Annotated in this window: 105 protein-coding genes (1 of these 105 only partly in view); 54 read left to right on the forward strand and 51 right to left on the reverse strand. The window is 68.9% G+C overall.

Annotated features, from left to right (window positions below; translation table 11 throughout):
- Positions 1-55 precede the first annotated feature (55 nt).
- Positions 56-3,760 carry a multifunctional oxoglutarate decarboxylase/oxoglutarate dehydrogenase thiamine pyrophosphate-binding subunit/dihydrolipoyllysine-residue succinyltransferase subunit gene (locus ED92_RS20535; RefSeq protein ID WP_081975872.1) on the reverse strand — a complete coding sequence of 1,235 codons (3,705 nt, stop codon included), beginning with the start codon at positions 3,758-3,760 and terminating at the stop codon, positions 56-58.
- Positions 3,761-4,132: 372 nt separating this feature from the next.
- On the opposite strand from ED92_RS20535, the gene ED92_RS20540 reads away from it, so the two are divergent.
- Positions 4,133-4,399, forward strand: a complete 267-nt coding sequence (locus ED92_RS20540; protein WP_037341106.1) for a hypothetical protein — start codon at positions 4,133-4,135, stop codon at positions 4,397-4,399.
- On the opposite strand, the gene ED92_RS20545 is transcribed toward ED92_RS20540, so the two are convergent.
- Positions 4,396-4,965, reverse strand: coding sequence for a DUF4291 domain-containing protein (locus ED92_RS20545; protein ID WP_037341109.1), 570 nt, complete (start codon positions 4,963-4,965; stop codon positions 4,396-4,398). The genes ED92_RS20540 and ED92_RS20545 overlap by 4 nt on opposite strands.
- Before the next feature lie 50 nt (positions 4,966-5,015).
- On the opposite strand from ED92_RS20545, the gene ED92_RS42910 reads away from it, so the two are divergent.
- Positions 5,016-5,174 carry a hypothetical protein gene (locus ED92_RS42910; RefSeq protein ID WP_162483737.1) on the forward strand — a complete coding sequence of 53 codons (159 nt, stop codon included), beginning with the start codon at positions 5,016-5,018 and terminating at the stop codon, positions 5,172-5,174.
- A 125-nt stretch (positions 5,175-5,299) separates the two neighbouring features.
- On the opposite strand, the gene ED92_RS20550 is transcribed toward ED92_RS42910, so the two are convergent.
- From ED92_RS20550 to ED92_RS20560, 3 genes are all read right to left on the reverse strand, one after another.
- Positions 5,300-8,965 (reverse strand): ABC transporter ATP-binding protein, encoded by a 3,666-nt coding sequence (locus ED92_RS20550; protein ID WP_200882732.1) that lies wholly within the window; start codon positions 8,963-8,965, stop codon positions 5,300-5,302.
- Positions 8,966-9,156: 191 nt separating this feature from the next.
- Entirely contained in the window at positions 9,157-10,041 is an 885-nt protein-coding gene (locus tag ED92_RS20555) for an ABC transporter permease subunit (protein WP_037341112.1), read from the reverse strand.
- Positions 10,041-11,204: an ABC transporter ATP-binding protein gene (locus ED92_RS20560; RefSeq protein ID WP_037341115.1), complete on the reverse strand. Its 1,164-nt coding sequence runs from the start codon at positions 11,202-11,204 to the stop codon at positions 10,041-10,043. Before ED92_RS20560 ends, ED92_RS20555 begins: the two co-directional genes overlap by 1 nt.
- A gap of 622 nt (positions 11,205-11,826) precedes the next feature.
- Between ED92_RS20560 and ED92_RS20565 the strand changes: the two genes are divergently transcribed.
- Genes ED92_RS20565 through ED92_RS20580 form a run of 4 tightly spaced genes read left to right on the forward strand, consistent with a single transcriptional unit; the run spans position 11,827 to position 13,463 of the window.
- Entirely contained in the window at positions 11,827-12,129 is a 303-nt protein-coding gene (locus ED92_RS20565) for a YbaB/EbfC family nucleoid-associated protein (protein WP_037341118.1), read from the forward strand.
- On the forward strand, positions 12,126-12,398 hold the full coding sequence (locus tag ED92_RS20570) for a hypothetical protein (RefSeq protein ID WP_037341120.1): 273 nt from the start codon (positions 12,126-12,128) through the stop codon (positions 12,396-12,398). The genes ED92_RS20565 and ED92_RS20570 overlap by 4 nt, the downstream gene beginning before the upstream one ends.
- Complete coding sequence (locus ED92_RS20575) at positions 12,398-12,727, forward strand: hypothetical protein (protein ID WP_037341123.1); 330 nt, start codon at positions 12,398-12,400, stop codon at positions 12,725-12,727. Before ED92_RS20570 ends, ED92_RS20575 begins: the two co-directional genes overlap by 1 nt.
- The gene (locus ED92_RS20580) at positions 12,720-13,463 is read left to right on the forward strand and encodes a WXG100 family type VII secretion target (RefSeq protein WP_037341125.1); all 744 of its coding nucleotides are present in this window, start codon (positions 12,720-12,722) and stop codon (positions 13,461-13,463) included. The genes ED92_RS20575 and ED92_RS20580 overlap by 8 nt, the downstream gene beginning before the upstream one ends.
- 36 nt (positions 13,464-13,499) lie before the next feature.
- Here ED92_RS20580 and ED92_RS20585 read toward each other — a convergent pair whose 3' ends face one another.
- On the reverse strand, positions 13,500-16,238 hold the full coding sequence (locus ED92_RS20585) for a BTAD domain-containing putative transcriptional regulator (RefSeq protein WP_052120766.1): 2,739 nt from the start codon (positions 16,236-16,238) through the stop codon (positions 13,500-13,502).
- A 124-nt stretch (positions 16,239-16,362) separates the two neighbouring features.
- Positions 16,363-17,478 carry an alanine dehydrogenase gene (gene ald / locus ED92_RS20590; RefSeq protein WP_037341127.1) on the reverse strand — a complete coding sequence of 372 codons (1,116 nt, stop codon included), beginning with the start codon at positions 17,476-17,478 and terminating at the stop codon, positions 16,363-16,365.
- A 165-nt stretch (positions 17,479-17,643) separates the two neighbouring features.
- Here ald and ED92_RS20595 point away from each other — a divergent pair, with 165 nt between their 5' ends.
- The 3 genes from ED92_RS20595 to ED92_RS20605 all read left to right on the forward strand — a co-directional run bounded on the left by ED92_RS20595 (position 17,644) and on the right by ED92_RS20605 (position 19,349).
- A complete protein-coding gene (locus ED92_RS20595; protein WP_037341129.1) occupies positions 17,644-18,585 on the forward strand; it encodes a zinc-binding dehydrogenase in 942 nt (313 codons plus the stop codon).
- Positions 18,585-19,004 (forward strand): pyridoxamine 5'-phosphate oxidase family protein, encoded by a 420-nt coding sequence (locus tag ED92_RS20600; RefSeq protein ID WP_037341131.1) that lies wholly within the window; start codon positions 18,585-18,587, stop codon positions 19,002-19,004. Before ED92_RS20595 ends, ED92_RS20600 begins: the two co-directional genes overlap by 1 nt.
- Before the next feature lie 117 nt (positions 19,005-19,121).
- Positions 19,122-19,349, forward strand: a complete 228-nt coding sequence (locus tag ED92_RS20605) for a hypothetical protein (protein ID WP_007033850.1) — start codon at positions 19,122-19,124, stop codon at positions 19,347-19,349.
- A gap of 121 nt (positions 19,350-19,470) precedes the next feature.
- On the opposite strand, the gene ED92_RS20610 is transcribed toward ED92_RS20605, so the two are convergent.
- From ED92_RS20610 to ED92_RS20620, 3 genes are read right to left on the reverse strand one after another with little or no spacing between them, the layout of a single operon-like run.
- Entirely contained in the window at positions 19,471-21,024 is a 1,554-nt protein-coding gene (locus ED92_RS20610; RefSeq protein WP_037341133.1) for a CdaR family transcriptional regulator, read from the reverse strand.
- Between the two features lie 36 nt (positions 21,025-21,060).
- Entirely contained in the window at positions 21,061-21,498 is a 438-nt protein-coding gene (locus ED92_RS20615; protein ID WP_037341135.1) for a VOC family protein, read from the reverse strand.
- A complete protein-coding gene (locus ED92_RS20620; protein ID WP_037341136.1) occupies positions 21,495-21,845 on the reverse strand; it encodes a PadR family transcriptional regulator in 351 nt (116 codons plus the stop codon). The genes ED92_RS20615 and ED92_RS20620 overlap by 4 nt, the downstream gene beginning before the upstream one ends.
- A gap of 57 nt (positions 21,846-21,902) precedes the next feature.
- Between ED92_RS20620 and ED92_RS20625 the strand changes: the two genes are divergently transcribed.
- The 3 genes from ED92_RS20625 to ED92_RS20635 all read left to right on the forward strand — a co-directional run bounded on the left by ED92_RS20625 (position 21,903) and on the right by ED92_RS20635 (position 24,773).
- Complete coding sequence (locus ED92_RS20625; RefSeq protein ID WP_037341138.1) at positions 21,903-22,301, forward strand: VOC family protein; 399 nt, start codon at positions 21,903-21,905, stop codon at positions 22,299-22,301.
- Between the two features lie 79 nt (positions 22,302-22,380).
- Positions 22,381-23,682 (forward strand): bifunctional o-acetylhomoserine/o-acetylserine sulfhydrylase, encoded by a 1,302-nt coding sequence (locus tag ED92_RS20630; RefSeq protein WP_037341140.1) that lies wholly within the window; start codon positions 22,381-22,383, stop codon positions 23,680-23,682.
- The gene (locus ED92_RS20635; protein ID WP_037341143.1) at positions 23,679-24,773 is read left to right on the forward strand and encodes a homoserine O-acetyltransferase; all 1,095 of its coding nucleotides are present in this window, start codon (positions 23,679-23,681) and stop codon (positions 24,771-24,773) included. Before ED92_RS20630 ends, ED92_RS20635 begins: the two co-directional genes overlap by 4 nt.
- A 116-nt stretch (positions 24,774-24,889) precedes the next feature.
- On the opposite strand, the gene ED92_RS20640 is transcribed toward ED92_RS20635, so the two are convergent.
- Positions 24,890-25,387: a hypothetical protein gene (locus tag ED92_RS20640; RefSeq protein WP_016337027.1), complete on the reverse strand. Its 498-nt coding sequence runs from the start codon at positions 25,385-25,387 to the stop codon at positions 24,890-24,892.
- Between the two features lie 57 nt (positions 25,388-25,444).
- Entirely contained in the window at positions 25,445-26,035 is a 591-nt protein-coding gene (locus ED92_RS20645) for a TetR/AcrR family transcriptional regulator (RefSeq protein ID WP_037341145.1), read from the reverse strand.
- A 151-nt stretch (positions 26,036-26,186) separates the two neighbouring features.
- Between ED92_RS20645 and ED92_RS20650 the strand changes: the two genes are divergently transcribed.
- The 8 genes from ED92_RS20650 (at position 26,187) to ED92_RS20685 (ending at position 35,346) form a co-directional block, all read left to right on the forward strand.
- The gene (locus tag ED92_RS20650; RefSeq protein ID WP_051972348.1) at positions 26,187-26,996 is read left to right on the forward strand and encodes an SGNH/GDSL hydrolase family protein; all 810 of its coding nucleotides are present in this window, start codon (positions 26,187-26,189) and stop codon (positions 26,994-26,996) included.
- A 147-nt stretch (positions 26,997-27,143) separates the two neighbouring features.
- Positions 27,144-28,757, forward strand: a complete 1,614-nt coding sequence (locus ED92_RS20655) for a carboxyl transferase domain-containing protein (protein WP_037341148.1) — start codon at positions 27,144-27,146, stop codon at positions 28,755-28,757.
- 2 nt (positions 28,758-28,759) lie between these two features.
- Entirely contained in the window at positions 28,760-30,745 is a 1,986-nt protein-coding gene (locus tag ED92_RS20660; protein ID WP_037341150.1) for a biotin carboxylase N-terminal domain-containing protein, read from the forward strand.
- On the forward strand, positions 30,742-31,896 hold the full coding sequence (locus ED92_RS20665) for an acyl-CoA dehydrogenase family protein (RefSeq protein ID WP_037306689.1): 1,155 nt from the start codon (positions 30,742-30,744) through the stop codon (positions 31,894-31,896). Before ED92_RS20660 ends, ED92_RS20665 begins: the two co-directional genes overlap by 4 nt.
- 43 nt (positions 31,897-31,939) lie before the next feature.
- Positions 31,940-32,707, forward strand: coding sequence for a type I methionyl aminopeptidase (gene map / locus ED92_RS20670; RefSeq protein WP_037341153.1), 768 nt, complete (start codon positions 31,940-31,942; stop codon positions 32,705-32,707).
- Positions 32,708-32,716: 9 nt separating this feature from the next.
- A complete protein-coding gene (locus ED92_RS20675; RefSeq protein WP_037341155.1) occupies positions 32,717-33,223 on the forward strand; it encodes a GNAT family N-acetyltransferase in 507 nt (168 codons plus the stop codon).
- A gap of 86 nt (positions 33,224-33,309) precedes the next feature.
- Positions 33,310-34,173: an SDR family oxidoreductase gene (locus ED92_RS20680; protein ID WP_037341158.1), complete on the forward strand. Its 864-nt coding sequence runs from the start codon at positions 33,310-33,312 to the stop codon at positions 34,171-34,173.
- 117 nt (positions 34,174-34,290) lie between these two features.
- Positions 34,291-35,346 carry an alpha/beta fold hydrolase gene (locus ED92_RS20685; RefSeq protein ID WP_037341161.1) on the forward strand — a complete coding sequence of 352 codons (1,056 nt, stop codon included), beginning with the start codon at positions 34,291-34,293 and terminating at the stop codon, positions 35,344-35,346.
- On the opposite strand, the gene ED92_RS20690 is transcribed toward ED92_RS20685, so the two are convergent.
- The 5 genes from ED92_RS20690 to ED92_RS20710 form a co-directional block, all read right to left on the reverse strand.
- On the reverse strand, positions 35,310-36,317 hold the full coding sequence (locus ED92_RS20690) for an MASE1 domain-containing protein (protein WP_037342482.1): 1,008 nt from the start codon (positions 36,315-36,317) through the stop codon (positions 35,310-35,312). The two genes, ED92_RS20685 and ED92_RS20690, sit on opposite strands and share 37 nt — an antisense overlap.
- A 363-nt stretch (positions 36,318-36,680) precedes the next feature.
- The gene (locus tag ED92_RS20695; protein WP_016337016.1) at positions 36,681-37,889 is read right to left on the reverse strand and encodes an acyl-CoA dehydrogenase family protein; all 1,209 of its coding nucleotides are present in this window, start codon (positions 37,887-37,889) and stop codon (positions 36,681-36,683) included.
- 19 nt (positions 37,890-37,908) lie between these two features.
- Entirely contained in the window at positions 37,909-39,204 is a 1,296-nt protein-coding gene (locus ED92_RS20700; RefSeq protein ID WP_037341167.1) for an acyl-CoA dehydrogenase family protein, read from the reverse strand.
- 110 nt (positions 39,205-39,314) lie between these two features.
- Positions 39,315-40,532, reverse strand: coding sequence for a low temperature requirement protein A (locus ED92_RS20705; RefSeq protein ID WP_037341169.1), 1,218 nt, complete (start codon positions 40,530-40,532; stop codon positions 39,315-39,317).
- A gap of 45 nt (positions 40,533-40,577) precedes the next feature.
- Positions 40,578-41,765, reverse strand: a complete 1,188-nt coding sequence (locus tag ED92_RS20710; protein WP_037341171.1) for a TetR/AcrR family transcriptional regulator — start codon at positions 41,763-41,765, stop codon at positions 40,578-40,580.
- 145 nt (positions 41,766-41,910) lie between these two features.
- On the opposite strand from ED92_RS20710, the gene ED92_RS20715 reads away from it, so the two are divergent.
- On the forward strand, positions 41,911-43,122 hold the full coding sequence (locus ED92_RS20715) for an acetyl-CoA C-acetyltransferase (protein WP_016337012.1): 1,212 nt from the start codon (positions 41,911-41,913) through the stop codon (positions 43,120-43,122).
- Positions 43,123-43,132: 10 nt separating this feature from the next.
- On the forward strand, positions 43,133-45,304 hold the full coding sequence (locus tag ED92_RS20720) for a 3-hydroxyacyl-CoA dehydrogenase NAD-binding domain-containing protein (protein ID WP_037341174.1): 2,172 nt from the start codon (positions 43,133-43,135) through the stop codon (positions 45,302-45,304).
- An 84-nt stretch (positions 45,305-45,388) separates the two neighbouring features.
- Here ED92_RS20720 and ED92_RS20725 read toward each other — a convergent pair whose 3' ends face one another.
- From ED92_RS20725 to ED92_RS20735, 3 genes are all read right to left on the reverse strand, one after another.
- Positions 45,389-47,488: an MMPL family transporter gene (locus ED92_RS20725; protein ID WP_037342483.1), complete on the reverse strand. Its 2,100-nt coding sequence runs from the start codon at positions 47,486-47,488 to the stop codon at positions 45,389-45,391.
- 109 nt (positions 47,489-47,597) lie between these two features.
- Positions 47,598-48,266: a response regulator transcription factor gene (locus ED92_RS20730; protein WP_037341177.1), complete on the reverse strand. Its 669-nt coding sequence runs from the start codon at positions 48,264-48,266 to the stop codon at positions 47,598-47,600.
- Positions 48,263-49,339, reverse strand: a complete 1,077-nt coding sequence (locus ED92_RS20735) for a sensor histidine kinase (RefSeq protein WP_037341180.1) — start codon at positions 49,337-49,339, stop codon at positions 48,263-48,265. The genes ED92_RS20730 and ED92_RS20735 overlap by 4 nt, the downstream gene beginning before the upstream one ends.
- A gap of 84 nt (positions 49,340-49,423) precedes the next feature.
- Between ED92_RS20735 and ED92_RS20740 the strand changes: the two genes are divergently transcribed.
- The 5 genes from ED92_RS20740 to ED92_RS20760 all read left to right on the forward strand — a co-directional run bounded on the left by ED92_RS20740 (position 49,424) and on the right by ED92_RS20760 (position 53,657).
- Positions 49,424-49,981 carry a transcriptional regulator gene (locus tag ED92_RS20740; protein ID WP_037341182.1) on the forward strand — a complete coding sequence of 186 codons (558 nt, stop codon included), beginning with the start codon at positions 49,424-49,426 and terminating at the stop codon, positions 49,979-49,981.
- Entirely contained in the window at positions 49,968-50,861 is an 894-nt protein-coding gene (locus ED92_RS20745; RefSeq protein ID WP_152610979.1) for an SRPBCC domain-containing protein, read from the forward strand. Before ED92_RS20740 ends, ED92_RS20745 begins: the two co-directional genes overlap by 14 nt.
- Before the next feature lie 9 nt (positions 50,862-50,870).
- Positions 50,871-51,623, forward strand: coding sequence for an SDR family NAD(P)-dependent oxidoreductase (locus ED92_RS20750; protein ID WP_037341184.1), 753 nt, complete (start codon positions 50,871-50,873; stop codon positions 51,621-51,623).
- A 72-nt stretch (positions 51,624-51,695) separates the two neighbouring features.
- The gene (locus ED92_RS20755) at positions 51,696-52,172 is read left to right on the forward strand and encodes a DUF3761 domain-containing protein (RefSeq protein ID WP_235213338.1); all 477 of its coding nucleotides are present in this window, start codon (positions 51,696-51,698) and stop codon (positions 52,170-52,172) included.
- A 57-nt stretch (positions 52,173-52,229) separates the two neighbouring features.
- On the forward strand, positions 52,230-53,657 hold the full coding sequence (locus ED92_RS20760; protein ID WP_037341190.1) for an MFS transporter: 1,428 nt from the start codon (positions 52,230-52,232) through the stop codon (positions 53,655-53,657).
- Between the two features lie 52 nt (positions 53,658-53,709).
- Here the strand turns inward: ED92_RS20760 and ED92_RS20765 are convergent, their stop codons facing one another.
- Together ED92_RS20765 and ED92_RS20770 are read right to left on the reverse strand one after the other, a co-directional pair.
- Positions 53,710-55,263 (reverse strand): acetolactate synthase large subunit, encoded by a 1,554-nt coding sequence (locus ED92_RS20765; protein WP_037341193.1) that lies wholly within the window; start codon positions 55,261-55,263, stop codon positions 53,710-53,712.
- 12 nt (positions 55,264-55,275) lie between these two features.
- Positions 55,276-56,658 carry an FAD-binding oxidoreductase gene (locus tag ED92_RS20770; protein WP_037341194.1) on the reverse strand — a complete coding sequence of 461 codons (1,383 nt, stop codon included), beginning with the start codon at positions 56,656-56,658 and terminating at the stop codon, positions 55,276-55,278.
- A gap of 188 nt (positions 56,659-56,846) precedes the next feature.
- Between ED92_RS20770 and ED92_RS20775 the strand changes: the two genes are divergently transcribed.
- Positions 56,847-57,638: a Calx-beta domain-containing protein gene (locus ED92_RS20775; RefSeq protein WP_037341195.1), complete on the forward strand. Its 792-nt coding sequence runs from the start codon at positions 56,847-56,849 to the stop codon at positions 57,636-57,638.
- On the opposite strand, the gene ED92_RS20780 is transcribed toward ED92_RS20775, so the two are convergent.
- Positions 57,622-60,585: a BTAD domain-containing putative transcriptional regulator gene (locus ED92_RS20780; RefSeq protein WP_037341196.1), complete on the reverse strand. Its 2,964-nt coding sequence runs from the start codon at positions 60,583-60,585 to the stop codon at positions 57,622-57,624. The two genes, ED92_RS20775 and ED92_RS20780, sit on opposite strands and share 17 nt — an antisense overlap.
- A 173-nt stretch (positions 60,586-60,758) precedes the next feature.
- On the opposite strand from ED92_RS20780, the gene ED92_RS20785 reads away from it, so the two are divergent.
- Positions 60,759-61,745 carry a hypothetical protein gene (locus ED92_RS20785; protein WP_037341198.1) on the forward strand — a complete coding sequence of 329 codons (987 nt, stop codon included), beginning with the start codon at positions 60,759-60,761 and terminating at the stop codon, positions 61,743-61,745.
- Positions 61,746-61,805: 60 nt separating this feature from the next.
- On the opposite strand, the gene ED92_RS20790 is transcribed toward ED92_RS20785, so the two are convergent.
- Both ED92_RS20790 and ED92_RS20795 read right to left on the reverse strand, forming a co-directional pair.
- Entirely contained in the window at positions 61,806-62,303 is a 498-nt protein-coding gene (locus ED92_RS20790) for a DUF3830 family protein (RefSeq protein ID WP_007033814.1), read from the reverse strand.
- Positions 62,303-63,553 carry an aspartate aminotransferase family protein gene (locus ED92_RS20795; RefSeq protein WP_037341200.1) on the reverse strand — a complete coding sequence of 417 codons (1,251 nt, stop codon included), beginning with the start codon at positions 63,551-63,553 and terminating at the stop codon, positions 62,303-62,305. Before ED92_RS20795 ends, ED92_RS20790 begins: the two co-directional genes overlap by 1 nt.
- A gap of 88 nt (positions 63,554-63,641) precedes the next feature.
- Here ED92_RS20795 and ED92_RS20800 point away from each other — a divergent pair, with 88 nt between their 5' ends.
- From ED92_RS20800 to ED92_RS20810, 3 genes are all read left to right on the forward strand, one after another.
- Positions 63,642-65,105, forward strand: coding sequence for an NAD-dependent succinate-semialdehyde dehydrogenase (locus tag ED92_RS20800; RefSeq protein WP_037341201.1), 1,464 nt, complete (start codon positions 63,642-63,644; stop codon positions 65,103-65,105).
- Positions 65,102-66,163, forward strand: a complete 1,062-nt coding sequence (locus tag ED92_RS20805; protein WP_037341203.1) for a tartrate dehydrogenase — start codon at positions 65,102-65,104, stop codon at positions 66,161-66,163. Before ED92_RS20800 ends, ED92_RS20805 begins: the two co-directional genes overlap by 4 nt.
- Before the next feature lie 576 nt (positions 66,164-66,739).
- On the forward strand, positions 66,740-67,216 hold the full coding sequence (locus ED92_RS20810) for a DUF4262 domain-containing protein (RefSeq protein ID WP_037341205.1): 477 nt from the start codon (positions 66,740-66,742) through the stop codon (positions 67,214-67,216).
- Between the two features lie 4 nt (positions 67,217-67,220).
- Here the strand turns inward: ED92_RS20810 and ED92_RS20815 are convergent, their stop codons facing one another.
- From ED92_RS20815 to ED92_RS20825, 3 genes are read right to left on the reverse strand one after another with little or no spacing between them, the layout of a single operon-like run.
- Positions 67,221-67,913: a GntR family transcriptional regulator gene (locus tag ED92_RS20815; RefSeq protein WP_037341208.1), complete on the reverse strand. Its 693-nt coding sequence runs from the start codon at positions 67,911-67,913 to the stop codon at positions 67,221-67,223.
- A gap of 3 nt (positions 67,914-67,916) precedes the next feature.
- A complete protein-coding gene (locus ED92_RS20820; RefSeq protein WP_051972349.1) occupies positions 67,917-68,687 on the reverse strand; it encodes a maleate cis-trans isomerase in 771 nt (256 codons plus the stop codon).
- A 44-nt stretch (positions 68,688-68,731) separates the two neighbouring features.
- Positions 68,732-69,472 carry a maleate isomerase gene (locus ED92_RS20825; protein ID WP_016336992.1) on the reverse strand — a complete coding sequence of 247 codons (741 nt, stop codon included), beginning with the start codon at positions 69,470-69,472 and terminating at the stop codon, positions 68,732-68,734.
- A 100-nt stretch (positions 69,473-69,572) separates the two neighbouring features.
- Here ED92_RS20825 and ED92_RS20830 point away from each other — a divergent pair, with 100 nt between their 5' ends.
- Together ED92_RS20830 and ED92_RS20835 are read left to right on the forward strand one after the other, a co-directional pair.
- Positions 69,573-70,562 carry a D-2-hydroxyacid dehydrogenase gene (locus ED92_RS20830; protein WP_037341211.1) on the forward strand — a complete coding sequence of 330 codons (990 nt, stop codon included), beginning with the start codon at positions 69,573-69,575 and terminating at the stop codon, positions 70,560-70,562.
- Positions 70,563-70,570: 8 nt separating this feature from the next.
- Entirely contained in the window at positions 70,571-71,947 is a 1,377-nt protein-coding gene (locus ED92_RS20835; RefSeq protein WP_037341213.1) for an amidase, read from the forward strand.
- Positions 71,948-71,995: 48 nt separating this feature from the next.
- Here the strand turns inward: ED92_RS20835 and ED92_RS20840 are convergent, their stop codons facing one another.
- Both ED92_RS20840 and ED92_RS20845 read right to left on the reverse strand, forming a co-directional pair.
- Positions 71,996-73,216 carry an MFS transporter gene (locus ED92_RS20840; RefSeq protein ID WP_037341215.1) on the reverse strand — a complete coding sequence of 407 codons (1,221 nt, stop codon included), beginning with the start codon at positions 73,214-73,216 and terminating at the stop codon, positions 71,996-71,998.
- The gene (locus ED92_RS20845) at positions 73,213-73,731 is read right to left on the reverse strand and encodes a helix-turn-helix domain-containing protein (RefSeq protein WP_037341217.1); all 519 of its coding nucleotides are present in this window, start codon (positions 73,729-73,731) and stop codon (positions 73,213-73,215) included. The genes ED92_RS20840 and ED92_RS20845 overlap by 4 nt, the downstream gene beginning before the upstream one ends.
- A 107-nt stretch (positions 73,732-73,838) precedes the next feature.
- On the opposite strand from ED92_RS20845, the gene ED92_RS20850 reads away from it, so the two are divergent.
- A complete protein-coding gene (locus tag ED92_RS20850) occupies positions 73,839-74,813 on the forward strand; it encodes an aldo/keto reductase (RefSeq protein ID WP_052120770.1) in 975 nt (324 codons plus the stop codon).
- Here ED92_RS20850 and pqqB read toward each other — a convergent pair.
- The 5 genes from pqqB to pqqA form a co-directional block, all read right to left on the reverse strand.
- Positions 74,810-75,673 (reverse strand): pyrroloquinoline quinone biosynthesis protein PqqB, encoded by an 864-nt coding sequence (pqqB, locus tag ED92_RS20855; RefSeq protein WP_037341221.1) that lies wholly within the window; start codon positions 75,671-75,673, stop codon positions 74,810-74,812. The two genes, ED92_RS20850 and pqqB, sit on opposite strands and share 4 nt — an antisense overlap.
- On the reverse strand, positions 75,670-76,749 hold the full coding sequence (pqqE, locus tag ED92_RS20860; protein ID WP_200882734.1) for a pyrroloquinoline quinone biosynthesis protein PqqE: 1,080 nt from the start codon (positions 76,747-76,749) through the stop codon (positions 75,670-75,672). The genes pqqB and pqqE overlap by 4 nt, the downstream gene beginning before the upstream one ends.
- Entirely contained in the window at positions 76,740-77,012 is a 273-nt protein-coding gene (pqqD, locus tag ED92_RS20865; protein WP_037341222.1) for a pyrroloquinoline quinone biosynthesis peptide chaperone PqqD, read from the reverse strand. Before pqqD ends, pqqE begins: the two co-directional genes overlap by 10 nt.
- A gap of 2 nt (positions 77,013-77,014) precedes the next feature.
- Positions 77,015-77,695, reverse strand: a complete 681-nt coding sequence (gene pqqC, locus ED92_RS20870; protein ID WP_037342487.1) for a pyrroloquinoline-quinone synthase PqqC — start codon at positions 77,693-77,695, stop codon at positions 77,015-77,017.
- Between the two features lie 84 nt (positions 77,696-77,779).
- Positions 77,780-77,875, reverse strand: coding sequence for a pyrroloquinoline quinone precursor peptide PqqA (gene pqqA, locus ED92_RS20875; protein WP_007033797.1), 96 nt, complete (start codon positions 77,873-77,875; stop codon positions 77,780-77,782).
- Between the two features lie 253 nt (positions 77,876-78,128).
- Between pqqA and ED92_RS20880 the strand changes: the two genes are divergently transcribed.
- On the forward strand, positions 78,129-79,115 hold the full coding sequence (locus ED92_RS20880; protein WP_037341223.1) for a sorbosone dehydrogenase family protein: 987 nt from the start codon (positions 78,129-78,131) through the stop codon (positions 79,113-79,115).
- A gap of 51 nt (positions 79,116-79,166) precedes the next feature.
- On the opposite strand, the gene ED92_RS20885 is transcribed toward ED92_RS20880, so the two are convergent.
- On the reverse strand, positions 79,167-80,543 hold the full coding sequence (locus ED92_RS20885) for a wax ester/triacylglycerol synthase family O-acyltransferase (protein WP_037342488.1): 1,377 nt from the start codon (positions 80,541-80,543) through the stop codon (positions 79,167-79,169).
- A 96-nt stretch (positions 80,544-80,639) separates the two neighbouring features.
- On the opposite strand from ED92_RS20885, the gene ED92_RS20890 reads away from it, so the two are divergent.
- The 8 genes from ED92_RS20890 (at position 80,640) to ED92_RS20925 (ending at position 90,390) form a co-directional block, all read left to right on the forward strand.
- Positions 80,640-81,653 (forward strand): glutathione S-transferase family protein, encoded by a 1,014-nt coding sequence (locus ED92_RS20890; RefSeq protein WP_037341224.1) that lies wholly within the window; start codon positions 80,640-80,642, stop codon positions 81,651-81,653.
- Positions 81,637-82,794 carry an FAD-binding oxidoreductase gene (locus ED92_RS20895; RefSeq protein WP_037341225.1) on the forward strand — a complete coding sequence of 386 codons (1,158 nt, stop codon included), beginning with the start codon at positions 81,637-81,639 and terminating at the stop codon, positions 82,792-82,794. The genes ED92_RS20890 and ED92_RS20895 overlap by 17 nt, the downstream gene beginning before the upstream one ends.
- Positions 82,787-83,410 carry an MSMEG_1061 family FMN-dependent PPOX-type flavoprotein gene (locus tag ED92_RS20900; protein WP_037341226.1) on the forward strand — a complete coding sequence of 208 codons (624 nt, stop codon included), beginning with the start codon at positions 82,787-82,789 and terminating at the stop codon, positions 83,408-83,410. Before ED92_RS20895 ends, ED92_RS20900 begins: the two co-directional genes overlap by 8 nt.
- 109 nt (positions 83,411-83,519) lie before the next feature.
- Positions 83,520-85,151, forward strand: coding sequence for a thiamine pyrophosphate-binding protein (locus ED92_RS20905; RefSeq protein ID WP_037341229.1), 1,632 nt, complete (start codon positions 83,520-83,522; stop codon positions 85,149-85,151).
- Complete coding sequence (locus ED92_RS20910) at positions 85,148-87,208, forward strand: hydantoinase/oxoprolinase family protein (RefSeq protein ID WP_037341231.1); 2,061 nt, start codon at positions 85,148-85,150, stop codon at positions 87,206-87,208. The genes ED92_RS20905 and ED92_RS20910 overlap by 4 nt, the downstream gene beginning before the upstream one ends.
- Positions 87,205-88,902 (forward strand): hydantoinase B/oxoprolinase family protein, encoded by a 1,698-nt coding sequence (locus tag ED92_RS20915; protein WP_037341233.1) that lies wholly within the window; start codon positions 87,205-87,207, stop codon positions 88,900-88,902. Before ED92_RS20910 ends, ED92_RS20915 begins: the two co-directional genes overlap by 4 nt.
- A gap of 2 nt (positions 88,903-88,904) precedes the next feature.
- Positions 88,905-89,690, forward strand: coding sequence for an SDR family NAD(P)-dependent oxidoreductase (locus ED92_RS20920; protein ID WP_037341236.1), 786 nt, complete (start codon positions 88,905-88,907; stop codon positions 89,688-89,690).
- A gap of 4 nt (positions 89,691-89,694) precedes the next feature.
- Entirely contained in the window at positions 89,695-90,390 is a 696-nt protein-coding gene (locus ED92_RS20925) for a GntR family transcriptional regulator (RefSeq protein WP_037341238.1), read from the forward strand.
- Between the two features lie 194 nt (positions 90,391-90,584).
- Here ED92_RS20925 and ED92_RS20930 read toward each other — a convergent pair whose 3' ends face one another.
- A complete protein-coding gene (locus ED92_RS20930) occupies positions 90,585-92,537 on the reverse strand; it encodes an NPCBM/NEW2 domain-containing protein (protein ID WP_037341240.1) in 1,953 nt (650 codons plus the stop codon).
- Positions 92,538-92,753: 216 nt separating this feature from the next.
- Here ED92_RS20930 and ED92_RS20935 point away from each other — a divergent pair, with 216 nt between their 5' ends.
- Entirely contained in the window at positions 92,754-94,025 is a 1,272-nt protein-coding gene (locus ED92_RS20935; protein WP_037341242.1) for an aspartate aminotransferase family protein, read from the forward strand.
- Here ED92_RS20935 and ED92_RS20940 read toward each other — a convergent pair.
- A complete protein-coding gene (locus ED92_RS20940; RefSeq protein ID WP_037341243.1) occupies positions 94,022-95,203 on the reverse strand; it encodes an alpha/beta hydrolase fold domain-containing protein in 1,182 nt (393 codons plus the stop codon). The two genes, ED92_RS20935 and ED92_RS20940, sit on opposite strands and share 4 nt — an antisense overlap.
- Before the next feature lie 107 nt (positions 95,204-95,310).
- On the opposite strand from ED92_RS20940, the gene ED92_RS20945 reads away from it, so the two are divergent.
- The 3 genes from ED92_RS20945 to ED92_RS20955 are packed head-to-tail and all read left to right on the forward strand — an operon-like array spanning position 95,311 to position 97,233.
- Positions 95,311-95,721, forward strand: coding sequence for an alpha/beta hydrolase fold domain-containing protein (locus ED92_RS20945; RefSeq protein WP_052120772.1), 411 nt, complete (start codon positions 95,311-95,313; stop codon positions 95,719-95,721).
- A gap of 1 nt (position 95,722) precedes the next feature.
- On the forward strand, positions 95,723-96,328 hold the full coding sequence (locus tag ED92_RS20950; RefSeq protein ID WP_037341247.1) for a dihydrofolate reductase family protein: 606 nt from the start codon (positions 95,723-95,725) through the stop codon (positions 96,326-96,328).
- Positions 96,325-97,233, forward strand: a complete 909-nt coding sequence (locus tag ED92_RS20955; protein WP_037341248.1) for an NAD(P)-dependent oxidoreductase — start codon at positions 96,325-96,327, stop codon at positions 97,231-97,233. Before ED92_RS20950 ends, ED92_RS20955 begins: the two co-directional genes overlap by 4 nt.
- 151 nt (positions 97,234-97,384) lie before the next feature.
- On the opposite strand, the gene ED92_RS20960 is transcribed toward ED92_RS20955, so the two are convergent.
- From ED92_RS20960 to ED92_RS20970, 3 genes are all read right to left on the reverse strand, one after another.
- Positions 97,385-97,807, reverse strand: a complete 423-nt coding sequence (locus ED92_RS20960; RefSeq protein ID WP_037341249.1) for a VOC family protein — start codon at positions 97,805-97,807, stop codon at positions 97,385-97,387.
- Positions 97,786-97,980, reverse strand: coding sequence for a hypothetical protein (locus tag ED92_RS20965; protein WP_007028443.1), 195 nt, complete (start codon positions 97,978-97,980; stop codon positions 97,786-97,788). The genes ED92_RS20960 and ED92_RS20965 overlap by 22 nt, the downstream gene beginning before the upstream one ends.
- Positions 97,981-98,125: 145 nt before the next feature.
- Positions 98,126-98,716, reverse strand: a complete 591-nt coding sequence (locus ED92_RS20970; RefSeq protein ID WP_037341250.1) for a TetR/AcrR family transcriptional regulator — start codon at positions 98,714-98,716, stop codon at positions 98,126-98,128.
- Positions 98,717-98,776: 60 nt separating this feature from the next.
- Here ED92_RS20970 and ED92_RS20975 point away from each other — a divergent pair, with 60 nt between their 5' ends.
- Entirely contained in the window at positions 98,777-100,129 is a 1,353-nt protein-coding gene (locus ED92_RS20975; protein WP_037342490.1) for a flavin monoamine oxidase family protein, read from the forward strand.
- Positions 100,130-100,139: 10 nt separating this feature from the next.
- On the opposite strand, the gene ED92_RS20980 is transcribed toward ED92_RS20975, so the two are convergent.
- Both ED92_RS20980 and ED92_RS20985 read right to left on the reverse strand, forming a co-directional pair.
- Positions 100,140-100,634, reverse strand: a complete 495-nt coding sequence (locus tag ED92_RS20980) for a GNAT family N-acetyltransferase (RefSeq protein ID WP_037341252.1) — start codon at positions 100,632-100,634, stop codon at positions 100,140-100,142.
- 128 nt (positions 100,635-100,762) lie between these two features.
- Entirely contained in the window at positions 100,763-101,542 is a 780-nt protein-coding gene (locus ED92_RS20985) for an IclR family transcriptional regulator (RefSeq protein WP_037341254.1), read from the reverse strand.
- A gap of 111 nt (positions 101,543-101,653) precedes the next feature.
- Here ED92_RS20985 and ED92_RS20990 point away from each other — a divergent pair, with 111 nt between their 5' ends.
- Positions 101,654-102,562, forward strand: a complete 909-nt coding sequence (locus ED92_RS20990) for an SDR family oxidoreductase (protein ID WP_037341256.1) — start codon at positions 101,654-101,656, stop codon at positions 102,560-102,562.
- Here the strand turns inward: ED92_RS20990 and ED92_RS20995 are convergent.
- Both ED92_RS20995 and ED92_RS21000 read right to left on the reverse strand, forming a co-directional pair.
- Entirely contained in the window at positions 102,553-104,073 is a 1,521-nt protein-coding gene (locus tag ED92_RS20995) for a PH domain-containing protein (RefSeq protein WP_037341258.1), read from the reverse strand. The two genes, ED92_RS20990 and ED92_RS20995, sit on opposite strands and share 10 nt — an antisense overlap.
- Positions 104,070-104,609 carry a PH domain-containing protein gene (locus ED92_RS21000; RefSeq protein ID WP_037341260.1) on the reverse strand — a complete coding sequence of 180 codons (540 nt, stop codon included), beginning with the start codon at positions 104,607-104,609 and terminating at the stop codon, positions 104,070-104,072. Before ED92_RS21000 ends, ED92_RS20995 begins: the two co-directional genes overlap by 4 nt.
- Before the next feature lie 105 nt (positions 104,610-104,714).
- Here ED92_RS21000 and ED92_RS21005 point away from each other — a divergent pair, with 105 nt between their 5' ends.
- Positions 104,715-105,635 carry a proteasome assembly chaperone family protein gene (locus tag ED92_RS21005; protein WP_037341262.1) on the forward strand — a complete coding sequence of 307 codons (921 nt, stop codon included), beginning with the start codon at positions 104,715-104,717 and terminating at the stop codon, positions 105,633-105,635.
- A 95-nt stretch (positions 105,636-105,730) separates the two neighbouring features.
- Here ED92_RS21005 and ED92_RS21010 read toward each other — a convergent pair whose 3' ends face one another.
- Positions 105,731-106,384 carry an NAD(P)-dependent oxidoreductase gene (locus ED92_RS21010; protein WP_081975874.1) on the reverse strand — a complete coding sequence of 218 codons (654 nt, stop codon included), beginning with the start codon at positions 106,382-106,384 and terminating at the stop codon, positions 105,731-105,733.
- A gap of 141 nt (positions 106,385-106,525) precedes the next feature.
- Between ED92_RS21010 and ED92_RS21015 the strand changes: the two genes are divergently transcribed.
- Complete coding sequence (locus ED92_RS21015) at positions 106,526-107,350, forward strand: class I SAM-dependent methyltransferase (RefSeq protein WP_235213340.1); 825 nt, start codon at positions 106,526-106,528, stop codon at positions 107,348-107,350.
- Here ED92_RS21015 and ED92_RS21020 read toward each other — a convergent pair.
- Together ED92_RS21020 and ED92_RS21025 are read right to left on the reverse strand one after the other, a co-directional pair.
- The gene (locus ED92_RS21020; RefSeq protein ID WP_037341264.1) at positions 107,347-107,673 is read right to left on the reverse strand and encodes a YciI family protein; all 327 of its coding nucleotides are present in this window, start codon (positions 107,671-107,673) and stop codon (positions 107,347-107,349) included. The genes ED92_RS21015 and ED92_RS21020 overlap by 4 nt on opposite strands.
- 8 nt (positions 107,674-107,681) lie before the next feature.
- A complete protein-coding gene (locus ED92_RS21025) occupies positions 107,682-108,116 on the reverse strand; it encodes a MarR family winged helix-turn-helix transcriptional regulator (protein ID WP_037341267.1) in 435 nt (144 codons plus the stop codon).
- 110 nt (positions 108,117-108,226) lie between these two features.
- Between ED92_RS21025 and ED92_RS21030 the strand changes: the two genes are divergently transcribed.
- Complete coding sequence (locus ED92_RS21030; RefSeq protein ID WP_037341269.1) at positions 108,227-108,892, forward strand: nitroreductase/quinone reductase family protein; 666 nt, start codon at positions 108,227-108,229, stop codon at positions 108,890-108,892.
- Between the two features lie 113 nt (positions 108,893-109,005).
- Positions 109,006-109,863: a DUF11 domain-containing protein gene (locus ED92_RS21035; RefSeq protein WP_052120775.1), complete on the forward strand. Its 858-nt coding sequence runs from the start codon at positions 109,006-109,008 to the stop codon at positions 109,861-109,863.
- A 44-nt stretch (positions 109,864-109,907) separates the two neighbouring features.
- On the opposite strand, the gene ED92_RS21040 is transcribed toward ED92_RS21035, so the two are convergent.
- The 3 genes from ED92_RS21040 to ED92_RS21050 all read right to left on the reverse strand — a co-directional run.
- Entirely contained in the window at positions 109,908-111,104 is a 1,197-nt protein-coding gene (locus ED92_RS21040; RefSeq protein ID WP_037341271.1) for an RNA polymerase sigma factor, read from the reverse strand.
- The gene (locus ED92_RS21045) at positions 111,105-111,500 is read right to left on the reverse strand and encodes a YciI family protein (protein ID WP_235213365.1); all 396 of its coding nucleotides are present in this window, start codon (positions 111,498-111,500) and stop codon (positions 111,105-111,107) included.
- A 105-nt stretch (positions 111,501-111,605) separates the two neighbouring features.
- Positions 111,606-112,168: the 3' portion of an isopenicillin N synthase family oxygenase gene (locus ED92_RS21050; RefSeq protein WP_037341274.1), read on the reverse strand. 430 nt of this gene lie beyond the right edge of the window; 563 of the gene's 993 nt are visible here — the last part of the coding sequence; its start codon lies beyond the right edge, outside the window; the stop codon is at positions 111,606-111,608.

The raw sequence follows: 112,168 nt of genomic DNA on the forward strand, positions 1-112,168 counted from the left end.
GCGAAGGCCCCCTTCCCAACAGGAGGAAGGGGGCCTTCGCGTAGTACTCAGGCGATCAGTCGAACGCCCGGGCGATCAGCGCCTTCTGCTCGACCTCGTGCACCTTGGACGAACCGGCCGACGGCGCCGCCATCGGACGGCGCGACACGACGTCCAGGTTGGAGAACACCTCCGGGAGCTTCCGGGGCAGGTTCAGGCCGAAGAACGGCCACGCGCCCTGGTTCTCCGGCTCCTCCTGGACCCAGACCGCGGGAGCGCCGTTGTAGCGCTCCAGCGCCGCCAGCAGCTTCTTCTTCGGCAGCGGGTAGTACTGCTCGATGCGCACGATCGCGACGTCGTTCGCCTCGCGCTTCGTGCGCTCGGCCACCAGCTCCCAGTACAGCTTGCCCGACGTCAGCAGGACCTTGCGGACCTTCGACGGGTCGACGACGGCGTCGTCGATGACCGACATGAACTTCGTCTGCCCGGTGAAGTCCTCGACCGCCGAGGTCGCCGCCTTGTTCCGCAGCATCGACTTCGGGGTGAAGGTGATCAGCGGCCGGTTCACCCCGTCGAGGGCGTGGCGGCGGAGCAGGTGGAAGTAGTTCGCCGGGGTCGACGGGACCGCGACGGTCATCGAGCCCTCCGCGCACAGCGAGAGGAAGCGTTCGATGCGGCCGGAGGTGTGGTCCGGGCCCTGGCCTTCGTGGCCGTGCGGCAGCAGCAGCACGACGTCGGAGAGCTGGCCCCACTTGGCCTCGCCGGAGGAGATGTACTCGTCGATGACGGTCTGCGCGCCGTTGACGAAGTCACCGAACTGCGCTTCCCACATCACGAGTGCTTCGGAGTTGGCCACGGAGTAGCCGTATTCGAAGCCGACCGCCGCGTACTCGGACAGCGCCGAGTCGTAGATCATCACGCGGCCCTGGTTCTCGGCGAGGCTGGCCAGCGGGGAGTACTCCTGGCCGGTCTTGCGGTCGATCAGCACCGAGTGGCGCTGGGTGAAGGTGCCGCGGCGGGAGTCCTGGCCGGACAGCCGCACGAGACGGCCTTCCATGGCCAGCGAACCGAAGGCGAGCAGCTCACCGAAGGCCCAGTCGATGCCGCCTTCGCGGGACATCTTGTGACGGCGCTCCATGACCGGCTTGACCCGCGGGTGCGGGGTGAAGCCCTCGGGCACGTTGAGGAACGCGTCGCCGATGTGCTCGATGACCTCGGTGGTGGTCGCGGTGGGCACCTTGGCCGGGACCTGCTGCTCCTCCTCGACCGAGGGGCTGGCCTTGGCCGGGTGCTTCTCCAGCTCGCGGACCTCGTTGAAGACGTGCTCCAGCTGGCTGGAGAAGTCGCGCAACGCGGCTTCGGCCTCTTCGACGGAGATGTCGCCGCGGCCGATCAGCGATTCGGTGTAGGTCTTCCGGACCGAACGCTTCGTGTCGATGATGTCGTACATCGCCGGCTGCGTCATCGAGGGGTCGTCGCCCTCGTTGTGGCCGCGGCGGCGGTAGCAGATCAGGTCGATCACGACGTCCTTGTGGAACGCCTGGCGGTAGTCGACGGCCAGCTTGGCCACCCAGTGCGCGGCCTCGGGGTCGTCACCGTTCACGTGGAAGATCGGCGAGCCGATCATCTTCGCGACGTCGGTGGCGTACTGGCTCGAACGCGAGTGCTCGGGCGCGGTGGTGAAGCCGACCTGGTTGTTGACGATGACGTGCACGGTGCCGCCGGTGCGGTAGCCGCGCAGCAGCGCCAGGTTCAGGGTCTCGGCCACGACACCCTGGCCCGCGAAGGCCGCGTCGCCGTGCATCAGGACGGGGAGGACGGTGAAGCCCTCGCCACCCTTGTCGAGGATGTCCTGCTTCGCGCGGACGATGCCCTCGAGGACCGGGTCGACGGTCTCCAGGTGCGACGGGTTCGCGGTCAGCGACACCTTGGTCTCGCCGTCGCCGAACATGCGGAAGTACTTGCCCTCGGCGCCGAGGTGGTACTTCACGTCACCGGAACCGTGTGCCTGGCCCGGGTCGAGGTTGCCCTCGAACTCCTGGAAGATCTGCGCGATCGGCTTGCCGACGATGTTCGCGAGCACGTTCAGGCGGCCGCGGTGCGGCATGCCGATGACGACCTCGTCGAGTTCGTGCTCGGCGGCCTTGTCGAGGATGGTGTCGAGCAGCGGGATCGCGGTCTCGCCGCCTTCGAGGGAGAACCGCTTCTGGCCGACGTACTTGGTCTGCAGGAAGGTCTCGAACGCCTCGGCGGCGTTGAGCTTCGAGAGCACGTACTTCTGGACCGCGGGGTCCGGCTTCTCGTGCGGGATCTCGACGCGGTCCTGGATCCAGCGGCGCTCCTCGGGGTCGAGGATGTGCGTGTACTCGATGCCGACGGTGCGGCAGTAGGAGTTGCGCAGCACGCCGAGGATGTCGCGCAGCTTCATCCGCTCCTGGCCGGCGAAGCCGCCGACCGGGAACTCGCGGTCCAGGTCCCACAGGGTCAGGCCGTGGGAGAGGACGTCGAGGTCGGCGTGGCTGCGCTGCCGGTAGTTCAGCGGGTCGGTGTCGGCCATCAGGTGACCGCGCATGCGGAAGGCGTCGATCAGCTCGATGACGCGCGCGGTCTTGTCGACCGGGCCGTCCGGGATGTCGGCGACCCAGCGGATCGGCTCGTACGGCAGGCGCAGACTGGTGAAGACGTCGTCGTAGAAGCCGTCCTCGCCGAGGAGCAGCTCGTGGATGCGCTTGAGGAACTCGCCCGACTCCGCGCCCTGGATGATGCGGTGGTCGTAGGTCGAGGTCAGCGTCATGATCTTCGAGACGCCGAGGTCGACCAGCGCCTTCTCGCTGGTGCCCTCGAAATGCGCCGGGTACTGCATGGCGCCGACGCCGATGATCGCGCCCTGGCCCGCCTGCAGCCGCGGCACCGAGTGGTTGGTGCCGATGCCGCCGGGGTTGGTCAGCGAGATCGTGGTGCCGGCGAAGTCGTCGGCGGTCAGCTTGCCGTTGCGGGCCTTCTTGACGATCTCCTCGTAGGCCTGCCAGAACTGCATGAAGGTCATGTTCTCGGTGGCCTTGATGGAGGCCACGACGAGCGTGCGGGAGCCTTCCTTGCCCTTCATGTCGATCGCGAGACCGAAGTTCACGTGCTCCGGCGTGATCGCGAACGGCTTCCCGTCGATCAGCTGGTAGTGCCGGTTCATGTTCGGGAAGTCCTTCAGCGCCCGGACCATCGCGTAGCCGATGAGGTGCGTGAAGGAGATCTTGCCGCCGCGCGTGCGCTTGAGGTGGTTGTTGATGACGATGCGGTTGTCGGCCATCAGCTTCGCCGGGACGGCGCGCACACTCGTGGCCGTCGGCACGGACAGCGAGGCGTCCATGTTCTTCGCGATCGCCGCCGCGGCGCCGCGGAGCTGCTTCGACTCCGCCTCGGCGTCCTTCTCGGCCGGCTTGGCGGGGGCCTTCTCCGCAGCCTTGGGCGCCGCCGCCTTCGGGGCGGGCTTCGCCTCGGTCTTCGGGGCGGCCTTCGCCGGGGCTGTCTGCTTCGCGGTGGGCTCGGTCTTCGGGGCCGGCTTCGTGGCCTGGCCGTTGGAGGCCGCGCTCTCCTTGGCGGGAGCCATGGGGGCCGGGCGTGCGCCTTCAGCCTTGGTCTTCGCGTCCTGCGTTGGCTTGAAATCCGCGAAGAAGTCGTGCCAGGCGGCATCGACTGAGCTGGGGTCGGCGAGGAACTGGTCGTACATTTCCTCGACCAGCCACTCGTTGGGGCCGAATTGTGACGCAGGGCTGCTGCTGGACACGGCTTGGACTCGCCTCTATCCGTCTCGAGATCTTGAACACCGCTGATGCGCCTACCAGGCTAACCCCCTCGGTCGCAGCCGTGTGATGGAACTGGCCTGTGTGAGGCGTGGCGCACTAGGTGATGGGTCACTGTCTCGATCAAGAGACCGAAAATAGGCCACTCGCCGACCTCGCCGGCCGCCGCCTGGGGGAGCAAGGGACCTTTGCTACCACTTTCACCGTCCGTGCAGGTCAGGTCACTGTTTCGTCGATGAGGGTTGGCTGAGTCGTCGTGCCCGGACAGCCTGGAGTTCACGTCGGGGCGCTTCGCTGGGTGGAGGATGCGGCCGGTGTCGTGCCGGCCGCCGGTCCCCGCGAGGTGGTGGCGGCCCATGTGGCTGGACGAGTGCCCGTCGTTCTGGGACGAGGGGCGCGTGCGCCCGCTGGTCACCGAGTCCGGCAAGGTCGTGCTGATGTGCGACTCGTGCTCGGCGGTCTGGCCGACGCTCGCCGACTTCAAGGAGATGGAGCACGTCGAGCCCGACGAGCCGGACTGGACGGTGGCGGCAGGCGTGCACGTCCGGCCGGGGACCGTCCGGTGGGCATCGGTCCAGGACCTCGAGGTCGCCGGGATGGGCGGCCTCAAGTGGCGGCCTTAACCGGGGTACGGACGCTCCGCGGGTAGCAGCGCTTCGGCGTCTTCGATGCGGTTCGCCGCGACCAGGGCGCCGACCTCGCGCATGACCGGGGTGACGTCGGTGACCGCGGTGATCCATTTGTCGACATAGCGATCGACGGCCTCGCCGCTCAGTCCCATCTGGAGCGAACGGTGCCTCAGAGGACCGAGCCGGATGCTGCGTTCCGGATCCCACTGGATGCGGACCGGGCTGGTCTTGACCTCGTGCTGCCACGTCTTCCGGTCGGGATGGACATCTGGGTCGTAGTGGCTGAGCGCCGCGTGGTCGAGCGCCCAGGCGAAACCCTCGCGAGTGATGTCGAGGGCGAGTACGCGCTCTTGACCGGGCTTCGCGGCCCAGCCGCAGCGGTACGCCATCCAGAGGAAGGACGGCTTGATCCAGGTCATGCGTTCGCGTTTGAACGGCGGCACGAAAGTGCCGGCCTTCAGCGCGGCGTCGGCGATGGCCGGGGCGTACGCCTGATAGACGCGGATCGTGGTTTCGGTGTACAGGGCGCGGATCTGCCGCGCCGGGATCTCTTCTTTCATTTCCCGGTCAGCGTGACAGGTGTGGGTGGGCGTGCGCGACCGAAATTCCCTTGCGGACGGATCACGCGCATCCGTTGAACTACCTGGGGGTGCCGTCGAAGGCCGTGCTGCCTTCGGATGTCGAACGGGCGATCCGGCTGGCGCTGGCGCGTGGGTGGGAGCCGGAGGCTCCGGGGGCGCAGTTCCAGCTCGACCTCGCGGCTGGGTGAGGGGCCACGGCGTCGTGAGTGGCGTTCGACGTGATTGGAGGCGCGACTCGCGTGCTTGAAGGCGCGACTCGCGTGATTGGAGGCGCGACACGCGTGATTGGACGGACGACACGACCGCGGCACGGTCAGCCCAGGGACCAAAGGCGGGCGTAGTGGCCGCCCGCGGCGACGAGCTCCGCGTGCGTGCCCTGTTCGACGATCCGGCCGTGGTCCAGTACGACGATCCGGTCCGCCTTGGCGGCGGTGGCGAGCCGGTGCGCGACCACGAACGTCGTGCGGCGGCGCGCGAGTTGTTCGGTCGCGCGCAGGACGGCGGCTTCGGTGGACGGGTCGAGTGCCGCGGTCGCCTCGTCGAGCAGGAGGACGTCCGGGTCCACGAGTTCGGCGCGGGCGAGGGCGACGAGTTGCCGTTGCCCGGCCGAAAGGGACCGTCCGCGTTCACCGACGGGCTGATGGAAACCGGCCGGGAGCGCGGCGACACCGTCGAGCGCGCCGACGGACCGGACCGCTTCCTCGACCTCCGCGTCCGTCGCGGAAGGCCTGCCGTAGCGCACATTGTCCGCGACGGTTCCCGAGAACAGATGCGCTTCCTGCGGTACCACGCCCATTCGCGTGCGCAGGGCGGCGAGGTCGTACTCGCGGATGTCGGTCCCGTCGATCCGGACCACGCCGCCTGTCGCGTCGTAGAAGCGCGCGACGAGCTTCACCGCCGTCGACTTCCCGGCGCCCGTCGCACCGACCAGCGCGACGGTCTCGCCGGGCGCGACTTCCAGTGAGAGCTGCGAAAGGGCTGGTTCGTCCGTTGCGGTGTAAGCGAAATCGACGTCCTTGAAGGAGACCTCGCCGCGCAGGCGATCCGGCATGGCGACCGGGTTCTCCGCCTGCGGAACGGAAGTCGGTGTGCGCAGGAGATCGCCGATCCGCGTCAGGCCGACCCGCGCCTGCTGGTAGCCGTCGAACACCGAGGACAGTTGCTGGATCGGCGAGAAGAACTGCCCCAGGTACAACAGGAACGCCACCAGCACACCGGCCGACAACGTGCCCGCCGCCACCCGGTTCGCGCCGACGATCAGCACGACGACCTCGGCCAATCCGGAAAGCATTGCCGCGAAAGGGAAGTACGTCGCGACGAGACGCTGGGCGCGAAGCCGCGAACGCCGGTATTCGTCGCTTCGGGACGCGAACTTCTCGGCAGTGCGCTCCTCGCGTGTGTACGCCTGCGCGACCCGCAACCCGTTCACGTTCTCCTGCATGTCCGCGTTGACGACGCTGACCCGCTCCCGGGCTTCGGTGTACGCCTTGGACGACGCGCGACGGAAGATCACCGTCGCCACGACGAGGATCGGCAGCACCGCGAGCGCGTACGCGGCCAAGCCGATGTCGGTGATCATCAGCGCCGCCGCGATCCCGACCAGCGTCAGCGCGCTCACCACCGCCTGCGCGACACCGGTCTGCAGGAACGTCGAGAGCGCGTCGACGTCGGTGGTCATCCGGGTCATGATCTTCCCGGACAGCTCGCGTTCGTAGAAGTCGAGCCCGAGCCGTTGCAGATGGGCGTAGCTGCGCGCGCGCAGCGAGTACAGCACCGTCTCGCCGACCCGCGCCGTCATCTTCGTCTGGAGGTACACCACCAGCCAGTCGGTGAGGATCACCAGCGCGCCGATCCCGGCGGCCAGCCAGATCACCGCCTCCGCGCCGGCGCGCACACCGTTGTCGATGCCGTGCTGATACAGCGCGGGCATCGCGATGGTGGCCAGCGCGTCCGCCGCGACCAGCCCGATCACCAAGGCGAGCGGGCCACGCACCGGTTTCAGCAGGCGGCCCAGGCGGAACTTCGGTTCGGGCGCGGTGACGTCCGTGCCCGGCAGCCGCGGGACATCCGTGGCGGGCGGCAGTTTCCGGACGCCTTCGATGAGTTCCTGGCTCGGCGGCAGGTTGACGTCCCATTCGCCGCCCGAGCCCTTCCGCTCGCCCGCCAGCTCGTCGGCCTTGTCCTGCTCCGGCCACAGTGCGGGGGTGATCCCGGCGGGACCGCAGTCGAGACCCTCGCAGCGATGCGGCTCCTCGACGTCGTCACCCGGCCCCGCGACGAGTTCGCGGAACAGCGGGCAGCGGGCGAGCAGTTCCTCCTCGGTGCCGACGTCGACGACGCGGCCCTTGTCGAGCACGGCGATCCGGTCGGCGAGGGCGAGGGTGGAACGGCGGTGCGCGATGAGCAGGGTCGTCCGGCTCGCGGTGACCGAACGGAGCGTGTCGTGGATCGCCGCCTCGGTGACCGTGTCGATGGCGGAGGTCGCGTCGTCGAGGACCAGCACGCGCGGATCGGTCATCAGCGCCCTCGCGAGGCCGAGCCGTTGCCGCTGACCGCCGGACAACGTCAGCCCGCGCTCGCCGACGAGCGTGTCGTAGCCGTCGGGGAGGCGCTGGATGAACTCGTCCGCCTCCGCCGCCCGTGCGGCCGCGCGGATCTCTTCGTCGCTCGCGTCCGGCCTGCCGTAGGCGATGTTGTCGCGGACCGACGACGAGAAGAGGAACGCCTCTTCGAAGACCACGCCGATCGCACCGCGCAGATCGTGCTGCCGGACGTCGCGGACGTCGAGGTCGCCGACCTGGACCGAGCCGCTGTGCACGTCGTAGAACCGGGGCAGCAGCAAGGAGATCGTCGATTTGCCCGAACCGGCCGTGCCGACGAGCGCGAGTGTTTCGCCCGGCCGCGCCTCCAAGGTGAGACCGTCGAGCACGGGATCCGACCGTGTGTAGCCGAAGGAGACGTCCTCCAGCCGGACACCGAGCGGGCCGTCGGGCAACGGCCGCGCGTCCGGGCTGTCGACGACGTCGGGCTGCGCGTCGATGAGTTCGTTGACCCGTTCCGCGCCCGCCCTGGTCAGCTGGGCCTGCACGACGAGGCTGGAGATCATCCGGGCCGGGCCGATCAGGATGGACAGATAGGTCGCGAACGCCAGGAAGGTGCCGAGGCTGACCTCGCCCTTCAACGCCAGGATGCCGCCGACCGCCAGTACCGCGACCTGTCCGGCGGCGGGGAGGGCCGCCGTCGTGGCCGTCGGCAAGGATGAGAGCCGGGCCGCGCGCATGCGTTCGGCGAAGAGCTTCTTCGCCGTCTTCTCCAGCTTCGCGACTTCGCGCGCTTCCTGGCCGAAGCCCTTCACGACGCGTACGCCGGTGACGGTCTCCTCGACCTGCTGCGCGACGTCGGCCGCGCGCTGCTGGGCGGCCCAGGTCGCGGGGAAGAGCCGTTTCCGGCTCACCGCCATGATGATCGCGATCGCCGGGGCGACCACCATCGCGATCAGGGTCAGCGTCGGCGACATCCACAGCATCGCGCCGAGCGACAGCAGCGCGAAGATCACCGAACCCGCCGAAAGCGGTACCTGCATCAGGACCGACGTGACCAACTGCAGATCCGAGATCGCGCGCGAGGCGACCTGGCCGGTGCGCAACGCGTCCTGCTTGCCGCCGTCGAGCCGCGAGACCGCGCCGAACACCTGGCGGCGCAGGTCGTGCTGGACGTCGAGGGCCAGCCGCCCGCCGACGTACCGGCGGGCGAACGCGTTGCCGAAGGTCAGCACCTGCAGCACCGCCATCACGGTGGCGAGCAGACCGAGGCGGGAGGTGTCGCCCGCGACGGCGTCGTCCAGCGCCTCGCGGATCAGCAGCGGGCCGGCGGCCTGGAGCCCGACGCCGATGATCGCCGCGCCCAGCGAGAGCACGACGAGCCAAGGATGTTTCCAGCACGAAGCGGCCAGGCGGCGGATCCAGCCTCCGGTGGGCACCGGGGCCGTCTCACGTGCCGGACTGGCTTGACGGGGACGAGGTGGAGCAGTAGTCACCCCGCAAGCCTAGGCGTGCGCACCGACATGATCGGCCGGTTCGCGCAGGGCCGAATGCCATGAAAGGTCCTTTCCTTGCGAAATTTGCAAGGAAAGGACCTTTCATGGCGCTTGTGCGGCGGGGAGGGTGTGACCTACGTGATGTCCTTCTTCTGGTTCATGGCCCAGCCGGCGAGGAAGAAGATCATCGTCCAGCCGAAGAAGATGAGCGCCGAGGCCCACCACGAGAACGCGCCGGGCGCACCGGCCGCGTACTGCAGCGCCCACGCCGTCTCGTCCTGCAGACCGGGCACCTTCACACCGGCGGCGCCGAACGCCTCCGCGCCGATGGCGCCCACGATGCCGTTGACCGTGCCGTTCGGCAGGACGCCGCCCAGCCAGGTGATGTCCGCGGCCCCGAACATGACGAACACCAGCACGTTCTCGACCACCAGCATCCAGATGGTCAGCGTGATGATGCTGCCGACCACGCTGCGCCAGACCGCGCCGACCCCGATGCCGAACAGGGTCGCCAGGATCGTCGCGAGGACACCCGCGCCCAGTACGCCCAGCCACTGGCCCGCCGTCGGCAGGCGCTGGCTGTCGACCGTGATCACGGTGCCGAGGCTCGCCGCGCCCACGATGATCACACCGTAGATCGCGCCCCAGACGATGTAGGTGATCATCTTCGCGCTCAACGCCGAAACCCGGTTCGGAGCGGTGAGGAACGTCGTCGTGATCGTCTTCTTCGTGTACTCGCCGGCGAGGGCGAAGACGCCGAAGATGATCGGGATCATCGTGCCGATGTTGATGCCGTGCCCGAGGGCGAGCAGACCGACCGGCAGCTCACCGGTCGAGATGCCGAGCGCCTCGGTCAGCTCACGGGTGTCCGAGCGGCCGAGGAAATCACTGAAGTCGTTGGTGACCATGCCCCAGAACAGGGCGAACGCGAAAGCGAAGACCACCGCGGGGATCATCAGCGCCCACCACGCCTTGAGCGTGAGCGTCTTGCGGAACTCCGCCTTGATCAGGTTGCCCATCAGCCCTGGCCTCCCCAGCCCTCGTTCTTGCCCTGCTGCTGCGCCTGCTGCTGAGGCGGCGCCTGCTGGTACTGCGGTTGCTGCGGCGGCTGACCCTGCTGCTGGAACTGCTGCGGCGGTGCGAAACCGGGCGGCGGCGTGTTCTGCGGCGCGTAGCCGGGCGGCGGCCCCTGATAGCCGGGCGGCGGGCCCTGGTAACCCGGAGGCGGACCCTGGTAGCCCGGCGGCGGGCCCTGCTGGAAACCGGGCGGCGGCGCCGCGTACTGGCCCTGCGTCAGCTGGAAGAACATGCGCTCCAGATCCGCGGTCTCCTCCTGCATGCCGTAGACGGCGATGCTCGCCTTCGCGGAGACGTCACCGATCTGCTGCACCGTTGCGCCCGAGACCGCGACCCGGCCGTCCGGCATCGGCGAGACCTGCGTGATCCCCGCCTCCTGCAACGCGGAGACGAGACCGCTCGCGTCGGCCGACTGCACCAGCACCCGGGACTGGTTGCTCTTGCGCAACTGGTCCAGCGAGCCGTTGTAGCGCGTCATGCCCTGGCTGATGATCACGACCTGGTCGATCGTCTGCTCCACCTCGTTCAGAAGGTGGCTCGAGACCAGCACCGTGCGCCCCTCACGCGCGTACGCGCGCAGGAAGTTCCGAAGCCACAGGATGCCTTCGGGGTCGAGCCCGTTCGTCGGCTCGTCCAGCACCAGCACCTGCGGATTCCCCAGCAACGCCGTCGCCAGCGCCAGCCGCTGCCGCATACCGAGCGAGAACCCGCCCGCCTTGCGGTCCGCCGCCGACGAAAGACCCACCAGCCCCAGGACCTCGTCCACCCGCTGGTCCGGCATCCCGATCGCCGCCGAGTACACGCGCAGATGATTCCGCGCCGTGCGGCCCGGGTGGAAACCCTCGTTCTCCAGCACCGAACCGACGACCCGCGCCGGATTCCCCAGCTGGTCGTGCGGGCGCCCGTTGATGGTCGCCGTGCCGTTCGTGGGCGTCACCAGCCCGAGCAGCATCCTCAGCGTCGTCGTCTTCCCGGCCCCGTTGGGCCCCAGGAAGCCGGTCACCGAACCGGGCTCCACCGTGAAGCTCAGATTCTGGACCGCGTTGACCGCACCGAACTGCTTGCTCAGGTTCTGCACCGCGATGCGGCCACTGCCGTCGTGCATACCGTCCCCTTTTGTTGACGAAGGCCGATCACGCGACATCCTGCCTCACGGGGTGAGTCCGTACCCGAGGAAGGGGTCAATCCGCCGAAAGCGACCTTCGTCACGTTCGACCGGGTGACGGAACCGTCCACCAGGGCACCCGCCGCTGCGCCGAATGGCCGCTGACTACCGGATATACGACGCGGAGCGCGGAAAATCACCGACCTCGCCAGAGGTTCGTGAAGAAATAATTCGGAAGACATGGCAACCCCATGCAGCGCGACGGCGACTTATTACCTACGATGTAGGAGGCGGCCCGCTCCCAGTGACCCCCAGGCTGGTCGAGCGGGCCGCCCTCAGCCCCTTTGCCCCACCTTGGTCGGTGCTTGCGCACCTTCCCCGAGGTGGGGCTTCGTCGTATCACCCGGGGGGCCGAGCCCCCCGGACCCCCACGGTGCGGTCGGCGCCGGTTCTCGACGGGGTGGCCTAGGGCGCGGAGCGCCCTGGCCGGGTGGCCGACGGCGCGGGGCGCCGTGGCCTGGTGAGTTGAGCGCAGGCACGGAGCGGCGTGGCCGCGGGAAAGGTTTGGGAAAGGTCGGGGTCGGATCCTGTCGTCGAGAAGGTGACGAGGGGAGAGTGACCGGTGGAAACCGATCCGGTACGGAAGATCAGAGAGGTCGCGGAGCTGCTCGCGAAGAGCAAGGCCGCGCTCCTGCGGGCCGAGGGGGAGCTGGCGGGGCGGCGCTACACGGCGTCGGCGCGTGGGGGACTTGTGCGGGCGGAGGTGGATCATCGGGCGCGGCTCGTCGGGATCCACATCGACCGGGCCGCTGTCGCCCGCAGCCGTGGTGGAGAGCTTGGCGCGTACATCGTCGAGGCGGTCGGTCAGGCGCGTGAAGAGGCCCGCGCCGAATACCGGCGGCTGGCCCGGGCAGGTGTCCGATGAACGGCCTGCTGCGGCTTCACGACCTCGACGACGAGGAAGACGACAGGCGGCCGGTCTCCCGGCGGGACGACCATTTCGCCGATGCGGACATCGACGCCGGTCTCGGCAGGGTCCACGTCGACGAAGCCGGTGACCTGGTCGCCGTCGACCTCGACGAGCGGGCACTGCGCACGATGAACCCGGCCGCGCTCGGCGGCCATCTCCTCGCGGCGATCGAGCGGGCCGAACAGGCCGCCAGGGCCGAGCGGATCGAACGGAGAAAACTCTGATGGCGGAGGGAACCGGCTACGAGGTCGTCCCGGAATCGCTCGCGGACATGGCGACGGAGTTCCGGACCGCGGCCGATTCGTGGACCACGCTCAAGGACACGGTCGGCAGGCTGACGATGGGACCGGGCGACCTCGGTCTGCTCGCCACCGGCGCGGGATACATCGAGGCGTACAACGGCGCGTGCAACCTCGTCGTCGAGAAACTCGGCGAAGCGATCACGAGCTTCGAGGACACCGAGTCCGCGCTCGTCACCGTCGCCAACACCTACGCCGCGCAAGACGCCGAGTACTACGAGCAGTTCGGCTACCTGGGGAGCGACGATGACTGAACCCGCGCCGTATCCGGAAGGAGACGCGGCGACCGTGCAGGACGCCGCGGATGCCGTGAGCGTCGTCTGCGGTCCCGCGGTCGGCACCGGGGTGAAGGTGGTCCTCGACGAGATCCGCAAGATCCTCGGCGACCACACGATCGCCTCGTCGCTCGCCGGCCAATGGGGTGAAGCGCAGAAGACGCCGAGCACGGTGGCCGACGGGCTGAACACGAAACTCGGTTCGCTGGACGCGTATTGGCAGGGAGGCGCGTTCGACGCGTTCAAGACCCACACCGATCGGGTCGTCCAGGAATGCGATCTGACGGCCGCGAAACTGGGGGAAGTGGGCTCCCTGCTCGCCCAAACGATCGCCTTCGTGCACGAGACGTGGGGGATGGCCATCGGGTTCATCACGAAGGCGGCCGCGGGCTGTGCCAGTCTTTTCGATCCGACTGAGGTGGTCGGCGCGATCAACGATCTGGTCTCCAGCTACGCCGATCTCGTCGAGAACGCCTTCTCGACGATGGGCGAGTTCGCGGCCAACGTGAAGGCCATCGAGATCTCCGCGCTCAGCTTCCCGGCACCGGGGACGCTGCCGAGCGAAGTGAGCAACCCCGACAGATGGGTGATCGAACCGGCACCCGAACACCCGCCGGAGGACAAGAAGCTGCCTGCCGAAGCCGGGATGGGTGAATCGCAAGGCGGCGTCACCACCCCCGACGAACCGGACACGGCCGAAGCGGAACCAGCCTGACCCGGGGAAATCCCGGCCGCCTCGGCGCGTGAACCCTCACGCGCCGAGGCGGGCCCGGATCTTCTCGGCGATCGGGTCGCCGGTGGCCGTGCACAGCCCGAGCGCCTCGTGGAGATGGTCCCGGGCCTCGGTTTCGCGTCCGTCCGCCGCCGACAGGTCGGCGAGCTGGACGAGCAGCCGGGCGGAGCCCCACCGGTCGTCCAGTTCGCGCGTGATCGCGAGCGCGTGCCGGTACTCCTCACCCGCCTGCTCCCGCAGTCCCTTGTCCCGGTACAGATCGCCGAGTGTGCGCAGGGTGAACCGCAGCGACGTGCGATCGCCGCTGCTCCGCTGCAGTGCCACGGCGTCCCGCAGATGACGCAGGGAGTCGTCGAAGAGGCCCTGCTGACGGCGAAGATCGCCGAGGTTGTTCAGCGCGATGCCCTCGCCGTGGAGGTCGCTGTCCGCCTGGAACATCTCGAGCGCGGCCGTGTAACTCGCCGCCGCTTCGGCGAAACGGCCCATGCTGTCCTGCGTCACGCCGAGGTTGTTCAACGTCCACGCCTGCCCGTGCCGGTTGCCGAGCTCGTGGAACACCTCCGCCGTGGTGCGGAAGTACTCGATCGCCTTCTCGAAGCCGCCGACGTCGTCGTGGGCGATCCCCAGGCCGAGCAGCAGGTAGGCCTCGTCGACGCGTCTTCCCGACCGCCGGGCCGCGGCCACCGCGATCTCGTGGGTGACCAGCCAGTCGTCCCAGTGTTTGGTCAGGTAGAACAACCGCATCAGCGCGGCGGCCAGCAGGCAGCAGATGTCGTCGGCGCCCTGGTCCGCCGCGGTCCGCACCACCGCCACCAGGTTCGCGCGCTCGGCGGCGAACCAGGCGAGCGCGTCGTCGCGGGTGTGGAACGGCGCTTCGGTCGGCGTCTCTTCCAAACCGGTCAGGTCGATCACGCGGGCCTTCGGGTCGACGAGTGCGCGGGCCGCGAGCACCGTGCGCAGGAACCACACGAACAGGCGTCGCGTGGCCGCCTCACGGCAGGCGGGCTCGACCTGGCCGGCGAGTTCCCGTGCGTAGGCGCGGAGCAGGTCGTGTGTCCGGTAGCGCCCGGCGAAGCCCTCCTCGACGAGGTGCGATCGGGTGAGCGCGTCGAGAGCCTTTCGCGTGGCACGCAGGTCTTCGCCGGAAAGCGCGGCGAACGCGGGCGCCGTGAGGTCGTGCCCGGGATGGAGCCCCCACAGGACGAAGAGCCGCGCGGACGACGGCGGCAGGTGATGGAGGGAGCGGGAGAACACCGAGCGGATCGCGGTGTGGGCGTCGCCGTCGGCGTCCATCAGGTCGAGGCGCCGGTGCTCGTCCGCCAGTTCGGCGGCGAGGTCGGCGACGCTGATGTTGTCGCGGGCGCGGAAGATCTCCGCGGCGACCCGCAGGGCGAGCGGCAGCCGGACGCACTGCCGCACCACCTGGTCGATCGCGTCGGCGGCGTCGTCCGTCCGTTCGCCCGCGAGGCCGCGGAACAACTCCCGCGCGTCGGAAGACGGCAGCCGTCGCAGGACGATCCGGTTCGCGCCGTCGCGGGCCACCAGCCCGGCGAGTGAATCCCGGCTCGTCACGACGACATGGCAGGACGAACTCATCGGCAGCAGGGGCCGGACCTGCTCACAGGTCCGCGCGTTGTCGAGCACGACGAGCAGACGGCGGCGGGCGGCCAGCGCCCGGAACCGGGCCGCCCGCGCCGGGAGGTCGCGGGGGATCGCCGGTCCTTCGACACCGAGTGCCTGGAGGAACCCTTCGAGCACGTTCGCGGCCGAAGGCGGTTGCTCCGGCCCGTAACCGCGGAGGTCGACGTACAGCTGGCCGTCGGGGAAGCGGGGGCGGACGCGGTTGCCCCAGCGGACCACCGTCGCGGTCTTGCCGACGCCCGCGGTGCCCACCACGACGCAAACCGGTGCCGAATCCCGGCCGGACAGGGCGAGCTGATCGTCCAATTCGGACAGTTCCGCCGTCCGGCCGACGAAGTTCCGTACCGTGCGGGGCAGTTCCGACGGCACGACCGCCGGTGCCGTCGAGCCCGCCGGCTCGATCGGTAGCCCGGCGAGGATGCGCCTTTCGGCTTCGCGAAGCTCCGGGCCCGGCTCGATCCCGAGTTCTTCGACGAACAGCCGTCGTGCCGCGCGGTAGACGGCCAAGGCCGCCGTGCGCCGCCCCGCCCGGTACAGCGCGATCATCAGCAGTTCGTGCAGACGTTCCCGGAACGGGTGACGGCGGATCAGTTCGGTCAGCTCGTCCACCAGGGACGAAGGCCCGCCATCGGCGAGTTCGGCCTGGCACAGCGTTTCGATCGCGGCCAGCCGGCGCTCGGTGAGCCGTCGCGCCCGCTCGGCCAGCTCCGGCGAGTCGAGCCCGTCGTACGGCTCACCACGCCACAGTGCGAGCGCCTCACGCGACAATTCGGCGCACCGCCGCGGATCGCTCGCGACGGCTTCGTCCACGAGCGACTCGAACCGCTGGGCGTCGAGTTCCCCCGGCAGCACCCGCAGCTGGTAGCCGCCCTCCCCGCTCGCCAGCCGATCCGGTTCGCCGAGCAGCCGCCTCAGCTTGTGGACGTGCAGGTACAGCTTCGACGCGGAATCGCCGGTTTCCCCCGGCCACAACACGTCGACGAGAGTGTTCGCCGGGACGTCGCGGTTGGCGTTCGCCAGCAGCGTCCCCAGCAGGACCTTCTGCATACGTCCGGTGACGGCGACGGCACGGCCGGTGGAACGGACGCGGAGCGGCCCCAGTACCTCGAATTCCATCGAGTACCTCCCCGCGGACAGTGTGCCGCGATCGCGGGGAGCCGAGGGCCGGAAAGGCGCAAAAAGGAGCGAGGGACCTTTGCTCCCGGGCAAAGGTCCCTCGCGTGGGAATGTGGCGTGGGGGTCAGGCCAGGACGGCGGCCAGCTCCGTGGCGGGCAGGTCGTGCGCGGCCGCGACCGGGGCGTTGGTCAGCGCGCCCGCGTGTGTGTTGAGACCCTTCGCGAGCGAAGCGTCGGCCTGCAGCGCCTTCTGCCAGCCGTGGTCCGCCAGCTGGACGGCGTACGGCAGCGTCACGTTGGTCAGGCCGTAGGTCGAGGTGCGGGGCACCGCGCCCGGCATGTTCGCGACGCAGTAGAACACCGACTCGTGGACCTTGTAGGTCGGCTCGTCGTGCGTCGTCGGCCGCGAGTCGGCGAAGCAGCCGCCCTGGTCGATCGCGATGTCCACCAGCACGCTGCCCGGGCGCATCCGCGACACGAGCTCGTTCGAAACCAGCTTCGGGGCCTTCGCGCCGGGCACGAGCACCGCGCCGATGACCATGTCGGCCTCCAGCACGGACTGCTCGACCGACAGCGCGTTCGAGGTCACCGTGCGGATGCGGCCGCCGAAGTCGTTGTCGATCTGGCGGAGGCGGTCGACGTTGGTGTCGAGGATCTCGACGTCCGAGCCGAGGCCGAGGGCGACCCGCGCCGCGTTGAGGCCGGCGACACCGCCGCCGATCACGACCACGCGCGCCGGGTGGACGCCGGGGATGCCGCCGGGCAGCACGCCGCGGCCACCGCTCGGCTTCATCAGGGAGAACGCGCCCACCTGCGGCGCCAGCCGTCCGGCGACCTCGGACATCGGCGCGAGCAGCGGCAGCGCGCGGTTCGGGGTCTGCACCGTCTCGTAGGCGATCGCGGTGGTGCCCGCGGCCAGCAGCGCGTCGGTCAGCGGCCGGTCCGCGGCGATGTGCAGGTAGGTGAACAGCACCTGGTCGGCGCGCAGCCGCGGGTACTCCTCGGCGATCGGCTCCTTGACCTTGAGCACGAGTTCGCCCTCGGACCAGGTCTCCTCGGCGGTGGCGAGGATCTTCGCGCCCGCGGCGACGTACTCGTCGTCGGAGATGGACGAGCCGACGCCCGCGCCGGTCTCGACGAAGACGTCGTGGCCGCGCCCGGTCAGTTCGTGCACGCCCGCCGGGGTGAGCGCCACCCGGTATTCATGCTTCTTGATCTCACGGGGGACGGCGATACGCACGGAAAGCCTCCTGGCGACGGTTCTGCGAACAAGGTGCTGCCACTCACGGTGAGCCACCCGGACGGCGGTGTCATCGTTCGCCGGAGACAGTGTTGAGAACCGATCATGGTTTTCGCGGCACAATCGCTTGACCTCCAGTCAACTGGAGCTTGCACCTTGGGTCACATGAGAGCCGTGTGGTTGAAAGAGTTCGGCGGGCCCGAAGTGCTCGTCGCGGGCGATGCCCCGGATCCGGTGCCCGCCGCGGGCCAGGTGCTGATCGAGGTGGCCTTCGCCAACATCACGTTCGTCGAGACGCAGTTCCGGGCGGGCGGGGGCGGGCCGTTCCGCGCCGAGCCGCCGTTGATCCCGGGCAACGGTGTCGGCGGCGTGATCAGCGCGGTCGGCGAAGGGGTGGACCTCGGTCTGGTCGGCAAGCGCGTCGTGACCTCCACCGGCGGTTCCGGGGGCTACGCGGAACGGGTCGCGGTCGACGCCGCGGTGGTCTTCGAGGTGCCGGACGGCCTGGCCCTCGACGCCGCGGTGGCGATCCTCGCCGACGGCCGCACGGCGACCGCGCTGGTGACCGCCGCGCGGATCCGGCCGGGGGAGCGCGTGCTCGTCGAGGCCGCGGCCGGCGGGGTCGGCGGGCTGGTCGTCCAGCTCGCCAAGGCGGCCGGTGCCGAGGTCGTCGGCGCGGCGGGCGGTGCCGCGAAGACCGGGCACGTCCGGGAGCGGGGCGCCGATCTGGCGGTCGACTACCGCGAGCCGGGCTGGGCGGAGAAGGCGGGCGAGGTCGACGTCGTGTTCGACGGGGTCGGCGGTGAGATCGGGACGACGGCGTTCGGTTTGCTGAAGCCAGGCGGCCGGATGCTGATCTACGGCCTGTCGAGTGGTTCGTGGACGGAGGTGTCCGAAGAGGACGCCGCCGCGCGCGGGGTCACGGTGATCCGTGGCCTCGGTGGGCCGGAGCAGATGCGGGCGTTCACCGAGTCCGCGCTCGCCGAAGCCGCCGCCGGACGGCTGGAACCCGTGATCGGCCAACGGTTCCCCCTCGCGCGGGCGGCGGACGCGCACGCCGTCATGCAGTCGCGGGGCGCGCTCGGCAAGACGTTGCTCGAGGTCTGATGTTCGACGTCGACGAATTCCTCGCCGGTCCGCTGACCGCCAGGGTCGCCGCGGCCGGGCCGTCCGTGCGCCCGGCCTGGTACCTCTGGGAGAAGAAGGCCTTCTGGATCCTCACCGGACCGTGGGCGCGGCTGGCCGGTCTCGTCCGCGAGTCGCCGTCTATCGCGCTGACCGTCGACGTGTGCGACGTCGGCACCGGTCTGGTGCGGCAGGTGCTCGCGCGCGGCGAGGCCGAGGTGCTGCCGTTCGACGTCCCTCGTGGACAGCGGCTGCTGAGCCGGTACCTCGGTCCCGACGAGCGCAAATGGGATGCGCGTTTTCGTTCTTACCTGCACGATGATCCCGAGGTGAAAGGGACCGTCTGGGTCCGGATGGTGCCGAAGAGATTCGTCGCCGAAGACCTCGGCTATCGGGTATGACGCACGGCCGCGTTCGCTGGGGGTGGGCGCGGTCGTGCAACCTGCGAAACGGTAAATGCAGCACGATCGAGTCAAGATGTTGATCTTACTGGCCGGTAAGCTGCCATTCTGTTCCGCATGACAAATCAGGACTGGCGGCGGGAGCGGCGTGTCCGCACCGTCGACACCGAAGGCAATCCGGCCGATGTCATCGTCGGCCTTGTCGAAACCCCCGGGCACGGATACGAAGCCGCGCTTCGGGTCGACGGTGGCCCCGGTGTCCTTTTGCCGCTTTACCCCGGTGCCGATCTGCTCGCCGCGGTACGGCAGACCATTGAGGACGGATATCGCGCCAGCGCGCACTGAACCGTCGAATGTCATGAAAGGGTCTTTCAAGACGTTTTCCGTCCTGAAAGACCCTTTCCTGACGTCCGGCCGCGGAATGTCGCGCTACAAAGTATTCGCCATCGAGCAGTTTGTAGTGGAATCAACTCCACCGCAGGGAAACGAGTTGCGTGATCAACGCCAGCCGGACGTCGGGATCGTCGAGATCCAGCGGGACGAGGTCGAGCAGCCGTCGCATCCGGTACCGCAGGGTGTTGGGATGGATCCGGAGTTCCTTCGCGGCCGCGCGCGGGTCTCCCGGATGCCGCAGCCACTGGTAGAGCGTGTCGACGTAGCCGCTCTCATGGGCTTCGTCGTGCGCGCGCAGCAGGCCGAGCGGGCCGAGCTCGGCGACCTTCGAGGTGCTCGCCGCCGTCGCACCGCGATGCAGCGAGAGGGCGGTCCACGCCTCGTCGAAGACCACGACGCGGCCGGGGACGAGCTTCGCGCGAAGCAGGCTCAGCGCCTCGTCGGCCTGGAGCCGTGAGGTCGCGAGCTCGCCGATTTCGCAGGCCGAACCGGCGGCCGCCCTAGGTGTCCCGCCCTTCCGCGAGGACGGCAGGGCTTCGAGCGCCGCCCGGAGTTCGTCCCAGCCGTCGCCGTCCGGGACGACGGCGTAGAGGACGCCGCCGAGTTCGGTGGCCACCGGCCGCCTGCCGACACCCTGCGAGATCCGTTCGAGGAGCGCGAGCCGCAAGCCCTCGTCGTCGCGGCCGTCGCCGCCGGAGACCTCGATGACGACCACGCGGTGCGGCTCCTCGGACAGGTCGAGTTCCGCGATCGCCTTGCGCGGGCTGGCCTTCCCTTCGAGGAGCGCGCGCAGGAGCTCGGCCGAGACCCGGCGCTGCGAATCGGTGTGCGCGCGGCGGCGCAGCAGATGCAGCGCGACGACGGGGGCCGCGTCGGCGAACGCGGCCGCGCGTTCGTCGGAGACCGGGCCCGCGACGACCGCCCACATCGACCCCAGCAGTTCGCCGCCCATCCGGATCGGCACGATGAGCCGCGGCAGGGTGCCGTCGCGTTGCGCGGGTACGAAGATCGTCTGCCGCCCACGGGAAAGCTCGCGGAACACCCCTCGCGACCGGAACCGCGCGAGCACGTCGTCCGGAATGCGGCGGCCCATGATCGTGGACACGCGCGCCGAGTCGGTCAGGTCCTGCCGGGCCGAGTACGCGAGCACCCGCGAGTTGGTGTCTTCGATGGTGACGGGCGCGTCGACCACCGAGGCGACCGCGTCCGCGAGCCGGAACAGGTCGCCGGAACCGGGGCCGCCGCCGTCCTCCAGCGCGTCCGACTCGTCGGCCAGCGCGTCGAGGACCGTCCTGAGCAGCCAGACGAGCTGGGCCCACGACGTCGCGGAGCGCACCTCGATCAACGCGATGTCCGCCGATTTCGCCGCCCGTTTCACCGAGGGTTTCGCCGCGAGCGGGGGTTTCAGCAGGACGGCGGCGGCGCCTTTGGCCGCGCTGAGCTTGACGAGTTCCGCCGCGTCCGGGGTCTCGGTGATCGCGACGCCGAGGACGAGGTCCCCCGCGGCGAGGGTGTGGCCGGGCTCGGCGATGACGACGTCGCCGACCGCGGGGGACTCCTCGGGGACCTGGAGGGCGTGCAGCAGCGTCGGCCCCACCCGGTCGACGACAGTGCGCACCGAAACCATGGGGTGATTGTCCAGCAGGTGGGACCGCCGCACACGTCAGACCTCGCGGGGCGTCCTCGCGTCGATGTCCTCGGGCGTGAACCGCTCGCGTTTCGTCGTCAACGCCCATCGGTGACCGTCGGGATCGACGATCCGGCCGTAGCGTTCGCCGAAGAACATCTCCTCGACCGGCGCCTCCACGCTCGCGCCCGCGAACACCGCGCGCCGCGCGAGATCGTCGGGATCCTCGGTCTCCAGTACCAGCAGCATCGGCGTGCCGCCCAGGGTCGACGGCGCGAGCGCGTCGAGCTGAGGGATCTCCTGGCTCACCAGCAGCCGCGCGTCGCCGACGGCGACCTCCACGAACAGCACCACGCCATTCGGCAGCATGTTGCGGAACAGCTCCACCGCGCCGAACGCCTTGCCGTAGAAGGAAAGCGACTTGTCGACGTCCTTGACGAACAGATGCGGCGTCAAGCCGAGCGCCCGGCTCACGCCGACTCCGCGCGCTTCAGGAGTCCCGCCTGGTCGGCGACCGCGACGAGCCTGCTCAGGAACTCCGCCTCGCGGGCGGCGACTTCGCGGCCGGCGCGGGTCAGCCGGTAGTAGCGGCGGCGGGAGTCGTGCGGCTGGTCCTCGCTCGCGTCCGGGGCTTCTTCGACCAGGCCGTCGGCGACGAGCCTGGCGAGAGTCCGGTACAGCGTGCCCGGGCCGAGCTGGGCGGTGCCGCCGCTCACCTCGTCGACGAAACCCATGATCGCGTAGCCGTGCGCGCGACCTTTCGCGAGCGCCAGCAGGGTCTGGAACGCCGCGGGGGTGAGCTGCGGGTTGCCGTCGGCCATCCGCGAAGCATACACTCCGATCTCGATATATCCATGATGGATACAAAGGAGCCGGACGTGGCGATTCAAGGTGTGCACAAGATCGTGGTCGGCGTGCGGGATCAGGAGCGCGCGAAGCGGTTCTGGTCCGAAGTCGTCGGGTTCGAGGTCACCACCGACGTGCCGTACGACGACAACGGGAACCGGTGGGTCGAGGTCACTTCAGCCGATGGGGTGACGTCGCTCGTCCTGAGTACCGCACCGGAGGACCTCAAGCGCTTCGAGGTGCGGGACGAACTCCCGACGGGCAACTTCTTCTTCTACGCCGACGACATCGAAAAGACGTACGAAGAGCTTTCGGCGAAGGGCGTCGAGTTCCCGGCCAAGCCGGAGAAGCAGCCCTGGGGCTGGTGGGCGATGTTCACCGATTCGGAGGGCAACAGGTTCGCTCTCCAGGAAAGGAATCCCACCTCCTGAGAGCGGTTGGGTGCTCCGTCCGGCGGAGCTAGCTTCGGTGCCAACAGCCGAAACCCCTTGAACCGCTAGGAGAATCGCGATGAGCGCGGACGGATGGTCGTTCGAGACTAAGCAGATCCACGCGGGTGCGGCGCCGGACACCGCCACCGGCGCGCGGGCGACCCCGATCTACCAGACCACCTCGTACGTGTTCCGCGACAGCCAGCACGGCGCCGATCTGTTCAGCCTCGCCGAGCCCGGCAACATCTACACGCGGATCAACAACCCCACGCAGGACGTGCTGGAGCAGCGGCTCGCCGCGCTCGAAGGCGGGGTCGCGGCGCTGGCGTTCGCCTCCGGGACCGCGGCCACCACGGCGGCCATCCTCAACCTCGCGAACGCCGGTGACCATTTCGTCTCCAGCCCGGCGCTCTACGGCGGCACGTACAACCTCTTCCACTACACGCTGCCGAAGCTCGGCATCGAGGTGTCGTTCGTCGAAGACCAGGACGACATCGAGCAGTGGAAGGCCGCCGTCCGGCCCAACACCAAGCTGTTCTTCGCCGAGACGCTGGCCAACCCGGGCAGCAACGTCCTCGACATCCGCAAGGTCGCCGACGCCGCGCACGAGTCCGGTGTCCCGCTGGTCGTGGACAACACCGTGCCGACGCCGTACCTCGTCCGCCCGATCGAGCACGGCGCCGACATCGTGGTCCACTCGGCGACGAAGTACCTCGGCGGGCACGGCACCACGGTCGCCGGGGTGCTGGTCGACGGCGGCACCTTCGACTTCGGCAAGGACCCGGCGCGGTTCCCCGGATTCAACGAAGCCGACCCGAGCTACCACGGTCTCAAGTACTGGGAGGCGCTCGGCCCGGGCGCGTTCGCCGCCAAGGCCCGGGTCCAGATCCTGCGCGACACCGGCGCCGCGATCGCGCCGCTCAACAGTTTCCTCATCCTGCAAGGGATCGAGACACTTTCGCTGCGGCTGGAGCGGCACGTGTCCAACGCGCAGGCGCTGGCCGAATGGCTGGAGCAGCGCGACGAGGTCGAAAAGGTGTACTACGCCGGGCTGCCGTCGAGCCCGTATCACGAGGCCGCGAAGAAGTACCTGCCGAAGGGCGCCGGCGCGGTGCTGTCGTTCGATCTGCGCGGTGGCGTCGAAGCCGGGCGGGCCTTCGTGGACGGTACGGAACTGCACAGCCAGCTGGTCAACATCGGCGACGTGCGCAGCCTGATCGTGCACCCGGCCTCGACGACGCACAGCCAGCTCACGCCGGAGGAGCAGCTGTCGAGCGGTGTCACGCCGGGTCTCGTGCGGCTCGCCGTCGGCCTGGAAGGGATCGAGGACCTCAAGGCCGACCTCGAGGCCGGATTCCGGGCGGCGAAGGCCGCTCTGTGACCGGTGCTTGGCGGGAGGGAGAGCCGCCTGGACGTCGCCGCTTCGTCGGCGGCGTCCAGGCGCTCGAAACCGGCGGGACGCTGCCCTTCACGCTCGCCTACGAGACGTGGGGGACGCTGAATCCCAGCGCCTCCAACGCGATTCTCGTCGAGCACGCGCTGACCGGGGACAGTCATGCCGTCGGCCCCGTGGAGGAGGGCCACGTCAGCCCCGGCTGGTGGGACGGCCTGATCGGGCCGGGCAAGGCGATCGACACGGACGAGTTCTTCGTCGTGGTCCCGAACGTGCTCGGCGGCTGCCAGGGCTCGACCGGCCCGTCGTCGGCGCATCCGGACGGAAAGCCTTGGGGCAGCAGGTTTCCCGCCGTGACGGTCCGGGACCAGGTGGGCGCGGAGGTTGTCCTCGCCGACGCGCTCGGCGTCGGCCGGTGGGCCGCGGTGATCGGCGGTTCCATGGGCGGGATGCGTGCGCTGGAATGGGCGGTGAGCGAACCGGAGCGGGTCGCGGCGCTGCTCGTCCTCGCGTCGACCGCGCAGGCGTCGGCCGACCAGATCGCCTGGGCCGCGCCGCAACTGCACGCCATCCGGTCCGATCCGGGCTGGCACGGTGGCGACTACCACGACGCCCCCGGTGGCGGTCCGGACGCCGGGCTCGGCATCGCGCGCCGCATCGCGCACGCGACTTACCGCAGCGAAGCCGAGCTGGCGCAACGCTTCGGCCATCGCCATCAGGACGGTGAAGACCCGCTGCGCGGCGGCCGGTTCGCCGTCGAGTCCTATTTGGACCATCACGCCGGGAAGCTGTCACGCCGGTTCGACGCGGGCAGCTACGTGGTGCTCACCGAATCGATGAACACCCACGACGTCGGCCGCGGGCGGGGCGGCGTCGCGAACGCGCTCGGCCGCATCACCGCGCGTACCGTCGCGGCCGGGGTGGACAGCGACCGGCTCTACCCGCTGTACCAGTCGCGGGCCATCGCGGACGGCGTCGACGGTGCGGAATTCGCCGTCGTCGCGTCGCCTTACGGGCACGACTCGTTCCTGATCGAGACCGAGCAGATCGGGCGGCTGGTGAAGCTCCTGCTGGGTTAGCCGCCTCGCGTGATCAGGCGGACGACACACGTGATCAGGCGGACGACACGTGCGACGTCCGGCTGATCACGCGAGTCGTCCATCCAGACACGCGAGGCGGCCACGAGCGCGAGCGGCTAGTCCGCGACGGCGTCCGAGATCCAGGGCGCCACCGGCAGATCCCGGTCAAGGCATTCCGCCGACAGCCGGATCGTCCACCGCAGCGCCTGCAGCACAAGACTGTCGACCTCGTCCGGCGCGGCGTTGGCGAGCGCGATCTCGACCTGTTCCTGCGCGGCCTCGCTGTTGCCGTGCACCTCGGCCAGCAGCGTGCGGACGGCCGTCCGCACCGGCGGGTCCGCCTGGTCGATCGAGACCTCTTCGCCGTCCTCGTCGAACACCTGCACCTTGACCGGCGCACTTCCCCCATCACCCAGCGTCGACACCATGGCGCTGCATTCGCCGAACAGCATCATCACGAGCTCTTTGGTCTCGTCGGAGCGGGCCTGCGGCTCGGCGGCGGTCGGCATGAGCTCGTCGAGCGCCTCGGCGTCCTCCCCGAGGCTGATCGCCACGAGCGCACGCTGCGCCTTTTCGACGAGCCTCCGCTCGTACTCGCTCCTGTCCGGCTCCACGTGCCTATCAAACACCAGAGGACGGAAAAGTGGGGATAGGCCGAAACCCGGTCGTGGTCACTTGGCGGAGTGCAGTGCACCCAGCGCGAGACGACAGAGCATCTCGGCCAGTTCGCTGTCACCGAGATGGCGGTTGTACGGCGTCGAGTTGATCAACCCGAACACCGCGTGCGCCGCCGAACGCGCCTGGCGCTCGCCGATCCCGGGGACGGCGTCGCTGATCGCCCGCACCCAGACCTCGACGTACTGGCGTTGCAGGGCGCGGACCTGCTTGCGGTCACTGTCGGTGAGGTTGGCGAGGTTGCGTTCCTGGACGGTGATCAGCGCGGGATGCGTCAGCGCGAAGTCGACGTGAAAATCCACCAGTGCTTCGAGGACCTCATCCGGCTCGTCCCGCTGGCTCGCCCTGGCCGTCCCGCCGTCGAGGAGGTAGCGGCTGATCGAGTTCAGCATCTCGCCGAGGATGGCGTCCTTGCTGCGGAAATGCCGGTACAGCGCCGGGCCGGAGATGCCGACGGCCGCGCCGATGTCGTCGATGCCGACGCCGTGGAAACCGTGGTGGGCGAAGAGCTCGGCGGCGGCGGCCATGATCTGTTCACGCCTGTTCGCCTTCTCGCCGTTCACGAGTGGGGTGGGGTTCGCCGGCATCTGGCCATATTAAGGCCGCGTGTTAGCGAGCGCTAACACGCGGCCGTACTTCCAGCCTGAGCCAAGTGGGCTACCTGGGGAAATGACCCTGTCGTGTGGGGCTACCACCTGGTAATGCTGTCTCTCGTTAACTTGTCACAAAGGAGTGACCATGTCCGTCCCTGCTCGGATCAAAGCTCTTTCCTTCACTCGTTTAGGTGCGGCCCTGGGGGTCGCTGTCCTTGCCACCCTCGGTCTCGCGGGCACCGCCCAAGCGGCGACCAACTACGTGGCGCTCGGTGACTCGTACTCGTCCGGCGTCGGTGCCGGCAGTTACGGGAACTCGGGCGATTGCATGCGCAGTGCCAACGCCTATCCCCAGCTGTGGGCCAACGCCCACGCCGGGACCACCTTCAAGTTCGTCGCGTGCTCGGGGGCGCGCACCGGCGACGTGCTCAACCAGATCGCGAACGTCACCTCCAGCACGACGCTGGTGACGGTCTCGGTCGGCGGCAACGACGCCGGTTTCGCCGACGTCATGACCACCTGCACCACCGGCAGCGACCAGACCTGCATCAACCGGGTCAACACCGCGAAGACCTACGTGAACAACACGCTTCCCGGGCTGCTGAACAACGTCTACAGCAAGATCAAGGCGAAGGCGCCCGGCGCGAAGCTGGTCGTCCTCGGGTACCCGCGTTTCTACACGGTGCCGGGTTCGTGCTCGGTCGGGCTGAGCGACACGAAGCGCACCGCGATCAACTCGGGTTCCGACGCGCTGGCGTCGGTGCTCTCGGCCCGTGCTTCGGCGAACGGTGCCAAGTTCGTCGACGTGCGGGGTGCGTTCACCGGGCACAACATCTGCTCGTCGGCCGACGACTACCTGCACAGCCTCACCTGGCCGATCGTGAACTCATACCACCCGACGGCCACCGGCCAGCGGGGCGGCTACTACAACCCGCTGGTCTCCGCCATCGGCTGACCGTTTCGCGCGTGAAGGCCTCCTTCCCTCGGCTCAGCCGCGGGAAGGAGGCCTTCACGCGCTTCCGGGGTGCGGTGGACAAGCGACGTTAGTGGGCGTTAACCTGTGCACGCGAGTTAACGACGGCTAACTTGGCGACGAGGAGCCATGGACACACCCGTACTGAGCACTTCGGCCGATCCGGGCAGCGACGAGTACGCCCGCAGCGTCACCTCCCACGCCGAGCTGGTCGAAGACCTGCGCAAGCGGCTCGCCGCCGCCCGGCTCGGGGGCCCGGAGAAATCCCGCACCCGCCACGTCGAGCGGGGCAAACTCCTGCCACGCGACCGGGTCGACACCCTCCTCGACCCGGGTTCGCCGTTCCTGGAGCTGTCCCCGCTGGCCGCCACCGGACTGTACGACGACGAGGCGCCCTCGGCCGGGATCATCACCGGGATCGGGCGGGTCTCGGGTCGCGAATGCGTGATCGTCGCCAACGACGCGACGGTCAAGGGCGGCACGTACTACCCGATGACGGTCAAGAAGCACCTGCGCGCGCAAGAGGTCGCGCTGCACAACAACCTGCCGTGCATCTACCTGGTGGACTCCGGCGGCGCGTTCCTGCCGAGGCAGGACGAGGTCTTCCCGGATCGTGAGCATTTCGGCCGGATCTTCTACAACCAGGCCACGATGTCCGCGCGGGGCATCCCGCAGATCGCCGCGGTGCTCGGCTCCTGCACGGCGGGCGGCGCGTACGTCCCGGCGATGAGCGACGAAGCGGTCATCGTGCGGAACCAGGGCACCATCTTCCTCGGCGGCCCGCCGCTGGTGAAGGCCGCGACGGGCGAGGTCGTCACGGCCGAGGAACTCGGCGGCGGCGACGTCCACTCGCGCCAGTCCGGCGTCACCGACCATCTGGCCGAAGACGACGCCGACGCCTTGCGCATCGTTCGCTCGATCGTGTCGACCTTGGGCCCGCGTACGCCGCGCCCGTGGGACGTCCTCCCGACGGAGGCCCCGGTCGCCGACCCGAACGAGCTGTACGGCGTCGTCCCGACCGACCCGCGCGTCCCCTACGACGTCCGCGAGGTCATCGCGCGGATCGTCGACGGCAGCCGGTTCGGCGAGTTCAAGAAGGAGTACGGCTCGACGCTGGTCACCGGGTTCGCCCGGATCCACGGCCACCCCGTCGGCATCATCGCGAACAACGGCGTGCTGTTCGCCGAGTCCGCGATGAAGGGCGCGCATTTCATCGAGCTGTGCGACAAACGCTCGATCCCGCTGCTGTTCCTGCAGAACATCACCGGTTTCATGGTCGGCCGCGCCTACGAGGCGGGCGGTATCGCCAAGCACGGTGCGAAGATGGTCACCGCGGTGGCCTGCGCGCGGGTGCCGAAGCTGACCGTCGTCATCGGCGGCTCGTTCGGCGCCGGCAACTATTCGATGTGCGGCCGCGCGTACTCGCCGCGGTTCCTGTGGATGTGGCCGAACGCGCGGATCTCGGTGATGGGTGGCGAGCAGGCGGCGTCGGTGCTGTCCACCGTGCGCCGCGACGCCATCGAGGCACGCGGCGGCGAATGGTCCACTGAGGACGAAGAGGCCTTCAAGGACCCGATCCGCGACCAGTACGAGGCACAGGGGAGCCCGTACTACTCGACGGCGCGGCTCTGGGACGACGGCGTGATCGACCCGGCGGACACCCGCACGGTGCTCGGCCTCGCGCTGTCGGCGACGGCCAACGCGCCACTTTCCGATGTCAACTACGGCGTCTTCAGGATGTGAGCATGTTCGACACGGTTCTGGTCGCCAACCGCGGGGAGATCGCGGTCCGCGTGATCCGCTCGCTGCAGGGGCTCGGCATCCGTTCGGTCGCGGTGTACAGCGACGCGGACGCCGACGCCCGGCACGTCCGGGAGGCGCATACGGCTGTCCGCATCGGCCCGGCCGAAGCGGCGAAGAGCTATCTGTCCATTCCCGCGATCGTCCAGGCGGCGCTCGACACCGGCGCGCAGGCGGTCCACCCCGGCTACGGCTTCCTCGCGGAGAACGCGGAATTCGCCCGCGCGTGCGCCGAGGCGGGTCTGGTCTTCATCGGTCCGCCGGTCGCGGCCATCGACGCGATGGGCGACAAGATCCGCGCCAAGGCCACGGTCTCCAAGGCCGGGGTTCCGGTCGTGCCCGGCGCGTCCGATGTGGACATTCCCGAGGGTGGTTTCGCGGCCGCCGCCGAGAAGGTCGGCTTCCCGCTGCTGCTCAAGCCGTCCGCCGGTGGTGGCGGCAAGGGGATGCGGCTGGTCAACGAACTGTCCGAATTGGACGCCGCCGTCGAGTCCGCTCGCCGCGAGGCCAAGGGTTCCTTCGGGGACGACACCCTGCTCATGGAGCGGTTCGTCACCACGCCGCGCCATATCGAGATCCAGGTGCTCGCCGACACGCACGGCAACGTGATCCATCTCGGCGAGCGTGAGTGCAGCCTGCAGCGTCGGCACCAGAAGATCATCGAAGAGGCGCCGTCCGTGCTCCTCGACGAAGCCACGCGCGCGAAGATGGGCGCGTCCGCCGTCGAGGCCGCGCGTTCGGTCGGGTACGTCGGCGCGGGGACGGTCGAGTTCATCGTTTCGGCCACCGCGCCCGACGAGTTCTTCTTCATGGAGATGAACACCCGGCTGCAGGTCGAGCATCCGGTGACCGAATTGGTGACCGGGCTCGATCTCGTGGAGTGGCAGGTCAAGATCGCCGCCGGCGACGTGCTCACCGTGGCGCAGGACGACGTCCGGCTGGACGGCCACGCCGTCGAAGCCCGTGTCTACGCCGAAGATCCCGCCCGCGGTTTCATCCCGACGGGTGGCACCGTGCTCGCGGTCCACGAGCCGTCCGGCGAGGGCGTGCGCGTCGACTCGTGGATGAGCGAGGGCGCGGTCATCGGCTCGAACTACGACCCGATGCTGGCCAAGGTCATCGCCTGGGGCCCGGACCGCGCGGCCGCGTTGCACCGGCTCGATCTGGCGCTGGCGGACACCGCGCTGCTCGGCCTCGGCACCAACGTCGCCTTCCTGCGCGGGCTGCTAGCCGACGGCGACGTCCGTGACGGCAAGCTCGACACCGGCCTCGTCGACCGTCGACTGTCCACTTTGGTCTCCGAAGAGGTGCCGCCGGAGTTCTTCGTGGCGGCTGCGCTCGACCGGTTGCTTTCCCTGCAGCCGCAGGGAGACGTCGTCGATCCGTGGGACGTCCCGGACGGCTGGCGGCTCGGTGGTTCGGGCGGGATCGACTTCGCGTTGAAGTCGGGCAGCTCCGAAGCCGTGGTGCGCGTGCAGGGCACTCCGGCGAACGCGCTCGTCAGTGTGGACGGCGCCGAGCCGGTGAGGGTTTCCGCGCGACGCCTCGGCGATCTGCTGGAAGTCCGGCATCCCACCGGTTTCCACCGTTACCGGCACTCGGCCGGGAGCGGGCGCACGGTGTGGCTCGCGCGTGACGGGCACAGCTTCGCCATCGGCGAGCGCGAACGGCTGCGTTCGGCCGCCGGTGCCGCGGGCGGTGCCGGGCCGGTCACCAGCCCGATGCCCGGGACCGTGCTCGTGGTCAAGGCCGCCGCCGGTGACGTGGTGACCGCCGGGACCCCGCTCGTGGTCGTCGAGGCGATGAAGATGGAGCACACGATCACCGCGCCGATCGACGGCGTGGTCAGCGAACTCCCCGTCCGCGCGGGCCAACAGGTCGCGCTGGACGAGACGGTAGCCGTGGTGACACCCCAAAAGGATGAGCGATGATCGACTTTCGGCTGGATGACGAGTACGAGGCGCTGCGCAAGACGGTCGAGGAGTTCGCGCGCTCCGAGGTCGCCCCGGTCATCGGCGACCTCTACGAACGGGAGGAATTCCCGTACGAGATCGTCGCGAAGATGGCCGAGATGGGGCTGTTCGGCCTGCCGTTCCCCGAGGAGTACGGCGGTATGGGTGGCGACTACTTCGCGCTCTGCCTGACCCTGGAGGAATTGGCGCGCGTCGATTCCTCGGTCGCGATCACCGTCGAGGCGGGTGTTTCCCTGGGTGCCATGCCGATCTACCGGTTCGGCACCGAGGAACAGAAGGAGAAGTGGCTCCCGGAGTTGTGCGCCGGCACCGCGCTCGGCGCCTTCGGGCTCACCGAACCCGGTGGCGGCTCGGACGCGGGCGCCACCCGCACGCGCGCGAAACTGGACGGCGACACCTGGGTGATCAACGGCAGCAAGTCGTTCATCACCAACTCCGGCACCGACATCACGAAACTGGTCACGGTCACCGCCGTCACCGACGTGAAGGAGAACGGGCGCAAGGAGATCTCGGCGATCATCGTCCCGTCCGGCACGCCGGGCTTCGCCGTCGCGCCGAAGTACTCCAAGGTCGGCTGGAACTGCTCGGACACGCACGAGCTCTCGTTCGACGACGTCCGTGTCCCGGCGGAGAACCTGGTCGGCGAACGCGGTCGCGGCTACGCCCAATTCCTGTCCATTTTGGACGAAGGCCGGGTCGCGATCGCCGCGCTGAGCGTCGGGCTCGCACAGGGCTGCGTCGACGAATGCCTGCGGTACGTCAAGGAACGCGAGGCGTTCGGGCACAAGATCGGCGAGTACCAGGCGATCCAGTTCAAGATCGCCGACATGGAGGTGCGCACGCACACGGCGCGGCTCGCGTACTACGCGGCGGCGTCGAAGATGCTGCGCGGTGAGCCGTTCAAGAAGGAGGCGTCGATCGCGAAGCTCGTCGCGTCGAACGCCGCCATGGACAACTCGCGCGACGCGACGCAGATCTTCGGCGGGTACGGCTTCATGAACGAGTTCCCGGTGAGCCGTTTCTACCGGGACGCGAAGATCCTCGAGATCGGTGAGGGGACCTCGGAGGTGCAGCGGATGCTGATCGCGCGGCACCTCGGCGTGGCCTGACACCCTTGACCATGCCGATAACTATACCGGTATAGTTATCGGCATGGTCGAGTTGAAATCCGCCGCCGAGCTGGACGCCATGCGCGAGTCCGGCCGTGTCGTGGCGCAGACGTTGCAAGCGGCGAAAGAGGCGTCGGCGATCGGCGTGAGCCTGAAAGAGCTGGACGAGATCGCCGCACAGGTGATCAGGGATGCCGGTGCGAAGCCGTCGTTCCTCCACTATCGCCCGCATTCCGCGCCGACCCCGTTCCCCGCCGTGATCTGCGCGAGCGTCAACGACGCCGTGGTCCACGGCATCCCGTCGGACTACCGCTTGCGTGGCGGTGACCTGGTCAGCATCGACGCCGGCGCCTACATCGACGGCTGGCACGGCGACGCGGCGATCAGTTACGTCGTCGGCGAGGCCGATCCCGCCGACCTCGAACTCATCGCGACCACCGAGCGCGCGCTGGCCGCGGGAATCGCCGCCGCGCAGGTGGGCGGCAAAATGGGCGACATCTCCCACGCCGTCGGCACTGTCGGCCGCGAAGCTGGCTACGGCCTCCTCGCGCATCACGGCGGCCACGGGATCGGGCGCAGCATGCACGAGGATCCGCATTTGCCGAACGAGGGCAAGCCGGGGCGCGGCATGCGTCTCCAGCCAGGGCTGGTGCTGGCGATCGAGCCGATGCTCATCGCCGACGGCCGCGACGCCTACCGAACCGACGACGACGGCTGGACACTGCGCACCGTCCGCGGCGCCAGGGCCGCGCACGTCGAGCACACGGTCGCGATCACCACGGAAGGTCCGCGTGTCCTGACGATGTTGTAGAACGGAAGGATGAGCGACTTCATCATCCGCCAGGGTGGTTCTGGGGATTTCCAAACGTTGCTGGACATGTTCGACGAGGTCGTCGCGTGGCTCGCTTCGCGCGGCAGCGAAGGGCAGTGGGGAAGCGAGCCGTGGTCCACGATCCCGAAGCGGGTCGAGCGGGTGCGCGGGATGGCCGACGGGCCGGGGTTGTACCTCGCCGAGATCGACGGCGAGGTGGCCGGGGCGATCATCCTCGGTGACCGGTTCCCGCATGTCTCGCCGGTCGACGAGCCGGAGATCTACATCGGTCTGCTGCTGACCTCGCGCCGGTTCACCGGGCACCGGGTCGGCTCGCGGCTCATCGAGTTCGCGCTGGCCGAGGCGCGGGAACGCGGTATCGGGCTGGTGCGGGTGGACTGCTGGGCCGGTGGCGACGGCGACCTGCAGCGCTACTACGAGAGCCAGGGCTTCAAACCGACGGAACGCTTCGACGTCAAGGGCTGGATCGGGCAGGTGTTCGAGCAGCGGCCGTAGGACTGGCGTCCATGCGGCTTCGGGTGCACCATAGTTGACACATCGCCAACAGTGCCCCGGACAGCGAAGTCGCAGAGGAGACCGGCATGGCCAAGCGTGAACGTTCCCTGGCGGGCAAGGTCGTCGTGATCACCGGAGCGGCGCAGGGTATCGGGGCCAGTACCGCGACGGCGCTGTCCCGGCTCGGCGCGAAGGTGGTCATCGGCGACCTGGACCAGGTCCTCGCCGAGAAGACCGCGGCGGAACTGGGCGCCGAGGCGCTGCCGCTCGACGTCACCGACACGGAGGGCTTCACCGAATTCCTCGACGAGGTCGAGCGGCGCGTCGGCCCGATCGACGTGCTGATCAACAACGCGGGCATCATGCCGCTCGCGCCGCTCGAAGAAGAGGACGACGCGGCGACCCGCAGGCTGCTCGAGATCAACCTGCACGCGGTCATCCACGGCACCAGGGAAGCCGTGAAACGGATGCGCCCGCGTGGCACCGGCCACATCGTCAACATCGCCTCGATGGCGGGAAAGGCCGGATTCCCCGGCGCGGCGACCTACTGCGCGACGAAACACGCCGTCGTCGGTTTGTCGGAATCGGTGCATCTGGAATTGCACGGGACGGGCGTGCTCGTCTCCTGCGTGATGCCGGCGGTGGTGCGCACGGAACTGGCCAGCGGGCTCGGCGAGGCGAAGTTCTTCAAATCGGTGCAACCCGAAGATGTGGCGCAGGCCATTGTCGATGCGTTGCGCCGCCCCAAGTTCGACGTCTTCGTTCCCGCATCGTTGGACGCCATGGGCAGGATCACACGACTGCTTCCGCGCCGTCTCGGCGAAGGGCTGCTCCGTGCGCTCGGCGGAGACAAGATTCTGTCGTCCGCAACGCATTCCTCCGCCCGCGCGGAGTACGAATCGCGGGCGGCGCGGAGTGCCCCGGCGGCGGAAAAGGGCACCGATTCTTAACTCGGACGGCCTAGCGACTGTCCGAAATGGACGGCCTGTGACGGCGGCGGTGTTGAGTCGTGCGCTCCCAAGCGGCAAGATTACGTCTTACCGCGTTGATTCCCCAGGAGGCACACCATGGCCACACCCCCGGCACGGCTCGCCGCCGCCGCGTCGAACGTCGTCGGGAAGGTGCTGCACGGTGGTGTCGCGGATCTTCGCCCGGTGCCGCGCGTCCTGATCGATCAGGGGCCCAATCGCTCCCTCTACCGGCTGACCAACGGCAAGGGGCCCCAGGACGGCCCGCCGGTGCTGCTGGTGCCGCCGCTGGCCGCGCCCGCGCTGTGCTTCGACCTGCGCCGCGGCTGCAGCCTCGCCGAGCACCTGGTCGAGGGCGGCCGCAACACCTACCTCGTCGACTACGGGAACGTCGCCTTCTCCGACCGGCGCCTCGGCATCGAGCACTGGATCGAGGAGGTGCTCCCGCGGGCGATCCGCAAGGTCAGCGAGGACTCCGGCGGCCAGGGCGTGCACGTCGTCGCCTGGTGCCTCGGCGGGATCTTCTCCCTGCTGACGACCGCCGACCAGCCCGATCTGCCGATCGAGTCGATCGCGACCATCGCGTCGCCGTTCGACTTCACCGCGATCCCGCTGATCGCCCCGTTCCGCCCGCTGGTGGATCTCACCGGCGGCCACCTGCTGACCCCGTTCTACCGGGCGCTCGGCGGCGCACCGTCCTATTTGGTCAGCCGCGTCTTCCGGGCGACCGGGATCAGCAAGGAGATCACCAAACCCCTCGCCATCCTGAAGAATCTCGACGACCGGGACTATCTGGCGCAGATCGAGGCCGTCGACCACTTCATGGACAACATGATCGCCTACCCCGGGCGGACGTTCGGCCAGATCTACCACCGGTTCTTCCGCGCCAACGACCTCGCCGAGGGCACGGTCGACCTCAACGGCCGCATCATCGCGCTGTCCGGGGTGAAGGTGCCGACGCTGGTCATCGCGGGGCAGAACGACACGATCGCCCCGCGCGCCGCCGTCGAACGGCTCACCGAACTGCTGGACAACTCGCCGTCGGTGACCTTCGAGACCGCGCCCGGCGGGCACCTGGGCGTCCTGACCGGCCGGAAGGCCCGCGGGACCACGTGGCGCTACCTCGACCGTTTCCTCGACGAACAGGCCGCCTGAGCCTCGTCCTCGTTGTGCTGGGTGATGGCGCTGCGTAACGATTGGCGAGGCGCGATCATGTCCACCATTTCGGTGATCTGGCGCCAGGCGTCGGTGATCTCGGCGGTCGCGCGGTCGCGTTGCAGGACGATCGTGGACAACGTCAGCGCGGTGAGCCCGACGGTGGCGTCGTAGGCCTGGACGTGCAGCATCCTGGTCGCCAGCTCGTAGGAACCGTAGGGCCCGAGCCCTCGTATCGCGGCGAAGATCGTGACCGTGCAGACGCACAAGGAACACAGCAGCGCTCCGGCTTGCCGGAAGCGCAGCGCCGCCCAGATGAGCACGGGGAAGACCACGAACAGCTTCGGCGTCGTCGTGGACGCGAGGGCGGCCGTGCCGAGACCGAAGAGCGCGAGCGCCGCCGCCTCACCCCAGCGGACGAGCGGAACCCGCTTGGGTAAACGGAACCTCGGCGCGAGAAGCAGGAGCGGCGTGATCGTCAGGACACCCATCGCGTCGCCGGTCCACCACACGAGCGCGGTCGCCCAGAAATCGCCGGTGCTCAGCGCCTCGCCGAGGACCAGCACGCCGGTGCCCAGCGCGGCGCTGACGGCCGTGCCCCCGATCGCTCCGATCACCACCAGGAGGACGGCGTCGGGAAGCCGGTCGAGCTCGTTGCGGAAACCCAGCCGCCGCATGACCGCGTACGCCAGCATCGGGCCGGCCGTGTTCCCCAGAGAGATCAGGAGAACCGTGCCCAGCGAAGGCCCGAGGGCGATGTTCGTCAGGAGCGAGCCGAGGAAGATGCCCGGCCAGAACCGCGGGCCCAGCAGCATCGGCACCGCCAGCGCGACCCCCGCGGCGGGCCACAGCGGCGAGATCTGTTCCCGCACGATCGCCCACTGGATCCCGATCTGGGCGGTGGCGAAGTAGCAGACCGTGACACCGAGGACGATGAGACACCAGCGTGCCGCAGGGGGAAGCGGTCTCATCGCGACTCCGGCCTTCGCGGGCAAAGGAAAGTTCGAGAGTACCTCTGCCAGGTCACCACGAAGGTGTTGTCGAAATGGTGGAAATAAACGGGCTCGTGGGCGGCGCGGACGGTTGCCACCCACGAGTGTCTTGGCTACCCGCCGGCTTCCGGGTACTGCCGGTCTCAGGCTCACGGCTTGTGGCGGTGTGTCGCGAAAGCCACTTTCGCGACGTCTGATGTCCCGAAAGTGGCTTTCGCGACATGATCGCCACGGCGTTCCCGCGCCCGGCCACGGCCGACGTTGCGAAAGCCACTTTCGCAACCTTCAACGTTGCGAAAGTGGCTTTCGCAACCCACGGTTGCCACCCACGAGCCTCGCGCCTTACTTGAGCTCCGCGCTCGTCTTGCCCAGGATCCGGCGCGCCACGATCAGCTGCTGGATCTGCTGCGTACCTTCGAAGATGTCCAGGATCTTCGCGTCCCGGCTCCACTTCTCCAGCAGCGATTCCTCGGTGTAGCCCAGGGTTCCGGCCAGCTCGACGCATTTCAGCGTGATCTCGACGACCGACCGGCCCGCCTTCGCCTTGGCCATCGAGGCCTGCAGCGAGTTCGGCTTGCGGTTGTCGGCCATCCACGCCGACTCCATGGTCAGCAGGTACGCCGACTCGTAGTCCGCCTCCAGCTGCAGGAACGTGGCGGCCGCCGCGTGCTGGCTGTGGACGGGCTTGTCGTAGTCGATGGTCACCCCGGCGTCGGTGAGGATCTTCCGGGTCTCCTCCAGCGCCGCGCGGGCGACACCGATGGCCATCGCGGCGACCAGCGGGCGGGTGTTGTCGAAGGTCTGCATGACCCCCGCGAAACCCTTGGCGGTGTCGATCTCCGGCGTACCGAGGAGATTCTCCTTCGGCACACGCACGTTCTCGAAGCGCAGCACGGCGGTGTCGGAGGCGCGGATGCCGAGTTTGTGCTCGACGCGCACCACCTCGAAGCCGGGGGTGCCCTTCTCGACGACGAACGACTTGATCGCCGCGCGGCCCTTCGTCTTGTCCAGGGTGGCCCAGACGACGACGGCGTCGGCGCGCTCGCCCGCGGTCACGAAGATCTTCTCGCCGTTGATCACGTACTCGTCGCCGTCGAGGCGCGCGGTCGCGGTGATCGCGGCGGAGTCCGAGCCGCAGTCCGGTTCGGTGATCGCCATCGCGGCCCACAGCCCGGAGAACTTCTTGAGCTGCTCGTCGGTGGCGACCGAGCCGATGGCGGCGTTGCCGAGCCCCTGGCGCGGCATGGACAGCAGCAGACCGACGTCGCCCCAGCACATCTCGATCGTGCCGAGCACGATGTTGAGGTTGGAACCGTTGCGGTTGCCCGGTTTCTCGTTCTTCTCGGACCGGCGGACCCCCGCCGCGCCCGCGCCGCCCTCGCCGGAGGAGTTCAGCCCGTCCAGCAGCGCGGCGAACATGTCGAGTTCGGCCGGGTAGGTGTGCTCGGCGCGGTCGTACTTGCGCGAGATCGGCCGGAACACCTCGGCCGCGGCCTGGTACGCCTGGTTGATCAGGGTGCCGGCCTTCTTCGGAACCTCAAGGTTGATCATGATTGCCTTTCGAAAAGTCCTAGAGAAGGACGGCGCCTTCCATGACGCCGATGGCCCGGAGGTCGCGGTACCAGCGCTCGACCGGGTGCTCCTTGACGAATCCGTGTCCGCCGAGCAGCTGCACCCCGGCGCTGCCGATCTGCATTCCCTTGTCGGCGGCCAGTTTCCGGGCCAGCGCGACCTCGCGGGCGTACGGCTTGCCCTGTTCGGCGCGAGAAGCGGCGCGCAACGTCACCAGCCGCAGCCCCTCCAGTTCGATGGCGATGTCGGCCACCGAGAACGCGACGGCCTGGCGGTGGCTCACCGGTTCGCCGAACGCCTTGCGCTCGTTGACATACGGCACCACGTAGTCGAGGACGGCCTTCGCGGTCCCGGCGGCCAGCGCGGCCCAGCCGAGGCGCGAGAGCCGGACGACCTCGGTGAAGACCTCGGCCTTGCCGCCGCCGAGCAGCGCTCCGGCGGGCAGGGCGACCTTCTCCAGATGCAGTTTCCCGGTCGCCGCGCCGCGCAGGCCCATCGCCGGTTCGGACTCGATGGTGACACCGGAGTTCGAAGACTCGACGAGGAACAGCGCCGGACCACGGCCTTCGAGATCGGCCGACACGATGAACAGCTCGGCGTCCGCGGCCCGCGGGACCAGCGACTTCACGCCGTCGAGCTGGTAGCCCTTCGGAGTGCGCCGGGCCTTGGTCGCGGGCTTGAACGGGTCGAACAGCGCGGTGCGCTCCTGCAGCGCGAGCGCCGCGGCCGGGACGTTCTCGCCGACGAACGCGGGCAGGTAGTCCGCCTGCTGCTGCTCGTCGCCGTAGGACACCAGCGCGGTGCTGACCGCGGACGGCGCGAGCACCGCGACCGCGAGCCCCAGGTCGCCGTGCGCGAGGGCCTCGGCGACCAGCGCGTTCGTGACCACCGACCGCTCGGTGCCGACGCCGCCCAGCTCCTCGGGGATGCCGACGAGCGTGATGCCGAGCTCGGCGGCGCGGCTCAGCAGACCCTCGGGGGCCTGGAGCTTCGCGTCGGCGTCGGCCGCGGCGGGCCGCAGCTGCTCGGCCGCGAACTCCGTCACGGTCTCGACGATGAGCTGCTGATCCTCACTCGGGGTGAGGTCGAACAGTCCCGTGTCCTCGGCAGGCGCGAGCCGCGCGGGCTTGCCGAGCTTCTTGGCGGATTTGAAGGTCCGTCCCGCCGCGCCCGCGACCCGGAAGCCGTTGCGCGTCCCGGCACTGACCAGGTTCTGCACGGGCTTCCGAAGTCCGGCCCGTTCAATGACCTTGCTCCCGGCCAGCCGGGTGAGCGCGGACAGGCCAAGGCCCATCGCGTCTCGTTTCCTAGGCGCACCCACGGTGAGTCTCCCTGCCTCGCTTACCTACTCGTGAGTAGGTTAACTCCCCTCGGGCGGATGCGCTACCACGGGGGAGGCGAACGTCACGCCGATGAGTGATTCCGGGGGTGGAGGAGTCCCGGATTACTCACGAGCTTGCGCCTCTCGAACAACACCAGCGCGACCGCGGCCACCGCCACGACCCCGACCAGCACGATCGCCGGCACCAGTTCCAGCAACGGCGTCGCCGCCAGCAGGACCACCGCGAGCACCAGCCGTTGCGGGTTCCATGAGCCCAAGTTCCGCTTCCGCAGCCCGCTCAACGCGATCAGATAGAGCGCGAGCCCGCCGGTCAGCGCCCAGATCGGCGTTCCGTGCAGACCGTCGGAAAGGCTGTGGTGCTCGGTGTCGGACACGTACAGCAGCGACTTCTTCAGTCCCAGTGCCACGAGCACGATCCCGGCGATGAGCGGAAGGTGCAGGAACGTGTACGTGTCCGTCCCGATCTGCACCCGCTCCACGCCTTCGGCGCGTTTCAGGTTGTGTTCGGAAACGTGCGCGACGACGGCGAAGTACATCCACCACATCGCCGAAGCGAGCGTGAGCCCGAAGACGGCGGCCAGCGTGATCGGCCAGGACATCGGGTACGAGCTGATCCCGATGCCGATCGCCACGATCGACTCGCCGAGCGCGATGATCACGATCAGCCCGAATCGCTCGGCGAAGTGGCCGGGCTGGTGCAGCCGCCAGTCCGAGGAGCGGGTCCGGAAGACGTTGACGTAGTCGGCGAGCAGCGCGACCGCCCAGATGCCGAGCTGCACCCAGCCCGAGAAGAACGCCGCGACGGTCAGCAGCGCGACGCTCGGCAGCAGCCCGACGAACATCTTCAGGACGACCTTGCGCAGCTCCGGATCGGTCCGGGCGGCGCCGAAGTACGCGGTGAGATGCAGCAGCCGCACGAGGAAGTAGCAGCCGACGAACATCAGCGGCGCGTACAGGCCGCCGGGCAGGTCGGTGAACGCTTCCGGGATGGTCAGCGAGACGAGGAACATCGTCCCCATCGCGGCGAACATCGCGAGCTGGGCGATACCGCGGTCGACGTGCAGGGTGTTCGCCAGCCAGGCGTAGGCGCACCAGCACCACCAGAGCACGGCGATCATCGCCACGCCCTGTCCGATGCCGAGCGGGCTGAGGTGATCGGCCATCAGCTGCGTGGTCTGGGTGATGGCGTAGACGAAGACCAGGTCGAAGAAGAGCTCCAGCGTGGTGACCTTGTGGTCTTCGTCCCGGGTCACCAGATGCAGGCCGCGTTTCGTGGGCACGCCGCATATCGTGCACCGCCGGCCTTTGCGGGACACCTGAGTTTGCTAAGAGCTGACTTTCAGGACGGCGTGCGTCAGCGCGGTCAGCTCGGCCTCGATGTTCGGTCGGCCGTTGACCCGCCGGGTGCGCGCGAGGTCGTTCGCGATGGTCAGCGCCGCGTGCACGGTGATCTTCACTTCGCGCAGGCTCAGTTCCGGGTGGACTTCCGACGTCAGCGCGATCCAGCGCGCGACGTAATCACGCTGGACCCGGATCAGGTCCGCCTTGTCGCGTTCCGGCAGCTCCATGGGGCTGCCGGAGAAGGACACCAGCAGTTCGGGCGTGCGCAGCAGGGTGTGCACATAGGACGCCGCCAGCCTGCGGAGCGCGTCGCGTTCGTCGTCGGTCCGCAGCGCGCGTTCCGCGGCGAGCGCCAGCCGGTCGGCCGCTCGATGTCCGATCGCCACCATCAGCGCGGCCTTGCTGGGGAAGTGCCGGTACACGCTGGGGCCGGCGATCCCGGCGGCCGCGCCGATCTCCTCCATGCTCACCGAGCGAAAGCCGCGTCGCCCGAACAGCTCGGTCGCCGCGGCGAGGATCTGCTCGCGGCGGGACGGCTCGCCGAGCGCCATCGACGGCGTCTCATCCGCCGTCTCTTCGGGTTCGGGGAGTGTGACATGCAGCACCGACTCCGCCAGCTGCACCAGGATCTGCGCGAAGCGTTTCTTCGCCACGGACGTGTGATGCACGGAGACACTGCCGAACACGCTCAGCCCCGCCCAGCACAGCAGCTCGGCGTCGTCGGCGGTCAAATCCGGACGCAACGCGCGCAGCGCCTTGGACCACGCTTCGAGTACCGCGCCGGACCGGCGGCGGATCTCGCGCCGCTGCTCCCTGGGCAGATGCCTGCCCTCCCAGCGCCACAGCGCGGCGACCTCGCGCCGCTCCACCGCCTGCGCGGCGAGGGTGCCCAAGAGGGCGTTGACCTGGGCGGGAACGGGGAGACCGTCGGCGAGCGTCTCGGTGGTGGCCGCCTCCATGTCGTCGATGCCGGATAGCACGACGTAGGACAGCACGGCCTGCTTGTCCGCGAAATGCCGGTACAGCGCGGGCCCGGTGATCCCGGCCGCGGCGGCGATGTCGTTGATGCCGACGCCGTGGAACCCGCGGGCGCGAAAGAGCTCCGCGGCGAGGCCGGCCAGCTGGGCCTTGCGGTCGCGCGGTCGCGGTGAACGCTCGGTCGGGTGATCCATAGGTGAACCCACGATAGCGCCGGTTGCGTGCATCGCAACCCATTGACACCATGGGGTTATCGCGGTTTATGTTAATCGGCATTAGCATGGTTACTGGCCGGTACGTTCAACCCTGATACAGCGCCGTACGCGGAGGAGTTTTTCTGTGAGTAGCGAGGCCTACATCTACGAGGCGATCCGTACGCCTCGCGGCAAGAACAAGGGCGGTGCCCTCCACGGCACCAAGCCGGTCGATCTCGTGGTCGGCCTCATCGAAGAGCTGAAGGTCCGGCACCCGAACCTCGACCCCGCCGTGATCGACGACATCGTCCTCGGCGTCGTGTCCCCGGTCGGCGAGCAGGGCGCGGTGATCGCGCGCACCGCCGCGCTGAACGCGGGCCTTCCCGAGTCGGTGGCCGGTGTACAGCTGAACCGCTTCTGCGCCTCCGGTCTCGAAGCCACCAACACCGCCGCGCAGAAGGTGCGCTCCGGCTGGGACCAGCTGATCATCGCCGGTGGTGTCGAGTCGATGTCGCGGGTGCCGATGGGCTCCGACGGCGGCGCGCTGTTCATGGACCCCGCCACCGCCTACGACAACTACATCGTCCCGCAGGGCACCGGCGCCGACCTGATCGCGACCATCGAGGGCTTCTCCCGCGAGGACGTCGACGCGTGGGCCGTGCGTTCGCAGGAGAAGGCCGAAGCGGCCTGGTCCGGCGGCTACTTCGCGAAGTCCGTCGTCCCGGTGAAGGACATCAACGGTGTCACGATCCTCGACCACGACGAGCACCGTCGCCCGGGTAGCACCATCGAGGGCCTCGGCAAGCTCAAGCCCGCCTTCGCCGGCATCGGCGAGCTGGGCGGCTTCGACGCCGTCGCGCTGCAGAAGTACCACTCGGTCGAGAAGATCGACCACGTCCACACCGGCGGCAACTCGTCCGGCATCGTCGACGGCGCCGCGCTGGTCCTGGTCGGCAACGAGCAGATCGGCAAGGACTTCGGCCTGACCCCGCGCGCCCGCATCGTGGCGACCGCGACCGTCGGCTCCGAGCCCACGATCATGCTCACCGGCCCGACCCCGGCCACCGAGAAGGTCCTCAAGATCGCCGGCCTCACCCCGGACGACATCGACCTGTGGGAGCTGAACGAGGCCTTCGCCTCGGTCGTCCTCAAGTGGATCAAGGACCTGCACCTCGACGAGGAGAAGGTCAACGTCAACGGCGGCGCCATCGCGATGGGGCACCCGCTGGGCGCCACCGGCGCGATGCTGGTCGGCACCGTCGTCGACGAGCTGGAGCGTCGTCAGGCGCGCCGCGCCCTGGTCACCCTGTGCATCGGCGGCGGCATGGGCGTCGCGACCATCATCGAGCGGGTCTGAGGAAGAGACAATGACTGAAGCGAAGACCATCCGCTGGGAGCAGGACGCCGACGGCATCGTCGTGCTCACCCTGGACGACCCGAAGCAGTCCGCCAACACGATGAACGCCGACTTCCGCGAGTCGCTCGGCGTGGTCGTCGACCGCTTGGAGGCGGAGAAGGACAACATCACCGGTGTCGTCCTGACCTCGGCCAAGAAGACCTTCTTCGCCGGCGGTGACCTCAACGACCTGATCCAGGCCAAGCCGGAACACGCCGCCGAGATCACCGAGAGCAGCTCCCTGATGAAGGGCCAGATGCGCCGGCTCGAGCAGCTGGGCAAGCCGGTCGTGGCCGCCATCAACGGCGCCGCGCTCGGTGGCGGCCTCGAACTCGCGCTCGCGACGCACCACCGCATCGCGGCCGACGTCAAGGGCAGCCAGATCGGCCTCCCCGAGGTCACCCTCGGCCTGCTCCCCGGCGGCGGTGGCGTGGTCCGCACCGTGCGCCTGCTGGGTATCCAGAGCGCGCTGCTGAACGTGCTGCTGCAGGGCCAGCGGCACCGCCCGGCCAAGGCCAAGGAACTCGGCCTCGTGCACGAGCTCGTCGGCACCGTCGAGGAACTGGTCCCGGCCGCGAAGGCGTGGATCAAGGCCAACCCCGAGGGCGGCGTGCAGCCGTGGGACGTCAAGGGCTACAAGATCCCGGGCGGTACCCCGTCGAACCCGAGCTTCGCGGCGAACCTGCCCGCGTTCCCGGCGAACCTGCGCAAGCAGATCAAGGGTGCCAACATGCCGGCCCCGCGGGCGATCCTGGCCGCGGCCATCGAGGGCTCGCAGGTCGACTTCGACACCGCGATCACCGTCGAGACCCGCTACTTCATCAGCCTCGCCACCGGCCAGGTCTCGAAGAACATGACGAAGGCGTTCTTCTTCGACCTGCAGAGCATCAACTCCGGCGGCTCCCGGCCGGAAGGCTTCGAGAAGTACACCGCCAAGAAGGTCGGCGTCGTCGGCGCGGGCATGATGGGCGCCGCGATCGCGTACGTCTCGGCGAAGGCCGGTATCGACGTCGTGCTCAAGGACGTCACCCTCGAAGGCGCCGAAAAGGGCAAGGGCTACGCGGTCAAGCTGGAGGAGAAGGCGCTCTCCCGCGGCAAGACCACGCAGGAGAAGTCCGACGCGCTGCTTGCCAGGATCAAGCCGACCGACAAGGCGGAGGACTTCGCCGGCGTCGACTTCGTGATCGAGGCCGTCTTCGAGAGCGTCGAGCTGAAGCACAAGGTGTTCCAGGAGATCGAGGGCATCGTCAACCCCGACGCCGTGCTCGGTTCCAACACCTCCACGCTGCCGATCACCGCGCTGGCCGAGGGCGTGCAGCGGACCGAGGACTTCATCGGGATCCACTTCTTCTCGCCGGTGGACAAGATGCCGCTGGTCGAGATCATCTGCGGTGAGAAGACCTCGCCCGCCACGCTGGCGAAGGTCTTCGACTACACGCTGCAGATCAAGAAGACCCCGATCGTCGTGAACGACAGCCGCGGCTTCTTCACCTCGCGCGTCATCGGCACGTTCCTCAACGAGGCCGTGGCCGCGCTGGGCGAGGGTGTCGAGCCGGCGTCGATCGAGCAGGCCGGTTCGCAGGCCGGGTACCCGGCCCCGCCGCTGCAGCTGATGGACGAGCTGACCCTGACGCTGCCGCGCAAGATCCGCAAGGAGACCCGCGAAGCGATCGAGGCCGCCGGCGGCACCTGGAACGCGCACGCGTCCGAGGGCGTCATCGACCGGATGGTGGAGGAGTTCGACCGCAAGGGCCGTTCCACCGGCTCCGGCTTCTACGACTACGACGAGTCGGGCAAGCGGACCGGTCTCTGGCCGGGCCTGCGCGACGCGTTCAAGTCGGGCAGCGCCGAGGTTCCCTTCGAGGACCTCAAGGAGCGCATGCTGTTCGCCGAGGCGCTCGAGACCGTGAAGTGCTTCGACGAAGGCGTGCTCACCACCGTCGCCGACGCCAACATCGGCTCGATCTTCGGTATCGGCTTCCCGGCGTGGACCGGTGGCGTCATCCAGTACATCAACCAATACGAGGGTGGCCTGCAGGGCTTCGTCGACCGCGCGCGTGAGCTCGCGGAGCGCTACGGCGACCACTTCACCCCGCCCGCTTCGCTGGTCGAGAAGGCCGCGAAGGGCGAGATCTACGAATAAGGCCGCTTCGCCCGCTTAACGTGCTAGGAACGGTCCTTTCCTTGCGAAATTTGCAAGGAAAGGACCGTTCATTGCATCCGGGGGCTAGCGCGACGACGGTTCCAGCGCCACGTGCGGCAACCGCCGGTCCAGCCACCGCGGCAGCCACCAGGCGCGTTCCCCGAGCAGCCGCATCACCGCGGGCACCACGAGACAGCGGATCACGAACGCGTCCACCAGCACCGCCACCGCCAGCCCGAGCCCGAACTGCGCCAGCATCCGGTCGGGATTGAGCAGGAACGCGCCGAACACCACGATCATGATCGCCGCCGCGGCCGTGATCACCCCACCGGTGGAGGCGAGCCCTTCGCGGACGGCATGGCGCGCGTCGCCGGTACGCCGCCACTCCTCGTGCATCCGGGACACCAGGAACACTTCGTAGTCCATGGAAAGCCCGAACACGATCGCGAAGATCAGCACCGGCACGAACGCTTCGATCGGTCCCGCCTGTGCTCCGAACAGGCCGTCGCCGAACACCGCCGTCATCACGCCGAGCGCGGCGCCGATGCTCAGCAGGTTCAGCACGGCCGCCTTGAGCGGGATCAGGATCGAGCGGAAGACGACCATCAGCAGCAACGCCGACAAACCGACGACCACCAGCACGAACAGCGGCAACCGGTCGCCGACGGCGTCCGCGAAGTCGACCGCGGCCGCCACACTTCCGCCGACCAGGTACTTGCCCGGCAGTCCCGGCAGAACCTCGGTCCGCAGCCGCTCGACCAGATCGGCGGTCGCGGCGTCCTGCGGCGAAGACGTGGGGAAGGCGAGAACCGTCGTGACACCCTGGCCCATCGGCGGCGTCACCTTGGCGATTCCCGGTGTGGTCTCGAGTTTCCGTTGCAGCGCGACGCCGTCGCCGTTCTCGGTGACCACGATCAACGGCTCGCTGAACCCGGGGCCGAAACCCTCCGCCATCAGGTCGTAGGCCTGCCGGGTGGTCGACGTCTCCGGGTCGGTGCCCGCGTCGGCGAATCCGAGGCGCATTCCCAGCGCGGGCAAGGAAAGCCCGACGAGGACGAGCAGTCCGATCGCGAGCGGCACCATCGGCCGCCGCTGCACCGCGTCCCCGAGCTTGCCCCAGGCCTTGCCGTGTTCGCGTTTCGCGGCGTGCTTGCGGATGCCCTTTTCCAGGCTGCGCCCGAAAAGCGAGAGCAGCGCCGGAAGCAGGGTGATCGAGGCGAGCATCGTCACGAGCACGGTCAGCGCGACCGCGAGAGCGACCCCGCGCAGCGAACCGAGGCCGAGTGCGAGCAGGCCGAGCAACGCGATGATCACCGTGCCACCGGCGAACAACACCGACCGGCCCGCGGTGTCGAGCGCCCGCCGCGCCGCCTGTTCGCGGTCGAGACCGCCGAGGATTTCGCCGCGATAGCGGGAAAAGATGAGCAACGCGTAGTCCACGCCGACACCGAAGCCGACCAGCATCATCAGCGGCGCCGTGTAGCTCGCGATGTCGACGAACCTGCTGACGAGCACGATCACGCCGAGTGTGCTGCCGACGGCGAAGATCGCCGTGATCACCGGCAGCCCGGCGGCGAGGATCGAGCGGAACAGGAAGACGAGGATCACCAGCGCGGCGAGCAGCCCGACACCCTCCGACGGGCCGCCGCCTCCGCTGGTCCGCTTGATCGGCTCGCCACCGAGTTCGATCTGGAGCGCGGTGGTCTCCGCCTTCTTCGCGGTGTCGACGACGCGCACGATGTCGTCGTACGGCAGGTCTTTCGACTCCAGGTCGAAAGCGACCGCCGCGTAACCGATCGTGCCGTCACGTGAGATGGCCGACGGGGTGTCGAACGGACTCGTCACCGATTTCACGTGCGGCTGGTTCCGGACGTCGGCGAGCATCGTGTCGATCGGTCCGCGTGCGGTCGCGAGTCCGCCCTCGGTCTTGAAGACGATCTCGGCCGTCGCACCGGTCCGCGCGGGGACCTGCGCTTTGAACAGGTCCGAGATCTGCTGGGATTCGGTACCCGGCAGGGAATGGTCGTCGTGGTAGGCGCTGCCCGCCAGCTGCGAGCCCAGCGTGACACCGACGAGGGTGAGCAGCCAGAGCGAAACGGCGAGCCAGCGGTGGCGTTGAGACCAGCCCGCCAGCTTCGAAAGGCCGCCCCCAGGCCGCCTCTCGGAAAGAGTGATGGTGTCCATGGCGGACAGCATCGGCTTTTCCCGGGCGCATATCGTCGGGCCCGGGCGGGCACTCGGGCCGCAACTTCTGGGTACCCCTAAGGCGCTTCCCGTACTACCGGGGTTGTGGTCACGGGGTCAACCAGCGAGGGGTGACCATGCCCGATTCGTAGGCCAGCACGACGAGCTGCGCGCGATCACGGACGTCCACTTTGGTCATGATCCGGCTGACGTGCGTCTTCGCCGTCGCCGGGCTGAGCACCAGTTCCTTCGCGATCTCGTCGTTGGACAGACCGGCCGCGACCAGGCTCATCACCTCGCGTTCCCGCTCGGTGAGCCGGTTCAGGGTGGGCGAGGGGGCGGGCCGGTCCACCCGGCCGGCGAATTCCGAGATCAGGCGGCGGGTGATCGACGGCGCGAGCAACGCGTCGCCTCTGGCGACCACGCGGACACCGTGGATCAGCTCCTCCGGTTCGGTGTCCTTGACCAGGAACCCGCTGGCACCCGCGCGCAAGGCGCCGTAGACGTCCTCGTCGAGATCGAAGGTGGTGAGGATGACGACCTTGGTCCCGGCCCGCGCCGGATCTCCGAGCAGATGCCGGGTCGCGGTGAGGCCGTCCATCACCGGCATCCGGATGTCCATCAGGACGACGTCGGGTTCGTGTTCGCGCGCGGCTTCGAGGGATTCACGCCCATCGGCCGCTTCGGCGACCACGCTGATGTCGTCTTCACTGTCCAAAATGGATTTGAACCCGGCGCGGACCAGCCGTTGATCGTCGACCAGCAGGACCCGGATCATTTCTTCACCCGCAGCGGAAGCCGGGCGCGCACGCGGAAGCCACCGTCCTCGCGGGCCGCCGCGGTGAGTTCACCACCGAGTGCCTCGGCCCGTTCGGTCATGCCACGGATCCCATTGCCGGGCTCCGCCGTGCCTCCCCGGCCGTCGTCGTCGATCTGCACGGACACATCATGGGGCGTGTAGCCGATCCGCACCACGACGGTGTTCGCGGCGGCGTGGCGCGCGACGTTGGTCAGCGCCTCTTGGACGACGCGGAACGCGGCGTGTTCGACGTCGGGTGGCAGTTCCGTCGCCGTGCCGTCGATCTCGGTCCGGACGGTCAGCCCGTGCGCGCCCGCCGACTCGGCCAGTTCGGTGACCCTGGCCAGACTCGGTGTGTCCGCCTGCCGCAACATGCCCAGGGTGGCGCGGAGTTCTCGTAAAGCCTCCTTGCTGGTCTTTTTGATCGTGGTCAGTGCCTCCTGGGCCTTCGCTGGATCCTTGCCGTGCAAGGCCGCGCCGGCCTGGACGTTGATGAGCGCCAGGTTGTGGCCGAGGACGTCGTGCAGTTCGCGCGCGATCCGGAGGCGTTCGTCGGTGGCCCTTCGCTGGGCCTCGGCCTCCTTGGTGCGCTCGGCCTCTCGGCGGTAGTACGTCACGGCGCCGACCGCGACCAGCGCGATGAACCAGCCCGCCATCAGCAGGAAGGCGAAGTTGTCCACCTGCCGTGAGGCGCCTGCCCCCAGCTCGCCGAGCGCGACGCCGCCCATCGAGGCCGCCGCGACGACCGCCGCGCTCCGGATCCGCCCGGTCGAGGCGTTGTTGTACAGCGCGAAGGCGAACGCGAGCAGGACGAATCCGTCCGGATCGGTCTGCGGGTAGTAGATCGCGCAGCACACCGCGGTGAAGATCGTGACAGGGAGGGGGTACCGGCGGCGCAGGAACAACGCCGCGCAGGCGAGCGCCACGCAGACCCAGCCGACGGCCGCGTTGCGCGGTGTCTCCGCGCCGTCCCCGAGCGAGACCACGACGGAACCCGCGATCACCGCCGCGGTGACCGCGATTTCCGCCGCATGCCGCCGCAGGATCGCCACACGACGAGAGTAGCGCGATCCGGGCCGATTGACAAAATGGATTTTTACGTTCAAACTGATTTTTGTGATCAAGGGTGTGACGCCGTGAAGGATGTGGAGTACCTCGATCGGCTGGAGCAGGCGGAGGCGTTGCTGAAACCGCAGCGGGTGGACGTCCTGCGGCAGCTCGCGGAGCCGCGGTCGTGCACCGAGGTGGCGACGGTGCTGGATCAGACTCCCCAGCGGGTCTATTACCACGTGAAACGACTGGTGGAAGCCGGTCTCGTGAAGCAGGTGTCGGAGCGGAAGGTGCGCGCCGTCAGTGAGGGCGTGTACCAGGCGACCGCGCGTTCGTACTGGCTGTCACCCGGACTGGTCGGACGGCTCGGCCCGCGGGTGGCGCGGGACGAGCTGAGCCTGGGCTACCTGGTGGACCTCATGGAGGAGGTCCAGGCGGACGTCGCCGCGCTCGACCGGGCCGCGCCGGAGCTGCCGTCGATCGGCGTTTCCGGCGAGATCCGGGTGGAGCCCGAGCGGCGCCAGGAGTTCCTCGACGAACTGAAGACGACTTTGCAGGACCTGTTCACCCGCTACGGCGGAGCGGAAGGCGACGCCTTCAAGCTCGCCGTGGCCTGTTACCCGAAGGGAGATGCCCGTGACTGAACCGACGAGGTTCCAGGTGCGCCTGCGCGCGCCGATCGCCGAGGTCTGGCACGCGCTGACCGATCCCGGGGCACTGCGCGAGTGGCTTTCCGAGTACGCGGAAGTCGATCTGCCGTCCCGGTACGAGTTCTGGGGCCGTTACACGCCGGACGGCGATCGTCCGCGCCAGCGACTGTTGCTGGCCGAGGACAACGTCCTGCGGTTCGCGTGGACCGTCGACGGCAAGGAGACCGTCGTCGAGATCGCGCTGACGGAAGACGGGGACGGCACGTCCTTGTCGTTCAGCCAGAGCGGTCTGCCGGACTACACCGCGATGCTCGCCGACCCGGATTCGTCACTCGGCATGATGTACACGTTCTGGGCCCTTTCCGTCTCGAACCTCGTCGACCACGTCGAAGGACGGCCACTCACCGCCCGTTGCGATCTCACCTCCCCGCTGATGAGCGAAGAGGTGCGGATCGACGCGCCGCGCGGTGAGGTCTACTCCTCGATCGCCGATCCCGCCGTGTTCACGCGCTGGTTCGGCGCCCGGATCGAGGCGGAGACCGAGGTCGGCGGCCGCTGGGCGATGGGGTCGCTGGAGAACGACCCGAATCCGGCGAAGATCGTCGACCTGGTGCCCGACACCAAGATGTCGCTCGCGTACCAGGACGGCGTCGTCGCCACTTGGGAGCTCGAGGAGTCCGGCGGCGGCACCAAGCTGACGTTCGTCCAAAGTGGATTCTCCGACGAGAAGCCGCCCTACGGCTCGTGGATGGGCTGGCTCAGCGGTTTGGCGGAATTGCGCCGGTTCCACGAGATCGACCCGTGGCTCCCACTGTGGGCCGACGTTCAGCTGGAAGGAATGCCCGAAGGCCTCATCACACTGGATGGAAAGTAGGAGGAAGCGATGTTGCTCGACGGCAGGAACGCGATCATCTACGGTGCGGCGGGTGGAATCGGGAGCGCGGTGGCCCGCGGCTTCGCGCGGGAGGGCGCGACCGTCCATCTCACCGGCCGCACCTTGAAGAAGCTCGACGCGCTGGCCGACGAAATCCGGGCGGCGGGCGGGAAAGCGGAAACGGCGGAATTCGACGCGCTGGACGAAACCGCCATCGTCGAGCATGCCGCTTCGGTGGCCTCCACGGCGGGCAGCGTCGACATCTCGATGAACGTGATCACGCACAACGACGTCCAAGGCACTCCGCTCGTCGAAATGTCGGTGGAGGACTTGGAAAGCCCGGTCCGGACGGCGGTACGGACGAACTTCCTGACCGCACGGGCGGCCGCCCGGCACATGATCGAGCAGGGATCCGGGGTGATCCTGATGTTCGGCGGCGACGGTGACCCGCTGCCGGGATATCACCTCGGTGGGCTCCAGGTCGCGTTCAGCGCGATGGAAGCGTTGCGGCGAGGGCTGGCGTGCGAGCTCGGACCGCAGGGCATCCGTGTCGTGACCCTGCGCACCGGCGGGATCCCGGAGACGATCCCGGCGGGCGCCGGGCTCGACTACGCCATCCGTGACATGGTCGACGCGACGATGCTCAAGCGGACGGCTTCACTCGAAGACGTCGCCCGGGTGGCTGCCTTCGCCGCGTCGGACCACGCGCGCAGCATGACGGCGACAGCGCTGAATATCAGTTGCGGCACGATGGTCGACTGACCCGCGGCCGCCGTTAACACCGGCGAACGATCTCCCGACTACGCGGCACTACCAGGTGCTGGGGAGGTTGTTATGCCGAAGAGCGCAACGAAGCTGGGCATGGCACTGGCGATCGGACTTCTGGTCGCCGGAGCCTGCGGGGTGGAGACCGTGCCCACCGGGCGGGTCACGCCGGCGAGCAGCCGGATGTCGACGCCGGCGACCAGCACGTGGACACCGCCGACGACCACGACCGCGGCGACGCCCACGCCGACACCTCAGCAGTTCGTTCCGACGACCACAGCCGCGGTCGAGGTACCGAAGCAGGTCGAGCCGAAACCGACGAAGCCGCGTCCGAAGACCACGCAGGCGACGCCGAAGGCACCGAACCCGGCGGAATGCGGAAGCGACTACTACCGCAACACCGACGGTGTGTGCGTCCATCGGCCGGCGAGCGGCCCCGGCGCGGCCGACGGTGCGACCGCCCTCTGCAAGGACGGTTCGTACAGCTACAGCCAGAATCGCCGCGGCACCTGCTCCGGGCACGGTGGGGTCCGCACCTGGCTGTGATCCCGTCCGTTGTTCATTCACTGGGAAGGGTGGTGCTGTGTAAGGTCGGATCATGGGATGCGCATGGTGAAACCGGTCGGACGGGCACCTTCGCCCCGGATCTTCGTGGTCGTGCTCGCCACTTGCGGGCTGGTGGCCTCGTTCATGCAGACGCTGGTCGTCCCGCTCATCCCGGCATTCCCCCGGCTGCTCGGCACGACCCCGTCGGACGCGTCGTGGGTGGTGACGGCGACCCTGATCGCCGGAGCCGTGGTGATGCCGGTGAGCGGCAGGCTCGGCGACCTCTACGGCAAACGCCGGTTGCTGCTGATCAGCCTGGGGTTCCTGGTCGCCGGTTCGGTGGTGTCGGCGCTGACGAGTTCGCTCGCGCTGATGGTCGTCGGCCGGGGGCTCCAGGGCTGCGCGATGGGCGCGATCCCGCTGGGCATCAGCATCATGCGCGACGAGCTCGCACCGGAACGGGTCGGTGCCGCGATCTCGGTGATGAGTTCGACGCTCGGTGTCGGCGGTGCCATCGGGCTCCCGGTGTCGGCGCTGGTCGCGCAGAACGCCGACTGGCACGTCCTCTTCTGGGCGTCGGCTGGGCTCGGCCTCGTGTGTGGCCTGCTGATCCTCTTCGTGGTGCCGGAATCACCGGTTAAGACACCGGCGCCGTTCGACTACCTCGGTGCCTTGGGGTTGACCGTCGGCCTGGTCTGCCTGCTGTTGCCGATCGTCAAGGGCGGCGAATGGGGCTGGGGCAGCGGCCGCACGCTGGTCTTCGGCGGGAGCGCGCTGGTGATCCTGCTGATCTGGGGTGCCTACCAGCTGCGGCGCCGGGATCCGCTGGTGGATCTGCGGGTCTCCGCGCGGCGTCCGGTGTTGTTCACCAACCTCGCGTCGATCATGATCGGTTTCGCGCTGTACTCGATGGCGTTGTCGTTCCCGCAGCTGCTGCAGGCGCCCGCGTCGACCGGCTACGGCCTCGGCCTGACGATGGTGCAGGCCGGACTCTGCCTCGCGCCGAACGGTCTGGTCATGTTCATGCTGTCGCCGGTTTCGGCCCGGCTCATCGAGCGCTACGGACCACGTACGACGCTGATGGTCGGTGCCACCACCATCGCGACCGGGTATGTCTTCGCGACCGTGTTGATGGACAACGCTTTTGAGCTGATCACGGCGTCGATCATCATCGGCGGTGGGGTGGGCATCGCTTACGCGGCCATGCCCGCGCTGATCATGGGCTCGGTGCCGGTCACCGAAACCGCGTCCGCGAACGGGCTGAACTCGCTGATGCGCTCCGTCGGCACGTCGACGTCCAGCGCGGTGATGGCGTCCATGCTCGCGTCGCTGGCGATCACCGTCGGCGGGGTCTCCGTCCCGTCCGCGGCCGGATTCCGGCTGAGCTTCGTGGTCGCCGCCGGCGCGGCGCTCCTGGGGCTCGTCTTGACCGCTTTCGTCCCGAAGCAACGTCAGCCCGAGCCGCTGGTCGCTCCGGTCCACTGACGCGCCTTGCGTTGCGATGAAAGGACTTCATCGCAACGCAAGGGCACTCCGCTCAGAACAGCGTCGGAACGATCGCGTCGATCAGGTGCGGTCCCGGCTCGGCGAGCGCGCGCTGGAACTGCTCGGCCAGCTCCTCCGCGGTCGTCGCCCTGGTCGCCGGGACACCCATGCCTTCGGCGATCTTGACGAAGTCCATGTCCGGCCGGGAAAGGTCGAGCAGTTCGTTCGCCTTGGGGCCGTTGGCGTCCGCACCGACTCGCTGCAGCTCCAGCCGCAGGATCGCGTACGCGCGGTTGTTCAGCAGGACCGTGGTGACGTTGAGATTTTCCCGTGCTTGCGTCCACAGCGCCGAAATCGTGTACAGCGCGCTGCCGTCGGACTGCAGGTTGATCACCGGCCGGTCCGGTGCGGCGACGGCGGCGCCGGTCGCGACGGGCATGCCGTAGCCGATCGCGCCGCCGGTCAGGGTCAGCACGTCGTGCCGGGGCGCACCGGCGGTCGCGGCGGGCAGCAACAGCCCGGACGTGTTCGCTTCGTCGGCGATGATCGCGCGTTCCGGCAGCAGCGCGCCGATCACCTCGACCCAGTTCTGCGGGGTCAGCGGCCCGGACGGCAACGCGGGCCGGGCGGCCTCCTGCAGTACCGGCTCGGTCTCGGCCGCGACCAGTTCCGCCACGTCGGCCAGAGCCCGCGGTACGTCCTGCGCGACTTCGGCCAGCACGTGGACCTGCGCGCCTTCGGGTACCAGGTTGCTCGCCTTGCCGGGATAGGCGAAGAACGAGACCGGAGCCTTCGTTCCGGCGACGATCACGTGCTTGATCCCGTCGAGCTGGTACGCGACCTGCTCGGCGAGATAGCCCAGCCGCTCGATCGTCGGCAGGCCCTCGCCGCGTTCGAGCCGGGCGGGGAAGGTCTCGACGAACGTTTTCACGCCGGTCGCGGCCGCGATCCGGCTGGTCGCGCGCAGTCCGGCCTCGCGGCAGCCGCCGCCGCCGACGAGCAGGGCGACCGGTTCACCACTGGTCAGCACTTCGGCGATGTTCTTCACCGTCGTCGCGTCGACGACCTGCGGGATCCGGGGCGGGATGGGCGCGCAGGTTTCGCCGCCTTCGCCCCAGGACGCGTCGGCGGGGAGGATCAGCGTCGCCACCTGTCCGGGGGCGTCCTGGGAGGCCGCGACCGCCGCGGCGGCGTCGGCACCGACGTCCTTCGTGTGCTCCGAGCGGCGGACCCAGCCTTCGAGCGAACCGGCGACGGCCTCGATATCCGATTCGAGCGGGGCGTCGTACTGCTTGTGGTAGGTCGCGTGATCGCCGATCACGTTGACGATCGGGGTGTGGGCGCGGCGCGCGTTGTGCAGGTTCGCCAGTCCGTTCCCGAGCCCGGGGCCGAGGTGCAGCAAGGTCGCGGCCGGCTTGTCGGCGATGCGCGCGTACCCGTCCGCGGCGCCGGTGACGACGCCTTCGAACAGGCCGAGCACGCCGCGCATCTCGGGCACGGAGTCGAGCGCGGCCACGAAGTGCATCTCCGAGGTACCCGGATTCGAGAAGCACACGTCGACGCCCGCGTCGACGAGGGTGCGGATCAGGGACTGGGCGCCGTTCATCTCACTCACTTTTCAAGCCCTCTCAGCGAAAAGAACGCCGGGGTTGAGGATCCCGGCCGGGTCGAAGCTTTCCTTGATCCGGCGCATCAGCGCGATCTTCGCCGGGTCCTCCAGGTCGAGGAAGTAGCCTGCCTTGGCCCTCCCGAGGCCGTGTTCACCGGAGATCGCGCCGCCGAGTTCCATGCCCAGCGCGAAGATGTCGGTCAGCAGCTGCTTCCGCTTGTCCGTGTCCTTGCAGAAGATGGCGAGGTGGACGTTGCCGTCGCCGGCGTGTCCGCAGCCGAGCGCGCCCGCCTCGCGCGACATCGCCATTTCCCGCGCCTTGCGCAGGAACTCGGGCATGGCGGACCTCGGGACCACCACGTCGATGACGTCGTCGGCACCGGCCGCCTTGGCCGTCCAGAACGCCTTTTCCCGTGCCTCGATGAGCTTGCGTGCCGAAGGGCCTTCGAGCACGTACACGTCCATCGCGCCGAGGTCTCCCAGCAGCCCGCCGAGCTCCTCGACGTCGGAGTGCAGCCGGTCGCTGTCGCGGTTTTCCAGCGCCACCACCAGATAGGCCTGCGCGGTGTCGCGGATCGAGTCCGGGACGCCCAGGCTGAGTTTCTCGTTGTAGCTGATCGCGGCGAGCGTCAGGTTGTCGATGTACTCGAGGATGTGCGGCGCGAGCCCGCTGGAGATGATCTTCGGGACGACGGTCATCACCTCGTCGAAGGTCTCGAACGGGGCGAACACCGTGGCACCGTGCGGCAGGCGCGGGTACAGCTTCACGATGACCTCGGTGGCGATCGCGAGGGTGCCTTCGGAGCCGATGATCAGCTGGGTCAGGTCGTAGCCCGTCGACACCTTCGAGGTCTTGCCGCCGGTCCGGATGATCTCGCCGGTCGGCAGTACGGCCTGCAGGCCCACGACGTTGTGCCGGGTGACGCCGTATTTGACCGCGCGCATGCCGCCCGCGTTCGTGCCGACGTTGCCACCGACACTCGCGCTCAGTTCCCCGGGATAGACGGTGTAGCCGAGTCCGGCCTCCGAGGTCTTTTCGTCCAAATCGGACAGTGTGACGCCGGGCTGGACGACGGCGACGTGGTTTTCGGTGTCGATCTCCAGTACGGCGTTCATCCGTTCGAAAGAGATCACCAGGCCGTCTTCGCGAGGCCGCGCACCACCCGACAGGCCGGTGCCCGACCCGCGCGCGGTGACCGGCACGCCGTGTTCGCTGGCCGCCTTAAGCAGCTCCGCGACCTCTTCGGCGCTTCCCGGTTTCGCCAGGTGGGCGGGCCTCTGCGCCGAGGTGGTCAAAGCCTCGTCGTGTGCGTAGTCCTCGGGGATCGCCTCGCCTGACAGCAAGTTCGCGTCCCCGACGATCTCGGCGAACCGTGCCGCAACATCGCCCATCGACTGCCCTTCCTCACGCTTCTTTGCCTGGTTACCGAAGCGTAGTACGTCGTGGGCGGGGATGGCCATGAATCATTTTCATGTTTGCTTCCGCTGGTCACAACCTCACGACAACCTCACTCGGATACCCATGTCGCAGCGGGCCGCGGCGGCCCGCCGGAAGGGGTGGACGCTCGATGGGATCAAGGATGAGGCGGATCGCGGCGCTGGGGGCGTCGTTCGCGATCGCGTTCGGGCTCGCGGTGCCGGCGGCAGAAGGCGCGGGAACGGGCTGCACCGCGCCCGTGGTGAACGTCAGCGGCGTCAGCCAGGCCGAGGGCACAAGCGCCGGCTACACCACCCTTCTCTTCACCGTTTCACTCGCCGACGGCGGTTGCGCGCCGCAGGGCTCGGTCGAGTACCGGACGATCGAGGGCAACGGCTCGCCGGTCGATCCGGCGTTCGTCGCGAAGGAGAGCGTCGACTACCTGCCGCGCGCGGGCACGCTGACCTGGTCCGGGCGGGCGGACACGCAGACGGTCGCGGTCAAGGTCCGCGCCGATTCCTTCGTCGAGAACGACGAGATGTTCTCGCTGCGCCTGTACGGCGAGAAAGGCGTGCGGATCGGGCACAGCGTCGGCGTGGCCTGGGTGGCCGACGACGACAAGGTCAAGACCGTGCCGCTGGCCACCACGCAGGAAGGCGAGATCTGCTGGTCGCTCCCGCCGAACTTCGCGCAGGCCACCAGCTGCAAGGTGCCGCTCGTGCTCTCCCGGCCGTGGCTCGCGGGACCGCTCACGGTCCGCTACCGCACCGAAGGCTCCGCCCACGAGCCGGTGAAGGACGGTGTCGTCACCTTCGAGCGTGGTGAGACGAGGGGATACGCCGAACTCACGGTCCTGCCCGGGCAAACGGGGAAGGCGCGGGTCGAGTTCTTCGAGCCGTCGCAGGGCAGGCTCGTGTACGCGACCTCCACCGTGGTGATCAGCCCCGCCGGGTGACGAGGTCGGCGTCGGCCGTCGCGTTCGCCCGCCGGTACAGCTCGATCGCTCGAGCCCAGTGGGCGGCCGCGGCGGCCGTGTCACCGCACCGTGTCTCCAGGTCGCCGAGGTCGCGGTGCAGATGTGCCTCCTCGTACGGATCCGGGACACCCGCCCGGACGGCGACGCCGCGCTCGAGGCTTTCCCTCGCCGACGCCAGATCGCCGAGCCCCAGGTGGGCGCGGCCGAGCCGGTCGAGGGCGGCCGCCTCGCTGTGCCGGTTCCCGACGTCCCGGCTGATCAGCAGCGCCTGGTCGAAGTCGTCCCGGGCGGCCCGGAAGTCCTTGCGGGCGAGGTGGACCTGGCCGGCGTGCAGCAACGACTCCCACTCCTGCCAGCGGTCACCGATCGCCCTGGACGCGGCCAGCGCCTTGCCGAGGTGGTCCAGCGCGACGTCGTGATCGCCGAGTTCCTCGTAGGCCTCGCCGAGGGTGTCCAGGGTGGCCGCTTCCAGCCGGGCGTTGCCGAGTTCGCGGAACGTCTCCAGCGCGGCCGTCAGCGGGCTGAGACCGTCCATCGGCTGGCCCCGGCGAATGTAGGCGTGGCCGAGGTTGCGCTGGGACAGGGCCCGCCCGAGCCGGTTGCCTGCCGAGGTGCACCGCTCGACCGCGAGCCGGTACGCGGTGATCGCCTCGTCGAACCGGCGAAGCGCGGCGTAGGCGTTCGCGGTGTTGTTGTAGATGTGCCCTTCGCCTTCGAGATCGCCGGCCGCACGGGCGGCCTTCAACGCGCGAGCGTTGGTTTCGAGCGCGTCCGTGAGCCTGCGGGTCATGAAGTAAGCAGCGCCCAGCGCGCGCAGCATTTCCGCTTCAGCTAATGGATCGTCGAGCTCGGCGGCCGCCGCGGCCCCCTCGCGGCAGAGCCCGATCCGCTCGTTCCAGCCGCCCGTCGTGTCGTAGAAACTCGTGAGCAGGTAGGTGAGCTGCCAGGCGGCGGTGTTGCGGCAGTGTTCGCGCGCGAAGCGCACTACGGGCAGCAGATTCGGGCGCTCGGCCCCCAGGAACGCCAGCGCCGCACGTCTTTCCGCCGGAAACGGCCTTCCGGGTGCCGGGTGGCGCAAAGCCGGGACGACCAGATCGCGGTTCGGGTCGATGATCCGGTTCGCCTCGGCGGCGACGTGCAGATACCAGTCGATCAACCGGTCCGCGGCCTCGGCGCGGCTCGACGTCGTTTCGTCGGTGCGGGCGCACGCGACGGCGAACTCACGGATCAGGTCGTGGAGGCGATAGCGATCCGGGCCCGCCGGGGTGATCAGGTGCGCCGCGGAGAGTTCGGCGGCCGCCGCCCGGCCCGCGTCGGCGGGCACCCCGCACAGCGCGCCGCCGAGTGCCGCGCTGAACGATGTCCCGGGGAACAGCCCGGACAGCCGGAACAACCGGGCCGGAGCATGCTCCAGTGGCAGGTACGCACTCGCGAGGACGGTTTTGACCGTCCGAGAATCCCCTTGCACCGCAAGGGTTTCCAGCCGTCCGGCGCCGGTCAGCTCATGGGTGAGTTCCGCGATCGGACGACTCGGTTCGCCGGTCAGGCGCGCGGCGGCGATCCGCAACGCCAACGGCATCCCGTCGCACAGCCTGGCCAGTCGTGCGGCCTGCGCGGGTTCGCGGGCGATCCGGTCGGTGCCCAGCACCCGGGTGAGCAGTGTCATCGATTCGGGATCGGCCAGCGCGTCGAGGGCGAACACCCGGACGGCGTGCCTGCTGCCGAGCGCCGCCAGCGTCTGCCTGCTGGTGACGATCAGCATCGCCTTCGCCGTACCGGGGACGAGGGGGAGGATCTGGTCGACGCCGCCCGCGTTGTCGGCGACGATCACGCAACGCCTGCCGTGCAGCAGTGAGCGGTAGAGCGCCGCGCGTTCGGCCGTCGCGTCGGGCAGCCGGTCGTCAGGGAGACCGAGCCCCCGCGACAGATGCGCGAGCGCGTCGCCCGGCGAGAGCGCCTCGTTCGGGTCGTGCCCGGCGAGATCGAGGAAGAGCTGGCCATCGGGGAAACGGTCCGCGATGCGATGCGCCCACTGCACGGCGAGCGCGGACTTCCCCATTCCCGCCGCCCCGGAGATCACCACGACCGGCGGCTCGGCTTCGTCGAGGAGCTCGTCGAGTGAAGCGAGCTCCTGCTGCCGCCCGGTGAAGTGTCCGACACGGGCGGGGAGTTGTGCGGGCGCGGTGCCGCGGGCGGGTGCGTCGAGTTCGGGTGCGCGGCGCAGGATCGAAGTGTGCAGTTCGACCAGTTCCGGTCCGGGATCGACCCCGAACTCGTCCGCCAGCCCTCTGCGCACGGCCTGGAACGTCTCCAACGCCTCGGCATGTCTGCCGCAGCGATGCAGGGCGAGCATGTGCAGCGCGGCGAGCCGTTCGCGGTACGGCTGTTCGGCCCGGAGCCGCGGAAGTTCCCGGAGAACCTCTTCGTGTTCGCCGAGCCTGAGCTCGGCGTCCCAGAGTTCTTCCCAGGCGGACAGCCGTAATTCTTGGAGCCGTTCGACCTCGCGCAGGCCCCAGCCGTCGAGTCCGGCGTCCGCGAAGGCTTCGCCGCGCCAGAGCCGCAACGCCTCGCGCAACGCCGTCACCGCCTGACCGGGATTACTCCGCTTGGCGGCACGAAGTTCTTCCTCGAAGCGAAGAGCGTCGACAGAGGACGGTGCGACCGTCAGGACGTACCCGGGTTTGCGCGTCTGCAGGACCAGCGGGAACCCGCAGTCCTCCAATGCCTGCCGGATCCGTGCGACGTGGCTGTGCAGGGTCTTCACCGCTGTGCGCGGCGGATCTTCACCCCAGAGCACGTCGACCAGCCGGGGGATCGGGACGACCGAACCCGCGTGCAGGGCGAGAACGCCGAGCACGGCTCGCTGGCGGGCGCCGTGCAACTCCGCCCGCCCGGTGGGGCCGATCGCTTCGACCGGGCCCAGCACCCGCAATTCCCCTGGCCCGGGCACCCTGCTCCCTCCGGCATCTGACCTCGGTGAGCGTATCCGGGCGAAGACCCACCGAAATCGGCCAATTAGGGCACACGATCTCGACAACCCCGCCACAACCGGCCTGACCGACGGTCAACGGGTCGAACGTTTCGCCCTAGGAGGGGAACATGATCAGCAGGAATCCGCGGCGCAGGCGAGCACTGCTCGCCTCGGCCATCTTGGCCGCCGCGACGCTGTTCGCGGGGGTCACACCGGCGGTGCAGGCCGCACCAGGGGACCGGAGCGACGTCTTCATCCGCGACAACACGTCCGATGTCGGGTTCGAACCCTCGACCGGTTCGCTCTACTCCAGCCCCGACATCCGGGTGTGCAAGGGATTGACTCCCTGCGCCACCGACCAGCCGGTCCACCAGGGAGAGAACGTCTACATCCATGTCACGTTGAACAACCCCGGCCCGTACGGGGACGGGCTCGAGAAGGGGACACTGCAGGTCTACTACACGAAACAAGGCACCGTGGCCCAATGGGCGAGCCAGTGGACCTACATCGGTTCGAAGACCGGCGTGTCCGTACCGTATGGCACCAAGACGGTCGCCATCCCGTGGACGGTCCCGTTCGGCTCGCACTTCTGCCTGCTGGCGCGGTGGCTTTCGCCGACCGACCTGCCGACCGAAGGCTTGAGCACGTCCACCAACGCCCGCAAGAACAACAACATCGGCTGGCACAACGTGAACGTCCTGCCGTTCAAGATCAAGGTCCCCGAGTACCGGCCGATCGTGTTCGGCTGGGACGGTCCCGACCCCACCGCGGTCGGCGACATCGTCTTCACCCAGCCGGGCAGGCCGTTCACCGGCCCGGGGCGGATCACCATCGATCTCGGTCCCGACCTCGCCGCACGCTGGCGGGCAGCCGGAGCGAAGGGTGAGGGTGTCGAACGGATCGGTGAGACCGAGCTGGCCATCGTGAACCCGCAGCGGGCCCGGATCAGCGGTCTGACGTTCAAGTCCGGCGAACAGGTGGACGCCAGGCTGAGCTTCACCGCCGGAGCGGAGGCGGCAGGGGGACAGCAGTACACCGTCAACGTGACTCAGGTCGACCAGCGCGGCGAAGAGGTCGGTGGCGTCGAGTACCGGCTCTCCGAAGCGCGACAGTAAGCCAGGGAGGGGTGCCGGCCCGTGGGCGGTGAGGGTGGAAACCCGCACCGCCCACGGGTTTCACGCACGGGCGAACGAAAGCGTCTCGCCCTCGACACCGCGCAGCCACAGATCCTGCGCGGCTTCCGCCATTTCGGCCAGCCCTTCTTCGATCGTCGCGAACACGTTGCCGGGCACCCAGCCCGCGTCGCCGTTGATCAGCAGGTTGTTGCGGCCGTAGAAGATCGCGAGATCCGTCGCACCCTGGTCGCTGTGTGCCTCACTGCCCTCGTCGTAGCCGTACGCCGGGTTGCCGATCTCCCAAGCCTCGAACCCGAAGTAAACGACATCCCCCGGAATCGGGGTCACCGTGGGGTTTTCGCGGCCCGGTTTCGGTTCGGCGAAGGGCGGCACGAGCGTGTAGACCTCGTTGCGCGCGTACTTCGCGTGGTAGGCCGAACCGCTCTGCGGCAACGCGTCCCACACCGCGCGGCAGGTCCGCGGGGCTTCGGCGTCGAGCAGCCGGGCGCGGCAGGACACCCCGCGCTTGTCCAGGGTGATCGTGATGTAGCGGGCCATCACTCGACCCCCGCCACGACGTCGCCCCAGATCCGCAGCGCCTCGTCGACCTGTTCGGAGTCGACGATCAGTGGCGGCACCATCCGGACGACGTTCATGTACGCCCCGCAGGTCAGCAGCAGCAACCCGTTGGAGGACGCGGCTTTCTGCGCCGCCTGGGCCTTCGCCGTGTCCGGCTCGCCGTCCGGCGTGGTGAATTCGGATCCGACCAGCAGCCCCAGCCCGCGTACGTCACCGATCGACGGCGACTTGTCCGCGATCACCCGCACGCCTTCCAGGAGCTGGCGTCCTCGTTCGGCGGCGTTCTCGACCAGACCTTCGCGCTGGATCACTTCGAGCGTGGCGATCGCCGCGGCGCAGGCCACCGCGTTGCCGCCGTAGGTGCCGCCCTGGGAACCGGGGAGCGCCTTCGCCATCAGCTCCTCCGACGCGGCGATGCCCGAGATCGGGAAGCCGCTCGCCAGCCCCTTCGCGATGAGCACGATGTCCGGGCGCACCCCGAAGTGCTCGTGTCCCCAGAACCGGCCTGTGCGGCCGAAGCCGGTCTGGATCTCGTCCATCACCAGCAGGATCCCGTGCTTGTCGGCGCGCTCCCGCAGCCCGGCGAGGAACTCGGGGTTCGCCGGGACGTACCCGCCCTCGCCGAGTACCGGCTCGATGAAGAACGCGGCCGTCTCGTTCGGTGCGCAGACCGTCGCGAACAGGTAGTCGAGCTCGCGCAGGGCGAACTTCGTCGCCGTCTCCTCGTCCCAGCCGTAGTGGAAGGCGTACGGGAAGGGCGCGACGTGCACCCCGGACATGAGCGGCGAGATCCCGGCGCTGAACCGGGTGCCCGACGTCGTCATCGTCGCCGCCGCGACGGTCCGGCCGTGGAACCCGCCCTGGAAGACGATGACGTTGGGCCGCTTGGTCGCTTGCCGCGACAGCCGGAGCGCCGCCTCGACCGCCTCACTGCCCGAGTTCGCGTAGAAGAGTGAATCCAGCCCCTCCGGCAGGACACCGCCCAGCTTCTCGGTCAGCTCCAGCATCGGCTTGTGCATGACCGTCGTGTACTGCCCGTGGATGAGTTTGCCGATCTGCTCCTGCGCCGCGCTCACCACGTGCGGGTGGCAGTGGCCGGTGCTGGTCACGCCGATACCGGCGGTGAAATCCAGGTGACGTTTGCCATCGGTGTCGTAGAGGTAAACCCCTTCACCGTGGTCGACCACGACCGGCGTTGCCTGCTTGAGCAGCGGTGATAGCTGGGCCATGGGCTGCGCTCCTAGGTCGGCTGAGCTGTTGTCGATTGTTGACAATATCCATAGCATGGCGTTCGGGACAACATGGAGGAGCGTTGGGATGAGCTCGATCAGTGAGGCCGGCGTGGTCACGTCGGTCGACAAGGAACTGTTCATCGGCGGCAAGTGGGTGCCCGCCGCCGACGGGAAGACCTTCCCCGTTCTCGACCCCTCGACAGGCGAAGCCCTGTGCGAGGTGGCCGACGCGTCACCGGCGGACGGTGTCAGCGCACTCGACGCGGCCGTCGCCGCGCAGGCCGACTGGGCGAACGTCGCCCCGCGTGAACGCGGTGAGATCCTGCGCCGCGCCTACGAACTGCTGATCAAGCGCGCCGACGAGCTCGCGCTGCTGATGACCCTCGAGATGGGCAAGCCGCTCGCGGAGTCGAAGGGCGAGATCACCTATGCGGCCGAGTTCTTCCGCTGGTTCGCGGAGGAAGCCGTCCGGATCGACGGTGGCTACGCCGTCGCTCCCAACGGGACAGGCCGGTTCCTCGTGACCAAACAGCCGGTCGGCCCCTGTCTGCTGATCACGCCGTGGAACTTCCCCATGGCGATGGGCACCCGCAAGATCGGTCCCGCGGTCGCGGCAGGCTGCACGATGGTCATCAAGCCCGCTGCTCAGACCCCCCTTTCGATGTTGGCCCTCGCGGCCATCCTCGCCGAAGCGGGATTGCCGGAAGGCGTGCTGAACGTGCTGACGACGTCGGACTCCGGCGGCGTGATGGAGCCGTTGATCCGGGACGGTCGGGCCCGCAAGCTGTCCTTCACCGGCTCGACCGGCGTCGGCCGGAAACTGCTGGAACAGTGCGCGGACAAGGTGCTCCGCACCTCGATGGAACTCGGTGGCAACGCCCCCTTCCTCGTCTTCGAAGACGCAGACCTCGACGCGGCGGTCGAAGGCGCGATGACCGCGAAGATGCGCAACATCGGTGAGGCCTGCACGGCCGCGAACCGTTTCTACGTCCAGCGGGGCATCGTCGACGAGTTCTCCCGGCGCCTCACCGAGCGCATGGAGGCCCTGCCCATGGGGCGCGGCACCGAGGAGGGTGTCGTGGTCGGCCCCCTCATCGACGAAGCCGCCGTCGAGAAGGTCAGTGGCCTGGTCTCCGACGCCACCGAGCGAGGAGCGCGCGTCCTCACCGGTGGATCCACTGTGGACGGCCCGGGTAACTTCTATCAGGCCACGGTGCTCACCGACGTGCCCAAGGACGCCCGGCTAGCGTCGGAAGAGATCTTCGGGCCGGTCGCCCCGATCACCCCGTTCGACAGCGAGGACGAGGCCATCGCGGCGGCGAACGACACCGAATTCGGTCTCGTGTCCTATGTGTACACCTCCGATCTCAAGCGGGCATTGCGGGTTTCGGAACGGCTGGAGGCCGGCATGATCGGCCTCAACCAGGGGCTGGTTTCGAATCCGGCGGCGCCGTTCGGCGGGATCAAGCAATCCGGCCTCGGCCGCGAAGGCGGCACCGTCGGCATCGACGAGTTCCTCGAGACCAAGTACATCGCGGTGGCTCTGTGACTTCTTCGTATCGGATCGCGAGCATCCCCGGCGACGGGATCGGTGTCGACGTGACGGTCGAGGCCCGCAAGGTCCTCGACCGCGCGGCGGCATCGCACGGTTTTTCCTTGTCATGGCAGGAGTTCGACTGGAGTTGTGAGCGGTACACCAAGACCGGCTCGATGATGCCGGACGACGGTATCGAGCAACTCTCCCGGTTCGACGGGATCTTTCTCGGTGCCGTCGGCTTTCCCGGCGTCCCGGATCATGTTTCCCTGTGGGGCCTCCTCATTCCGGTTCGGCGTGCGTTCGGGCAGTACGTCAATCTCCGGCCGGTCCGGCTGCTGCCGGGGACGACGTCGGCACTGGCCGGCCGGAGCGCCGACGAACTGGAGATGGTGATCGTCCGGGAGAACTCCGAGGGCGAGTACTCGGAGATCGGCGGCAGGCACAATCGCGGTCTGGGCAACGAGTTCGTCTTACAGGAATCCGTGTTCACGCGGGTGGGGGTGGAGCGGATCATCCGCTATGCCTTCGAACTGGCGAAGACGCGGACGGGGCGGGTCTGCTCGGCGACCAAATCCAACGGGCTCATTCACTCGATGCCGTTCTGGGACGAGATCTTCGCCGAGATCTCTTCGGAGTATCCGGACGTGCACGCCGAACAATGTCATGTCGACGCGCTCGCCGCGCGGATGGTGCAGGCACCGGACCGGCTCGACGTCGTGGTCGCTTCCAATCTGTTCGGCGACATCCTGAGCGACCTGGCGGCGGCCGTGACGGGCGGGCTCGGGATGGCGCCTTCGGGCAATATCAATCCGACCGGTGAGCTCCCTTCCATGTTCGAGGCGGTGCACGGCAGCGCTCCCGACATCGCCGGACAGGGCATCGCGAATCCGGTGGCGCAGATCCTGGCGGGGGCGATGCTGCTCGAACATCTCGGGGAAACCGTTGCGGCACAAGATGTACGCGCAGCGGTGGAAAAGGTTCTCGAGGAGGGGACCGTGCAGACCCCTGACCTCGGTGGGAAGTCCACCACCGCTGAACTCGGGTCCGCGGTGGTCGCCGCTCTATCTTGAGCCATCCGACCGGTGACGTGTCAAGTCCCGGATGTCATGAATGGTCCATTCATGGTTTCGGCTAGTACGTGAAGGCCCCCTTCACTGCGTTAGGCGCAGTGAAGGGGGCCTTCGTGCCTTCGCGGTGCGGTGTTCCCAATGTCGCATTAGGGACGCTGAGCGTCTCTGATGCGACATTGGGAACTTTTCTGGATGTGGAGTGAGCTGGATCGCCGGGGCAAGGGAGTGTTCTTTCGGGTGGATCGTTCACTGCGTCCCCGATGCGGCATGGTGAAAGGGCGGCCGACGTGTCGCGTGCCCACAGCTCGTCCGATGTCCCCAATGTGGCATTGGAGACGCTCAGTGTCCCCAATGCCACATTGGGGACACTGAGCCCCGCCGTGACACGTTTGCCCTGCCCTTAATTGAAGAAAGTTGTTTTCTCAGGCAAGAAAGCGTTGCCACGAAAGGGAATCTCGGCGCGAACTCCGGTATGAAAGCCTGTTCGTCGCACGCGCGCCGATCCGGGGCGCGAGTTTTTGTCGGTGCCCCGGTGCACAGTGTCGATCATCGGATTCGACGACTGGAGGAGTGCCGATGTGCTGGCATTGCGACAACCCCGGAAAGACCCGCGCCGACTACCTCACCGAGGAGGTCCGTCCGCTGATCCGGAAGTACGGCTGGATGGTGCAGACGGTCGAGCGCGGAATCGTGCAACCAGGCTTCGCGTATACGGTCGGGCTCACCGACGCCGGGCTTCCGGAACTGGTCGTCACCGGCCTGAGAGAACGAAGATCGGGTCAGCTGCTGAACTATTTCGCCCAGCAGGTGGTCCGGTCGGGGCCGCCGGAGCCGGGCGAGGTGCTGCCCGCGGAGGTGGGCTGGCCGTCATTGGAGGTCGTCCCGCTCAGTTCGCCGTCGGCGCATCTGCTCACCGCCGTCCTGCTGTACGGCGAGGACTTCCGTGCCCTGCAACTGGTCTACGAGGACGAGCACGGAAATTGGCCGTGGGACAGGGAGTTCCGTGGCGGGACCGGTGGGCAGCCGGTGCTGGGGGCGCGGGGCCGTGGCTGAATCCCTAGGGCACCGCGGGAGCTTCGCCCTCCCGCAGGCTGGTTCCCGGTGCCAGTCGCTGGACGGCGTCCTCCATATGGGCTTCCAGCAGCGAAAGCGCGGTCTCTTCGTCGCCCGCCCGCAGGGCCTCGATGATCCTGGTGTGCTCGGTGACCCGTTCTTCGACCTGCTGGTAGGTCCCCTGCAGAGCGGTGAGGCACATCCGGGTCTCGATCAGCAGCGTCCGCGCCATGCGCACGAGCCGTTTGCTGCCGGAGGCGGCGATCAGCGCCTCGTGGAACCGGAGATCCGCCCAGGAGAGCGCGGTCGGGTCGTCGTCGTCCGCGGCGGTGGCCATGGCGCGGACGGCCTCTTCGAGTTCGGTGGCGACCCGTTCCCGGTCCCCGCGCAAGGCGCGCAGCATCGCGGCGCGTTCGATGGCCGAGCGCGCCGAGTAGATGTCGTAGACGTCGCCGGGTTCGAGGTCGATCACGAACAGCCCGCGGTGGCGCTCGCTGCGCAAGAGCCCTTCGGAGACGAGGTGCTGCATCGCCTCGCGCAGCGGTCCCCGCGAAACCTGGAACCGGGACGCCAGATCCGTTTCACCGAGCTGCGTGCCGGGAGGGAGGGCGCCGGTCATGATCGCGTCCCGCAGCTGGCGCGCGATGATCCCGGCGGTCGACTCCCGGCTGACCGGCTCGATTTCCGGCAAGGACATGGTTCAGCTGCTCCTCAGTCCGAACAGCGCGCCCAAGGTGCGGACGAGCGGGGCCTTGCCGGTGAGTCGCAAGCCCTCCCAGACGGTGACCTGGTTGGCGGTCAGCACCGGCTTGCGGAGCCTGGTTTCGAGCGTGTTGATCTCGCCGAGCGTCCGCATGGCGGTGTCGGGGACGAGCAGCGCGTCGGCGGCCGGGTGGTCGCGGCTCACCGCGAGTTCGACGACGGCTTCCGGGGCGAGTTCGCCGACCTCGGCGGCGGTGTCGATGTCCGCGCTGCCCATCGAGACCACTTCGATCCCGCCCGCGCCGAGGAATTCGACGAACAGGCGGGCGACGTCGTCGGGGTAGCTGGCGGCGACCGCGACCCGCCGGACGCCGAGGGCCTGTGCGGCGTTGACGAAGGCGAAGGAGGTGCTCGACGCCGGGACACCGGCGACGGCGGCCAGCCGGTCGGCCTGGTCGCGGGCGCCTTCCCAGCCGTAGACGAAACTGCCGCTCGTGCACGCCCAGACCACCGCGTCCGGTTCGTGTTTGGCCAGCAGCGCGGCGCCGTCGGCGAGCCGGCTTTCGCTGCCGAGGTCCAGGAGTTCGGGCACGGCGTGCAGATCGGTCCCGTAGATGTGCTCGACCGGCAGTTTGATCCCGGCCATGTCCCCGCCGAGGAGCTGTTCCGCGAGCGGGTAGTCGTCTTCGGCCGCGTGATCGGGGTAGATGAACCCGATGGTGGTCGTCTCGGACGGCGGCTCGGGTGGGGCGAACGGCGTGATGGGCACGGAACCTCCGGAGGGCAGATTGTCGACAATCGTAAGGGAAGAGGTCAGTCGACCTCCCGGAGCCACTTGCCGGGCCCGACGATCGGCAGGTTCATCCGCCGGAGGCAGGCCCACATCGTGAGCTGATTCGCGGTGAGGACCGGTTTGCCGAGCGCGCTTTCGAGTGGCTCGATCAGATCGTAGGTGGGGAGGTTGGTGCAGCTGACGAAGATGGCTTCGGCGTCGGCGTGGTCGGCGGCGAGGATGCGTTCGGCGATGGTCCGGTAGCTGACCTTCCAGATGCCGCCGCCCAGGCCGAGATGGTCGCTCGAAACGGTGCGGACGCCGAGTTCGGCCAGGAAGTCGTGCAGCTTCCCGGTCAGGTCGCCGTCGTAGGGCGTCAGCACCGAGACGCGGTGGAGGTCGAGCTGATGCAAGACCTCCGCCAGCGCTCCGGACGTGGTGACGGCGTCCGTCGCGCCCGCGTCGCAGATCGCCTTGGTCAGAGAACGTTCGTAGTCCACACCGTTGACGAAACTGCCGGAGGTGCACAGATAGGCGACGACTTCGGGCTCCACGTGGAGCACGTCCCTCGTGGCTGCGGCGAGATGCCTGCTGTCGCTGACGAGCTGGGCCATCTCCATGCTGACGGGCACCGGCTCGTACGGTGTGCGCGCAAGATGGAGGGAGACCTCCATGGGCACCCAGCGCCACAGCTCGCGTTCCAGGGCGAGGTCGAAGGGGGCGATCACGCCGATACCGCGCTGCGCCAACGGGCCTTCGAACTCCAGTAAGTCGAAATCCAAGTCTCAGCCTCCGGAAAGCTTCTGCTGTCACAGGTCCGGTGCTCCGGGGGTCGTTCCTCGGATTGTTGACAATCATACGAGCCACTTTTACGGTGTCAACGTGATCGCCTCGGAGACCCCTGTGCTGGCGGTGCTCTGCGGAGACACGCGCCCACCGGACATGCGCGCTATCGAAGCCGAAGCGGTGGTTCGTTACACCGACGCGGCCGGGTTGGCCGACGCGTTATCCGGCGCCGACGCGTTCTTCGTCTACGACTTCCTGTCCACCGCCGTCCCGGGCGCGTGGCATGCGGCCGACCGGCTGCGCTGGCTGCACATCGCCAGCGCGGGCGTCGACCCGGTGCTCTTCCCGGGGCTGCAGGAGAGCGACGTCGTGCTCACCAATTCGCGTGGGGTGTTCGACGGGGCGATAGCCGAGTACGTGCTCGGCGTCGTCCTCGCGTTCGCCAAGGATTTCGCCCGGTCGTGGGATCTGCAGAAGCAGCGGCAGTGGAAGCATCGGGAGAGTGAGCGGATCGCCGACCGGCGCGTCCTGGTAGTCGGCACCGGGCCGATCGGCCGGTCGATCGCGCGGATGCTGCGGGCGGCCGGGATGTCGGTGGCGGGCGTCGGACGCCATCCTCGTGAGGGCGATCCCGACTTCGGCGACGTGTACGCGTCTTCGGAGCTGTCTCGTCATCTTCCCGGGGCGGACTACGTCGTCGCGGTCGCGCCGCTGACCGAGCAGACCAAGGGCATGTTCGACGCGGAGGCCTTCGCCGCGATGAAACCCGGCTCCCGGTTCGTCAACGTCGGCCGCGGTGAACTGGTCGTCACCTCGGATCTGATCGCCGCGCTGCGGGACGGGCCGCTCGGCGGTGCGGCGCTCGACGTCTTCGACACCGAGCCGCTCCCCGTCGACAGTCCTTTGTGGACTATGGAGAACGTGCTGATCTCGCCGCATATGTCGGGTGACTTCGTCGGCTGGCGTAATACTCTGGTAGAGGTGTTCGCGGACAACTTCCGTCGCTGGCGCGCGGGGGAGCCACTGCGCAACGTCGTGGACAAGCAGCTCGGATACGTGCCGTCGGAGACGCTTCGCCAAGGTTAGGGGCCGGATTGAACGACACCAAGTTGACCGCGAGCGAGCTCGTCGCCGCGTATGCCACCGGAGAGCTGTCGCCGGTCGAGGCCACCCAGAACGCGTTGCGTGTCATCGAGGAACGCGACGGTGAGACCAACGCCTTCTGTCTGGTCGACGCCGACGGGGCGCTCGAACAGGCGAAAGCGTCCGAGATTCGGTGGCGGGACGGTAATCCGATCGGCTGGCTCGACGGTGTCCCGGCCTCGATCAAGGACATGTTCCTGACGCAGGGGTGGCCGACGTTGCGCGGTTCGCGCTGCATCGACCCCGACCAGCAGTGGGACGTCGACAGCCCGGTCACCGCGCGACTGCGAGAGAACGGCTTGGTACTGCTGGGAAAGACCACGACGCCGGAACTGGCGTGGAAGGGCGTCACCGACAACACGCTGACCGGGATCACCCGCAACCCGGTCGACCCGTCGACGACGGCGGGCGGCTCCAGCGGGGGCAGCGCCGCGGCCGTCGCGGCGGGGATGGGCGAGCTTTCCGTCGGCACCGACGGTGGCGGCTCGATCCGGATTCCGGCTTCGTTCTGCGGAATCGTCGGTCTCAAACCGACACACGGCCGGATCCCGCTGTTCCCGGCGAGCCCGTTCGGGCCGCTCTCGCACGCCGGCCCGATGGCGCGTTCGGTGGACGACACGGCGCTGCTCCTCGACGTGCTCGCGATGCCCGACTACCGCGATCCGGCCGCGCTCGCCCCGCCCGTCTCGACTTATCGCGAGGCCGTCCGCCGCGACGTGCGCGGGCTGATCGCCGCGTACTCGCCGACGCTCGGCTATGTCGACGTCGATCCGGAGGTCGCGGAGATCGTCAAGTCGGCGGTCCAGTCGCTCGGGGACGCGGGCCTGCACATCGAAGAGGCCGATCCCGGTTTCACGGATCCCAAGCCCGCCTTCGACATCCTGTGGTCGACGGGGGCGGCCAAGTGGCTGGACACCTTCCCCGCCGGTTCGGAGAACAAGGTCGATCCCGGGCTGCGGAAGGTCTGGGAATTCGGCAAGACCTTCTCGGCGAGCGACTACCTCGGCGCCAACGCCGAGCGGGCCGCGCTGGGCATCCTGATGGGCGAGTTCCACACGCGCTACGACGTGCTGATCACGCCGACGCTGCCGATCCCCGCCTTCGAAGCCGGACACGAGGTGCCGCCGGGCAGCGGGCTGAGCGGCTGGCCGGACTGGACGCCGTTCACCTACCCGTTCAACATGACCCAGCAGCCCGCCATCAGCGTGCCGGCCGGCCGCACCTCCAGCGGCCTCCCGGTCGGCCTGCAGATCGTCGGCCCTCGGCACTCCGACGACCTGGTGCTCGCGGTCGCGAAGCTCCTCGAGGAGGTCCGTCCCTGGCCGTGACCTGCGAAAAGGGAGCAAGGGACCTTTGCTACCACTTTCGCGGGGCGGTCAGGGCAGGGCGGCGTGGGTCTTCCGGACCAGTCCGCGCACCTGGCCGCTGCACAGGGCGAGACAGGTGGCGGCCACGACCAGGGCGGCGCACGCGAGCAGGGTCGTGCCGACCCCGAAGTGCTGCGCGGCCGGTCCGGCCGCCATCTGGCCGAGCGGCAGGGCGATGAAGGAACCGAGCATGTCGTAGGAGTAGACGCGCGCGAGCTTGTCCTCGGGCACGTTCTCCTGCAGCGAGACGTCCCACGCGACCACGAACTGCTCGATCGCCAGTCCGGAGACGAACATGGCCGCGAGCAGCAACGGGAGCCAGGGCGCCTGGCCCAGGAGGATCAGGGGCGGCGCTTCGAAGAGGATCACCGCGACCCCGACGAACAGCGCGCGCCGCGGCTGCCATCGGGCCACGAGGATCCCGCCGACGAGTGAGCCGATCGTCTGCGCGGCGAGGGCGAAACCCCAGCCGGAGCGTCCGAAGCTGCTGTCGGCGACGACGGGGCCGAGCACCGCGATCCCGCCGGCGATGACGGCGTTCACCACCATGAACTGCACGACCACGACCCACACCCACGTCCGTGACCGGAATTCGCGCCAGCCTTCGGCGAGTTCCGCCAGCGGGCGGCTGCCGGGGACGCGTTCCCGGCGGTCGAGGCGGATGCGCCGGTAGGACAGGGCGGAGCCCAGGAACAGGAGCGCGTTGCCGCCGAGCGCCCAGCCGGGGCCGACCGCGGTGACCAGGATGCCGCCGAGTCCGGCGCCGGCGATCCGGCCGGAGTTCGACAGCAGCCTGGCCAGCGCGTTCGCCTGCGCGAGCTGCGTGGCGGGCACCGTCAGCGGGGTGAGCGACGCCGACGCGGGTGCCGAGATCGCGGCCACCGCGCCGTTGACCACGCTCAGGCCGACCAGCAGCGGGATCGACGCGAATCCACAAAGGACACTCGCGGCGATGACGGCCTGGGTCAGGGTGGCGGCGACTTCGGTGCCTTGCAGGATCACCGAACGCGGCAGCCGGTCCGCGAGCACCCCGCCGAACAGCAGCAGGACCACGCTCGCCACCGAGCGGGCGCCGACGACGATGCCGATGTCGACGGCGGAACCGGTCAGGTCGATCACGGCGAACGCGAGCGCGAGCGGGGCGACGGCGTTGCCGAACTCCCCGAACGTGCGGCCGCCGATCAGCCAGCGGAAGTTGTGCTGGCGCAACGGTTCGCGCAGGGACGTCACGGACGCCTCATCTCGAACATCGCGACCGTCGCGCTGACCGGGATCGTGCCCCGGGTACGGGGCGGTTTCGCGGCCGAGTGCAGCAGATCGCTCAGTTCGCGAGCGTGTTCGAGCGCCTTCTCCCAGGTCTCGCGGTCGACCCACATCTCTGCGTCGCTGATCGACCCGCGTTCGTCCGGCAACCGGAATTCGCTGCGGCGCTTGAGTTCTTCGACCATCGCCGCGATGAGCAGCTGTTCCTCGTCCGGGTGCTTCGAGGTGAACCGCATACCGGACTCCGGGTCGTGGCGGTAGCGTTTCGCCAGCCCGCCCCGGATCCGGACCTCCTCGGCGACGTGGAGCAGCCCGGCCTCGTGCAGCCGCCGCAGGTGATAGCTGACATTCGCTTGGGTCTCACCGAGTTCACGCGCGGCTTCGGCCGCGCTCATCGCGACACCGGTCAAAAGCGACAGAATGCGCAGCCGCACGGGATGGGCCAGGACGCGCAGTCCATCGAGGCTGGGGGACTCGGACATGCCACGAGTATCGACTGCCGGGACGTCAACCGTCAAACAGTTATTTGGGGGTTTCGTTGGCCGGGAGAACCGGTGCGGTGATCCGATGTCTGTGCTCTGCTGGAGTCATGCGTACGACGACATTGGGCAGGAGCGGTCTCGAGGTGTCGAGGATCGCCTTCGGCACCTGGCAGCTCGGTGGGGACTGGGGTTCGTTCGACGAGGACACGGCGATCGCCGCGATCCACCACGCCCGCGAACTCGGGGTCAACCTCTTCGACACCGCGCAGGCCTACGGTTTCGGGAAGTCCGAAGCCATGCTGGGCAAGGCGCTGCGCGAGGAACTCAAGCGCGACCGCGACAGCCTCGTCATCGCCACGAAGGGCGGCATCAAGCCGCGCTCCGAACGGCCACGCGACTCCCGGCGCGAGTGGCTGACGCAAGGCATCGAGGACAGTCTTCGCTTCCTCGACGTCGACCACATCGATCTCTATCAGATCCACTGGCCAGACTCCGACGCCCCGGCCGAGGAGACCGCGGGAATCCTGCAGGAGTTCGTCGACGCCGGGAAGATCCGGCATGTCGGCGTCTCGAACTACGACACCGCCGGGCTCGCCGCCTTCGACAAGACCCGTCCGGTGGAAACCCTGCAGCCGCCGTATCACCTGTTCCGCCGCGACATCGAGACCGATCCTCTGCCGTACGCGCGGGAGAACGACATCGGCGTCCTCGTGTACAGCCCGCTCGGCAGCGGCCTGCTGACCGGAGCCTTCACGCCCGAGACGACGTTCGAGAAGACCGACTGGCGGTCCCGGTCGTCGGCGTTCACCGGGGATACCTTCCTGCGCAACCTCGCCGTGGTCGACAGGCTCAAGGAATTCGCCGAGGGCAAGGGGATCTCGGTCAGCCAGCTCGCGATCGCGTGGACGCTCGCCCAGCCGGGCGTGCACGTCGCGATCGTGGGCGCGCGCAAGGCCGCCAACATCGAGGCCAGCCTCGCCGCCGCCGACATCGACCTGTCCGCGGACGAGCTCGCGGAGATCGATCGTCTCACAGCCGACGCTGTTCCCGTTTCGGGTGCTAGCCCCGAAGGCGTCGCTTAGAGCTTGAATTCCATACCGTCCAACGGAAGGGAGGCGCCGCCGGCCAGTACGGCGGCGTGCTCCGGCGAGGCCGGGTCGATCACCGGGTTCGTGTTGTTCAGATGCGTGTACGCCCACCGCGGGCCGGGCCGCAACTTCGCGAGACTGCCGGTGATCGGCAGATGCCCCATCGCCAGCTGAGCGCCGTCGCCGACCTCGGCCGCGGTGGCGCCCGACATCTCGTCCGGCGCGTAGAAGGTTCCGTCCAGCAACACCAGGCCGGCGTCGCGGGTGAAGTCGTCGAACCCGTCCGGCCAGCTCTTCAGGCAAGGCGCGTAGACGAAGACGCCGCCGGTCTGGACGTCTTCGATCCGGTACGCCACCACCCACGGCTCGTCCTCAGTGGACGAACGGGCGTACTTCGGCCGCTTCTCGCTCACGGGAAGCATGCTCACGCGGAGACCGTCGATGGAGACATCCGACGACGGCAGCCACTGCCAGCCACCGTAACCGTCGATGATCGCCCGCGCGGGAAACTGTTCGGACAAGGCACCCAGAACGGCGTCCGGCGCCCACACGGGAAGTCCGCCCGCTTCCCGCAAGAGGAGCAGGCCGAGTGAATGGTCGAGTTCGGCGTCGGTCAGCAGCACCCCGCGCAGCGGGATCTCCCGTGGACCGGGCCCGGCGCGCAACGGCGGCGTGGCGAGGATCTGCGCACGGATGTCCGGTGACACGTTGAGCAGGTACCAGCCCTCGCCGTCCGCGCTCACCGCGACACAGTCCTGGGTCCGCGGCGGCGCGTCCGAGACGCACAGTGTGCAGGCGCAGTTCCACTGCGGGAAACCGCCGCCTGCCGCGGTGCCGAGCAGGATCACCCTCATCGCGGCGCCCGCATCACGAGTTCGTCCGTTTTCGCTTGCGTGGACAGAATGAGGTCGACGACGCCGCGGTGCGGTGAACGTGAGCACACCGGGTCCGTCGCGGCGGCGTCGCCGGTGAGCTGGAACGCCTGACACCGGCAGCCGCCGAAGTCGATCGCGCGCCGCTCGCACGTGCCGCAGGTGTCCGGCATCCAGTCCTCGCCGCGATAAGCGTTGAAGGAAGCGGATTCGTACCAGATCCAGGCCAGCGGCTTGTCCCGCACGTTGTCGAATTCCAGGGTCTCGATCGCCGTCGACGCGGGACACGGCAGCACGTTCCCGTCGGGCGCCACCGTCAATTGCCGCGCGCCCCAGCCGTACATGCACGGCTTCGGATACTGCTCGTAGTAGTCGGCGACGACGTAGATGATCTCCATCCGGCCGCGCAGCCGTTCGGTGGCCGCGCGCACGATCGGTTCGGCCTCGTCGAGTTGCCGCCGGGTCGGCATCAGGGCGTCGCGGTTGCGCAGGGCCCAGCCGTAGTACTGCGTATTGGCCAGTTCGAGCCGGTCCGCGCCCATTTCCTCGGCGAGGTCGATGATCCCGGCGAGCTGGTCGTGGTTCTGCCGGTGCAGCACGACGTTGACCGAAAGCGGCAGCCCGGCCTTCTTGATCAGTTCGGCGGCGACCAGTTTCCGATCATGGGCCCGCGCGCCGGCGAGCCGGTCCGCGCGGTCGGCGGTCGCGCCCTGGACGGAGAGCTGGACATGCGCGATGCCGCGTTCGACGAGATCGTCCAATCTGGACTCCGTCAGGCCGAGCCCGGACGTCACCAGGTTGACGTAGCAGCCCAGTTTCGTGGCGTGCTCGACCAGGATGGGCAGATCCGGCCTGGCGAGCGGCTCGCCGCCGGACATGTGCACCTGGAGCACGCCGAGTTCCCGCGCCTGCGAGAGCACGGAAATCCATTCCTCTGTGGACAGTTCGCCGTCACGCGCGATCAGCTCCACCGGATTCGAGCAATACGGGCAATGCAGCGGGCAGCGATGGGTCAGCTCGGCCAGCATGCCCAGCGGTGCCGCGGTGTTCAGGTCCATTCGACGATCCGCCGATCTCCCAGCCGGGACAGGACGTCCAGGATTTCTTCCTCGCGAACACCGGCGTAGCGCTTGCGTAAGGCCGCGGCGATCCCCGCGACGTCTTCGACGCCGTCACAAAGGGAAAGTACGGCCGCCGCCGTGGCGTTCGGGACGAGCACGCCTTCGGGGAACAGGAGGACGTGTGTTTCCCTGGTCTGGTCGTAGCTCAGCCGGACTCCGCGCCGCAGCCGCGGTACCGAGGCCCTTTCGAGGGTGGTCATGGCTACTCCTTGGCCGCCGCGCGCTCGATGGCGTCGAGCATCGACCACAGCACGTCGGTTTTGAACGACAGCGCGGCGATCGCCTTCTCCTGCTGCTCACGGGTGACGGCGTGCCGCACCACGATGTCGAGCGTTCCCTTGCCCTCGCCGGAGACCTTGTCGATGCGATTGGTGAAGTAGGCGAGGTCTTCCGGGGCGATCCACGAATAGTTCGCCAGCATGTCGGCGACCCGCCGCTGCATGAGATGGCCGGCGAACATTTCGGTCAGCCCCGAAGCGACCGCTTCGAGCCAAGGTTTCGTGCGGGCGAAGGTCACGTAGGCGTCGACGGCGAATCGTACGCCGGGCGCGACGTGCCGCTGATCGAGAACCTCTTCGCGGTCGAGCCCGACCGCGGTGCACAAACGGAGCCATCGCTCGATTCCGCCGTCCCCGGCCCGCGTCCCGTCGTGGTAGACGATGCGGTCGAGCCATTCACGCCGGATCTCCGGCAGCGGGCAGTTGCTGATGATGGCCGCGTCCTTCTGCGGGAGCACGCACTGGTAGTACCAGCGGTTCGCGGCCCAGATCTTCAGCTCGTACTCGGACAGGTCGCCTTCGTGCATCCGCACGTGGAACGGGTGCGTTCCCCAGTAGCGATGCGAAAGCCCGCGCAGAGCCGCGATGAACTCCGACGACGACATGACGGACACCGGCTGCCTCCAACGGCTCGCTGATCGGGACGGCGGCGCGGTGGTGGGGGACGTCCCCCACCACCGGATGCGGATTCAGTCCTCCATGCGGGCCGCGTAAGCGGTGACCTCCATGGGGGTTTCGTACTCGACGAAGTCGGGCGTGGTCCATACCTCGATGGTTTCGATCATTTCCGCTCCTAACGTCCACATGGGATCGAACCGGGCCGAGCCTCGCCACCCTAGAAGCGCGCCGCCGATTTCCGGAGCTATTTTGTAAAGTTTCCTACCTATGGCGGATCGCACCGCCCGATTCGTCACGCTCGGCGCACACAACGGTTAACAGCCCGTGCGCCCGATAGCCCGTCCAGTGGTGTCCGTTTCGTTATGTTGTGTGTTTCTATCCAACTCACGGGGCTCCAGGGGTAGTTGAAGGAGGCGTCCCATGTCCTTACGTCGTACTCTCGCCGCCACGTTCGCCGCGGCGACGGCCGTGTCGATCGCGGCCATCCCGGCCGCGGCCGCCGAAGCGCCGTCCGTCCAGGCGATCAGACAGCTCGCGAGCGGCCTGAACCAGGCCTGGTCGATCGACTTCCTGCCCGACGGCACCGGCCTTTTCACGCAGAAGGACGCCAAGACGATCAGCAAGATCGACAAGGCGGGCAAGGTCACCACGGTCCAGACCATCCCCGGCGTGAGCGTCACCGCGGAGGCGGGACTGCTCGGTATCGCCGTCTCGCCGAAGTACGCCACCGACGAGACGGTCTTCATCTACTACACGACCAGTTCCGACAACCGCATCGCCAAGCTGAAGCTGGGTCAGCCGCCGACGCCGATCGTCACCGGCATCCCCCGTGGCTCGCAGTACCACCACGGCGGGCGGATCCGGTTCGGGCCGGACGGCTACCTCTACGCCGGGACCGGCGACGGCCAGAACGGCGCCAACGCGCAGAACAAGAACTCCCTCGGCGGCAAGGTGCTGCGCGTCACCACCGACGGCGCCGCCGCGCCCGGCAACCCGTTCAACAGCCGCGTCTACTCCTACGGCCACCGCAACGTCCAGGGGCTGACCTGGGCGAACGGGCAGCTGTACATCTCCGACATCGGCGCGAACAAGCTCGACGAGCTGAACAAGATCGAGCCCGGCAAGAACTACGGCTGGCCGACCTGCGAAGGCCCTTGCAACACGGCGGGAATGACCAACCCGGTCAAGTCCTGGCCGACGTCGTCCGCGACGCCGAGCGGGCTCGCGGCCTACAAGGGTTCGCTGTACATGGCGTCGCTCAAGGGCGGCACGTACAAGCTCGACCTGAACGGCAACGGCGGCAAGCTCTGGACCAACCTCGGCCGCACGCGTGACGCGACCGCCGGCCCGGACGGCCAGCTGTACACGATCACCCCGGGCGGCCTGTACGTCTCCGACGGCAGCTAGCCCCCGGCGCGTTTAGTCCTCTGGATGCGGTGGACCACCGCATCCAGAGGACTAAACGCGGGGCAGGGAGACCGCGTGTTCCAGTTCGGCGAGCGCGGTGTCCAGGTGGGTCAGGATGCGCTGCAGATGCGGGACGCTGCGGCGGCAACCGGTGACGCCGAAGTCCAGGTTGTCGCCGTTGCTGGTCAGCGTGATGTTCAGCGCCTGCCCGTCGAGCAGCACCGACGCCGGGTAGATGCCGTCGAGCGACGCGCCGTTCCAGTACATCTGCTTGCGCGGCCCCGGCACGTTGGAGATCACCAGGTTGAACGGCGGTTTCGTGTTGTTCACGAAACCGGGGATCGGCGAGACGCCGAGCTGGGCGACGTTGATCCCGGACAGCAGCAGCGTCTGCAGCGGCGTCAGCTCCGAGAAGAGCTTCTTGCCGTTCCGCATGGACGCGTTGATCGTCGCGAGCCGTGCGGCCGGATCGGTCAGATGGGTGGCGAGGTTGCACAGCAGCGCGCCGATGTTGTTCCCCGCCGCGTCCCCGCTGTCCTTGCGCCGCAAGGAAACCGGGACCATCGCGGTGAGCGGCGCGTCGGGGAGCGCGTTCTGTTCGATCAGGTAGTCCCGCAGCGCGCCCGAGCACATCGCGAGGACGACGTCGTTGCGCGACACCCCGGCGGCGGTCGCCACCTTGCGCACCCGGTCCAGCGACCACGACTGCGCGGCGAACCGCCGGGCCCCGCCGATCGGCACGTTCAGCATCGTCTTCGGCGCCTGCGCCGGCAGCGTGAGCGTGTGCTCCTGGAACGCCTCCCGCGCCACCTTCATCGCGGCGGGCGCGATCCCGGCGAGCTGGTTGACGGTCTTGCCGAAGGTGCTGAGCATCGAGGGCGACGCCTTGCCGTTGCGGCCGCCGTCCGGTTTGGCGCGGCGCCCCCACGGCGGCGGGCAGTCGAGGTCGGCCGGGTCGTCCGACAGCGTGCCCTGCAGATGCCGCAGCGCCGAGACGCCGTCCATCAGCGCGTGGTGGATCTTGCTGTAGATAGCGAACCGACCGTCCTGCAGGCCTTCGACCAGGTGGATCTCCCACAGCGGGCGGTGCCGGTCGAGCAGGGTGCTGTGCCAGCGTCCGGTCAGCTCCAGCAGTTCGCGGATGCGGCCGGGCTGGGGCAGCGCGGAATGCCGGAAGTGGTAGTCGAGTTCGAGGTCGGTGTCGGTCGACCAGGCGAGGTGGCCGGCGGTGTTGACCGGCCGGGCGGGACGGCGCCGGAACACCGAGCGCATGTTGTCGGACTCGAGCATGCTCTTGCGGATGTCGCGAAGATAGTCGGGACCGGCGCCCTCGGGTTTCTTGAACAACTGCAGACCGCCGACGTGCATCGGATGTTCGCGCGTCTCCACGAGAAGGAACATCGAATCGGTCACGGGCATGAACGGCATCGTCGGGACCACCTTCCGCGCGGCGGCGTGCGAACACGCCGGGTGCCAGAGTCTACGCACACCGAAACCACCATCTCACGCTTTAGGGTGGCTCACATGACGATCCCGACCGATCCGCAGACGGGTGAGTTCCGTCGGTCCGCCAACCATTTCGACGCGCGTATCACCGCCGACGGCCGCGACGGCTGGCCGGTGGAGGCGGGGAGATACCGGCTGGTGGTCAGCCGCGCCTGTCCCTGGGCGAGCCGCGGGCTGGTCGTCCGGCGGCTGCTCGGTCTCGAATCCGCGCTGAGCGTGGCCGTGGCCGACCCGATCCAGGACGAGAAGAGCTGGCGGTTCACCCTCGATCCCGGCGACCGGGATCCGGTACTCGGGATCAAGTACCTCGCCGAGGCCTATCACGCGGCCGATCCGCACTACATGGGCGGGATCAGCGTTCCGGCCATTGTGGACATTCCGAGCAAACGGCTGGTGAGTAACGACTATCCCCGGATCACCCTCGATCTGTCCACCGAATGGACCAGCCTCCACCGGCCCGGCGCGCCCGAACTCTACCCAGAGCGACTGCGCGACGAGATCGACGCCGTCAACGCGGGGGTCTACGCCGACGTCAACGCCGCCGTGTACCAAGCCGGTTTCGCGACCAAGCAGGCCGCGTACGAGGACGCCTACACCCGTCTCTTCACCATGCTGGACGTGCTTTCCGAACGGCTCGAAAAGCAGCGATACCTCGTCGGTGACACGATCACCGAAGCGGACATCCGGTTGTTCACCACGCTCGTCCGCTTCGACGCCGTCTACCACGGGCACTTCAAATGCAACCGGAACAAGCTGGCCGAGTTGCCGGTGCTGTGGGCCTACGCCCGCGACCTCTTCCAAACGCCCGGCTTCGGTGACACCGTCGACTTCGACCACATCAAGCGGCACTACTACGCGGTGCACGAGCAGGTGAACCCGACACGGATCGTCCCCTTGGGACCGGACCTGTCCGGCTGGACGACGCCGCATCACCGGGAGCAGCTGGGCGGGCGCCCGTTCGGCGACGGCACGCCGCCGGGACCGCCGCCCGAGGACGAACGGATCGGGGACACGGATGGAGTCACTGCCTGAACGCACCGACGTCGTCGTGATCGGCGGCGGCATCATCGGGGTCGCCTGCGCGTACCGGCTCGCCGCCGCCGGGGTCTCGGTGCTGCTGCTCGAACGCGACACCCTCGGTGCGGGCTCGACGGCGAAGGCGGCGGGCGGGATCCGGTCGTCGTTCACCACCCGGGTCAACATCGAGATCGAGCTGCGCGGGCTGGCGGAGTACGCGTCCTTCGCCGAGACGTACGGGACCGAGATCGACTTCCGCCGCGACGGTTACCTGTACCTGGTCACCGACCCCGCCGACCTGCCCGAATTCGAGCGCTGTGCCGAACTGCAGAACTCCTACGGCGTCCGCAGCCGCCTCGTCGAGCCCGCCGAAGCGCGGCGGTTCTCCCCGCTGATCGACACCGAGGGCGTGGTCGCGGCGCTGTGGTCGCCGGACGACGCCAAGGCGACTCCGGACTCCGCGGTCCAGGGCTACGCGCGGGCGGCCCGCGGGCACGGCGCGGTGCTGAAGACCGGCGTCGAGGTCGTCGGCGTCGAACGCGACGGCGACGAGATCACCGGTGTCCGGACCTCGGCCGGTTTCGTGCGGACGGACGCGGTGGTCTGCGCCGCGGGCGCGTGGTCGGGACGGATCGGCGAGCTGGCCGGGGTCGAACTCCCGGTGCGGCCGTACCGGCGGCAGGTCGTGTTCACCGGCCCGGTCGCGGATCTGCCCGGGCGAGTGCCGCTGACCATCGAGATGCCTTCGGCGTTCTACTTCCACCGCGAGGGCCCCGGCCTGGCGATGTCCTTCTGCGACGGTGACGGCGACCCCGGCTTCGACACCCGGTATCAGCCGGGCGAGTGGCTGCCGAAACTCGCCGAAATCGCCGCGCGCCGGGTGCCCGCCGTGCTCGGCGCCGGGATCCGCGGCGGCTGGGCCGGGCTGTACGAGGTGACCCCCGACCGCAACCAGATCGTGGGGGAAAGCGTCCACCTGTCACGGTTCTTCTACGCGACGGGGTTTTCGGGACACGGGTTCCAGATGGGCCCGGCCGTGGGGGAGCTCGTGCGGGACCTCTACCTGGGGCGGGTCCCGGCCATCGACATCACCGGGCTCGACGTCCGCCGGTTCGCCGGCGACCGGGCCGTGACGAGGGAGCACAACATTGTCTGAGTTCGTCGAAGTCACCACCGAGGCCGAGCTGCGCGAGATCCTGCCGCCGCCGCTGGAGCGGACCGCGAACAAGGCGCGCCCGAAGCTGCACGAGATGGACCGGCAGTGGCTCGCGGAGTCGCCGTTCGTGCTGATCGCGACCTCGGCGGCCGACGGCACCTGCGACGTCTCGCCGAAGGGCGACCCGGCCGGGTTCACACTGGTGCTGAGCGACACGCGGATCGCCATCCCGGAGCGGCCGGGCAACCGGCGCGCCGACGGCTTCCACAACGTGCTGTCGAATCCGCACGTCGGGCTGATCTATCTCATCCCGGGCCGCGGCGACACGCTGCGGATCAACGGCCGCGCGCGGCTCGTGCGGGAGGCGCCGTTCTTCGACGACATGATCGTGAAGGGCAGCAGGCCGAAGCTCGCGCTGGTCGTCGACATCGACGAGATCTTCCACCACTGCCAGAAGGCGTTCATGCGGTCGAAGCTGTGGTCGCCGGAGACCTGGACCCCCGACGCGATGCCGTCGCGGGCGGCGATCGCGAAGACCTTCGAGCGGCCTGAGGAGAGCATGGCCGACCTCGAGGCGTACTACGCCCCTGCCGCGTACTCGGCCGGTCTGTACTGAGGCTGGATGCGCGTGAAGGCCCCCTTCCCGCGGCTCAGCCGAGGGAAGGGGGCCTTCACGCGCGGCGGCTGGTTGCTGGATCGTTGAACGATCTGGCACTATCGGCGGGGTGCCTGCACCCACCGGAGCCCAGCATCTCGCCGACGCGCTGACCGCTCTGGGGACCGAAGTCGTCTTCGGTCTCCCCGGGGTGCACAACCTGCCGTTATGGGAGGCGCTGGCCGATACGGACATCCGGCTCGTCGGGGTCCGGCACGAGCAGACGGCCGGGTACGCGGCCGACGGGTACGCCCGCGCCACGGGGAAGCTCGGGGTCGCGCTGGTGACCACCGGACCGGGCGCGGCGAACACGCTCGCCGCGGTCGGTGAGGCCATGGCGTCGGCGGCGCCGGTGCTGATCATCGCGACCGACATCCCGTCCACACTGCGGCGGCCCGGCGTGGTCCGCGGCGTCCTGCACGAGACGTCGGATCAGCAGGCGATGTTCGCGCCGGTCACCAAGGCCGGGTTCACCGTCACGAGTGCCGACCAGGTCGCCGCCACCCTCCACCGCGCGGCCCGGCTCGCGCTCCAGCCGCAGAGCGGGCCGGTCTACCTCGGCATCCCCACCGACTTCCTGTCCGAGCGGACGCCCGCGCGCCGTCCGCCGCGTTCGCACGCCCGGCCGTCAGAGATCCCGGATCTCAGCGAGGCCGAGGCCCTGCTCGCCGCCGCCGACCGGCCGCTGATCTGGGCGGGCGGCGGCGCGTTGCGTGCCGAGGCGGGTGAGGCGATCGGGAAACTCGCCGAACGGCTGGCCGCGCCGGTGCTCACCACGTTCGGCGCCCGCGGGCTCCTGTCGGTCGATCATCCTTGTCTCGCCCCGAATCCGGTGCACGCGCCCGAGGTCGGCGCGCTGTGGGACGAGGCCGACGTCGTCCTCGCCATCGGCACCGACTTCGACGGGCTGATGACGCAGAACTGGCTGATGCCGAAGCCGAAGAAGCTCATCGCGATCAACGTCGACCCCGACGACGCGGCCAAGAACTACCAGCCGGACATCACGCTGGTCGGCGACGCCCGGGTGCTCGTCGAGGCGCTGAAGGTCGAGGAACGGTCCGGGATCGCGGCGCTCGTCGGCAGGCTCGCCAAGGTCTCCGCCCGGGTCCGGCAGCGGATCAAGGAAGAAGAGCCGCAGGCCGCCGACCTTCTGTCCACTTTGGATGAAGTGCTGCCGGCCGACGCGGTCGTGGTCGCGGACATGTGCGTGGCGGGGTACTGGATCGGCGGGTTCCATCGGGTCCGCGCGCCGCGCAAGCTCGCGTATCCGATGGGCTGGGGCACGCTCGGCTACGGTTTCCCCGCCGCGCTCGGTGCCGCTGCCGCGAGCGGCGGGCGCGCGATCTGTGTCACCGGTGACGGCGGGTTCCTCTTCGGCTGCGGTGATCTCCACACGCTGGCACAGGAACAGTTGCCGGTCACGACGATCGTCGTCGACGACGGCGGGTACGGGATGCTTCGGTACGACCAGGATCGCGCCGGGCTGCCGCGGCGCGGCGTCGACTGGGACAGCCCCGATTTCGTCGGCCTGGCGAGGTCTTTCGGTGTGCACGCGGATCGTGTCTCCGGGTTCGGGCGGGCGTTCCGGCGGCTGCTCGGCGAGTTCGTCGAGTCCGACGAACCGAACGTGCTGGTCGTGCGCGCGAAGATGGCGCCGCCGCTCAACACCTCGCCTCGCTGGTACCGCAAGGAATCCCCGTGACCGGGCTTCGGGTCGGCGTGGACATCGGGGGTACGTTCACCGATCTCTGCGTACTCGACGAAACCGGGGTCGTCGCCGTCGGCAAGGTGCTGACCACCCACGACGAGCCCGCCCGCGCGGTCGAGGAAGGTCTCAAAAGGACACTCGCGGACGCCGGGTTGGACGCGGCCGACGTCGAGCAGTTCGTGCACGGCACCACGCTGGTCACGAACGCGCTGATCGAGCGCAAGGGAGCCCGCACCGCGCTGCTCGCGACCGCCGGTTTCCGTGACGTGCTGGAGATGCGCCGCGAGCACCGCTACGAGTTGTACGACCTGCTCATCGAACTTCCCACCCCCTTGGTCCCGCGTCATCTGCGATTCGACGTCCCCGAACGGATCCTCGCCGACGACACCGTCCACACAGGACTTGATGAGGAGTACGTCGCGCGGCTCGGCCGAGAGCTCGACGCTCGTGGGATCGACGCCGTGGCGATCTGTTTCCTGCACGCCTTCACGAATCCCGCGCACGAACGCCGCGCCGCCGAAGTGCTCAAGGAGGTGGCGCCCCGGTTACGCGTCGCGCTGTCGAGCGAGGTCGTCCCCGAGATCCGCGAGTTCGAGCGCGCGTCCACCACGGTCGCGAACGTTTACGTCCAGGACCTCACCGAACGCTATCTGCGTGACCTGGAACGGCGTTTGCACGAGGCCGGGGTGCGGCCATCGCCGCACATCATGCTGTCCAATGGCGGGATCGCGACCGTCGACACCGCCGCCCGCTATCCGATCCGCATCCTCGAATCCGGCCCGGCCGGTGGCGCGCTGGCCGCGTCCGCGATCGGCGCCGCGGCCGGTGTCGAGGATCTGCTGGCCTTCGACATGGGTGGCACGACGGCGAAACTGTGCATGATCTCCGGCGGCGCCCCGCTGGTGACGCATGAGTTCGAAGTGGACCGGAAGTACCGGCTGCTGCCGGGATCCGGGCTGCCGGTCAAGGTGCCGGTCACCGACATGATCGAGATCGGCGTCGGCGGCGGCTCGATCGCGCGTATCGACGCGCTCGGCCTGCTCACCGTCGGCCCGGATTCGGCGGGGTCCGAGCCCGGGCCTGTCTGTTATGGACGAGGCGGCACCGAGCCGACCGTGACCGACGCCGACCTCGTGCTCGGCTACCTGGATCCGGGGTACTTCCTCGGTGGCGGAATGACTTTGGACGCCGAGGGGGCACGCGAGGCGATCTGCTCGAAGATCGCGGGACCGCTCGGCGTCAGCGTCGAAGAGGCCGCTTGGGGCATCCACACCAGCGTCAACGAGGACATGGCCAACGCCGCGCGCGTCCACGCCGTCGAACGCGGCAAGGATCCGGCGAAGCTGCCGATGTTCACCTTCGGCGGCGCCGGACCGGTGCACGGCGTCGGCGTGGCGCGGGCGCTCGGCGCACCCGAGGTGGTCGCGCCGCCCGCCGCCGGAGTGCTGAGCGCGGCGGGATTCCTCACCGCGCCGCTGGCGTTCGATTTCGTCCGTTCGGCGCGCTCGGCGGTACTCGATCTTTCCTGGGAGCAGGTCGACGCGCTGTTCGCCGAGATGGAGGCCGAGGGTGCGGAACTACTGGAGAAGTCCGGTGTGGACGATTCCGAGGTGACGCATCGCCGGATCGCCGAGATGCGGTACTCCGGCCAGGGCTACGAGATCCGCGTGCCGGTCGAGCAAGGGAACTGGCCTGAGTCGCTTATCGGCGCGTTCACCGAGACCTATCGGACGTTGTACCGGCGGACCGGGCCGGATGTCGCCATCGAGGTGCTCAACTGGCGGGTCGTCTCCAGCGGGCCGGCGCCCGAGGTCACGCTGAAGCTCGCTGGTGCCGAGGCCGAGGGCGACGCGCGCAAGGGGAGCCGCCCGGCCTACTTTCCCGCCGAAGGTGGATTTGTCGACACGGCGGTGTTCGACCGGTACCGGCTCAAACCGGGCGATCGTGTCGACGGGCCGGCCATCGTGGAGGAACGGGAGTCCACTGTGGTCGTTCCGCCCGGGGCTCGCTGTGTCGTCGGCGAAGACGCCAGTCTGGTGGTGACAGTATGAGCGTCGACCCGATTCTGGTGGGATTGCTGGGAAACCGGCTGCACTCCATCCTGGCCGAACAGCAGAACGCGCTCGTCAACACGGCGTTCTCGTCCGTGGTGCGGGAGTCGCTCGACCTCGCCTGTGCGGTGTTCGACTCGCGCGGCGAGATGATCGGCCAGTCCGTCGGCGGGACCCCCGGCCACATCAACGCGATGGCGACCGGGATGCACCATTTCGTCGCCGCGTACCCGCCGGAGACCTTGGCGCCGGGCGACGTCCTGCTCACCAACGATCCGTGGCAGACCGCCGGGCAGATCAACGACATCACCGTCGCGACGCCGGTGTTCCTGCGGGGCAGGCTGGTCGCCTGGTTCGCTTCCTGTTGCCACGCCCCGGACATCGGCGGACGGCTGGTCTCCGCCGAGGCGCACGAGGTCTTCGAAGAGGGGCTGCGCCTGCCGATCATGAAGTTCCTCCGCGCGGGCGAGGTCAACGCGGATCTCGAACTGCTGATCCGCGCGAACGTCCGCACCCCGGAGGAGACCATCGGCGATCTGTACGCCCAGGTCACCGGGAACGAGGTCGGCGCCGCCAGCCTGGTGCGGCTGCTGGAGGAATTCGGTCTCGATTCGCTGGACGAAGTCGCCGCGGAAATCATGAACCGCTCCGAACGGGCGCTGCGCGACGCGCTGGCGAAACTTCCGGACGGCACGTACACGAGTGAATTGGCGACAGACGGCTTCGACGACGAAGAGGTCGTCCTGAAGGTCGCGGTGACCATCGACGGCGAAGACATCCACCTCGACTTCGCGGGATCGTCACCGCAGAGCCGCCGCGGGATCAACGTCGTCCTGAACTACACCAGGGCGTATGCGTCGTTCGCGGTCAAGGCGGCCATTTCGCCGGAAGTGCCGCACAACGCGGGCTCGTTCCGGCCGGTGCACGTCACCGCGCCGGAGGGATCGGTGCTCAACTGCACGCCGCCCGCGCCGGTCGCGTCGCGGCATCTGATCGGGCATTTCCTGCCGTCGCTGCTGATGACCGCCTTGCCCGGTAACGCCTTGGCGCACAGCGCGGACGCGTTGTGGATGACGATCTGGCGCGGGACCGACACCGAGGGCCGCGAGTTCATGCTCAACGTCTTCCAGACCGGCGGTATCGGCGCACGGTCCACAAAGGATGGACTGAACACCACAGGATTCCCGAGCGGCCTGCGCTCGACGCCGACGGAGGTCATCGAGACGATGGCTCCGCTGATCCAGCGCGAGCGGGTGCTGCGCACGGACTCGGGCGGCGCCGGAAAGTGGCGCGGCGGCCTCGGTCAATGCACGACCATGACCGCCCGTGGCGAGATCTCGTGGAGTGTCAACGGGAACGTCGACCGGGTACGTCGTCCGGCGTCCGGTGTGGACTCCGGGCACGACGGGGCGGCCGGCCGGTTCGAGCTGGCCCGCGGCGCCCTGCCGTCGAAGAGCCGGGTGAACCTGCGGCCGGACGACGTGGTGAGCGTGGACCTGCCGGGCGGTGGCGGTTACGGCGACCCCGGGGAGCGGGCCGTCGACGCCGTGCTCGCCGACGTCGTCGACGGCTACGTTTCGGTGGAAGCGGCGCGCGAACTGTACGGCGTCGAGGTCACCTATCACGGAGATCCTGAGGCGCTGGTGCGTCTTCCGGAGGACTACACAGCGGTTTCGCTACGAGGGAGGAAATGAGCATGGGTCGGCTGGCAGGCAAGGTCGCGGTCGTCTTCGGGGGAGCGAGGGGTATCGGGCTCGCCACCGTGAAGGAGTTCGTCGCCGAGGGCGCGACCGTGTTCTCCAGTGACATCCGCGAGCCCGCGGAATCCGTCGAAGGGGCGCGACACTCCCTTGTGGACGCGACCGACGAAGGACAGGTCGACGAGTTCGTGCGCGGCGTGGTCGCCGAAACCGGCCGGGTCGACGTGCTGTTCAACAACGTCGGCATCCACCTCGGGAAACCCTTGGCCGACACCACGTTGGCGGAATTCGACAACATCTTCGCGCTGAACGTGCGGGCCGCCTTCCTCGGCACGCGGGCGGTACTGCCGCATATGATCGCGAACAAGGCGGGCAGCATCGTCACGACGTCGTCCAACGGCGGCGTGATGGGCCGCCCCGGCGACCCGGTGTACAACGCCACCAAACACGCGCTGGTCGGCATGATGAAATCGATCGCGGTCGCGCACGCGCACCAGGGGATCCGGGCGAACACGATCAACCCGGGCGCGATCGACACGGACATGCTGCGCGGCACGCTCGCGTCGCCGGAGGACTTCGAGGCCAAGCAACACCAGCTGGTCGCGAGCACACCCGCCGGGCGGGTCGGCGAGGCGTGGGAGGTCGCGAAGGCCGTGGTCTTCCTGGCGAGCGACGAATCCCGGTTCGTCAACGGCGTCGCGCTCCCGATCGACGGCGCGAAGGCCGCCGGTGCCATGCCGGGCAACCGGTACAGTCTCGACTTCGAACTCGGCGTCAGGTAACGCCGTGTCCACCTCTGCCGCCGAGAAGACGCTGGCCCGCGACAGACCCTTGCTCGAACGAAGCGGGACCGCGGAACGGGTCGCCGAGATCCTGCGTCAGCGCATCACCGAAGGCGTCTTCCCACCGGGGTCGAGGCTTTCCGAACCGTCGATCAGTGCCGCGCTGGGCGTCTCGCGCAACACCCTGCGCGAATCCTTCCAGTTGCTGGCGCACGAACGGCTCGCGGTGCACGAACTCAACCGCGGCGTGTTCGTCCGCGAGCTGACCGCGCAGGACATCTCGGATCTGTACGTGATGCGGCGGGTCACCGAATGCGGTGCGCTGCGGCGCGCATCGGAACTGTCCACTGTGGATCTTTCGGCCGTCGCGGCCGCCGTGCGGGACGGCCGTGCCGCGGCCGGCGAAGGCGACTGGCAGGCCGTCGGGACCGCGAGCATCGCGTTCCACCAGGCGGTGGGCGATCTGGCGGGCAGCGAGCGGGTCAGCACGACGATGCGCCAGGTGCTGGCGGAGACGCGGCTCTTCTTCGTGCTGGCCGAGAACACGCGCGCGTTCTTCGAGCCGTTCCTGGAGCGGCACGAGCGGATCCTGCGGGACCTGGAGCGGGGACGTTTCGGGCCTGCCGAGACCGCGCTGGAGAAGTACTTGCGGGAGGCGGAGAAGCAGCTTCTGGCCGCTTATGAGCGCCGGGATGCGTGAGCGGCAGGAACGCTAGGAAAGGACCGTTCCTTGCAAAATTTGCAAGGAACGGTCCTTTCCTAGCACGCGTAGGGGGCCAAGGGCTGCCATAAGTACCTACTGAACGCGGTGGCGGTTGGCCGAAGGTCCGTGAAGGCCTCCTTGCCTACCCTGAAGGTAGGGAAGGAGGCCTTCACGTACTGCAAGGGCGAGCCTTAGCAGCGCAAAGTGGCACCGGCCCAGTCCGCGTGGTCGGAGTCGACCCCGTCGCCGCCGTCCGTCACGACCAGATCGAGCACCTGAACCCCGCTCAGCGGCACGGAAAGCTTCTCCGCCGCCTGACCGCGCTTGAGCACACCGGTGTTCGCCAGCCGCTTGCCATCGCCGACGACCTCGAAAGCCACGCTGCCGCCGGCCTTCTCGTCGTCGACCCCGACAAACGACGTGAACGACGCGCATCCGCCGCCGAGGTAGACCCGGACCTTTGACGGCGCGTGGACACCCAGCCCGTCGTCGTAGGTCACCCCGCCGATGCTCATGCGATGGCCGTCGCCCGCTTTCGATTCACCGTTGCTGGTCCCGCGTTCCACCGGGCCGTAGCCGTTGTCCGCCGCCATGAACACCGCCTTCGACAGTGCGTTCGTCCCGGCGGCGGGCGGTTTCACGACGGGGGCGCTTCCGTCCGCGGACAACGACCGCGTGCCCCAGGACGTCCGGTAGCCGAACCGGCCGGAGACCTCGACCCGGTCGCCGCCGGGGGACGACGGCCGCACCGTCCACGTCCGTTCCCATGACTTCCCCGGCGCTACAGCGGGAATACGTGCTTCGGTGGCACCATCCGGTTTCCATCCCGCGCCGACCGCCAGCTTCACCACGCCCGACCGGACCGGTGTCCGGCCGTCGTTGAACACCCGCAGTGTCGTGGTGAACGGCTTGTCGACGGCCGCGTATTCGGGCGAGGTCAAGGAAAGCGTCGTATGCGGCGCGGCGTTCGGCTGGTTCGACGGCCAGACGCGGAACACCGCGGAGCCGTGGCTCGGCAGCCCGGCACGCAAGGTACCGGCGGATTCGGTCTCCGCGCCGGTCCACAGATCCCGGACCCGGTAGCCCGGCGCCGCCGGGGCGCCGATCTCGGCGGCGGTGGCGGAAAGGGTCGCCGGTGCGCCGCCGCGATTGAACAGCACGACGACGTTCGAGCCGTCGGACATCGGTTTGGCCCAGACCTCGGTGTCACCGTCGTCGCGGATCTTGCGGCCCTGTTTGCCGCCCCAGTCCTGATCGACGGCGAGAAGATCCTTGTTCGTCAAGATCTTCTTGGTCGCCTCGGACATCGAGCGCAGGTCGTTGCCCGCCAACAGCGGCGCGTTGAGCAGCGACCAGAGCGCGAGGTGGGAGCGATATTCCGTGTCGGTCATGCCGCCGTTGCCCACTTCGAGCATGTCCGGATCGTTCCAACCGCCCGGCCCGGCATAGCCTTCCAGGCCGACCTGCTGGTCGAGGAGGTTGGTCATACTCGACCAGGAGTCGCTGATGTCGCCGGTGGTGCGCCACAACTGCGCCCCCGCGCTCTTGCCCCACTCCCACGGCTTGTTCTCACCCCATTCGCACAGGGCGTAGACGATCGGGCGGCCGGTCTTCTTCAGTGCCTCGCCCATTTTCGTGTACCGCTCCAGCGCGGGGCGGCCTTGGTTGTGGCAGTTGTCGTATTTGAGGTAGTCGACTCCCCAGTCCGCGAACGTCTGCGCATCGACCTCTTCGTGGTCGAGCGAACCGGGCATGGTCCGCGCGCAGGTTTCCGTGCCGGCGCTGGTGTAGATGCCGAGTTTCAGGCCCTTCCCGTGCACGTAGTCGGCCAATGCCTTGATACCGCTGGGAAAGCGCGTCCGGTGTGGTGCGTACTTCCCGTCGGGGGTGCGGTTCTTCTCGGCCCAGCAGTCGTCGATGTTGACGTACTGGTAGCCCGCCGCCTTCATTCCGGAAGAGACCATCGCGTCCGCGGTCTCGCGGATCAGCTCTTCGGTGATGTCGCAGCCGAACTTGTTCCAGCTGTTCCATCCCATCGGCGGGGTCGCGACCGGTGGTGGGCTTTCGGCGGCGGCCGCCGCCGGAACGACGCAGAGGGCGGTGAGCGTGCAGGCGGCGACGAACGTGCCGGCGAGACGACGCATAAGTTCCTCCCAGAATGCTCAACTTTGAACAAACTCACTCATCAAACAACAGGATCGCTCGACGCCGGTCAAGAGCCGAAGGGATGGTGTTGGAGATTCACCGGCGGCCGCCGCGACAAGCCGGACAGATCCGGAGCGCGAACTGTGCACGATGGAGTGTTCGCGTCCCGGCCGGATCCGGGTGAGGATGGGGGCACGAGCACGAGGAGGAAGATCATGGTTTCGTCGGCGTCCGCGCGCAATCCGCTGTGGCACCCCTTCGCGGACATGGGAGCGGTCGACGGCGACCGGCTCGTCATCACCCGCGGTGAGGGTTCCTACGTCTGGGACGACGAGGGCAAGCGGTATTTCGACGCGACCGCGTCACTCTGGTACGCGAACTTCGGGCACGGCCGCGAGGAGATCGCGCAGGCCGTCGCGGACCAGTTGCGGACGCTCGATTCGTACAACCTGTTCGGCTACAACGCCAACGAGCCCGCGCTGAAGCTCGCCGAGCGTGTTTCCGCGCTCGCACCCGAACCGGGTTCGAAGGTCTTCTTCGGATCGGGCGGCGGTGACGTCATCGACACAGCGGTCAAGATCGCCCGTTCGTATTTCGCGCACACCGGGCGGCCGGAGAAGGTGCACGTCATCGGCCGGGTGCAGGGCTACCACGGCACCCACGGTTTCGGCACGGCCGTCGGCGGCATCGCGGCCAACGCGGCGGGCTTCGGGCCGCTGCCCGGCGACATCTCGCACGTGCCCTACGACAGCGCCGAAGCGCTCGAAGCGGAGATCCTGCGGGTCGGCGCGGAGCGGGTCGCGGCCTTCTTCTGCGAACCGGTGATCGGCGCGGGCGGCGTCCTGCTTCCGCCGGACGGGTACATCGAGACGGTCGCCGAGATCTGCCGCAAACACGACGTGCTGTTCGTCGCGGACTGCGTGATCGCCGCGTTCGGGCGGCTCGGCACCTGGTTCGGGATCGACCGGTGGGCGGTGAAACCGGACATGATCACGACCGCGAAGGGCATCACCGGCGGGACGATCCCGCTGGGCGCGCTGGTCGTCGCGCCCCGGGTGGCCGAGCCGTTCTTCACCGGCGCGCCGGGTGCGCCGGTGCTGCGGCACGGCGCGACCTACGCCGGGCATCCGGTGGCCTGCGCCGCGGGGAACGCGACACTGGACATCTACGAGCGCGACGGGCTCATCCCGCGCGGGCGGGAACTGGAGAAGCCGTTGGCGGACGCGCTTTCCGGGCTGGCCTCGCATCCGCTGGTCGAAGAGGTACGGGCCGGGCTGGGCTTCCTCGGCGCGGTCGAACTGAAAGCGGACGTCGTCGCGGCGAACCCCGGCGCGGCGAACCGGCTGCAGCGGCTGGCGCGGGACGAAGGCGTCCTCGTGCGGAACCTGGCCAAGGGGATCGCGGTGTCGCCGCCGCTGATCGCCGGGGAGACCGAGCTCGACCTGCTCGCGACGGCCTTGCCTCGCGCGCTGGACAAGCTCGCCTAGCCGGCTTCGGCCGCGGAACCGCTCTCGTCCGTACGGAGGAAGCCGGCGACCTGTTCGAGGGCGTCGGCCGCCTCCGGCAGGAACGACCAGAACAGATGGAACACGTGCGTGCTGACCGGGTACAGGTCGAAGCGCACGTCGAGCCCCTGCCCGCGGGCGTGGTCGACGAAACGGCGCGTCTCGGGCAGGGTCACGTCTTCGGTACCGCACTGGACGAGCAACGGCGGCAGCACGGACAGATCGGCCTCGAAGATGTTCAGCAGAGGATCCGTCGCCGGATGGTCGCGGACGTAGAGCGAGAACCACCGGGCGACCGGGCCGTCGCCGCCGGGCGGATCCACCACGTCCAACGCCGGGCACAGCAGTACCGCCCTGCCCGGCTGGGGAAGTCCTTCCTTCGCCAGCCTGAGCATGAGGGAAACGGCCAGTCCGCCGCCGGCCGAATCGCCGGTGATGGTCAGCTGTCCCGGGTCGGTGCCCTGGCCGAGCAGCCAGCGGTACGCGCGGAGCGCGTCGTCCACCGCGGCGGGGAAGGGATGCTCCGGCGCGAGCCGGTAATCCGGCACCAGGACGGCGGCGCCGGTCGCCGCCGCCAGCGCACCGGCCAGCGGGCGGTAGCCGAACGCCGAGCCCGCGATGTACCCGCCGCCGTGCAGATGCAGCACGGTCGGCCGGGGACCCTGCCCGGGCGCGACCACCAGTGAGGACACCCCGTCCGCCTGGACCGGCCTCACCACGGTGCCCTCCGGGATGGGCAGCTGCGCGTTGAACGCTTCGAAGGCTTCGCGCATCGCCGCGAGACCGTTCGCGCCGTCCTCCACGACCGAATTCCACAGCAGCGTGACCCGCGCGTTCACCTCGCCACCGACCGAGCGGGTGAGGGCGATGGCGTCGTCCATGTCGGACAGCAGCGGGAGGGTGGCGCCGAGCAGCGCCTCACCGGCGAGGGTGAGTTCGACGCGATGGGTCGAACGGCGCAGCAGCTGACAACCGATCAGGCTTTCCAGCGCTTTGATCTGGCGGCTGAGGGCGGGCTGGGAGACGAACAGCCGGTTCGCGGCGCGGCTGAAGTTGAGTTCGTCGGCGACCGCGACGAACGCCCGGAGGTGCTTGAGCTCGATCGCGTCGGCGGCCGAAGGCATACCCAGCAGCCGCGGCCCGGCGGGACGTTCGGACATGGCGTCGAGTATCCCCGCCGGTACGCGCGGGGGTGATGCGTTCCGCGCAAGACGGCGATGCGGGATCGGTCTTTCCCTTCCCCGCCTCACCCGTGACAGGGTTGTTCATGGCCGAAAGAGCAGGTCAGCGCGTTGCGGAACTGCGCATGCGGAGCGGTGTGGCGCGGGTGCACTGGCCCTCCGCGCGGCGTGCCGCCCCGCCGTTGGTGCTCTGGTTCGCCCCTGGCGGAGCCGGGGCCGAACGGGTCGCGGCCTGCGGGGCGGTGGTCATCGCCGCCGGAGTGCCCGCGTTCCCGGCGGCGCGGGCGGTGCTGGAGTGGGCCGCGGCCCATCCCCGGAGCCTGGGGGCCGATCCGGGTCCGGTGGTGATCGCGGGGGACGGACCGGGGGCCGAACTGGCCGCACGGGTCGCGGAATACGCACGGGAACAGGGCTGGCCGCCGGTCCGCGAGGTCGGCGGCGGCCCGGGCGGCATCGCCGCTCACCTCGAAGAAGTGACACGAAGCGTGGAGGAATGACATGAGCAAGGTCTTCACCGGCCTCGCCGTCTCGGTGGACGGCTACATCAGCGGGAAGCGCCCCGAGGGCGCCGAAGAGTTCGGAAGCGGTCTCGGCGACGCGCCGACGCTGTTCGACTGGTACTTCGACGGCGACACCCCGAGCCAGGTGTTCGACGGGTTCAAGCTGAGCGAACCGAGCGCGCGGTTCTTCGACTCCATCGCGAGCCGGGTCGGTGCGATCGTCGTCGGGCACACCACCTACGAGCACTCCAGCCGGTTCGGCGGCGGAAGCCCGCATCCGACCGCGCCGATGGTCCTGCTCAGCAACCGGCCCGTGCCCGAAGCGGGTGACGGACAGACTGTGATCACCACCGGTGTCGAGGACGCCATCGCCGCGGCGCGGGAGATCGCCGGGAGCAAGGACGTCGGCCTGATGGGCGGCGGACTGGTCAGCTCCGCGCTGGCGGCCGGGCTGGTCGACGAGGTGATCCTCCACCAGGTGCCCATCCTGCTCGGGGGCGGCAGGAGGTTCTTCCACGAACTCCCGGAACACGTGGAACTCCGTCTGCTGCAAGCGGTTCCGGCTCCCGGCGTGACCCACCTGCACTACGGCGTCGGCCGATGATCCTCGTCACCGGAGGGCTGGGCATGATCGGCGCCCACACCGCCCGCGCGCTCGCCGACCTCGGTCACGACGTCGTGGTCACCGCCCATCGCCGCACCGGCGTCCCCTCGTTCCTCGAAGGCCGGGTCATCGTCGAATCCCTCGACGTCACCGACCGGGACGCGTTCCTGGCGCTGGCCGATCGCCACGACATCGGCGACATCGTCCATCTCGCCGGAAGCATCCCCGGCGACGACCCGTCCGGCTACTTCCGCGCAGACACCACGGCTCTGCTCAACGCCCTGGACGCCGCCCGCGCGTGGGGCGTCCGCAGGTTCGCCGTCGCCAGTAGTCTCGGCGTCTACATCGGACAGACCGTTTCGCCGTGGCACGAGGAACTCGCCCTGCCCGCCGTGGAGCTGCCGCATCCGATCGTCGCCTTCAAGAAGGCCGTGGAGCCGATCACCACCCACGCTCTGGCCGGCAGCGGCGTGCAGCCGGTGGTGCTGCGGATCGGGAGTATCTGGGGTCCGCTGATGGATCCGGAATCGCCGTTCAACCTGCTCCCGCCGTACATCAGCGCTGTGCTGCGCGGCGAGCGGCCGTCGCCACTGAACGCGGACGACGGGGGCGACAGCTGCTACGCGCCCGACGCGGGGCGCGCGATCGCTTCGCTGATGGACGCGGAAACCTTGCGGTACACCACGTACAACGTGTCCCGCGGACGGCCGTTCGTGCATCGCGAGCTCGTGGACGCGCTGGAGGCGATCACGCCGGGACTCCGGCTCGATCTCCGGCCGGGTGGGCTGACGGGGCCATATCTCGACATCTCGCGGCTGGTCGAGGACACCGGCTTCGAACCGGGCTTCGACGTCGCGGCCGCTGTCGCCGACTATGTCGCTTGGCGGGGGAGTAACCCGCGATGAACATCGGGCCTCGTGAGTGGCAAGGACGGTTCCTTGCCACTCACGAGGGCCTTGACGCGCACGAGGGCCGCGCGCTCGGTCATGAAGGGCACAGCCGACGGGACCAGGTCCCTTCATGACACCCCCAGTGGCGGGCCCTCGTGGGCCCGCCTCAGGAGAGGCAGAGTTCGTTGCCTTCCGGGTCCGCGATCGTGATCCACTCGGCGGGACCCTGCTTGCCGCGGTGCAGGAACGTCGCACCGCGCGCGGTCAGCCGCTCGAGCTCGGCCTCGATCTTGTCCGCCCCCATCCGGATGTCGAGGTGCAGGCGGTTCTTGACCGTCTTCCCCTCCGGCACCAGCTGGAAGAGGAACCGCTGCTTCGTCTCGGGATGGACGATCGCCGCGCCGTCCTTCCACACCAGGACACCGTTGTGCGTGGTGGTCGCCTCTTCCGGGGCATACCCCTTGGCGACCATCTCGCGGATGAACTCCTCGTTGCTCGCCTCGACCTGCCAGCCGAGCATCTCGGCCCACCAGTCGGCGAGGTCGTGCGGTCGAGCGGAGTCCACGGTCACCTGGAAGTCATACGCCATACCGGCACATTAACGACCCGCCCCGACAATTCCGGGCGCTCATGCCCGCTGACCACGGTGAACCGCCATTTGTCGACCCCGCCGCCGATGATCTCGGCGTAGCGGCGGGCGCCGTCCGCGTTCGCGAAGCGCACCTGCTGCCCGTTGGTGAGATGGGTGATCTTGACCGCCATCCATGCCTCCCTGAAGTCCGGTGCCGGCCCGCGGAGCTTCCCCCTCCGGGACCGGCGCGGACAGTAGAACACATGTTCGACGGCGGTCGCCAACCCAACCCCCCGCACGGGTCAGCGCCGGCGCCGGGTGGTGGTGAGTGGCGTTTCAGCGAGTGGTCAAACCGGCGATCAGGTCGTGAACCAGTTCCGCGGCCTGTGCTCGCGCCTGGTCGGGATCGTCGGTCTCGGCGACGACCAGTGCCAGCTCGGTCAGTGCTCCGTAGAAGGCGGCCGCGACCAGCTTGGCTGGATGCGGCCGGATCCGAGAGGTGGCGAGCATCGCCTGGACCGTGTCGTCGACCAAGCCGCCCAGATGCTTCTGATCGAGTTCGCGCCACCGGCGCCAGCCGAGCGCGATCGGCCCCTGCAAGAGCACGACGTGGCGGTACCGGGGCTCGGCGCAGACGGCCAGGAATTCCGTGACTCCGCGTTCGGTGCGCTCGACCGGGTCCTCGGACGAGGCGATCGCGGTCCGGATGCGGCCCGCCGCCCGGTGTTCCAGCTCGTCCACGACCGCCTCGAACAGTCCGCGTTTGCCGTCGAAGTGGTGGTACAGCGCCCCGCGCGTCAGGCCCGCGGCGCGGACGAGCTCCTCCGCGGAGAGGCTCGCGTACTCGTGTTCGGCGAACAGGCGCAGGCCGGTGTCGAACAAGGTCTGGCGGGTGTGTTCCGCGTACTTCACGCGCACCGATTCCATTCGCCATGACTATCACATACACTCCGAATGTCAGATACACGTTGTATGAAGGTGGTGGCGATGGAGCGGTCGGTGGATGTCGTGGTGGTCGGAGCGGGGATCGCGGGCCTGGTCGCCGCACGTGATCTCGCCCGGACCGGGGCCGAGGTGCTGGTGCTGGAGGCGCGTGACCGAGTGGGCGGCAGGCTGCTGAACGACGAGCTCCCCGGCGGCGGCCCCATCGAGGTGGGCGGCCAGTGGGTGGGGCCGGGGCAGCACGAGGTGCTCGCGCTGATCGGCGAGCTGGGACTGAGCACCTATCCCACGTATGACACGGGCAGGCGCATCGCCGAGTTCGCCGGGCGCCGGGCCGAGTACACGGGCCGGATCCCGCGCCTGGGACCCGTGGCACTGGCCGACATCGGCCAGACTCAGCTACGGCTGGACCGCCTGGCGCGACAGGTGCCGACGGCGGAGCCGTGGCTGGCGAAGCGGGCAGCGGAACTGGACGGCCAGACCCTGGCGACCTGGCTGCGGCGGACCGCCCGCACCTCGGCGGGACGGTCGTTCTTCCGGGTGATCACCGAGGCGTTGTTCTCCGCCGAGCCCGAGGATCTTTCCGCGTTGTGGGTGGCCTGCTATCTCGGCGCCGGAGGCGGGCTGGACTCGATGATCGACACGGCGGGCGGCGCACAGCAGGACCGGGTCGTCGGCGGTACGCAGCGCATCGCGCTCGCGCTCGCCGACGAACTCGGTGACCGCGTCGTCCTCGGCGCGGCGGTGACCGACATCGACTGGGAGAGTTCGGGAGTCCGGGTACGGGCGGGCGCCACGACCGTCCGCGCCCGCCACGCCGTGGTCGCGGTGCCACCGACGCTCGCGGCGCGCCTGCGGTTCACCCCCGGCCTGCCCGGCGATCGCGACCAACTCGTCCAGCGTATGCCGATGGGACGGGTGATCAAGGTCAACGTCGTCTACGACGAGCCTTTCTGGCGCGAAAAAGGATTGAGCGGTCAGGCGAACAGCGACCGTCGCTCGCTGGGCACGGTGTTCGACAACACTCCGCACGGCGGATCGCCGGCGGTGCTCGTCGGCTTCCTCGAAGGGCGGCACGCCGACGCCGGCGCGCGGCTGGATCCCGCGGACCGCCGTGCCCTGGTCCTCGACGACCTCGCCGGGTATTTCGGGCCACGGGCCAGGGGGCCGATCGCGTACCTGGAACGTGACTGGGCGGAGGAGGAGTTCAGCCGCGGCTGCTACGGCGCGTTCACCACACCCGGCACCCTCACCCGTTTCGGTCCGGCCTTGCGCGCGCCGGTCGGGCCGTTGCACTGGGCGGGCACCGAAACCGCCACGCGCTGGGCGGGTTACGTCGACGGCGCCGCCGAATCCGGGCATCGCGTCGCCCGCGAAATCGCCTCCGCGCCCGGATGAGCCGCGGTGGTCACCGCCGCATGGTCACCCGAGGCCACGCGTCCAGGCCGCGGGCGATTTCGTGGGCGCGGACGGCCCGAAGGCCCTCCGTGAGGCTCTTTTCGTCGAGTGTCGTGAAGCCGAGCCTGGTGTAGTACGGCGCGTTCCACGGCACCTCGGCGTACGTCGTCAGCGTCAATCCGGCGAGGCCTTCTCGCGAGGCCCACTCCGCGGCGTGTTCGATCAGCCGCCGCCCGAGACCCCGGCGCGCGTGATCGGGATGGACGGACACCTGCTCGATATGCCCGTGACCGTCGACGACCTCGGCGAGCAGGTACGCCACCGGGCCGTCGCCGGCGTCCCAGACCCAGGCCCGGCCGTCACGCTGGAAGGCCGTGAGGTCCGCGATCGAGGGTGGATCGTCGTCGGCGATCGCGGCCATGCCGAGCGCGCGGAACGGTTCGCCCGCGGCGCGTTCGATGTCCTGGAGCGCGGGCAGGTCTTCGGGAGTGGCGAGTCGGATCACGGATCGAGTTGTACCCGCCGGGCTGAGCGGCCGCGCGCGAATTACCGCGAGGGGGACTCGCGTGATCAGAGGGCGAACTCGCGTGATTGAACGGCGAACTCGCGTGATTGGAGGGCGAACTCGCGTGATCAGAGGGCGAACGACGAAACGGCGCGATGGATCCGGCTCGCGTACGACTGGAGTGCGACGATGGCGGCCCGTTTCGCGTCGTCGCCGATCCGGGTCGCGGGGGCGGCCAAGGTGAGCACCGCGGGCCGGTGCCCGGTGCTCGGGATCGGCACCGAACACGACCAGACGCCGTCGTCCAGTTCGCCCCAGCTCACCGAATACCGGTTCGCCCCGGCGCGTTTGACCTCTTCCCGGACGCTCGGGCCGCGGCGCTGGACGATCGACGAAAGCCGTCTTTCGCGTTCGCCCTCCGGCAGCATGGCGAGCAGCATCTTGCCCGAGGCGCCGGTGCCGAGCGGGACGGAATGCCCCGGCTGGAAGGTGAACCGCATCGCGCGTTCGCATTCGACCCGGTCCGCGCAGACCGCGGAGTCGCCGAAATGCTGGAACAGCAGCACCGTCTCGCCGAGGTCGCGGGCCGCCTCCTCCATCGACGGCCGGGCGAGGCGGGCGAGATCGTTGGCCAGTTGCGCGGCCCGCGCGAGCGGCATCACCTGGCTCGTCACGTGATAGCGCCCCGTCTTGCCCTCCTCCAGGAGCTGGAGTTCCTTCAGCAGCGCCACATAGCGGTACGTCGTGGCGACCGGGGTGCCGATCCTCGCGGCCAGTTCGGCGACGCTCGCGTCCCAGCGGCGTTCGGAAAAGGAGAGCAGCAGCTGCAATACCTTGCGTGAACTGCTGGCGCCGGGGGTGCGTTTCGGCGGGGCGGTGGTGTCCAGGGATCGTGCGGCAGGCGTCATCTCGACCTCTCGCCGGAGAATCACGAAGAGTCAAGAAAGTAGCACATTGTGTGAATTGCCGACCAGGGACTTTGGTCCACGAACAAGCGGACTTCTTGCTAGGTTCGGACCATGGAAAAGCCATTGACGGGCAAGATCGCGTTGGTCGCCGGGGCGACTCGCGGGGCCGGTCGGGGAATAGCGGTCCAGCTCGGTGCCGCGGGCGCGACCGTTTACGTGACCGGCCGCAGTACCGGTTCCCGGCGCTCGGAAATGAATCGCCCGGAGACGATCGAGGAGACGGCGGCGCTCGTCGACGAGGCCGGCGGGCACGGGATCGCGATCGGTGTGGACCATTTGGAGGCGGACCAGGTCCGCGAACTGGTGGAACGGATCGACGCCGAACAGGGCGCGCTGCACGTGCTGGTCAACGACATCTACGGCGCGCCCATCGAATGGGACAAGACGGTCTGGGAGTCCACTTTGGACGTCGGGCTGCGGACGCTGCGACTCGCGATCGACACGCATGCGATCACCAGTCATTTCGCGCTTCCGCTCATGATCAGGAATCCGGGCGCGCTGGTCGTCGAGGTCAACGACGGCACCACCGAGTACAACTCGGAGAACTACCGCGTTTCGTTCTTCTACGATCTCGCCAAGACCGCGGTGAACCGGATGGCGTTCGCGCTCGGGCACGAATTGGCACCGCATGGCGGTACCGCGGTGGCCGTCACGCCGGGCTGGTTGCGTTCCGAAGCGATGCTCGACGCTTATCGGGTGACGGAAGAGAATTGGCGCGACGCGACGAAGGTGCAACCGCACTTCGCCATTTCTGAAAGCCCCGCGTTCGTCGGCAGGGCGGTCGCGGCGCTGGCCGGTGACGCGGAAGTCGCCCGCTGGAACGGGAAATCGATGTCCAGTGGCGAATTGGCGAAGGAATACGGATTCACCGACCTCGACGGCAGCAGGCCCGACTGCTGGCGCTATCTCGTCGAAGTCCAGGATCCCGGTCTGCCCGCGGACGTCACCGGCTATCGCTGAGCATCCCGGCGAAGGAAGGGCGTGAGCAGACCGGGCGCGGCCCGCTCCGCCATCGCCAGTCCGGCCGATTCGCCGACGTCGACCACCTGGTAGCCGCCCTTGCCGGCCGCGATCGGGGCCGTCACGGTGATCAATCCGGCGCGGCGCTGGAAGAACGAGCGGCTGACGACGATGCCGGTGACTCCCTCACGCCGGATCGCCACCGTCGCCCGCGCGAGCGAACCGGACCGGCTGACCAGGTACCGGCCGACGATCGCGTGGCCGAGGTTGCGGTAGCGGTCCCAGCCCACCAGCGCGGCGAACGGCACCAGGCCGAGCGCGACCTGCCACATCCACGACGGCAGGAAATCGATCCACGCCAGCCCGAACAGCACTGCCGCGAGCAGCAGCACGCCGCCGATCGCGCGGGTGAGCCGCCTCGTCAGCGCCCGTCGCGGATGCCGGTTCAGCGGCACGGTGGCCGGGTCGAAGTTCTCGCGCAGCACCTCGGCGGCGACCTCGTGGACCCGGCCGACGGGCGCGGGCGGCAGCAGGAGCCCGCCGCCCTTGTCCCCGCCCTTGCCCTCGCGCAGCCCGCCCGCGATCGCGGTGAGCCGCGCCCCGCCCGCGATCCGCAACGGCAGCGGCTCCTTCACCTCGACGCCGCGAAGCCGTTCTTCTTCGATGGACACCGAACGCGTGGTGATCAGCCCGCGCCGGACGTGCAGGGTGCCCTCGGATTCCCTGGTGAGCTTGAAGTTCCAGAACGAGAGCACGTAGCCGCCGACGGACAGCAGCGAGACGACCACGAGCAGGCCGACCGCCGCGACGACCACGATCAGCCACACCGCCGTGTTCGCCAGATCGTCCAGGAGGTCCCGCAGCGGTCCGACGTTCTCCGGGGCGATGTCCAGCTGGTGCGCGAAATGCCAGACCGCGGCGAACACCGCGCCCACCACGGCGAGGCCGGACAGCGTGAACGGCGCGTACCGCACCCACTTCCGGTCGACCTCCGCCACGACCTGTTCCGGGGGTGCCGCCTCGGCTTCCGGAGAGATCTCCTTGCGGTGCAACAGCACCGTGCGCAGGCGGTGCGCCTCGGCCTGGCTGACGGCGTCGAGCACCAGTTGGTCGTTGCCCGAGCCCTGCGCCACCGAATGCCGTCCGGTGCCGATGCGCACGGCGCTGAGGGAGAACAAACGGTGCTTCGGTTCCGACGTGACGTCGACCGTGCGGATCCGGTCCAGCGGGATCGCGCGATGTTTGCGCAGCAGCAGCCCCGTGGTCCATTCCACCTGGCCGTCCGCGACGCGGTACCGCGACGTGAGCACATGCGAGACGCCGACGAACACGGTCAGCGCGGTGACGCCCAGCCCGAACCATTCCCAGCCGTTGCCCCGGCCGAGGATCACCGTCCCGATCAGCACCGGCAGCGATTTGACGACGTCGAGGACGGGGCGGATCAACAGCATCCGCCGGTCGAGCCGGTGCCACTGGCCGACCTCGGTGTCCGGCGGTGCCTCCGTGCTCATGTCGCGTCACCCGGAGTGGCCTGCGTGGTCCTGGTGAGTTCCGCGGCCAGCGCGAGCGCCTGGGTGTGGTCGAGACCGGAGATCTTGACCGGGCCCGCGGCGGACGCCGTGGTCACGGTGATCTTCGCCAGCCGGAACAGCTGCTCGACCGGGTCGCGTTCGATGTCGACGGTCTGGATCCGCGAGATCGGCGCGATGCGCCAGTCCTGTTTGAGCCAGCCTTCCTGCGTGTACACGGCCTCGCCGGTGACCTCCCAGCGGTGGATCCGGTACCGCCACTGCGGCATGACCAGCAGATGAAGGGGTGCGAGCACGCACGAGATCGTCAGCGTCACCGTGAGCCACATCGGCGCGTCGTCGCTCGTGAACACGAACACGGCTTGCGCCGCGACGAGGATCACCCAGCCGACCGCGGCCCACACCGTCCAGTAGCCGATGGCGCGCCTGCTCACCCGATTGGCGGGTGGGCGCAGGCCGAGGATCTCTTCCGTCACCCCTCCACCCTGCACCACCTCGACGCGGACCGCCCACGACACCTGTCACGGACCGATAGGATTTCGGCCACGGCCGGCGGAATGGATACCCCCTATCGGGGCGTTGCCACCCGTAGACGGTTGCACGCACGAAACCTGGAGGATCTGGTGGCGCTGGACCCGGAAGACCTGTACGAGGTGGACTCGGACGTCCCTGACCTCGGCGGGGCCGTGCTCCTGCACTACTTCGACGGCTTCATGGACGCGGGCTCGGCGGGCAAACTCGTCGCCGAGCAGCTCCTGAACTCCTCCGAGCACCGCGTGATCGCGCGGTTCGACGTCGACCGGCTCATCGACTACCGCTCGCGGCGCCCGGCGATGACCTACTCCATCGACCACTGGGAGGCCTACGACGCCCCCGAGCTGGTCGTCCACCTGCTGCACGACGCCGACGGCGTGCCGTTCCTGCTGCTCACCGGGCCGGAACCGGACCACGACTGGGAGCGGTTCTGCGCGGCCGTCCGCGGCCTGGTCGAGCGCTGGGACGTCCGGCTCACCACCGGTTTCCACGGCATCCCGATGGGCGCGCCGCACACCCGCCCGCTCGGCGTGACCGCGCACGCGACGCGGAACGAGCTGGTCGGCGAACACCGCCCGCTGCCCAACCGGATGCAGGTGCCGGGGAGCATCGCCGGGCTGCTGGAGTTCCGCTTCGGCGAGTGGGGGCACGACGCTTCCGGGTTCGCGGCGCACGTGCCGCACTACCTGGCGGACTCGACGTACCCGAGCGCCGCGCTGAACCTGCTGGGCGCCGTCGCCGCGGCGACCGGGCTGAACCTGCCGGACGGGGAGCTGCGGGAGGCCTCGCACGAGGCGGAGGCCGAGATCGCCCGCCAGGTCGCCGGCTCGGAGAAGGTCGCCGACGTGGTGCGGGCGCTGGAGCAGCAGTACGACACGTTCATGGAGGCGTCGGGCAAGGAAAGCCTGCTCGCGGAGTCGGTCGAGCACATGCCGACCGCCGAGGAGCTGGGCAATCAGTTCGAGCGGTTCCTGGCCGAGCAGAACGGCGGGGACTCGCCGGAGCGCTGAGTCGCTCCCCTTGAATTACGTGAAGGCCCCCTTCCCTCGGCTGAGCCGAGGGAAGGGGGCCTTCACGCGCATCTGCTGTGGCTGCCGGAGCTGGGTCAGTAGTCGACGGCGACCATCGCCCTCGAATGCGCCGGCCGCTCGTCCTCGTCGACCAGCGCGACCGCGAGATCCGCGTACGAGAACGGCTTCGCGTCCTCCGCGCGCGGCAGCACCCGGTGGTCCCCGCTGCGGTACACGCCCGTGCGCTCGGCGTGTTCGTCGAGGAACACCGGCGGTGGCGCGACGATCACCCAGTCGAGCTCGCCACCGGACGTACGGAAGACCTCCAGCTCCGCCGTGTGCCCGAGCGAGAACTCGCGGTGCTCGGGCGGCACACCCGGCTGATCGTGCAGGGCGACGCCCGGTTCGATCTCCAGCGCCGTTCCGATACCGACGACGACCAGTCTCGCGACCCCGGCGCGCCCGAGGCCGTCGATCAGCGCGTGCGCGGCGGCCGGGTAGTACTCGCGTGACGGGAGGTCCGCGCGGTAGACGGAACTGATCGCGGCGTCGTGTCCGGCGGCGGCCTTCGCGACGTCGTCCGCGACGGTGACGTCGGCGGCGATCAGGGTGACGTTGTCCCCGGCGAGATCCGCGTGGCGGCCGGGATCCCGGACGGCGGCGGTGACCTGGTGCCCGCGGCTCACGGCTTCGGCGACGGCACGGCGCCCTCCGCGCCCGCCCGCCCCGAAGATGACGATGCTGCTCATCGCGCTCCTTTTCTCGTGCCGGTACCCGGGTACCGGCGGCGAACGCGATGCTAGGAGCGGACCCCTCGGTTACCGCAACGAAACCGGGCGCGGGATGTTCTGGTCCCGTTCACTCGAACGGTGCTGGTGTATCGTCCCGGAATGCGTCACCTGGTACCCCATTCAGCCCTGAAGACCTTGGGCCGTTCGGCCCGCGGAACGTTCGGCCGGGGCCTGCACCGGCTCGCCCGGCGATTCCATGATCCCTATCCGGCGGAACTGGAACGGATCGCCGCGGAATTGCGGGCGGAGATCGTCCGGCAGGGGGACCGCTGTTTCGACCGGATCGTCGAGTTCGAAATCCGGAGCCGTCGCGACATCATCTACGCGGGCGATCAGGACGCGGCCCGCGACAGCAACCGGTTCGCCCGCGAGCACCTGACCGGGACCAAACACTTCGCCCGTCCACAGGAGACTCTCGCGTACGCGCTTTCCCTTGCCCCGTCAGGGGGAATGGCCCTCGAATTCGGCGTCGCGAGCGGGAACACGCTGCGCGTGATCGCCAAGGCCCGTGGCGGCGTCGAGACCTACGGGTTCGACTGGTTCCAGGGCCTGCCGGAGAACTGGCTCAATGGCATGCCCGCCGGTTCGTTCGCGCGCGACGATCTGCCGGACGTCCCCGGCGCCGAACTAGTCGTCGGCCTTTTCGCCGAAACGCTTCCCGGCTTTCTCGAGCGGCATGAAGGCGTCGTCGATTTCCTGCATGTGGACGGTGATCTGTACAGCTCGGCGAAAACCGTGCTCGACCTGGTGGGGCCACGTCTGCGGTCCGGCAGCATCGTGCACTTCGACGAGTTCTTCAATTACCCCGGCTGGCAGCGGCACGAGCACCGGGCGTGGCTGGAATACGTCGAGCGCACCGGTGTCGAATTCGAATACGTGGCCTACACCTATGCCGACAATCAGGTCACCGTGCGGATCGCCTAAAGCAGTTCGCGCACTTCGATAGTTCCGATCGCGGCCCACGGGTGGGTCTTCGCCGCTTCGAGGGCTTGTTCGCGGCTCTCGCATTCGAGGATGGCGATGCCGCCGATCTGCTCCTTCGTCTCGGCGAAGGGACCGTCGGTGAGCAGTGCCTCGCCTCCCCGGACGCGGACGGTCGTCGCCGACTCGGGCGGGTGCAGGCCCATCCCTTCGACGCGCAGGCCGCGCCGCGTCAGCTCCCCGGACCACGCGCGGCAGGGTTCGGTGATGTCCGTGTCGAGCCCTTCGTCGCCGACGGTTCCGCCGAGCATGAGCAGGTAGCGCATCGGTCCTCCTAGTCGGTCAGTCCGTCTTCGTACGCGCGCAACGTGTCGATGAACGTCCGGCGCTCGGCCGGGCTCAGCGGCGCGAGCGCCTTCTGCCAGGCGCGGGCACCCTGCGCGAGCCAGCCGTCGATCGCGGGCCGCATCCGTTCGGTGATGGCGACGATCCGGCGACGCCGGTCCGCTTCGTCCTCACGCCGGTCGAGCACGTTCTTCTTGCTCAGTTCGCCGACCATCAGGCTCACCGTGGTCGGGGCGACCTCGAGCCGTTCGGCCAGTTCGTTCACCGTCATCGGTCCGTCGAAGAGCAGGTACGACAACAGCGACAGGTGCCGCGGCGCCAGTGACAGCGACTGGAGTTCTTCGGGGATCTTGATGCGCTTCGCCCGCCCGACCATTCGCGGCATGAGCAGCAGCAAGGCCCGCACGGCGTCGTCGACTTCCATGTCCTCGGTTGACACCGGCCACCCTCCTGGATACCTTTGCGAACAAAGAGACTTTGCTTGCAAAGCAAAATAGCTTTCCCGTTGATGCTACCTGGGGAGTTCCGTTGCTGATGACCACCGCGGACGCCGAATCGGGGCGTCCCCGCACCACTCGCGTCGCTTGCCGTCCGTCCGGAAGCCGGTATCTGGTGTACGCGCCCGACGACGCTTCGCCTTGGTATCGCGACCTTCTCGCCAGTCCACAAGCGACACTCGAGATCGACGGGGTGCCCCATGCCGCGCGCGCCGTGCCCCTCGACGGCGGGGAACGCGGGTTCGCGTTGCACCTGCTGGAAGTCGATGCCGCCCGTGGCCGCGCGATCGCCGATCAGCTGCTGGTCCATCACGGTGAACTCAGGAAGACCTTGGCGGCCGCGCGGGCCGAACTCGACGGCGGGCCGGTCGCGGACCGGTCGGGCCTGCGGCGCGAACTGCTCGGCCATTGCGTGACCTTCTGCAACGACCTGCGCATGCACCATCTCCGCGAGGACGGCGCTTTCACCGCGATCGAGAAGGCTCATCCCGGGCTCGCGCCGGCGCTGAAGCGGCTGCGTCAAGAACACGAAACCGTGTCCCGCGCGCTGCTCGATCTCGACGCGTTGCTTCAGGGCGAGGGAGATCCCGGCAGTGTGCGCGAGAAGTTCGACCGGGTCGTGAGTGGACTTGAGGAGCACTTCGCCTACGAGGAGGCGAACCTGCTCCCCGCGCTCCGCGGTGAGGCTACTCCGTGCGGGTGAGCGCGTCAGGCCACCTGGCGGGAAACACCGGTAACGAATGTCCGTTCCTGGGCGACTGATCGTTGTCCGCTCCGATCGGCGCGACGCTCCTGACCCCGGGAATGTGAGATCCGATGAAGCTTCGAAGAACCACACTTCTGTCTCTTGCAGCCGCCGCGGCCACGATCGCGCTCGCCGTGCCGGCTCCCGCCTACGCGGAGACGCCCACCAGTTCGGTGGTGGTCTCCCCGACTACCGTCCAACGTGGACAGACGTTCACCGTCGAGCATTCGCTGTACAACGCCCTCACCGACGCGGCGATCGAAGGCGGCGCGGCGACGCTGTACGCCGCCGAAATCCCGCTCACCGAGATCGCCGAGGTCGTCTCCTGTCCCGGCGCGCTCAGCTGCAGTTCGCATGTCGTCAGCATTCGCGGCGGCGTCGGGGACGTGGCTCCCGGCGACAGCCGCAAGGTGACGTTCACCCTGCGCATCAAGGACACCGCCCCGCTCGGCCCGGTGACCCTGCGGCACCAGTTCCTCGGCGAGAACTACAGTTTCGAGACCTTCGACGGTCCCGTCCTGACCATCACCGGCGGCACCACCGCGGCCGATCTCGGGGTCTCGCTGACCGCGTCCCCGCGCGGAATCCTGACCTCGTCGATCGACTACACGGTCAAGGTCACGAACGCGGGCCCGGGCGCGGCGTCCGGGATCCGGGTGGTGTCGACCCTCGGCAACGGGCTGCGTTTCACCGGCTCGCCGGCCTGCTCGAACCCGAGCGGCACCAAGGTCGTCAATTGCGACTTCTCGTCGCTCGCGTCCGGAGCCAGTGCGACGGCGAAGTTCTCGGTGGCCGCGGGGCTGTTGAGCATCGGGCCGGTCAAGACGACCGCGAAGATCACGCAGAGTTCCGTCGCCGATCCGAACGCGGCCAACGACACCGCGTCGGCGACCTGCACGGCGATCACCGGACTTCTGCTCACCTGCTGAATCACTCCGTTCGGCACCCGCTCGCGAGCGGGTGCCGAACGGAGTCAGCGCAGGCGTTCGGCGCGAGCGTGGAGATAACGCTGGTGTGGCAGGCCGGTCGCCAGCCGCGCGGCGTCCACATAGGACTCGATGGCTTCGGCGGTGTCCCCGGTCATCTCGAGCAGATGCGCGCGGGCGGCGTGGAACCGATGGTCGCCGGAGATCCGGTCGCCGAGTTCTTCCAACGCCGCCAACCCTTCTCGCGGCCCGCGGGCCATCCCGACGGCCACGGCGTGATTGAGCGCCACCACGGGATTGTCGGAGAGCCGCAGCAGGACTTCGTACAGCGCCTCGATCTGCGGCCAGTCGGTCTCCTCGGCGCTCGGTGCCTCGTCGTGCAGGGCGGCGATCGCCGCCTGGATCTGGAACTGCCCGGTCGGCCCGTTCGGCAGCGCTTCGGACAGCAGCGCGATGCCCTCGGCGACGTACCCGGCGTTCCACCGGCCCCGGTCCTGTTCGGACATCGGGATCGGCGCGCCGTCCGGCCCCGTCCTCGCCGGACGGCGCGCGTCGGTGAGCAGCATCAGCGCGAGCAGGCCGGTGGCCTCGCCGTCGTCCGGCACCAGCCGGTGGACGATCCTCGCCAGCCGGATGGCTTCGGCGGAAAGATCGCTCCGCACCAGATCGGGGCCGGACGTGGTGGCGTAACCCTCGTTGAAGATCAGGTACAGCACGTGGAGCACCGCGTCGAGCCGTCCCGGTCCCGTCGGCAGCGCGAACGGGACGCCGCTCGCCTTGATACCCGCCTTCGCGCGGCTGATCCGCCGGGTCATCGTCGCCTCGGGGACCAGGAACGCGCGCGCGATCTCCGCCGTCGTGAGGCCGCCGACCGCCCGCAGGGTCAGCGCGATCTGCGACGCGGGCGAGAGAGACGGGTGGCAGCACAGGAAGAGCAGGACGAGCGTGTCGTCCGCGGACGTGACGTGCTCTTCCGGCAACCTCCACTGGAAGACGGTGTCCTCGCGACGACGCCGCGCCTGTTCGGCGCGGAGCAGATCGGTCAGCCGCCGTGAGGCGACGGTGATGAGCCACGCGCGCGGATCGTCGGGCCGCCCTTCGGCCGGCCATCGCGTCGCGGCGGCGAGAAGCGCCTCCTGGGTCGCGTCCTCCGCCAGGTCGAAGTGACCGTAGCGGCGGACGACGGCGCCGAGAACCTGCGGCGAAAGCTCGCGCAGCAGGTCTTCGACGCCGCTGTCCGGCACCTAGAGCTCCAGCTCTTCGAAGCTGTCGGCGCACGGCCGGATGTCGACGTACCAGTCGCGGCCGAGGTCGCTGCCCTCCGGATGCGGCGTGTTCGCCAGCTGGGCCGCGATCTCGGTCGCGCGGTCGTAGCTCGCGCAGTCGACGGTCGTGTACCCGACCAGGACCTCCTGCGTCTCGGCATACGGCCCGTCCGTGACCACGGGGGCGCCGTCGCGCAAGGAGACGCGGCGGGCGTGCGCCGGCTGGGAGAGGCCCTGCGCGTCGACGAACTCACCGGATTCGACCAGGTCGTTGTTCCACTTGCCCATGAACTCGTGCAGGGCCTTGACCTCGTCGGCGCTCCAGGTGCCCCCGATGTCGGCGAGGTCCTTCTGCGACCCGAACATCATGATCATGTACTTCACGGTTGTCTCCTCTCGGCCGGCACCGTTCCGGTGCCTTCTGCCGGGGACGTCGAAGCCGCCGGACTGGACCGGACACCGTTCGCCACGAATTCTCCCTCAACCGCGGTCGGCCGCCGTGTTCATCGCGTCGGCCGGTTCCAAGGTTCGCCCGCCGGTGATCTTGGCGTAGAGGTGGGCGCCGCCGAGGACCGGCGGATACTTCGGCGGGTTCGCGGCGGACTGGCAGGTCGGGAGGCATTCGAACCGGGCGTCGTGGTCGCCGTCGAAGAAGAACGCCACGCTGCGCCGTCGTGACGGCCCCGGCCCGGACGGCGGCACGACCCGGTGCAGCGTCGAACGCCAGCGGTCGTTCGTCCACTGCGCGGTGAGGTCCCCGAGGTTCACGACGAGCGCGTCTTCGGCGGGGATCACGTCGTGCCAGGCGCCGTCGGGGCCGTGGATCTGCAGGCCGGGGACGGGATCGGCGTAGAGCACGGTGACGATGCCGTAGTCGGTGTGCGCGCCGAGCCGCATCTGCCCGGGCAAGGGTTCGGGCGCTCCGGCGCGGCGCTCGAAGTGATTCACCCGCAAGGTGCGTGTCGGGTGCCGGGTGTACGCGTCGAGGTAGCCGTCGGGAAGGCTGAGCGCCGTCTCGAAGATCTCCAGCAGCACGCGCGCGA

The organism is Amycolatopsis sp. MJM2582 (assembly GCF_000754115.1).
In the GTDB taxonomy this organism is placed as follows: Bacteria; Actinomycetota; Actinomycetes; order Mycobacteriales; family Pseudonocardiaceae; genus Amycolatopsis; species Amycolatopsis japonica.

Excerpts from the sequence above, each read along its gene's own strand:
- ED92_RS20540 (WP_037341106.1), top strand. The coding sequence starts at position 4,133 with ATGTGGCTGGACGAGTGCCCGTCGTTCTGGGACGAGGGGCGCGTGCGC.
- ED92_RS20545 (WP_037341109.1), bottom strand. The coding sequence starts at position 4,965 with ATGAAAGAAGAGATCCCGGCGCGGCAGATCCGCGCCCTGTACACCGAA.
- ED92_RS20555 (WP_037341112.1), bottom strand. The coding sequence starts at position 10,041 with ATGGGCAACCTGATCAAGGCGGAGTTCCGCAAGACGCTCACGCTCAAG.
- ED92_RS20560 (WP_037341115.1), bottom strand. The coding sequence starts at position 11,204 with ATGCACGACGGCAGTGGCCGCATCGCGGTGCAGAACCTGAGCAAGCAG.
- ED92_RS20570 (WP_037341120.1), top strand. The coding sequence starts at position 12,126 with ATGAACGGCCTGCTGCGGCTTCACGACCTCGACGACGAGGAAGACGAC.
- ED92_RS20575 (WP_037341123.1), top strand. The coding sequence starts at position 12,398 with ATGGCGGAGGGAACCGGCTACGAGGTCGTCCCGGAATCGCTCGCGGAC.
- ED92_RS20580 (WP_037341125.1), top strand. The coding sequence starts at position 12,720 with ATGACTGAACCCGCGCCGTATCCGGAAGGAGACGCGGCGACCGTGCAG.
- ED92_RS20585 (WP_052120766.1), bottom strand. The coding sequence starts at position 16,238 with ATGGAATTCGAGGTACTGGGGCCGCTCCGCGTCCGTTCCACCGGCCGT.
- ED92_RS20595 (WP_037341129.1), top strand. The coding sequence starts at position 17,644 with ATGAGAGCCGTGTGGTTGAAAGAGTTCGGCGGGCCCGAAGTGCTCGTC.
- ED92_RS20600 (WP_037341131.1), top strand. The coding sequence starts at position 18,585 with ATGTTCGACGTCGACGAATTCCTCGCCGGTCCGCTGACCGCCAGGGTC.
- ED92_RS20605 (WP_007033850.1), top strand. The coding sequence starts at position 19,122 with ATGACAAATCAGGACTGGCGGCGGGAGCGGCGTGTCCGCACCGTCGAC.
- ED92_RS20610 (WP_037341133.1), bottom strand. The coding sequence starts at position 21,024 with ATGGTTTCGGTGCGCACTGTCGTCGACCGGGTGGGGCCGACGCTGCTG.
- ED92_RS20620 (WP_037341136.1), bottom strand. The coding sequence starts at position 21,845 with ATGGCCGACGGCAACCCGCAGCTCACCCCCGCGGCGTTCCAGACCCTG.
- ED92_RS20630 (WP_037341140.1), top strand. The coding sequence starts at position 22,381 with ATGAGCGCGGACGGATGGTCGTTCGAGACTAAGCAGATCCACGCGGGT.
- ED92_RS20645 (WP_037341145.1), bottom strand. The coding sequence starts at position 26,035 with ATGCCGGCGAACCCCACCCCACTCGTGAACGGCGAGAAGGCGAACAGG.
- ED92_RS20650 (WP_051972348.1), top strand. The coding sequence starts at position 26,187 with ATGTCCGTCCCTGCTCGGATCAAAGCTCTTTCCTTCACTCGTTTAGGT.
- ED92_RS20655 (WP_037341148.1), top strand. The coding sequence starts at position 27,144 with ATGGACACACCCGTACTGAGCACTTCGGCCGATCCGGGCAGCGACGAG.
- ED92_RS20660 (WP_037341150.1), top strand. The coding sequence starts at position 28,760 with ATGTTCGACACGGTTCTGGTCGCCAACCGCGGGGAGATCGCGGTCCGC.
- ED92_RS20665 (WP_037306689.1), top strand. The coding sequence starts at position 30,742 with ATGATCGACTTTCGGCTGGATGACGAGTACGAGGCGCTGCGCAAGACG.
- map (WP_037341153.1), top strand. The coding sequence starts at position 31,940 with ATGGTCGAGTTGAAATCCGCCGCCGAGCTGGACGCCATGCGCGAGTCC.
- ED92_RS20675 (WP_037341155.1), top strand. The coding sequence starts at position 32,717 with ATGAGCGACTTCATCATCCGCCAGGGTGGTTCTGGGGATTTCCAAACG.
- ED92_RS20680 (WP_037341158.1), top strand. The coding sequence starts at position 33,310 with ATGGCCAAGCGTGAACGTTCCCTGGCGGGCAAGGTCGTCGTGATCACC.
- ED92_RS20685 (WP_037341161.1), top strand. The coding sequence starts at position 34,291 with ATGGCCACACCCCCGGCACGGCTCGCCGCCGCCGCGTCGAACGTCGTC.
- ED92_RS20690 (WP_037342482.1), bottom strand. The coding sequence starts at position 36,317 with ATGAGACCGCTTCCCCCTGCGGCACGCTGGTGTCTCATCGTCCTCGGT.
- ED92_RS20695 (WP_016337016.1), bottom strand. The coding sequence starts at position 37,889 with ATGATCAACCTTGAGGTTCCGAAGAAGGCCGGCACCCTGATCAACCAG.
- ED92_RS20700 (WP_037341167.1), bottom strand. The coding sequence starts at position 39,204 with ATGGGCCTTGGCCTGTCCGCGCTCACCCGGCTGGCCGGGAGCAAGGTC.
- ED92_RS20710 (WP_037341171.1), bottom strand. The coding sequence starts at position 41,765 with ATGGATCACCCGACCGAGCGTTCACCGCGACCGCGCGACCGCAAGGCC.
- ED92_RS20720 (WP_037341174.1), top strand. The coding sequence starts at position 43,133 with ATGACTGAAGCGAAGACCATCCGCTGGGAGCAGGACGCCGACGGCATC.
- ED92_RS20725 (WP_037342483.1), bottom strand. The coding sequence starts at position 47,488 with ATGGACACCATCACTCTTTCCGAGAGGCGGCCTGGGGGCGGCCTTTCG.
- ED92_RS20730 (WP_037341177.1), bottom strand. The coding sequence starts at position 48,266 with ATGATCCGGGTCCTGCTGGTCGACGATCAACGGCTGGTCCGCGCCGGG.
- ED92_RS20745 (WP_152610979.1), top strand. The coding sequence starts at position 49,968 with ATGCCCGTGACTGAACCGACGAGGTTCCAGGTGCGCCTGCGCGCGCCG.
- ED92_RS20750 (WP_037341184.1), top strand. The coding sequence starts at position 50,871 with ATGTTGCTCGACGGCAGGAACGCGATCATCTACGGTGCGGCGGGTGGA.
- ED92_RS20755 (WP_235213338.1), top strand. The coding sequence starts at position 51,696 with ATGCCGAAGAGCGCAACGAAGCTGGGCATGGCACTGGCGATCGGACTT.
- ED92_RS20760 (WP_037341190.1), top strand. The coding sequence starts at position 52,230 with ATGCGCATGGTGAAACCGGTCGGACGGGCACCTTCGCCCCGGATCTTC.
- ED92_RS20765 (WP_037341193.1), bottom strand. The coding sequence starts at position 55,263 with ATGAACGGCGCCCAGTCCCTGATCCGCACCCTCGTCGACGCGGGCGTC.
- ED92_RS20770 (WP_037341194.1), bottom strand. The coding sequence starts at position 56,658 with ATGGGCGATGTTGCGGCACGGTTCGCCGAGATCGTCGGGGACGCGAAC.
- ED92_RS20775 (WP_037341195.1), top strand. The coding sequence starts at position 56,847 with ATGAGGCGGATCGCGGCGCTGGGGGCGTCGTTCGCGATCGCGTTCGGG.
- ED92_RS20785 (WP_037341198.1), top strand. The coding sequence starts at position 60,759 with ATGATCAGCAGGAATCCGCGGCGCAGGCGAGCACTGCTCGCCTCGGCC.
- ED92_RS20790 (WP_007033814.1), bottom strand. The coding sequence starts at position 62,303 with ATGGCCCGCTACATCACGATCACCCTGGACAAGCGCGGGGTGTCCTGC.
- ED92_RS20795 (WP_037341200.1), bottom strand. The coding sequence starts at position 63,553 with ATGGCCCAGCTATCACCGCTGCTCAAGCAGGCAACGCCGGTCGTGGTC.
- ED92_RS20800 (WP_037341201.1), top strand. The coding sequence starts at position 63,642 with ATGAGCTCGATCAGTGAGGCCGGCGTGGTCACGTCGGTCGACAAGGAA.
- ED92_RS20810 (WP_037341205.1), top strand. The coding sequence starts at position 66,740 with ATGTGCTGGCATTGCGACAACCCCGGAAAGACCCGCGCCGACTACCTC.
- ED92_RS20815 (WP_037341208.1), bottom strand. The coding sequence starts at position 67,913 with ATGTCCTTGCCGGAAATCGAGCCGGTCAGCCGGGAGTCGACCGCCGGG.
- ED92_RS20845 (WP_037341217.1), bottom strand. The coding sequence starts at position 73,731 with ATGTCCGAGTCCCCCAGCCTCGATGGACTGCGCGTCCTGGCCCATCCC.
- ED92_RS20850 (WP_052120770.1), top strand. The coding sequence starts at position 73,839 with ATGCGTACGACGACATTGGGCAGGAGCGGTCTCGAGGTGTCGAGGATC.
- pqqB (WP_037341221.1), bottom strand. The coding sequence starts at position 75,673 with ATGAGGGTGATCCTGCTCGGCACCGCGGCAGGCGGCGGTTTCCCGCAG.
- pqqE (WP_200882734.1), bottom strand. The coding sequence starts at position 76,749 with ATGGACCTGAACACCGCGGCACCGCTGGGCATGCTGGCCGAGCTGACC.
- pqqD (WP_037341222.1), bottom strand. The coding sequence starts at position 77,012 with ATGACCACCCTCGAAAGGGCCTCGGTACCGCGGCTGCGGCGCGGAGTC.
- pqqC (WP_037342487.1), bottom strand. The coding sequence starts at position 77,695 with ATGTCGTCGTCGGAGTTCATCGCGGCTCTGCGCGGGCTTTCGCATCGC.
- pqqA (WP_007033797.1), bottom strand. The coding sequence starts at position 77,875 with ATGATCGAAACCATCGAGGTATGGACCACGCCCGACTTCGTCGAGTAC.
- ED92_RS20880 (WP_037341223.1), top strand. The coding sequence starts at position 78,129 with ATGTCCTTACGTCGTACTCTCGCCGCCACGTTCGCCGCGGCGACGGCC.
- ED92_RS20885 (WP_037342488.1), bottom strand. The coding sequence starts at position 80,543 with ATGCCGTTCATGCCCGTGACCGATTCGATGTTCCTTCTCGTGGAGACG.
- ED92_RS20890 (WP_037341224.1), top strand. The coding sequence starts at position 80,640 with ATGACGATCCCGACCGATCCGCAGACGGGTGAGTTCCGTCGGTCCGCC.
- ED92_RS20895 (WP_037341225.1), top strand. The coding sequence starts at position 81,637 with ATGGAGTCACTGCCTGAACGCACCGACGTCGTCGTGATCGGCGGCGGC.
- ED92_RS20915 (WP_037341233.1), top strand. The coding sequence starts at position 87,205 with ATGAGCGTCGACCCGATTCTGGTGGGATTGCTGGGAAACCGGCTGCAC.
- ED92_RS20920 (WP_037341236.1), top strand. The coding sequence starts at position 88,905 with ATGGGTCGGCTGGCAGGCAAGGTCGCGGTCGTCTTCGGGGGAGCGAGG.
- ED92_RS20930 (WP_037341240.1), bottom strand. The coding sequence starts at position 92,537 with ATGCGTCGTCTCGCCGGCACGTTCGTCGCCGCCTGCACGCTCACCGCC.
- ED92_RS20935 (WP_037341242.1), top strand. The coding sequence starts at position 92,754 with ATGGTTTCGTCGGCGTCCGCGCGCAATCCGCTGTGGCACCCCTTCGCG.
- ED92_RS20940 (WP_037341243.1), bottom strand. The coding sequence starts at position 95,203 with ATGTCCGAACGTCCCGCCGGGCCGCGGCTGCTGGGTATGCCTTCGGCC.
- ED92_RS20945 (WP_052120772.1), top strand. The coding sequence starts at position 95,311 with ATGGCCGAAAGAGCAGGTCAGCGCGTTGCGGAACTGCGCATGCGGAGC.
- ED92_RS20950 (WP_037341247.1), top strand. The coding sequence starts at position 95,723 with ATGAGCAAGGTCTTCACCGGCCTCGCCGTCTCGGTGGACGGCTACATC.
- ED92_RS20955 (WP_037341248.1), top strand. The coding sequence starts at position 96,325 with ATGATCCTCGTCACCGGAGGGCTGGGCATGATCGGCGCCCACACCGCC.
- ED92_RS20960 (WP_037341249.1), bottom strand. The coding sequence starts at position 97,807 with ATGGCGTATGACTTCCAGGTGACCGTGGACTCCGCTCGACCGCACGAC.
- ED92_RS20965 (WP_007028443.1), bottom strand. The coding sequence starts at position 97,980 with ATGGCGGTCAAGATCACCCATCTCACCAACGGGCAGCAGGTGCGCTTC.
- ED92_RS20970 (WP_037341250.1), bottom strand. The coding sequence starts at position 98,716 with ATGGAATCGGTGCGCGTGAAGTACGCGGAACACACCCGCCAGACCTTG.
- ED92_RS20975 (WP_037342490.1), top strand. The coding sequence starts at position 98,777 with ATGGAGCGGTCGGTGGATGTCGTGGTGGTCGGAGCGGGGATCGCGGGC.
- ED92_RS20985 (WP_037341254.1), bottom strand. The coding sequence starts at position 101,542 with ATGACGCCTGCCGCACGATCCCTGGACACCACCGCCCCGCCGAAACGC.
- ED92_RS20990 (WP_037341256.1), top strand. The coding sequence starts at position 101,654 with ATGGAAAAGCCATTGACGGGCAAGATCGCGTTGGTCGCCGGGGCGACT.
- ED92_RS20995 (WP_037341258.1), bottom strand. The coding sequence starts at position 104,073 with ATGAGCACGGAGGCACCGCCGGACACCGAGGTCGGCCAGTGGCACCGG.
- ED92_RS21010 (WP_081975874.1), bottom strand. The coding sequence starts at position 106,384 with ATGAGCAGCATCGTCATCTTCGGGGCGGGCGGGCGCGGAGGGCGCCGT.
- ED92_RS21015 (WP_235213340.1), top strand. The coding sequence starts at position 106,526 with ATGCGTCACCTGGTACCCCATTCAGCCCTGAAGACCTTGGGCCGTTCG.
- ED92_RS21020 (WP_037341264.1), bottom strand. The coding sequence starts at position 107,673 with ATGCGCTACCTGCTCATGCTCGGCGGAACCGTCGGCGACGAAGGGCTC.
- ED92_RS21025 (WP_037341267.1), bottom strand. The coding sequence starts at position 108,116 with ATGGAAGTCGACGACGCCGTGCGGGCCTTGCTGCTGCTCATGCCGCGA.
- ED92_RS21030 (WP_037341269.1), top strand. The coding sequence starts at position 108,227 with ATGACCACCGCGGACGCCGAATCGGGGCGTCCCCGCACCACTCGCGTC.
- ED92_RS21035 (WP_052120775.1), top strand. The coding sequence starts at position 109,006 with ATGAAGCTTCGAAGAACCACACTTCTGTCTCTTGCAGCCGCCGCGGCC.
- ED92_RS21045 (WP_235213365.1), bottom strand. The coding sequence starts at position 111,500 with ATGATCATGATGTTCGGGTCGCAGAAGGACCTCGCCGACATCGGGGGC.